This is a genomic window from Chitinimonas koreensis, assembly GCF_014353015.1.
GTDB lineage: Bacteria > Pseudomonadota > Gammaproteobacteria > Burkholderiales > Chitinimonadaceae > Chitinimonas > Chitinimonas koreensis.
Map to the genome: position 1 here is coordinate 645,001 of NZ_CP060704.1, position 115,343 is coordinate 760,343.

A 115,343-nucleotide genomic window follows, 5' to 3' on the forward strand; every position below is an offset into this window, starting at 1 on the left:
CCGTAAGGCATATGGTAGAGGAGCGTTCCGTAGGCCTGCGAAGGTGGATTGTGAAGTCTGCTGGAGGTATCGGAAGTGCGAATGCTGACATGAGTAGCGATAAACAGGGTGAAAGTCCCTGTCGCCGAAAACCCAAGGTTTCCTGCGCAACGTTCATCGGCGCAGGGTGAGTCGGCCCCTAAGGCGAGGCAGAAATGCGTAGTCGATGGGAAACGGGTTAATATTCCCGTACCAATCTGTAATGCGATGTGGGGACGGAGAAAGCTAGGCCAGCCGGGTGTTGGAAGTCCCGGTTTAAGCGTGTAGGCGTGTCTCGTAGGCAAATCCGCGAGACTAAGCTGAGGCGTGATGACGAGTCTGCTTGCAGACGAAGTGGTTGATGCTCTGCTTCCAGGAAAAGCCGCTAAGCTTCAGTTACAGATTGACCGTACCGCAAACCGACACAGGTGGGTAGGATGAGAATTCTAAGGCGCTTGAGAGAACTCGGGTGAAGGAACTCGGCAAATTGACACCGTAACTTCGGGAGAAGGTGTGCCCCGGTAGGTTGTAGCCTGTACAGGCGAAGGCCGATGGGGTTGCAGTGAAAAGGTGGCTGCGACTGTTTATTAAAAACACAGCACTCTGCTAACACGAAAGTGGACGTATAGGGTGTGACGCCTGCCCGGTGCTGGAAGGTTAAGTGATGGGGTGCAAGCTCTTGATCGAAGCCCCAGTAAACGGCGGCCGTAACTATAACGGTCCTAAGGTAGCGAAATTCCTTGTCGGGTAAGTTCCGACCCGCACGAATGGCGTAACGATGGCCACACTGTCTCCACCCGAGACTCAGCGAAGTTGAAATGTTTGTGAAGATGCAATCTCCCCGCTGCTAGACGGAAAGACCCCGTGCACCTTTACTGTAGCTTTGCATTGGACTTTGAACAGACTTGTGTAGGATAGCTGGGAGGCTTTGAAGCGGGGACGCTAGTTCTCGTGGAGCCGACGTTGAAATACCAGCCTGGTGTGTTTGAGGTTCTAACCTAGGTCCGTCATCCGGATCGGGGACCGTGCATGGTAGGCAGTTTGACTGGGGCGGTCTCCTCCCAAAGTGTAACGGAGGAGCTCGAAGGTATCCTAGGTACGGTCGGAAATCGTACTGATAGTGCAATGGCATAAGGATGCTTGACTGCGAGACTGACAAGTCGAGCAGGTGCGAAAGCAGGACATAGTGATCCGGTGGTTCTGTATGGAAGGGCCATCGCTCAACGGATAAAAGGTACGCCGGGGATAACAGGCTGATTCCTCCCAAGAGTTCACATCGACGGGGAGTTTGGCACCTCGATGTCGGCTCATCACATCCTGGGGCTGTAGCCGGTCCCAAGGGTATGGCTGTTCGCCATTTAAAGTGGTACGTGAGCTGGGTTTAAAACGTCGTGAGACAGTTTGGTCCCTATCTGCAGTGGGCGTTGGAAGTTTGAAGGGGGCTGCTCCTAGTACGAGAGGACCGGAGTGGACGAACCTCTGGTGTACCGGTTATGACGCCAGTCGTATCGCCGGGTAGCTAAGTTCGGAAGAGATAAGCGCTGAAAGCATCTAAGCGCGAAACTTGCCTTAAGATGAGACTTCCCTGGGGACTTGATCCCCTGAAGGGTCGTTCGAGACCAGGACGTTGATAGGTCGGGTGTGGAAGCGCAGTAATGCGTTAAGCTAACCGATACTAATTGCCCGTGAGGCTTGATCCTATAACCCAAGATGCCTGAGAGGGCAGGGTTTGCGAGGTCGAGTCGGTCAACCTAAAGAGTTACTTCTTCCATGTGAGGCTGGTGAGATACCGGCCGAACGAATATGAGTGCTGATCAGAGAGTTGATCGGGCTCCCAAGTTAATGCTTGGCGACCATAGCACGTTGGACCCACGCCTTCCCATCTCGAACAGGACCGTGAAACGACGTCGCGCCGATGATAGTGCGGTATACCCGTGTGAAAGTAGGTCATCGCCAGGCTCCCTCTAGAACGCCCCGAACTGATGTTCGGGGCGTTTTGCTTTGTAGCTTTGCGGCTCACGCTTTGAGATATGCGTTGCTGCCGATTGGAATCTGTTCAACGCGGGTTCCGGCATACTTTGTAAAGTTAAAAGAAAGCCCTGTACAAATCGTGCAGGGCTTTTTTCTTTTTGAACCTTAAACGGTGCACGTATTCGAACTACACGTGCCGTGCGGTCGTTTGTTTCCGGCACATGAAATATTTGTGTTGCGTGAGGTGGCCGGGATGGACGCTCAAGCCTTTCGGGTATGCTCTGTTCACCCCAAGCCGAGGAGTGCGCCATGCTGTATCCCGAGTTGTTTGCATCGCTGGAGAAGGCTCGCTGGAGCATGCAGGACGATATTCCCTGGCATGCCTTCGCCGCCGAGCAGTTGAGCGACGAGCAAGCGCAGACCATCAAGCTCAACGCGATCACCGAATGGTCGGCGCTGCCGGCCACCGAGATGTTCCTGCGCGACAACCGCGACGACAGTGACTTCTCGGCCTTCATGTCGGTCTGGTTCTACGAAGAGCAGAAGCACGCCCTGGTGCTGATGGAATACCTGCGCCGCTTCCGTCCCGATCTGGCGCCGACCGAGCAAGAGCTGCACGCTGTGCGCTTCGAGTTCGATCCCGCGCCGGTGCTCGAGACGCTGATGCTGCATTTCTGCGGCGAAGTGCGACTGACCCAGTGGTACCGCCGCGCCTCGGAATGGCATACCGAGCCGGTGATCAAGCACATCTACAAGACCCTGTCGCAGGACGAGGCGCGCCACGGTGGCGCCTATCTCAAGTACATGCGGCGCGCGGTGGAGAAAGTCGGCGACGAGGCCAAGCTGGCCTTCGCCAAGATCGGCATCCTGATGGCCTCGAGCGGGAAATCGGGCAAGCCGCTGCATCCGACCAATCTGCACGTGAACCAGGGCCTGTTCCCCAACGACACCATCCAGAGCCGGCTGCCGGATCCGAGCTGGCTCGAGCGCTGGCTCGATCACCAGATCCACTTCGATCGGGACTGGGAAGCGCGTGTCGTTGGCGGTATCCTGCGCAACCTGTCGAGCCTGTTCGACCGTACCTTCGAAACCGTCAGTCAGCTCAATCTCTATCGCAAGGAACTGCAGCGGCAACTGGCTGCGCGCAGCGGAGAAGGGCTGGCGCCGAGCTGAAAATTGCGCATGCCCTCCTATTCCCTGCCCGACTTCGAATCCAAGATCTGTCCGCCGGCCGAGCTGGCCGAACGTATCGCCGCCCTGCCGCGCCCGCTGGTGTTCACCAACGGCTGCTTCGACATCCTGCACCGCGGCCACGTCACCTATCTGGCCCAGGCGCGTGCGCTCGGCGCGGCGATGGTGGTCGCGCTCAATACCGACGACTCGGTGCGGCGCCAGGGCAAGGGCGACGACAGGCCGATCAATCCGCTCACGCATCGCGCCGCCGTGATGGCGGCCTTGTCGGCGGTCGATCTGGTGACCTGGTTCGATGCCGACACGCCGTATGAACTGATCATGGCGATCCAGCCGGACGTGCTGGTCAAGGGCGGCGACTGGAGTATCGACAAGATCGTCGGCAGCACCGAAGTATTGGCTCGCGGCGGCCAGGTCCATTCGATCCCCTTCCTGTTCGACACCTCGACCACGGCGACCCTGCGCAAGATTCGCGCGTCGGAGTAAGGCGCGATGACTGCCAGCATGCGGCCGACGCCGCTCTACGACTTCCTCGACGAATTCCAGCAACTGGGGCCGACCCAGCCCGCGCTGCTGATGCAGATCGCGGTCCTCCTGGGCTGCGGCATCCTGGCCTGGCTGCTCAGCCGCGCCCTGCGGCCCAAATTGCGCGAGGCCGGCAGCACGCATTGGCGCTTCAGTTCCGAAGGCATCGCCCGGGTGCTGTTCCCGCTGATGTTCTGGCTATCGGTCGAAGTGGCCACGGTGCTGTGGCGGACCGGGCACAACATCGCCCTGCTGCGGCTTGCGGCCAGCCTGCTGTCGGCCATGGTCCTGGCGCGCACGGTGGTCTACCTGCTGCAGGAGGTGTTCATCCAGTCCGAATGGGTGAAGCGCGCGCTCCTGCCGGTCGCCCTGCTGATCTGGCTGCTGTTCGCGCTGCACATCACCGGCGTGCTGCCCGAGCTGCAGGCCCTGCTCGACGGCCTCGCCTTCAACCTGGGCAAGCAGCGCGTCTCGGTGCTGACGGTCATCAACGGCCTGTTGTCGGTGATGGTCACGCTGCTCCTGGCGATGTGGCTGGGCCGCCTGTTCGAGCAGCGCGTGATGGCGGCCAAGACGCTGGACCTGAGCCTGCGGGTCGTGATCACCAAGATCGTGCGGACGGTGCTGGTGGTGCTCGGCGTGATGGTCGCACTGCCGCTGGTCGGGATCGACCTGACCGTGCTGTCGGTATTCGGCGGCGCGCTCGGTGTCGGCCTCGGCTTCGGCCTCCAGAAGATCGCCAGTAACTACGTATCGGGCTTCATCATCCTGCTCGACGGTTCGATCCGCATCGGCGACCTGGTCAGCATCGACAATCGGCGAGGCCTGATCACCCGCATCACTGCGCGCTACGTGGTGCTCAAGATGGGCGACGGCGGCGAGGCGATCATTCCGAACGAGGCCTTGATCACGTCGACGGTGCTGAACCTGTCGCACTCGGACACGCTGTTCCGCATCCCGATGCCGGTGCAGGTGGCCTACGGCACCGACCTCGAGCAGGCGATGGCGCTCCTGGTGGCGGCCACCGAGGGCGAGCCGCGCATCCTGGCCGAGCCGCCTGCGCGCGCCTTCGTGAAGGGTTTCGGCGAAAGCGGCATCGACCTGGAGCTGGCCTTCTGGATCGCCGATGCCAGCGAAGGAACCTTGGGCCTTACCTCGAGCCTCAATCTGAAAATATGGAAGGCATTCGAAGCGCACGGGATTGAAATTCCCTACCCCCAGCGCGATCTTCGAATCGTCTCTCCGGCCGATCGACCGCCGCTTGACGGTAATCAAACTTCGAGCGCGCGCTAGGTGATTGATTTGCCGTAGAATCGCGCCCGTTCGTTTTCCTTTTCTCAAGGACTTTTACATGCTCTCCTGGCTCAACGGCCTGATCGATCTGCCCTGGTGGGGTTATATCGTCGTCGCGCTGGTGCTCACCCACATCACCATCGCCTCGGTGACGATCTTCCTGCACCGCCACCAAGCGCACCGCGCGCTGGACCTGCACCCGATCCCGAGTCACTTCTTCCGCTTCTGGCTGTGGCTGACCACCGGCATGGTGACCAAGGAGTGGGCGGCGATCCACCGCAAGCACCACGCCAAGTGCGAGACCGCCGAAGATCCGCACAGCCCGCAGGTGCTCGGCATCAAGAAGGTGCTGCTCGAAGGCTCGGAGCTGTACCGCGCCGAGTCGAAGAACGCCGAGACGCTGGAGAAGTTCGGCCACGGCACGCCGGACGACTGGATCGAACGCAACCTCTACACCAAGCACAGCGTGTGGGGCGTGACCCTGATGGCCATCATCGACCTGCTGCTGTTCGGTGCCAACGGCATCTGGATGTGGGCGGTGCAGATGATCTGGATCCCGGTCACCGCGGCCGGCATCATCAACGGCATCGGCCACTTCTGGGGCTACCGCAATTTCGAGAACGAGGACGCGTCGCGCAACATCGTGCCGTGGGGCATCCTGATCGGCGGCGAAGAGCTGCACAACAATCACCACACCTTCGGCACCTCGGCCAAGCTGTCCAACAAGTGGTGGGAATTCGACATCGGCTGGTTCTACATCCGCACGCTCGAAACGCTGAGCCTGGCCAAGGTGCGCCGCGTCGCGCCGACCGTGCGCGCGGTATCGCCCAAGCCGCAGGTCGACTTCGACACGCTGCAGGCCATCATCGCCAACCGCTACGAGATCGCCGCCGCCTATGCGCGCCAGTTCAAGGCCACGGTGGCGGCCGAGATCGACGGTCTGCGTGCCCGCGCGCCGCATCTGCCGCACGTCCAGGTCAACCCGACCCGCGCGATGAAGCGCTGGCTCAAGCAGGATCGCAAGGACACGCCGCAGCACGAGCAGGTGCGCCTCGATGCGCTGCTGGCCGAATCCAAGGTGCTCGAGACCGTCTACCGCATGCGCCAGGAACTGACCTCGCTGTGGGAGCGTTCGTCGTCGTCCAAGGAACAGCTGCTCAAGCAGCTGCAGGACTGGTGCGCGCGCGCCGAAACCAGCGGCATCGAATCGCTGCGCGAGTTTTCGCTGCGTCTGCGCGGCGTCGCGCTGGCATAATCGCGCTTTGCCTGGTCGGGCGGCCGCACGGCCGCCCTTTGTCTTTGAGGAAACCGTATGTCCATTCAGCGTTACCACGTCGGCCCGCGCCTGTCCGAGATCGTCGTCCACAACAACACCGTCTACCTGGCCGGCCAGGTCGCCGAAGCCAGCCTCAAGCAGGGCGCCAAGGAACAGACGGTCGAGATCCTCGGCATGATCGACCGCCTGCTCGGCGAAGTCGGCAGCGACAAGACCAAGATCCTGACCGCCCAGATCTGGCTGGCCGACATCAACGACTACGACGCGATGAACGAAGCCTGGTCCGCCTGGGTGCCGCAGGGCAACACGCCGGCGCGTGCCACGGTGGAATCGCGGCTGGCCTCGCCCGAGTATCGTGTCGAGATCAAGATCGTCGCCGCGCTCTAAGCCGTCTCGTCGCCTCCCGAGCCCCCGCGTCGCTTCGTTGCCCGCGGGGTTCGCCATTTCGAACTATGCTGGATGCCATGGAATCCTCATCCTTCATCTCCGCCACCGTCCTCCTGATCCTGGTCACCGATCCGCTCGGCAACATCCCGCTGTTCATCGGCCTGTTGCGTCAGGTCGATCCGGCGCGGCGGCGGCGCATCATCATCCGCGAGGTCTTCCTCGCCTTCGCCATCCTGCTGTTCTTCCTGTTCTTCGGCAGCAAGGTGCTCGAGGTGATGCACCTGACCGAGACCTCGCTCGGCATCGCCGGCGGCGTGATCCTGTTCCTGATCGCGCTGAAGATGATCTTCCCGCACCCTGAAGGCGCCTTCGCCCACCAAGTCAAGGGCGAGCCCTTCCTGGTGCCGCTGGCGATTCCCTTCATCGCCGGCCCGTCGGCCATCGCGACGGTGCTGCTGCTGGTCAGCCGCGAGCCGCACCGCATGTGGGAGTGGATCGGCGCGCTGACGGTGGCCATGCTGGTCTCGGCCGTGGTGCTCGGCTTCGCCGAGAAGATCGCCAACTTCCTCGGCGAGCAGGTCACCATGGCGTTCGAGCGCCTGATGGGCCTGATCCTGACCGCTATCGCGATCGAGATGCTGCTGGCCGGCATCGAGACTTTCGTGCGCCAGTTGGGGACGCACTGAGCCATGCGCCGCCTGCAGTCCGTCCTGCTGCTCGTGTGTCTCGCCGCCGTGCCTGGCCGGGCCGACACGCTCAAGCTGGTGACCGACCCGTGGTGCCCGTTCGCCTGCCAGCCCGACAGCGACCGGCCCGGCTACATGATCGAGCTGGCGCGCGCGGTGTTCGAGCCGCTGGGCCACAAGGTCGACTACGAGGTGCAGCCGTTCGCTCGCGCCGAGCAGTCGGTCGCCAGCGGCCAGGCCAGCGGCTTCGTCGGTGTGCTGCGGCTGCCCAAGCGCGCCAGCTGGTTCTTCCCGGCCGAGCCGCAGGGCGAGGCGCGGGTCTGCTTCTACACCAAGGCCGGCGCCAGCTGGAGCTACGACGGCATAGCCAGCCTGGTCGGCCAGCGCATCGGCACGGTGCATGCCTACAACTACGGCGACGAAGTCGAGGCCGCGCTCAAGCAGAGCGGCGCCCGGCTCGACCCGGTGGCCGGCGAGGACGCGCTGCGGCTCAATCTCGACAAGCTGCGCGCCGAACGCATCACCGCGCTGGTCGAATACGAGCCGGTGCTCGACTGGACGCTGCGGCTGCCCGGTTCGCAGCGGCCGCGCCAGGCCGGCTGCGCCGCGCGCGCCGATACGCTCTACATCGCCTTTTCGCCGAAGGATCCGAAATCGGCCGACTATGCGCGGCAGTTGTCGGACGGCGTGGCCGCCATGCGCCGTGACGGCCGGTTGCGCACGCTGCTGGCGCGCTATGGTCTGAAAGACTGGCGCTGATTCGGTACCATGGCGCCTTTGTCCAGTTACCGCAGGTTCGCACGGAGATTGCCATGACCCTCGACGAGATGAAGCGCGCCGCCGCCCGCGCCGCCATTGCCTACGTTCCCGACAACTGCATCGTGGGGGTCGGTACCGGTTCCACCGCCAACCATTTCATCGACGCGCTGGCCGAGATCAAGGGACGCATCGACGGCGCCGTCGCCAGCTCCGAGGCATCCGCCGCGCGGCTCAAGTCGCACGGCATCCCGGTCTACGACCTCAATGCGATCGACCGGCTGCCGGTCTACGTCGACGGCGCCGACGAGATCAACCACTACCTGCACGCCATCAAGGGCGGCGGCGCCGCGCTGACGCGCGAGAAGATCGTCGCGGCGGTGGCCGAACAGTTCGTCTGCATCGCCGACTACACCAAGCGGGTCGAGACGCTCGGCCGCTTCCCGCTGCCGGTCGAGGTGATCCCGATGGCGCGCAGCCACGTCGCGCGCGAACTGGTGCAGCTGGGCGGCCGGCCGGTCTACCGCGAAGGCGTGCTGACCGACAACGGCAACGTGATCCTCGACGTGCACGGCATGAGCATCGTCGAGCCGGGCAAGCTCGAGGGCGAGATCAACCAGATCGTCGGCGTGGTCACCAACGGCCTGTTCGCGCGCCGCCGCGCCGACGTGCTGCTGCTGGGCACCGAGCACGGCGTCGAGACCTATCGCTAGGGTCGTGTCCCGGGCGGCCGGAGGCGGCCCGGATCCGCCTGTCACGGAAATTTCTTTTGGCGTGGGCGGGAGCCCATGCCAAGCTTGGTACGTGGCCGGAGCTCGGCCACGTGAAGACGAGGGATAGGAACGATGTCCGAACATATTTCGAAGCAGTTCGATACCGAACTCGAATCGGTGCGCGGCAAGATCCTCGGCATGGCCGGGATGGTCGAAGAGCAGTTCCGCGACGCGATGAAGGCGCTCGAAGGCGGCGACGTGGATCTGATCGCCAAGGTACTGCAAACCGAGAACCAGGTGAACGCGCTGCACGTCGAGATCGACGACGACTGCATGCACATCATCGCCCGCCGCCAGCCGGCCGCCAGCGACCTGCGCATGGTGCTGACCGTGATCAAGGTGGTGAACGACCTCGAGCGCATCGGCGACAAGGCCGCCAAGATCGCCAACCGCGCCAAGCTGATCTACGCCGGCGGCCGCGTCAACGTGCCGCGCATGTCCGACCTCGGCTACCAGTCGGGCATCGCGCTGAACATGCTGCGCACCGCGCTCGACGGCTTCGCCCGGCTCGATCCGACCGTGGCCGGCCAGGTCGCCCGCGAGGATCTGCGCCTCGACGAGGAATTCAAGGCGATCCAGCGCCAGCTAATCACCTACATGATGGAAGACCCGCGCACCATCACGCTGGCGCTCGAGATCATCGAGATCGCCAAGGCGATCGAACGCGTCGGCGACCATGCCAAGAACATCGCCGAGTACGTGGTCTACCTGGTCAAGGGCATCGACGTGCGCCACAACCCGGTGGAAGAGATCGAGAAGCAGGCCGGCTGATCTCCCGCCTCCGCGGTCCCCGAGCCCCGTGCCCATGCGCGGGGCTTGTCTTTTGCTGCACCGCTTCCGACAATCCCACATCGCCCGCCGGCCACAAGAACCAGAACTCATGACCCCTCCGCACACCATCGCCGCCGTCGATCTCGGCTCCAACAGCTTCCGCCTGCAGGTCGCCCGGGTGGTCGACGACCAGATCTACCCGCTCGATGCGCTGAAGGACACGGTCCGCTTCGCCGGCGCGCTCGACGCGCACGGCAACCTGGACGAGAAAGGCCAGCAGCGTGCGCTGGCGGCCCTGGCGCGCTTCGGCGAGCGGCTGCGCGGCATGCCGGCCGAGCAGGTGCGGGCGGTGGCCACCAATACGTTGCGGGTGGCGCGCAACGCGGCCGATTTCCTGCCGCGCGCCGAGGCGGCGCTCGGCTTCCCGATCGAGGTGATCGCCGGCCGCGAAGAGGCGCGCCTGATCTATCTCGGCGCCGCCCATTCGCTGCCGGCCGGCAAGGAAAAACGGCTGGTGGTCGACATCGGCGGCGGCTCGACCGAGTTCATCGTCGGCCAGCAGTTCAAGCCGCTGAAGACCGAAAGCCTGCTGATGGGCTGCGTCAGCTACAGCCTGCGCTACTTCCCGGACGGCAAGCTGACCCGCCAGGGTTTCCGCGACGCCGAGCTGGCCGCGCGCAGCGAGCTGCAGGCCATCATCCACGACTTCGGCCACGAGCACTGGCAGGTCGCCATCGGCACCTCGGGCACCGCGCGCTCGCTCAGCGACATCATGGAGCTCAACGACCTGTCGGGCGGCGGCATCACCCGCGACGGGCTCGAAAAGCTGCGCAACATCATGCTCAAGGCCGGCCACATCGACACCGTCCAGCTCACCGGCCTGCGGCCCGACCGGCGGCCGGTGCTGCCGGGCGGCTTCGCCATCATGGCCGCGGTATTCGCCGAGCTCGGCATCGAGAAGATGAGCATCACGCTCGGCGCGCTGCGCGACGGCGTGCTGTACGACCTGATCGGCCGCCAGCACCAGCGCGACCTGCGCGAGGTCACGGTGGCGCAGTTCAAGCGCCGCTACCACGTCGACCTCGGCCAGCAGGCGCGCGTGGCCACGCTGGCCGAGCATTTCTTCCGCCAGCTGGCCATCAGCCTCGGCATCGATCCGGAGCTCGACCTCAACCTCCTGATCTGGGCCGCGCGGCTGCACGAGATCGGCCTGTCGGTATCGCACTCGAACTACCACAAGCACTCGGCCTACATCCTGCAGCACGCCGACATGCCGGGCTTCTCCAGCCACGAGCAGGCGCGCGTGGCGCTGCTGGTGCTCGGCCACAAGGGCGGGCTCAAGAAGATGCTGAGCGCCGGCCTGACCGTCGAGCGCTGGGCCCGCGTGCTGTCGCTGCGGCTGGCGGTGCTGTGCTGCCGCAACCGGATCGACAGCGAACTGCCGCCGATCAAGCTGAGCTCGGCGCGCGGCGGCTTCGCGCTCAGCGTGCCGGACGACTGGCTGATGAACAATCCGCTGACCCACATGGCGCTGCTGCAGGAGGCCGAAACCTGGCGCGAGGCCGGCATGCTGCTGGCGCTGTCGCCCAACTTCCAGCACTGGAGCTGAACGCATGGCGCGCAAGCGCAGGCTCATGGCCGGCGTCTCGACCAAGGCCGGCAAACCGCCCGGGCAGCTCGAGTACGCCGGCGAGACGCTGGCCACGCTGATCGAATACGGCCCCGGCGACGCCGACCTGAAGGAAACCCGCTTCACCTCGCTGGCGCAGGGCGAGGGCTTCCAGCCGACCTTCCCGATCATGTGGCTCAACGTTCACGGCCTGGGCGACGTCGAGCTCTTGCGCGAGGTCGGCCGCCGCTTCCGGCTGCATCCGCTGACGCTCGAGGACATCCTCAATACCTCCCAGCGCACCAAGGTCGAGACCTACGAGCACTACCTCTACATCGTGGCCAAGCTGGCGCGCTACGACGAGGCGGGCGACTGCCTGGTGACCGAGCAGATCTCGATCGTGCTCGGCCGCGGCTGGGTGCTGACTTTCCAGGAGTACCCGACCGGCACCTTCGCCGAACTGCGCGAGCGGCTGCGCAAGGGCGCCGGCCAGGTGCGCAAGCTCGGCGCCGACTACCTGGTCTATGCGCTGCTGGACAAGATCGTCGACCGCTACTTCGGCGTGCTGGAGGCCTTGGGCGAGCGCATCGAAGCGCTCGAGGACATGGTGATGGCGCGCAGCGATCCGGAGATCCTGACCCGCGTCCATGCGATCCGGCGCGAGATGCTCTACCTGCGGCGTGCGCTGTGGCCGCTGCGCGAGGTGCTGAACGGCCTGCAGCGCGACGATGCCGACTATTTCGGCGCCGAGACCCAGCTTTACCTGCGCGACGTCTACGACCACGCGGTACACCTGATCGAGGCGCAGGAGATGCTGCGCGACCTGGTCGGCGGCCTGACCGACTTCTACATGTCCAACCAGGGCAACCGGTTGAACCGGGAGATGCGCTTCCTCACGGTGATCGCCACCATCTTCATGCCGCTCACCTTCGTGGCTGGCGTCTACGGCATGAATTTCGAGTACATGCCCGAGCTGAAATGGCACTACGGCTATTTCGCCTCGCTCGGATTGATGGCCGCCATCGCCTGCGTGATGGGGCTGTTCTTCTGGCGCCGCCGCTGGCTGTAGGGCCTGGCTCGAATGGGCTTCGCGCCTGCGCGGCGCGCCGTGCAGGCGCCCGGCTCCGCCAGGCGCTCCAGGGCCGATCTGGCTGAACCGCCCGCCTTACCCTGATCGAATCCGACACCCCGCCCTCGCCGCCGCGAGGGGGCCTCGCTGGCGCTCGTCAGTGGGTTATTGAGCCTGTTGGCGATGAGCTCGTTGCCGTTCTCATTCCGATTACGCTGCATGCAGGGTGTCGCTGCGCGGCCTGTCCGGCGGGGAATCAAGGGTTTTCCTGCACTGTTGCGGTGCACAAATTCACCGGCCGGCCAGGCTGAATTCCTATAGAATTCGCGACCTTGCGTGGATGAGCCCTTCATCTGCGCCGCAGTATCGCGCCGCGCCCTCACCGGGGCCGGCGTCGATCGATGTTCCCCGTGGCGCCACAAGCGCCGGGGCCGCCTGAATCCTCTACCCGAGGTCGCTTCATGTTCCGTCGCCTGTTGCCGTCCGCCGCGGCAATGCCTTACGTCCTGCTCGTCTTCGCCACCCTCTGCTGGGCCGGCAACTTCATCCTGGCGCGTGCCATGCACGCCGAGATCGCCCCCGTGACGCTGGCCTTCGGCCGCTGGCTGGTCGCCCTGCTCGCGCTGCTGCCGATCGCCTGGCCGCGCATCATGGCCCAGCGCGCCCAGCTGTGGCGCGCCCGCCGCCGCCTGCTCTGGCTCGGCGCCTACGGCATCGCCGCCTCGAATACCCTGATCTACATCGGCCTGCACCACACCAACGCCACCAATGCCGTGCTGTTCAACGCGCTGGTGCCGCTGATGGTGATGCTGCTGGCCTGGGCCGTCTGGCGCAAACCGCTGGCCGGCCGCGAATGGGCCGGCGTGGCCGGCTCGCTGATGGGCGTGCTGCTGATCATCTGCCATGGCCAGCTCGGCCACCTGCTGACGCTCGACTTCAACGGCGGCGACGCCTGGGTGGTCGGCGGCCTGGCTTGCTGGTCGGTCTACACGCTGATGCTGCGCGGCATCCGCGACAGCCTCGACCGCTTCGCCGTGCTGGCGGTGACCATCGCCGTCGGCCTGGTCATGCTGCTGCCCTTCCTGGCCTGGGAAGTGATGGAAGTCGGCCTGCCGGCCGCCAGCGCGGCCAATGGCCTGAGCGTGCTCTACCTCGGCCTGTTCCCCTCGGTGTTCGCGCTGATCGCCTATATGCGCGCCGTGTCCGCCATGGGCCCGACCCGCGCGGCCGGCTTCCTGCACCTGATCCCGGCCTTCGGCGCGGTCGGCGCCGGCATCTTCCTCGGCGAACAGCTGGCGGCCTATCACGTGCTCGGCCTGGCCATCATCTTCTGCGGCCTTTACTGGGCCCAGGGCGCCGCGCCGGCGGTGGCCGCACCCACCGTCGCACCGGTACGCCGCTGAGGCCGCCTGGAGCCGCCCAGCGGCCCTTGCGACGGCAAAACGGCCCGCTTCGAGCGGGCCGTTCGCATTCCTGCCGCCGGGAGGCGTGGAGACGGTCAGGTCTTCGCCGCCGGGAAGCGGGCGGCGAAGCGCAGTTCGGCCGGGTAGGGGAAGAAATCCTCGACGTGGCCGCCGCGGATGCGCTCCTGCCGAGCGCGCCAGAAGCGCGCGTCGAGCAGGTCGCGGTGATGCTGCAGGAACACCCGGCGGATCTCGGTCGGGCCGAGCAGGAAGCGGGCGAATTCCTCGGGGAACACGTCGTTGCGCGCGACCGGGTACCACGGCTCGCTGGCCATCTCCATCTCGGGCGTCGGCGCCTCGGGGATCTCGCGGAAATTGCAGTCGGTCATGTACTCGATCTCGTCGTAGTCGTAGAACACGACGCGGCCGTAGCGGGTGATGCCGAAGTTCTTGAACAGCATGTCGCCGGGGAAGATGTTGGCGGTCGCCAGCTCGCGGATGGCGTTGCCGTAGTCGATCACCGCGCGTTCGAGCTGCTCGGGCGTGGCGCGGTTGAGGAACAGGTTCAGCGGTTCCATCCGCCGCTCGATGTAGAGGTGGCGGATCACCACCTCGTCGCCGTCTTCCTCCAGCAGGCTCGGCGCCAGCCGGCGCAGTTCGTCCAGCAGTTCCTCGGTGAAGCGCTGCTTGGGCAGCGCCACGTTGCTGAACTCCAGCGTATCGGCCATGCGGCCGACCCGGTCGTGCTGCTTCACCAGCAGATACTTGTCGCGCACGATCTCCTTGGTCACGTCCTTGGTCGGCGCGATCTCGTCCTTGATCAGCTTGAACACGTAGGGGAAGGACGGCAGCGTGAACACCAGCATCACCAGGCCGCGGATGCCGGGCGCCACCATGAAGTCGTCGCGCGAGTGGCGCAGGTGGTGCATCAGGTCGCGGTAGAACACCGTCTTGCCCTGCTTGGCGAGGCCCAGCATGGTGTAGAGCTCGGCCTTGGGCTTGAACGGCAGCATCGAGCGCAGGAAGCCGACGTAGCCCGAGGGCGAGGCCATGTCGACCATGAAGTAGGCGCGGTTCAGCGAGAACAGCACGGCGATGCGCGCCGGCTCGAGCAGGATGGTGTCGAGCCGCAGTCGGCCGGCCTCGTCGTGCAGCACCGGGATGGCGAAGGGGAATTCCTGGCTGCCGTTCACCGCCTTGCCGATGATGTAGGCGGCCTTGTTGCGGTAGAAGGCGCTCGACAGCACCTGGATCTGGAAATTCACCTCGGGCTCGGGCCAGCTGCCGCCGAGGTGTTCGCGCACCGCGGCGACCAGGTGGCCGACGTCGCGGTCGAGGTCGGCGAAGCCGATCTTCCAGCCGAAGTCGCCGATCACCCGCTTGAGCGTGGGCACGAAGCCGCCGAGGCGCGGGTAGTAGCTGCGGTAGGTCGGCGGATCGGACTCGATGTACTCGGTCGAGACGGCCGGCCGCACGAAGATGAAATCGTTGTGGAAGTAGTTACGGTGCAGGATCTTGCAGCACACCGAGTTGAAGAAGGTCTCGGCCAGCTCGGGCTGCTTGTGGTTGACCAGCATGCCGATGAACAGCAGCTTGGCCTGCTGCCAGATGTCGTCGTCGAGCCAGTCGGCGTGGAATTCGTCGTGCAGCCGCGCCACGCACTCGTCGACGCGCTCGTCGTAGAAGCGGATCCGCTCCTTGGAGGCGCGCTGCACGGTGTGCCAGTCGGCGGCCTCGAAGCGCTCCTTGGCGGCCCGGCTGACCTCGCGGAAGATCGTGTAGTGGCGGTCGAAACCCTCGATCAGCGCCTGGGCGATGGCCAGGGCCTTCGGGTGTTGTCCGGTCGGAATCAGCATCAGGGCCTCTTGCGGAAGGTGTTGCGGGGGACGGCCAGCGCCGCCGGATCGACCGTCTCGCGCCGCCACTGGCCGCTGGCCAGGCCGTCGAGCGTCCAGTCGCCGATGCTGACCCGGATCAGCCGCAGCGTCGGGCAGCCGACCTTGGCCGTCATGCGGCGCACCTGGCGGTTCTTGCCCTCGCGGATGGTCAGTGCGATCCAGCTGTCGGGAATGAACTTGCGTACCCGGATCGGCGGCTGGCGCGGCCAGATCTCGGGCGGGTCGATCAAGGCGGCTTCGGCTGGCCGGGTGACGAAGTCGCCGAGATCGACGCCGCGCCGCAGCGCGGCCAGCGCCTCTTCCGACGGCCGGCCCTCGACCTGCACCCAGTAGGTCTTGGGCAGCTTGTGCTGAGGATCGGCGATGCGCGCCTGCAGGCGGCCGTCGTCGGTCAGGAGCAGCAGCCCTTCCGAATCGGTGTCGAGCCGGCCGGCCGGGTAAAAGCCGGGCGCGTCGATGTGGTTCGACAGCGTGGGATGGAGCGGGTGATCGGAGAACTGCGTGATCACGCCGTAGGGCTTGTTGAAGAGGATGATCTCGGGCATCGAACGTCGGCCAAACTGGCGGTAGGACGGGGTTTTGCCCGATAATAACAAGCTTACTGCGCCAATCATCCGCGGCGTCGTTTCAAAAATCGAACCAGCGGCCGCCATCCGCGGCCCATGTCCCACTACCCCCAAGCACACTCACGGAGCAGGCATGAGCACTCAATCGCACATCACGGTTCCGGCTTCCGGCCAGAAGATCATCCCCGGCCAGCCGATTCCCGACCAGCCCATCATCCCGTTCATCGAAGGCGACGGCATCGGCATCGACATCACCCCGGTGATGAAGAAGGTCGTCGACGCAGCCGTGGCCAAGGCCTACGGCGGCCAGAAGCAGATCCACTGGATGGAGATCTACGCCGGCGAGAAGTCGACCAAGGTGTACGGCTCCGACGTGTGGCTGCCCGAAGAGACGATGGCCGCGCTGAAGGACTACGTGGTGTCGATCAAGGGGCCGATGACCACGCCGGTCGGTGGCGGCATCCGCTCGCTCAACGTCGCGCTGCGCCAGGAACTGGACCTCTACGTCTGCCTGCGCCCGGTGCGCTACTTCCAGGGCGTGCCCTCGCCGCTGAAGCGGCCCGACCTGACCGACATGGTGATCTTCCGCGAGAACACCGAGGACATCTACGCCGGCATCGAGTGGGCGTCGGAATCCGAAGGCGCCAAGAAGGTGATCGGTTTCCTGCAGAACGAGATGGGCGTCAAGAAGATTCGCTTCCCGGCCACCTCGGGCATCGGCATCAAGCCGGTTTCCAAGGACGGCACCGAGCGCCTGGTGCGCAAGGCGATCCAGTACGCGATCGACAATGGCCGCAAGAGCGTGACCATCGTCCACAAGGGCAACATCATGAAGTTCACCGAAGGTGGCTTCCGTGACTGGGCCTACGCGCTGGCCAAGAACGAGTTCGGCGGCGTCGAGATCGACGGCGGCCCGTGGCTCAAGCTGCCCAACGGCATCGTCATCAAGGATGCGATCGCCGATGCCTTCCTGCAGCAGATCCTGCTGCGTCCGGCCGAATACGACGTGGTGGCCACGCTGAACCTCAACGGCGACTACATCTCCGACGCGCTGGCCGCCCAGGTCGGCGGCATCGGCATCGCCCCGGGCGCCAACCTGAGCGACTCGGTGGCCATGTTCGAAGCCACCCACGGCACCGCACCGAAGTACGCCGGCCAGGACAAGGTCAACCCCGGCTCGCTGATCCTGTCGGCCGAAATGATGCTGCGCCACCTCGGCTGGACCGAAGCGGCCGACCTGATCATCAGCTCGATGGAGAAGGCGATCGCCGACAAGCAGGTCACCTACGACTTCGCCCGCCTGATGGAAGGTGCGAACGAGGTGTCGTGCTCGGCCTTCGGCGACGCGATGATCGAGCGCATGTAATCGCCGCATGTAACCTGGTGAAGCGGCCCGTTCGTCGGGCCGCCGCGCCGGTTACGGGCAAAAAGAAACCCCGCCGAGGCGGGGTTTCTTTTTTCGAATCTCGGAACGCTTAGGCGTTCTGGATGTTCGAAGCCTGCTTGCCCTTCGGACCCTGGGTCACTTCGAAGGAGACCTTCTGGCCTTCCTTCAGGGTCTTGAAGCCAGCCATGTTGATCGCCGAGAAGTGGGCGAACAGGTCCTCACCGCCGTCGTCGGGGGTGATGAAGCCGAAGCCCTTGGCGTCGTTGAACCATTTGACGGTACCGGTTGCCATCTTGTTGTTTCCTCACTGCGGATGCGTGTAAATGAAAGCGGCGAGCCGCTGACTATGTTGTTGTGGTTCAAGGCTCGCAAGACTGGCACTTCAGGTACCTACGCAACCGCGTACAGCCGGACAGCCCGTACTAGCTACCAACTTGAATCCAAACGCTGGCCTTGTACCCCTGCGGCGTCGGCGGCGTCAAGCCTGCCGTGGCGGCGGCCGCGCGGCTTGTAGGAGAAATACATCACTTGAAATGCTGGCCCGGCGGACCAAAATTAGCTTACGGTAGCAACTGCTCTTCTCACTTTCCCGATATGGCCATTCAGCACAACGACGGCGTCGAGCTCGCCAAGTCAACGACCCGAGTCAAACCGCCGCCGATGTACAAGGTGCTGCTGCTCAACGACGACTTCACCCCGATGGAATTCGTCATCGTCGTACTGCAGCAGTTTTTCGCGATGGACCATGAACGGGCGACCCGCGTGATGCTCAAAGTTCATACGGAAGGGAAGGGCGTTTGCGGCGTATACGCCAAGGACGTCGCGGCGACCAAGGTCGCCCAGGTCATGGATTTTTCACGGCAGCATCAGCACCCGCTGCAATGTGTCATGGAGGAGAACTGATGATTGCCCAGGAACTCGAAGTCAGCCTGCACACGGCTTTCGTGGAGGCGAGGCAGAAGCGCCATGAATACATCACGGTGGAGCATCTGCTGCTCGCAATGCTGGACAACCAGAGCGCAGCCGAGGTGCTGCGCGCCTGCGGCGCCAAGATCGAGCAGCTGCGCCGCGAACTGACCGATTTCGTGACCGAGCACACTCCGCTGGTGGCCGGTACCGACGAGGTCGAGACCCAGCCGACCATCGGCTTCCAGCGCGTGATCCAGCGCGCGATCCTGCACGTGCAGTCGTCCGGCAAGAAGGAAGTGACCGGCGCCAACGTGCTGGTGGCGATCTTCGGCGAGAAGGACTCGCACGCGGTGTACTTCCTGCACCAGCAGGGCATCACCCGGCTCGACGTGGTCAACTTCATCTCGCACGGCATCAGCAAGGTGTCGCCGCAGAACGGCGGCCAGTCCGCGCCCAAGCACGAGGGCGAGCAGGAGGGCGAGGCCGAGTCGCAGAGCCACGGCGCGCTCGAGAACTTCACCCAGAATCTGAACGTCGCCGCGAGCCAGGGCCGCATCGATCCGCTGATCGGCCGCGAATCCGAGATCGAGCGCGTGATCCAGGTGCTGTGCCGCCGCCGCAAGAACAACCCGCTGCTGGTCGGCGAGGCCGGCGTGGGCAAGACCGCGATCGCCGAGGGCCTGGCCAAGCGCATCGTCGAGGGCGAGGTGCCCGATATCCTGGCCGATGCCACCGTCTACGCGCTCGACATGGGCGCGCTGCTGGCCGGCACCAAGTACCGCGGCGATTTCGAGCAGCGCCTCAAGGCGGTGATCAAGCAGCTGGGCGAGGACCGCAACGCGATCCTGTTCATCGACGAGATTCACACCGTGGTCGGCGCCGGCGCGGCCTCGGGCGGCACGCTCGACGCGTCCAACCTGCTCAAGCCCGCGCTGAGCAACGGTTCGCTCAAGTGCATCGGCGCGACCACCTACACCGAGTTCCGCGGCATCTTCGAGAAGGACAACGCGCTGAGCCGCCGCTTCCAGAAGATCGACGTGAACGAGCCGACCGTCGAGCAGACGGTGGAGATCCTCAAGGGCCTCAAGAGCCGCTTCGAGGAGCACCACGGCGTCAAGTACACGGCGGCGGCGCTGTCGACCGCGGCCGAGCTGTCGGCCAAGTACATCAACGACCGCCACCTGCCCGACAAGGCGATCGACGTGATCGACGAGGCCGGCGCGGCGCAGAAGATCCTGCCCAAGTCGCGGCAGAAGAAGACCATCGGCAAGGGCGAGGTCGAGGAGATCGTGGCCAAGATCGCCCGCATCCCGCCCAAGAACGTGTCGAGCGACGACCGCAACGCGCTCAAGACGCTCGACCGCGACCTCAAGAACGTGGTGTTCGGCCAGGACAAGGCGATCGACGCGCTGGCGGCGGCCATCAAGATGGCGCGCGCCGGCCTGGGCAACCCGCAGAAGCCGATCGGCTCCTTCCTGTTCTCCGGCCCGACCGGCGTCGGCAAAACCGAGGTGGCGCGCCAGCTGGCCTACACCATGGGCATCGAACTGATCCGCTTCGACATGTCCGAATACATGGAACGCCACGCGGTCAGCCGGCTGATCGGCGCGCCTCCGGGCTATGTCGGCTTCGACCAGGGCGGTCTCTTGACCGAGGCGATCACCAAGCATCCGTATGCGGTGCTGCTGCTGGACGAGATCGAGAAGGCGCATCCGGACATCTTCAACGTGCTGCTGCAGGTGATGGACCATGGCACGCTGACCGACAACAACGGCCGCAAGGCGGATTTCCGCAACGTGATCATCATCATGACCACCAATGCGGGGGCCGAGGCGCTCAACAAGACCAGCATCGGCTTCACCTCCAACAAGGCGGTGGGCGACGAGCTGGCCGAGATCAAGCGGATGTTCACGCCCGAGTTCCGCAACCGGCTCGACGCGACCATCAGCTTCGCCCCGCTGACGCCGGAGATCATCCTGCAGGTGGTCGACAAGTTCCTGATGCAGCTCGAGAGCCAGCTGCACGAGAAGAAGGTGGAGGCCCACTTCTCGGTCGCGCTGAAGGACCACCTGGCCAAGAAGGGCTTCGATCCGCTGATGGGCGCGCGGCCGATGTCGCGGCTGATCCAGGACACCATCCGCAAGGCGCTGGCCGACGAGCTGCTGTTCGGCCGGCTGGCCGGCGGCGGCGAAGTGGAGATCGACATCGACGAGCAGGGCCAGATCCGGCTCGACATCAAGGAAGCGGCGGCCGAGCCTGCTTGATCCGGTCTCGTTGCAACATGAAAGCCCCGCATCGCGGGGCTTTTTGTATTTGGATGCGGTTAGCGCCTTCCACGGATGAGCTGCGGTTGTCCGGGACCATTGGCGAGCGTTAGCGAGGCTTCCCCACGGCGGCGGGGACGGGAGGGATGGAACAGGAAGAGCCGCCGCTCGGGTATGCACGACGGATTGGCGCCCGGGTTTCCTCTGCACGCATCCCCACGCCGCCGCGTGATCAAACCCGGCGGATCGCCAGGGCCGAGGGCGCCTGGCAGACCGGCATCATCTCGATGGTATTGATGTTCACGTGCGGCGGCAGCGTGGTCAGCCATTCGACCGTGGCGGCCACGTCTTCCGGCGTCAGCGGCTCGGTGCCCTGGTAGAGCGCGGCGGCGCGGTCGTCGTCGCCCTTGAAGCGCACGTTGGAGAATTCGCTGCCGCCGGCCAGGCCCGGCTCGATGCAGCTGACGCGCACCGCGCTGCCCAGGAGGTCTGCCTTCAGGTTGAGGCTGAACTGATGGACGAAGGCCTTGGTCGCGCCATAGGCATTGCCGCCCGGATAGGGGTAGCTGGCGGCGATCGAACCGATGTTGACCACCAGGCCGCGGTTGCGCGCCACCAGGCCCGGCAGCACGGCGTGGGTGACCGCCACCAGGCCCAGGCAGTTGACCTCGAGCATGGTCTGCCAGTCGTCGAGGCTGGCCTCGTGGGCCGGCGCGATGCCGAGCGCCAGGCCGGCGTTGTTGACCAGTAGCTCGATCGCGGCCAGATCGTCCGGCAGGGCGGCGATGGCGGCAGCGACCGCGGCGCGGTCGGCCACGTCGAGCTCGAGCGGTACGATCTGGCCGGGAAAGCGGGCGGCGAGCGCTTCGAGCCGGTCGAGCCGGCGTGCCGCGGCGATCACGCGCCAGCCGCGTTCGGCCAGGCGCAGCGCGATGGCATGGCCGAAGCCGCTGCTGGCGCCGGTGACGAGAGCGATGGGTGCGGTCATGGCGGCCTCAGTTCTGCGGCGCGAGCAGGTTCTCGAGCGTGCGGCGATAGACGCCGGACAGGCGCGGCACGTCGGCGACCGCCACGCATTCATTGAGCTTGTGGATGGTGGCGTTGATCGGGCCGAATTCCACCACCTGCGGGCAGATGCTGGCGATGAAGCGGCCGTCCGAAGTGCCGCCGGTGGTCGACAGCTCGGCCTCGACATCGGTCTCGGCGCGGATCGCCCCTGCAGCGCCTGCGACAGCGTGCCCGGCTCGGTCAGGAAGGGGCGGCCGCTCAGGGTCCAGCGGATGTTGTAGTCGAGGCCGTGACGGTCGAGGATGGCGATGACGCGCGACTTCAGCGTATCGGCATCGCTGGCGGTGCCGAAGCGGAAGTTGAACTGCGCGGTCAGTTCGCCGGGGATCACGTTGGTGGCGCCGGTGCCGGCGTGGATGTTCGACACTTGCCAGGTGGTCGGCGGGAAGTAGGCATTGCCCTCGTCCCATACCGTGGCGGCCAGCTCGGCCAGCGCCGGTGCGGCCAGGTGCACCGGGTTCTTGGCCAGGTGCGGATAGGCGATGTGGCCCTGCACGCCGTAGACGGTGAGCGCGCCGGACAGCGAGCCGCGGCGGCCGTTCTTGATGGTGTCGCCGAAGCGCTGGCTCGAGGTCGGCTCGCCGACGATGCAGTAGTCGATGGTCTCGCCGCGCGCCGCCAGCGTCTCCACCACCCGCACCGTGCCGTCGACGGCGGGGCCTTCCTCGTCCGAGGTGATCAGGAGCGCGATCGAGCCGGCGTGGTCCGGATGCGCTGCGACGAAGTCCTCGATCGCGGTGACGAAGGCCGCCAGCGAGGCCTTCATGTCGGCCGCGCCGCGGCCGTAGAGCAGGCCGTCGCGCACCTCGGGCACGAAGGGCTGGCTATGCCACTGCTCGTGCGGGCCGGTCGGCACCACGTCGGTGTGGCCGGCGAAGCACAGCAGCGGGCCCTGCGTGCCGCGGCGGGCCCAGAAGTTGTCGACCTCGCCGTGGCGCATGCGCTCGACGACGAAGCCGACGGCCTCGAGCCGGCGGATCAGGAGGTCCTGGCAGCCGGCGTCGGCCGGCGTGGTGGAGTCCAGCGCGATCAGCTGCTGGGTCAGGGCGAGGGTCGGGTCGGTCATGGGCGCGCGGGAAGTGGGGGAAAGGATCAGAACAGGGTTTGATAGATCTCGGGCTTGAAGCCCACGGTCACGCGCTCGCCGTCGACCAGCACCGGCCGCTTGATCACCGACGGCTGCTCGAGCATCAGCTCGATCGCGCTGGCGGCATCGTTGACGGCGGCCTGACGGCTCGGATCGAGCTTGCGCCAGGTGGTGCCCTGGCGGTTCACCAGGGGCTCCCAGCCGAGCCGGGCGATCCAGCCCGACAGCATTTCGGCGCTGACGCCCTGCTTCTTGAAATCGTGGAATTCGTAGGCCTGGCCGTGGCTGTCGAGCCAGGTGCGCGCCTTCTTGACGGTGTCGCAGTTGGGGATGCCGTGGAGTTTGATCGTCATGGTGGGCCGAAGTGAGGGAAGGGTGCCGGTCGGTGCCGGCCGGGCGCTGCAAGGCTAGTGCAGGTCGATGTCGAAGCTGATCTCGGGTTCCGGCTGCGGCTGCTGGCGCACGCGCTCGGCGGTTTCCTGGCGCTTCTTGGCGCGTTCGGCCTCGAGTTCTTCCTGCGACTGGGCGTTGTTGATCAGCCAGGCCAGGTTGGTGGCCGAGTCGGCGTTGCGCATCGCCTCGTCGTAGCTGATCTCGCCGTCCTTGTAGAGCTTGTACAGCGCCTGTTCGAAGGTCTGCGAGCCCTGGTACAGGCTCTGCTCCATCGCTTCCTTGATCTGGTCGATGTCGCCGGACTTGACCAGCTCGGCGATGCGCGGCGAGTTCACCAGCACCTCGACCGCCGGCACCAGCCGGCCCTGCTGGTTCTTCACCAGGCGCTGCGACACGATGGCCTTGAGCGCCACGCTCAGGTCCATCAAGAGGCTCTCGCGCGCCTCGTGCGGGAAGAAATTGATGATGCGGGTCAGCGAGTGGTAGCTGTTGTTGGCGTGCAGGGTCGAGATGATCAGGTGGCCGGCCTGGGCATAGGTCAGCGCGTGCTGCATGGTCATCTTGTCGCGGATCTCGCCGATCATCATCACGTCCGGCGCCTCGCGCATGGCGTTCTTCAGCGCGTCCGAGAAGCTGTGGGTGTCGATGCCGACCTCGCGCTGGCTGACGATGCTCTTGCGGTGCGGGTAGACGTACTCGATCGGGTCCTCGATGGTGAGGATGTGGCCCGGCGCGCTGTGGTTGCGGTGCTCGAGCATCGCGGTCACGGTCGAGGTCTTGCCCGAGCCGGTCGAGCCGACCACGAAGATCAGGCCGCGCTTCTCGTTGATCAGGCCTTTCAGCGCCTCCGGCAAGCGCAGCTCGTCGATGCTCGGCGACACCGCCTTGATGTAGCGCACCACGATGCCGATATTGCCGCGCTGCTTGAAGATGTTGACGCGGAAGTTGCCGATGCCCTCGACCGGGTGGCCGAAGTTCATCTCCCATTCGGCCTCGAAGCTGGCCTGCTGCTCCTCGTCCATCAGCTCGTAGGCCAGCGACTTGACGTGGGCCGGCTGCAGCACCTGCTGGTTGACCGGGTAGAGCACGCCCTGGATCTTCACCTGCACGGGGCTGCCGGCGGTGACGAACAGGTCGCTCGCCTGGCGTTCGGCCATCATCTTGAAAAAGGGGAGCAGGGTCATGGAGGGGGCGCCGCGGAGAATGGCTGGAATTTTAGCACGATGAAAATGCGAAACCCGCCACGCGGGCGGGTTCGGGCAGTGCAGGCCGGCGTCGCCGGCCGCGTTTACTTGGCCTTGGCGAGTTCCTCGTCGCGCAGCGCGCGGCGCAGGATCTTGCCGACGTTGGTCTTGGGCAGCTCGGTGCGGAATTCGACGAAGCGCGGGATCTTGTAGCCGGTCAGGTTCTTCTTGCAGTGCTCGATCACCGAGGCCTCGGTCAGGCCGGCGTCCTTCTTCACCACGAAGATCTTCACCACCTCGCCGGACTTGTCGTCGGGCACGCCGATGCAGGCCACCTCGAGCACGCCCGGGTGCATCGCCACCACGTCCTCGACCTCGTTCGGGTAGACGTTGAAGCCCGACACCAGGACCATGTCCTTCTTGCGGTCGACCAGCTTGACGAAGCCGTCCGGGTGCACGATGGCCATGTCGCCGGTGGCGAGCCAGCCGTTGGCGTCGATCACCTTGGCGGTTTCCTCGGGCCGGTTCCAGTAGCCCTTCATCACCTGCGGGCCCTTGACCCACAGCTCGCCCGGCTCCTCGAAACCGAGTTCGCGGCCATCGGCATCGCGGATCTGGATATCGGTCGACGGCACCGGCAGGCCGATGGCGCCGTTGTAGCCGGTCAGGTTCATCGGGTTGATGCAGGCGGCGGGCGAGGTCTCGGTCAGTCCGTAGGCCTCGATCAGCGGCACGCCGGTCATCTGCTTCCACTTCTCGGCCACCGCGCGCTGCACCGCCATGCCGCCGCCGAGCGCCAGCTTCCAGGTGCTGAAGTCGAGCTTGGGGAAGTCGGGGTTGTTGAGCAGCGCGTTGAACAGCGTGTTCACGCCGGTCATGCAGGTGATCGGGAACTTGGCGAGTTCCTCGACGAAGGCCGGGATATCCCGCGGATTGGTGATCAGGATGTTGAGGCCGCCGATCTTGCTGAACACCATGCAGTTCGCGGTGAGGCAGAAGATATGGTAGAGCGGCAGCGCGCAGACGATCACCTCCTGGCCTTCCTTGACCAGCGGCTTGAGCCAGGCGTGCGCCTGCTGCATGTTGGCGATGATGTTGCGGTGGGTCAGCATGGCGCCCTTGGAGACGCCGGTGGTGCCGCCGGTGTACTGCAGGAAGGCGATGTCGTCGTGGCCGACCTTGACCGGCTTGAGCTCGTTGCGGCGGCCGATCGCCAGCGCGCCCTTGAAGCTGACGGCCTGCGGCAGGTTGTAGGCCGGCACCATCTTCTTCACCTTCTTCAGCATGAAGTTGATGATGCTGCCCTTGAAGCCGAGCAGGTCGCCCATCTCGGTCACGATCACGTTCTTGATCGGCGTCTTGGCGATCACCTCGGCCAGCACATGGGCGAAGTTGGCGACGATGACGATGGTGGTGGCGCCCGAATCCTTGAGCTGGTGCTCGAGTTCGCGCGGGTATAGAGCGGGTTGACGTTGACCACGGTGAGGCCGGCGCGCAGGATGCCGAACACGCAGACCGGGTATTGCAGCAGGTTCGGCATCATCACCGCCACGCGCTCGCCCTTCGGCAGCTTGAGCTCGTGCTGCAGGTAGGCGCCGAGATCGCGCGACGCTTCGTCGATGTCGCCGAAGGTCATGGTGCGGCTGGCGAATTTGATCGAATTGGCGAAGGCAGGGCGATCGCGGAATTTCTTGGCGCTCTTCTCGAACACTTCACCGGCCGACTGGAACTCGTTCAGGTCGATCTCGGCGGGCACGCCCTGCTGGTACTGGTTCAACCAGATTCTTTCCATCGCTGTCTCCGTGTCTCTCTAGCTTTGTTTTCCCGTCCGCGGGGAGGGGGCGTCCCTGGTGCGTCGCCGCTGGCACTGTACCGGAATAGCCGAAACCCCGCCAAGTGTCGACCAAGCATGTGCTTGGCGGGCTCGGTGCGGCGTTGGGGTTTCGTTTCCGACGCTAAGTCGCTAAAATAGCGGGGATTTCAATTCTGTCTGTTTGGAATGGGCTCGAGAGCCCATTTTTTTATTGCGCGACGCATCATGGATATGCAACGTCTACTGGACGCAACACTGCCCGGTCTCGGTTACGAGCTGGTCGACCTCGAGTTGGCCCGCGACGGCCTGGTCCGCATCTTTATCGACAAGCCGGGCGGCATCACGCTCGACGACTGCGTGGCGGTGAGCAATCACCTGACCCGGCTGTTCACCGTGGAAAACATCCCGTACGAGCGCCTGGAAGTCTCCTCGCCCGGCCTCGATCGTCCGCTGAAGAAGGAAGCCGACTTCGTCCGCTTCGCCGGCGAGCGGGTCAAGATCAAGCTGCGGCTGCCCATCGACGGCAAGAAGACGGTGCAGGGCGAACTGCGCGGCGTGGTCGAAGGCGCGGTCCAGGTGGCGGTCGATGCCGAACGCGTCGTCGCCGTGCCGCTCGCGCAGATCGACAAGGCCCGCTTGGTCCCGGTGTTCTGATCCCGGTTCGGCGCGCGAAGGTTACGAAGGAATAGGGGCGCGAGCCCGGCGAGAATCGCTTGGAGGTTTTGAGAAATGAGTCGTGAAATCCTGTTGCTGGTCGATGCACTGGCACGCGAGAAGAATGTGTCGCAGGACATCGTCTTCACCGCGCTGGAGATGGCGTTGGCCTCGGCTACCAAGAAGCGTTACACCGACGACGTGGACGTGCGCGTCGCGATCGATCGCCATACCGGCGACTACGAGAGTTTCCGCCGCTGGGAAGTGGTCGAGGACAACGACCACGAGGAGCCGTCGCGCCAGTTCGCCATCACCGACGTGCTGGAGAAGGACCTGGGCCTCGCCATCGGCGAATTCTACGAAGAGCCGCTCGAACCGATCGAATTCGGCCGCATCGGCGCGCAGACCGCCAAGCAGGTGATCCTGCAGAAGATCCGCGACGCCGAGCGCGAGCAGATCCTCAACGACTTCCTGGCCCGCAAGGAGCACCTGGTCACCGGCACCATCAAGCGCATCGAACGCGGCAACGCGATCGTCGAGGTCGGCAAGCTCGAAGCCCGCCTGCCGCGCGAGCACATGATCCCGAAGGAAAACCTGCGCGTGGGCGACCGCGTGCGCGCCTACCTGCTCAAGATCGATCGCGACGGCCGCGGCGCCCAACTGATCCTGAGCCGTACCGCGCCCGAGTTCATCGCCAAGCTGTTCGAGCTCGAAGTGCCCGAGATCGAGGAAGGCATCATCGAGATCCGCGGCGCCGCCCGCGACCCGGGCGCCCGCGCCAAGATCGCGGTGAAGTCGAACGACCCGCGCGTCGATCCGCAAGGCACCTGCATCGGCATGCGCGGCTCGCGCGTGCAGGCCGTCACCGGCGAGCTGGCCGGCGAGCGCGTCGACATCGTGCTGTGGTCGGCCGACCCGGCCCAGTTCGTGCTGGGCGCGCTGGCGCCGGCCGAAGTGCAGAAGATCATGGTCGACGAGGACAGCCACAGCATGGACGTGGCGGTCGACGAAGAGAACCTCGCCATGGCCATCGGCCGCGGTGGCCAGAACGTGCGGCTCGCCAGCGAGCTGACCGGCTGGACGCTGAACATCATGACGCTCGAGCAGGTCGAGCAGAAGCACGAAGTCGAGTACGCCCGGGTGCGCGAACTGTTCATCGCCGCGCTCGACGTCGACGACGAGGTTGCCGAGATCCTGGTGCAGGAAGGCTTCTCCACGCTGGAGGAAGTCGCCTACGTGCCGATCGACGAAATGCTCGACATCGACGGTTTCGACGAGAACCTCGTCAATGAACTGCGCAGCCGCGCACGCGATGCCCTCCTGACCCAGGCCATCGTCAAGGAAGAACAGGTCGAGCACAGCGTCGAGGAACTGCAGCATCTCGAGGGCATGACGCCCGAGATCGCCCGCGCCCTGGCCGGCAATGGCGTCGCCACCCGCGACGACCTGGCCGAGCTGGCGGTGGACGAGCTGGTCGAGATGACCGGCATGGATGCCGAGGCTGCCAAGCAACTGATCATGACCGCCCGCGCTCACTGGTTCGAGCAGCAATAAGGCCAGGGCAAGGAGACGGGAGTAAGGATGACACAAATGAACGTGAGCCAATTCGCGGCCGATCTTAGGATGCCGCCGCAACATCTGCTCGATCAGCTGCGCGCGGCAGGTGTGCAAAAGAGTGGCGTGGAGGATTCGTTGACCGAGCAGGACAAGGCCAAGCTGCTGGCTTACCTGCGCAGCGTCCATGGCTCGGCCATGGACAAGCCCAAGGTCACGCTGGCGCGCAAGCAGAATTCCGAGATCAAGAAGACCGATGCGACCGGCAAGGCGCGCACGATCCAGGTCGAGGTGAAGAAGAAGCGCGTGGTGGTGACGCCGGACGTCGCCGCGGTGGCGCCGCAGTTGCATGCGCACGAGCCGGAAACGGTGGTCGAGGCGGCGGCCGAGCCCGAGCTGATCGAAGTGCCGCAGGCCGAGCCGGTCGCCGAAGCGATCGTCGAGGCGGCGCCTGCCCCGGTCGCTGCGGTGGAACCCGAGCCCGCTCCGGTGGCCGAGCCGGTCGCCGTGGCCGAACCCGAGCCGGTCGCCGAGGCCGCGGTGGAAACCGCCGCCGCGCCGGCGCCGATCGACCGCGCCGCCGTGCTGGGCGAGGCCGAGCTGGCCGCGCGCGAAGTCCAGGCTGCGCGCCAGCGCGCGCTGTTCGAGCGTCAAGCCGCCGATATCCGAGCAAAGCAGGAGCGTGAAGCGGCCCGCAAGGCTGCCGCCGAGGCCGCCGTCAAGGCTGCGGCCGAAGCCGCTGCCGCGCCGAAGAAGCCGGCTCAGACCGAACACACGCTGCACCGCGCGCCGGCCAAACCGGGCGATGCGGCCAAGAAGGATGCCAAGCCGGCTGCTGCCGACGTCAAGAAGACGGCTGCGCCGGCCAAGGATGGCTGGGGCGACGGCGCCAAGCGCCGCGGCGGCCTCAAGACCCGCGGCGGCGACGCCGGTAGCGACTGGAAGTCGCGCAAGGGTCGCGGCAAGGGCAACCAGAACGACAATGCCCACGCCTTCCAGGCGCCGACCGAGCCGATCCAGCGCGAGATCGACGTGCCCGAGACCATCTCGGTCGCCGATCTGGCGCACAAGATGTCGGTCAAGGCGGCCGAGGTCATCAAGGGCCTGATGAAGATGGGCATGATGGTGACCATCAACCAGGTGCTGGACCAGGAAACCGCGATGATCGTGGTCGAGGAAATGGGCCACCTGGCCCGCGCGGCCAAGCTCGACGATCCGGAAACCTACCTCGAGGGCGAAGAGAAGGCGGAACACGAGTTCCTGCCCGCGCCCCGGTGGTGACGGTGATGGGTCACGTCGACCACGGCAAGACCTCGCTGCTGGACTACATCCGGCGCGCCAAGGTCGCCGCGGGCGAGGCCGGCGGCATTACCCAGCACATCGGCGCCTACCACGTCGAAACCGAGAAGGGCATCATCACCTTCCTCGATACGCCGGGCCACGAGGCCTTCACGGCGATGCGCGCCCGCGGTGCGAGCGCGACCGACATCGTGGTGCTGGTGGTGGCGGCCGACGACGGCGTGATGCCGCAGACCATCGAAGCGATCCACCACGCCAAGGCGGCCAAGGTGCCGATCGTGGTGGCGGTCAACAAGATCGACAAGCAGGGCGCCAACGTCGAGCGCATCCGCCAGGAGCTGGTGGCGCACGAAGTGGTGCCCGAAGATTGGGGCGGCGATACCCAGTTCATCGAGGTCTCGGCCAAGATGGGCACCAATATCGACGGCCTGCTCGACGCGATCCTGCTGCAGGCCGAGGTGCTGGAACTGACTGCGCCGCTCGATGCGCCGGCCAAGGGCCTGATCATCGAAGCCCGGCTGGACAAGGGCCGCGGCCCGGTCGCGACGATGCTGGTGCAGTCCGGCACCCTGCGCAAGGGCGACGTGGTGCTGGCCGGCGGCGTGTTCGGCCGCGTCCGCGCCATGCTCGACGAGAACGGCAAGAACATCAACGAAGCCGGCCCGTCGATTCCGGTCGAGATCCTCGGCCTGTCCGAAGTCCCGAATGCGGGCGAGGACGCCATGGTGCTGGCCGACGAGAAGAAGGCGCGCGAGATCGCGCTGTTCCGCCAGGGCAAGTTCCGCGACGTGAAGCTGGCCAAGCAGCAAGCCGCCAAGCTCGAGAACATGATGGCCCAGATGACCGAGGGCGAGGTCCAGACCCTGCCGATCATCGTCAAGGCCGACGTGCAAGGCTCGTTCGAAGCGCTGTCGCAAAGCCTGCAGAAGCTGTCGACCAGCGAAGTGCGCGTCAACATCCTGCACTCGGGCGTGGGCGGCATCACCGAATCCGACGTCAACCTGGCGCTGGCTTCGAAGGCGGTCATCATCGGCTTCAACGTGCGTGCCGACGCGACGGCGCGCAAGCTGGCCGAGAACGAAGGCGTGGACATCCGCTACTACAACATCATCTACGACGCCGTGGACGAGGTGAAGGCAGCGCTGTCCGGCATGCTGGCGCCGGAGAAGAAGGAGCAGATCATCGGCTCGGTCGAGATCCGCCAGGTCTTCGTGGTGTCCAAGGTCGGTTCGATCGCCGGTTGCTTCGTGCACGACGGCGTGGTCAAGCGCAATGCCGGCGTCCGCCTCCTGCGCAACAACGTGGTGATCCATCAGGGCGAGCTCGAATCGCTCAAGCGCTTCAAGGATGACGTCAAGGAAGTGAAGGCCGGCTACGAGTGCGGTCTGCAACTGAAGAACTACAACGACATCCAAGAAGGCGACATGCTGGAAATCTTCGAGATCATCGAGGTCGCCCGCACGCTGTAACAGCAGCATGTGAAACGTGAGATGTGAAAGGTGAAACGTGAGGCAGGCCATGGGTCTGCCTCTCACCTTTTTGCCCGCCGCGGCATCCGGGCCGTTTGCACGTTTCACCTTTCACGTTTCACAGGGTTTCAAATGGCCAAAGACTATTCCCGTGCCGACCGCGTCGGCCAGCAGATGCAGCGCGAACTGGCCGAGCTGATCCGGCTCGAGCTCAAGGACCCGCGCATCGGCTTCGTCACCATCACCGACGTCGAGGTGAGCCGCGACCTGTCGCACGCCAAGGTGTTCTACACGCTGATGGCGGGCGAGGACGTGGAGACCCAGTACACGCTCAACCGCTCCGCCGGTTTCCTGCGCAGCGAGCTGTCGCGCCGGATCAAGTTGTTCAAGATGCCCGAGCTGCACTTCCAGTACGACCATTCGGTCGAGCGCGGCATGAGTCTCGATCAGCTGATCGCCCAGGCCAACCAGACCCGTGCGGCCGACGATGACGGTCAAGAGGATTAAGCGGCCGATCAGCGGCGTATTGCTGCTGGACAAGCCGCTCGGCATCTCGAGCAACCAGGCGCTGCAGAAATGCCGCTGGCTGTTGTCGGCCCAGAAGGGGGGCCATACCGGCGTGCTCGATCCGCTGGCGACCGGCCTGTTGCCGCTGTGCTTCGGCGAGGCGACCAAGTTCGCCCAGCGCATGCTCGACGCCGACAAGCGCTATACCGCGACGCTGCGCTTCGGTGCGACCACCACCACCGGCGACCTCGAGGGCGAGGTGCTGCAGACGCGGCCGTTCACGGCTTCGCGCGCCGAGGTCGAGGCCGCGGTGGCGCGCTTCGTCGGCGAGCAGCTGCAGACGCCGCCGATGTACTCGGCGCTCAAGCACGAAGGCCGGCCGCTGTACGAATACGCGCGCGCCGGCATCACCATCGAGCGTCCGGCGCGCCGCATCACGATCTACGCGATCGACATCCTGTCCTTCGACGGCGACGTGCTGGCGCTCGACGTGCGCTGCAGCAAGGGCAGCTATATCCGTACGCTGGCCGAGGACCTCGGCGAGGCGCTCGGCTGCGGCGCCCACCTGATCGGCCTGCGCCGGACCGGCACCGCCGGCTTCGACCTGACCACGGCGGTCACGCCCGAAGCATTCGAGGCGCTGCCGCTCGAGGCGCGCGACGCCCTGCTGCTGCCGGCCGACAGCCTGCTGGCGGACCTGCCGGCGCTGACGCTCGATGCGGCGGCCGCCGATCGCTTGACCCATGGAATGCCCGTGCGTTTGGATGGGAATGATGGGATAATCGCCGGCTTGCGCCTGTACGGGGATACCGGCGGTTCGCCGGCCTTCCTGGGTCTCGGTGAATTGCGGGATCAGACGCTTTACCCGCGCAGGCTGCTCTCGACCGTGGTGCACAACTAGGTCGGTTCCGGAAGCCGGGAGGGGTTGGGGATGCCCTGCTCGCCCTGCTCGTCTGCACCGCAAGGTGCTTTTCAGTATGTGGAGTATTACGAAATGGCAGTGACCGTCGAACAAAAGGCAGAGATCGTCAAGCAATACCAACGCGCCCAGGGCGACACCGGTTCGCCGGAAGTCCAGGTTGCATTGCTGACGGCTCGCATCAACGACCTGACCACCCACTTCAAGGCCAATGCCAAGGACCACCACAGCCGTCGTGGTCTGCTGAAGATGGTGAATCAGCGCCGCAAGCTGCTGGCCTACTACAAGCGCACCAACCTGGATGGCTATCGCGAACTGATCGCCAAGCTGGGTCTGCGCAAGTAAGCGCGCCACGAAAAGCCGCTGCCTCCAAGCAGCGGCTTTTTTGCTTTATGGAATACCCTCCGCCTCGTCTCCGTGCGAGCGCGGGCGGGAAGATCGGGCCGCGACAGGCGGCCGGTCTGCGGCGGATCGGTCGTGCAGTGAACCGAATGCCGAATCCGATTCCCATCGATTTCGAATTCCCGCCGGGCTTGCCACGATGCCAGCCATGCCCGGGGGATAGCAGGTTGGCTGGCATCCCGGCGTTGATTCCCCCAGGGTCAAGTTCAGCGCGCCGGAGGGACAATCGCCATTCACGCTGAGGATGGCATGTCGTTGAAAAGGAAAAAGAGCGTGTTCAATCGCATTTCCAAATCGTTTGCCTACGGCAAGCACACCGTGACCCTCGAGACCGGCGAAATCGCCCGTCAGGCTTCCGGCGCCGTCAAGGTGTCCATGGACGACACCGTGGTGCTGGTCACCGTGGTCGGTGCCAAGAAGGTCAAGCCCGGCCAGGACTTCTTCCCCCTGACCGTCGACTACCAGGAACGTACCTACGCCGCCGGCAAGATCCCCGGCGGCTTCTTCAAGCGCGAAGGCCGTCCGAGCGAAAAGGAAATCCTCACCTCGCGCCTGATCGACCGCCCGATCCGCCCGCTCTTCCCCGAAGGCTTCTACAACGAGATCCAGATCGTCGCGACCGTGATGTCGGTCGATCCCGAGATCGATCCGGACATCCCGGCCATGCTCGGCGCCTCGGCCGCGCTGGCCATCTCCGGCCTGCCGTTCCAGGGCCCGATCGGTGCCGCCCGCGTCGGCTACATCGACGGCCAGTACGTGCTGAACCCGGCCGCTTCGGACCTCAAGCGCTCGCAGCTGGACCTGGTCGTGGCCGGTACCGAGCAGGCCGTGCTGATGGTCGAGTCGGAAGCCCAGGAACTGCCCGAAGCGATCATGCTGGGCTCGGTGGTGTTCGGCCACGAGCAGATGCAGGCCGCCATCCAGGCGATCAACGCGCTGGCAGACGAAGTGAACCCCGAAGTGTGGGACTTCCAGCCGCCGGCCACCGACGCCGAACTCGAAGCCGCCATCGCTGCCGCAGGCGGCGAGGACATCAAGCTCGCCTTCCGCATCCCGCAGAAGCAGGCCCGCACCCAGAAGCTCAACGAAGCCTGGGCCAAGGTCGAAGCCGCGCTGATCTCCGACGACACCGACACGCTGCGCGCCAACCAGATCAAGGACATCTTCCACGCGATGGAAGCCAAGATCGTGCGCAACCAGATCCTCGACGGCTACCCGCGCATCGACGGCCGCGACACCCGCACCGTGCGCCCGATCGAGATCCGTACCGGCGTGCTGCCGCGCACCCACGGCTCGGTGCTGTTCACCCGCGGCGAGACGCAGGCCATCGTGGTCGCCACGCTGGGCACCAAGATGGACGAGCAGACCATCGACGCGCTGATGGGCGAGTACTCCGAGCGCTTCATGCTGCACTACAACTTCCCGCCCTACTCGACCGGCGAAACCGGCCGCGTCGGCTCGCCCAAGCGCCGCGAGATCGGCCACGGCCGCCTGGCCAAGCGCGCGCTGGTCGCCGTGCTGCCCAAGCAGGAAGACTTCAGCTACTCGATGCGCGTGGTGTCGGAAATTACCGAATCGAACGGCTCCTCGTCGATGGCCTCGGTCTGCGGCGGCTGCCTGTCGCTGATGGACGCCGGCGTGCCGCTGAAGGACCACGTGGCCGGCATCGCCATGGGCCTGATCAAGGAAGGCAACCGCTTCGCGGTGCTGACCGACATCCTCGGCGACGAAGACCACCTCGGTGACATGGACTTCAAGGTCGCGGGTACCGAGAACGGCGTGACCGCGCTGCAGATGGACATCAAGATCAACGGCATCACCAAGGAAATCATGCGGGTGGCGCTCGATCAGGCCAAGGAAGGCCGCCTGCACATCCTCGGCATCATGAAGGGCGCGCTGGGCCATGCCCGTGAGGAAGTGTCGCAGCACGCGCCGCGCCTCTACACGATGAAGATCAATCCGGACAAGATCCGCGACGTGATCGGCAAGGGCGGCTCGGTGATCCGTGCGCTGACCGAGGAAACCGGCACCCAGATCGACATCGGCGAAGACGGCACCATCACCATCGCTTCGGTGACCAGCGAAGGCGCCGACGAAGCCCGTCGCCGCATCGAGCAGATCACCGCCGAAGTCGAGATCGGCAAGATCTACGAAGGCCCGGTCATCAAGATCCTCGACAAGAACGTCGGCGCCATCGTCCAGATCATGCCGGGCCGCGACGGCCTGGTGCACGTGAGCCAGATCGCCAACGAGCGCGTCAACAACGTGGCCGACTACCTCAAGGAAGGCCAGATCGTGCGCGTGAAGGCGCTCGAGCAGGACGAGAAGGGCCGCGTCCGCCTGTCGATCAAGGCCGTGCTGAACGAAGAGGCCGCTGCGGCCCCTGCGTCGGACGCCTCCTGATCGCGGATCGCGCGGTGTAATACGAAAGCCCGGCTTGCAGCCGGGCTTTTTTACGACTGGTCAAGGCGGGTTCCCTACCCGATACTGGAATCACCGTGCGTACGATGCAGGGGGTGGACGGAACTGGCCGTCCATCTGCATTTGGTCCGTACCGATCCGCGGCTGCGCGCTTTCCGCCAAGGCGCGCTGCCGATCCGTTCCATTGGAGATTGCATGACTATCGCGGCGTTCTCGGTCCAGGCTTCCGTCAAGCCGTTGTCGCGGCTGCGCAGCTGGCTGATGCACATCAGCATGCGCCAGGTGTTCGTCCTGGTGGTGGCGGCCGGCCTCTTGGTGCCGGGCGTGCTGTTCACGCTGGTCACGGTCGAATGGCGGCGGGCCGAGCTGACCCGGCAGTTCCACGCCGAGCAGGTGCGGGTGCTCGAAATCCTCGCGCTGGGCCTGCGCCAGCCGCTGTGGGACCTGTCGTTCAATGCCGGCCAGCCCTTGGTCGATACCGCCATGAAGGACACCCGCATCGTCTCGGTGCGGGTCGACGGCAGCTTTCCGGGCGAGCCCTTCATCTCGGTGACGCGGCCCGAGCGGCGGCTCGGCCGTTCGATCCGGCTGGCCCGGCCGGTGTACTACGGCAAGCAGGTCATCGGCCAGGTCTCGGTCGAGTTCGACGACGGCGATCTCGACCGGCGGCTGCGCGTGCAGGCGCGCGAATCGGTGCTGATGATCGGCATCGAGCTGGCGGTCAGCCTGCTGCTGATCCTGACCTTGCTCGATTCACGCTTCCTCGGGCCGCTCAAGCGGCTGTCGCTGCAGGCGCGCGCGATGGCCAGCGGCGAGGCGGAGGCGGTGCCGGCCTGGTCGTGGACCCGTGGCGACGAGATCGGCGACCTGGGCCGCCAGCTCGAATGGGCGCGCGGCGAGCTGCACCGGCTGATTTCCGAACTCAACGACAAGAACGATGCGCTCGAGCTCGACATCGCCGAGCGGATGGAGACCGAGGCGGCGCTGCGCGCCTCCGAGGCCAAGTACCGCGAGCTGTTCGTCTCCAACCTCGACGGCATATGCGTGGTCGACCTCGACGGCCGCGTGCTCGACGCCAACCCGGCCATGCTGGCCCTGCTCGGCATCGGCGCCGAGACGCTGGTCGGCCAGCGGCTCGACCGCTATGTGCTCGAGAACTGGCGTGCCTACGACAACCATATGATCGAGCACCGCGTGCTGATCGACGGCCGCTGCGGCGAATACGAGATCGAGCTGCGGCGCGGCGACGGCGAGCTGCTGCCGGTCAGCGCCAAGGGTGTGCTGATGCGCGACGGCGACGGTCGCGCGGTCGGCGTCTGGCGCATCCTGCGCGATCTGACCGAGCGCAAGGCGGCCGCGGTGCGCATGGAGCTGGCCGCCAAGGTGTTCGACAACACCGCCGAGGCGATCATGGTGATCACGCCCGATGCGCGCATCGCCTCGGTCAACCGTGCCTTCACCGACATCCTCGGCTATGCGGCCGACGAGATCGTCGGCCAGATGGTCAGCATGCTGCGCGATCCGGAGATCGACTCGGCCTGGTACGACGAGATCCGCACCCGCTACCTCGAAGACGGCGACTGGCGCGGCGAGGTGCCGCTGCGGCGGCACGACGGCAAGGTGTTCACCGCCTGGATGCAGATCAACGTGGTGCGCGACGTCACCGGCCGCATCGGCGACGTGGTGGCGCTGGTGCGCGACATCAGCGAGGCCAAGGCGACCCAGGCGCGGGTGCTGCACCTGGCCCGTTTCGATGCGCTGACCGAGTTGCCCAACCGCGCCTATTTCTGCGAACTGACCGGCGAGGCGGTCGCCGAGGCGAAGCGGCACAACGAGCGCCGCGCGCTGCTGTTCGTCGACCTCGACCATTTCAAGACCATCAACGACTCGCTCGGCCACGCGGTCGGCGACCTGCTGCTGCAGGGCGTGGCACGGCGGCTGAACGATGCGATCCGCGCCGGCGACGTGGTCGGCCGCCTCGGCGGCGACGAGTTCGTCATCCTGCTGCGCAATCTCGACAGCGGCGGCGAGGCGGCCTACGTCGCCGAGCGGGTGCTGGCGCAACTGGCGCTGCCGTTCCAGATCGGCGAGCACGAGCTGGTGGTGACGCCCTCGCTCGGCATCGCGCTCTACCCGGACGACGGCGGCGATTACGATGCGCTGATCCGCAACGCCGACGCGGCCATGTATCACGCCAAGGCCAACGGGCGGAACACTTATCGCTTCTACACGGCCGACATGAATGCGCGCGCGCGCGAGATCCTGGTGGTGGAGAACCAGCTGCGGCGCGCGCTCGAGCGCAATGAGTTCGTCCTGCACTACCAGCCGCAGGCCGATATGGAGACCGGCCGCATCGTCGGCGCGGAGGCGCTGATCCGCTGGCGCCACCCGAGCGCGGTCTGGTCGGCCCGATGCAGTTCATCCCGATCGCCGAGGAGCGCGGCCTGATCGGCGCGATCGGCCAGTGGGTGCTGCGCGAGGCCTGCCGGCAGAACCGCGAATGGCAAGACGCCGGCCTGCCGCCGATCGAGGTGGCGGTCAACCTGTCGGCCATGCAGTTCTACCAGCAGGCGCTGGTCGACGACATCACCGGCCTCTTGCGGGAGACCGGCCTGCAGCCGCGCTGGCTGGCGCTGGAGGTGACCGAGAGCGTGATCGTGCAGGACGTCGAATCGACCATCGCCACGCTGGCGGCGCTCAAGACCATGGGGCTCAAGCTGGCGATCGACGATTTCGGCACCGGTTATTCCTCGCTCAACTATCTGAAGCGCTTCAAGGTCGACAAGCTCAAGATCGACCGCTCCTTCGTGATGGACGTGCCGGGCGACGCCGACGACAGCGCGATCACCCGGGCCGTCGTCAGCCTGGCCCACAACCTGGGGTTGCAGGTGATCGCCGAGGGCGTCGAGACGGCCGAGCAGTGGGCTTTCCTGGAGCAGGAGGAGTGCGACGAGGTGCAGGGCTATCTGCTGAGCCCGCCGCTGCCGGCGGCCGAACTGGCGCGCATGCTGGCGCACGGCAGCTGGCGGCCGCCGAAATAGGTCGAGGATTCGGGAAGTGCGGGAGACCTGGGGCAGGATGGCGCAGGAATGAGAAAGGGCGCCATCAGGCGCCCTTCCGGGAATAAAAAGACTTGAGCGAACACACGCGGGCGGCCGGGTAGATAAGATTTGGAAGTGGTTTTCCTCGCTCCTCTTCCAAGGGATTTGCCGGTGAGCCGCCTTGGCGTGCTGCCCAGGGGTGGGGGAGGCCGTCCGCTCAAGTTGTAGCTATTGTGGTGTGCGGGACGGGGTTTGGCTATTCCCATATTTGGGGATGGGTGAGGGGGCTGGAAGCCGCCTGAAATCTCGCAATGGCGCCGATATGTGTAAATGGATGTAAAAAGAGACACCACGAAGGTGCCTCTTTTCACGTGCTCGAACAGGCTGGCGGCGCGCTTCAGGCAGTCTCTTGCAGTTGCTGCAGGATAGCCGGATTTTCCAGAGTCGAGGTGTCCTGCGTGATTTCCTCGCCGCGCGCGACGGCGCGCAGCAGCCGCCGCATGATCTTGCCCGAGCGGGTCTTGGGCAGGTTCTCGCCGAAGCGGATGTCGTCCGGCTGCGCGATCTTGCCGATCTCGTGGGCGACCCAGCTCTTCAACTGATCGGCGATCTTCTTGGCTTCCTCGCCGCTCGGGCGCGCGCCCTTGAGCACCACGAAGGCCACCACCGCCTCGCCCTTGATTTCGTGCGGCCGGCCCACCACCGCGGCTTCCGCCACCAGCGGATTGGCCACCAGGGCCGATTCGATCTCCATCGTGCCCAGCCGGTGGCCGGATACGTTCAGCACGTCGTCGATACGGCCCATGATCCAGATGTAGCCGTGCTCGTCGCGATGGGCCGAGTCGCCGGCGAGGTAGTACTTGCCGTTGAATTCCTCGGGGAAGTAGGTCTTCTTGAAGCGCTCCGGGTCGCCCCAGATGGTACGCACCAGGCTGGGGAAGGGACGCTTGATGACCAGCATGCCGCCCTTGCCCGGATCGACCGGTGCGCCCGATTCGTCGACGATGTCGGCGATGATGCCGGGCAGCGGCAGCGTGCAGGAACCGGGCTTGGTGGCTACGGCGCCGGGCAGCGGCGCAATGGTGATGCTGCCGGTCTCGGTCTGCCACCAGGTGTCGACGATCGGGCAGCGGCCCTTGCCGACGGTCTCGTGGTACCAGATCCAGGCTTCAGGATTGATCGGCTCGCCCACGGTGCCCAGGAGGCGCAGGCTCGACAGGTCGTGCTGGTTGGGGAAGTCGCCGCCGAGCTTGATCAGCGAGCGGATGGCGGTCGGCGCGGTATAGAAGATGCTGACCTTGTGGCGCTCGATCATCTGCCAGAAGCGGTGGGCATCGGGATAGGTCGGCACGCCCTCGAAGATGACCTGGGTGGCGGCCGAGGCCAGCGGGCCGTAGCAGACGTAGCTGTGGCCGGTGATCCAGCCCACGTCGGCAGTGCACCAGAAGACGTCGTTGGGCTTGATGTCGAACACCCAGCGGAAGGAATTGAGCGCGCCCAGCAGGTAGCCGGCGGACGAATGCTGGATGCCCTTGGGCTTGCCGGTCGAGCCTGAGGTATAGAGGATGAACAGCGGGTCCTCGGCGTTCATCCATTCCGGCTCGCTGCTTTCGGCCTGGCCTTCGGTCAGCTTGTGCCACCAGATGTCGCGGCCTTCCTGCCACAGCGCGGCGCCGTTGTTGGTGCGCTGGTAGACCACCACGTGGCGGATCGAATCGCAGCCGCCGAGCGAGATCGCTTCGTCGACCACCGCCTTGAGCGGGACCGCCTTGCCGCCGCGCAGGCCTTCGTTGGCGGTGATCACCGCCACCGCGCCGGCATCGCCGATGCGTTCCTGCAGACTCTTGGCCGAGAAGCCGCCGAACACCACCGAGTGGATCGCGCCGATGCGGGCGCAGGCCTGCATGGCCACCACGGCTTCGATGCTCATCGGCATGTAGACCACCACGCGGTCGCCGCGCTGGATGCCGAGCGACTTGAGGCCGTTGGCGAACTGGCAGACGCGGCGATGCAGCTCGGCATAGGTGACGCGGGTGACGGTGCCGTCGTCGGCTTCGAAGATGATGGCGATCTTGTTGGCGTTCTGCGCCAGGTGGCGGTCGAGGCAGTTGTAGCTGACGTTGAGCACGCCGTCGTCGAACCACTTGAAGAAGGGCGCGTTGCTGTCGTCGAGCACGCGGCTGAATGGCTTCTTCCAGGTAATCAGCTCGCGGGCGATGTCGCCCCAGTACGAGAGATAGTGGTCGTCGGCCTGCTCGCACAGCGCATGGTAGGCATCCATGCCGGAGACGGTCGCGCGATGGCGGAACTCGTCCGAGGGCGGGAACATGCGCGTTTCCTTGAGGATGGAGTCGAGTGTGGACATGGGAAGGGTCTCCTTTTTTAGTTGGTGATCTGCTTGGGTCTGTCTAATTGTCGTCAGTCGTTTCGAGACTGCGCGGCAGCATCGAAACGGTTGGCGGCAAGCGGGATGGTCCGTGCGGAGGGGATCCGGTGCGGCGGCAGCCGGCAGGGGCTGCCGCCGCGCGGATCCGGTCGGGCGCAGGGGGCGCGATGATCGCGCCCCGCCGGCTCAGTCGTTGGCGTAGATGTCGCGGTCCTTGGTTTCCGGCGCGAACAGCGCGCCGATCACGAAGGTCATCAGCGCGAACGCGATCGGGTACCACAGGCCGTAGTAGATGTCGCCGGTGGCGGCCACCATGGCGAAGGCCACGGTCGGCAGGAAGCCGCCGAACCAGCCGTTGCCGATGTGGTAGGGCAGCGACATCGAGGTGTAGCGGATGCGGGTCGGGAACAGCTCGACCAGCCAGGCCGCGATCGGGCCGTACACCATGGTCACGAAGATCACCAGGATGGTCAGCAGGGCGATCACCATCGGCGTGTTCATCGCCGCCGCGTCGGCCTTGGCCGGGTAGCCGGCGGACTTGAGCGTGTCGCCGAGCTGCTTGTTGAAGGCATCGGCCTTGGCCTTGAACTCATCCTTGGCCAGCGCTTCACCCTCGAAGCTGTCGATCTTGATCTCGCCGACCGTGATCGCCGCCACCGAGCCGGCTGGTGCCGCCACGTTCTCGTACGGGATCCCCTTCTTGGCCAGCGCCGACTTGATGATGTCGCACGACTGCTTGAAGGTGGCCTTGCCGATCGGGTCGAACTGGAAGGCGCAATGAGCCGGATCGGCGATCACCTTGACCGGCGATTGGGCGACGGCGGCTTCGAGCGCCGGATTGGCGTTGTGCGTCAGCGCCTTGAAGATCGGGAAGTAGCTGGCCGCGGCGATCAGGCAGCCGGCCATGATGATCTTCTTGCGGCCGATCCGGTCCGACAGCGCGCCGAAGATGATGAAGAACGGCGTGGCGATGGCCAGCGAGACGGCGATCAGGATGTCGGCGCGGTCGGGGTCGACGCCGAGCGTCTTGGTCAGGAAGAACAGCGCGTAGAACTGGCCGGTGTACCAGACCACCGCCTGGCCGGCGGTGCCGCCGAACAGCGACAGCAGCACGATCTTCAGGTTGGGCCAGCGCAGGAAGGATTCGGTCAGCGGCGCCTTGGAGTGCTTGCCTTCCTCCTTCATCTTCTTGAAGGCCGGCGATTCGTTGAGCTGCATGCGGATGTAGACCGACACGATCAGCAGCAGGATCGACACCAGGAACGGCACCCGCCAGGCCCAGGCTTCGAATTCTTCCTTGCCGAAGCTGTTGCGGCAGATCCAGATCACCAGCAGCGACAGGAACAGGCCCAGCGTCGCGGTGGTCTGGATGAAGCTGGTGTAGAGGCCGCGCTTGCCGTGCGGCGCGTGCTCGGCCACGTAGGTGGCGGCGCCGCCGTACTCGCCGCCGAGCGCCAGGCCCTGCAGGAGGCGCAGGCCGATCAGGATGATCGGTGCGGCGATGCCGATGCTGGCGTAACCGGGCAACAGGCCGACCACCGCGGTCGAGACGCCCATGATCAGGATGGTGACCAGGAAGGTGTACTTGCGGCCGATCATGTCGCCGAGCCGGCCGAACACCAGCGCGCCGAACGGCCGCACCGCGAAGCCGGCGGCGAAGGCCATCAGGGCGAAGATGAAGGCGGTGGTGTCGTTGACGCCGGCGAAGAACTGCTTGGAGATGATGGCGGCCAGCGAGCCGTACAGGTAGAAGTCGTACCACTCGAACACGGTGCCGAGCGAAGAGGCGAAGATCACCTTGCGCTCTTCCTTGGTCATCGGCCGCGCGGCGGCAGGATTGCCGGGCGCGTTGTGGGCAATGTCGGTCATATGTGTTGTCTCCAGCTTATCGAATGGGCTCGCGCCCAAGGTTGCGGCCTCTATGGGCCGTGTCGCGGAGCCCGTGTGATGCCGGATCGGGCCGTGCGGCAATCTATGTCGGCGTCTTGGCGCCGATCCAATCGCATTTTTCGATAGCGAGGATCAACCGGACCGAGTAAGCGTGCCGAAAGCCAGTCGCGACGCGGGTTTGCGCGCGATGCCCGAGGGCCTTCGATGATGGGCATCGAATTCGGTGATGGCGCGGGCCGCGGCCGGCGCGGCACAATCGCGGCACAACAGGGGAGAGACGATGGAACTGTACCAACTGCGGACGTTCGTCACGGTCGCCCACCAGGGCCACCTGACCCAGGCCGCGGAAATCCTGCACCTGAGCCAGCCGGCGGTGACCGCGCAGATCAAGGCGCTCGAGGAGGAGACTGGCACCAGCCTGTTCGAGCGCACTTCGTCGGGCGTGACGCTGACCGAGGCGGGCAAGCTGCTGGTGGTCGAGGCCGAGAAGATCCTGGCCGGCAGCCTGGAGATGCTGAACCGGGCCAAGGCGCTGCGCGGCGAGCCGGCCGGCAAGCTCCGGATCGGCACCATCCTGACGCCGGAGGCGCTGCGGCTCGGGCCCTGGCTCGCGCTCTTGCGGCAGCGCCACCCGCTGTTGCAGATCAGCACGCTGCAGGGGATTTCGGGCGGGGTGCTCAACGAGGTGCGCAAGAAGGAGCTCGACGCCGGCTTCTTCATCGGCCGCAACCCCTACCAGACCGTACATATGCTGACGCTGGCCGACGCGCCTTACGTGGTGGCTGCGCCGCTGGCCTGGCGCGCGTCGCTCGAAGGCGCCGACTGGCGCGTGCTCGGCCGCCAGCCCTGGGTCGGGGCGACGCAGTTCTCCAGCATGTCCAAGCTGCATGCGGAGATCTGGCGCGAGCACAATATCGCGCCCAAGAAGGTGTACGACATCGACCAGGAGCAGACCATGTTGGTCTGCGTCGAAGCGGGGCTGGGTCTGTGCATCCTGCGGCGCGAGCCGGCCGAAGCCGCTGCGCGCGAGGGGAGGCTGTGGATCTGGGGCGATGCCGGCGGCACGCTGCCGCTGAGCTTCATCTATCCGGCCGAGCGGGCCGACGACCCGCTGGTCGGCCTGATGCGGCAGGCGTTGCTCGAGGTCTGGCCGGGTGCGCGGCTAGGCTAGCGTCGCGATCCAGTCGGCCATCGCGGCCTGGACCGGTTCGGCTTCGCCGAGCGCTTCGGCGACTTCGAATTCGAGACCCGGATGGCGCGCCCGCAGCGCGTCGATCTGCAGGGGCAGGTCGCGCCGCAGGTGGGCGCCGCGCGAGATGAAGGCCGGCACCACCACGATTCGCGCGATGGCCTGGGCGGCCAGCTCGTCGACGCAGGTTTCCAGGTTGGGCGACATCAGTTCGAGATAGGCCAGCCGCACCGGCCGGCCGGGCTCGCGGGCGGCCGCCAGCGCGGCCAGCCGTTCGAGCGGCGCGGCCCATTGCGGGTCGCGCGCGCCGTGGGCGAACAGGATCAGGGCAGAGGAAGTCATGGTCCGATCATCGCGTGGCGGCCGGAAAAACAAAACCCCCGCACGAAGCGGGGGCTTGCGAGAATGCCGGGAATACCGCGGCTCAAGTGTCGGTTACTTGAGCTTGGTTTCCTTGTAGGCAACATGCTTGCGGACGACGGGATCGAACTTCTTGATCTCCATCTTTTCCGGCATGGTGCGCTTGTTCTTGGTGGTGGTGTAGAAATGACCGGTACCTGCGGTCGATTCCAGCTTGATCTTTTCGCGAGCGCCTTTAGCCATGGCTGCGTGCTCCTAGATTACAGTTCGCCGCGGGCGCGGAGATCGGCCAGCACCACTTCGATGCCGACCTTGTCGATGGTGCGCAGGGCGGCGTTCGAAACGCGCAGACGCACCCAACGGTTTTCGCTTTCGACCCAGAACTTGCGGTATTGCAGGTTGGGCAGGAAACGACGCTTGGTCTTGTTGTTGGCGTGGGAAACATTGTTCCCGACCATCGGCCGCTTGCCGGTGATCTTACATACACGAGCCATGATGGACTCCCGACTGATTCTCTGAAGATTCTTGGTAAAAGTAAGCCCGTCGTGCGGCGAGAACGCAACGCTACGACACGCTCGGAAACGCAAAGAGGCCGCACTATAGCCACTGGGCAAGGTGTTGTCAAACGACGGTGGCCTTGTTTATCACGGGCTTAGAGCCTGTTCACGATCTTTTCGCCGCAGCGCCGGGCCGGAAAAGGGCCCGGCACAAGGCGGGCGACGCCGGCCATAACCGGTTATGGCCAAGGAGCCCAACGCCGTGAATGGCCCTTTTCCGGCCCGGCCCTTCGAGTTCGGGGCATTGCCGGATAGCGGGCAGGGCGCAAGCCGCGCCGCGGTACGAGTACCGCAAGCGGCTTGTAACGCCGGCCGCTGCCGGCAATGCCCCGAGCGCTGCGGCGAAAAGATCGTGGACAGGCTACTTACATCGCGCGGGCCGCCGGCGGGCTAGTCGGGGATCTTGTACTTGGCGCGGATGCGCGCGACCGTGGCCTTTTCCTTGACCAGGAATTCGTCGAACTGGCGCAGCACGTCGGCATGCTTGCGCGTCGACAGGCTGAAGCCGCTGCGGCTCAGCGGCAGCGCGTCGTCGAGCACCAGCGCGCCGGGCTTCTTGAGCTCGCCCAGGTGGTAGTCGGCCACCACGGTGGCGATATAGATGCCGTCGACGCGCTGATTGAGGCTCAGCTGGATCAGCGCGTCGAAGGTGTTGCTCTCGGTGACCGCGATCGCCTTGCGGTTGATCGCGTCGAGGTAGGGCCAGGGCGTGAAGCCGCGCATGGTGCCGATCGACTTGACCGCGGCCAGCGGCTTGCCCTTGGCCGCCGCCGGCATCATCAGGCCTTCGGTGATGGTGATCGCCGGCTGGCTGTAGCTCAGCGTCTTGCCCTTCTTGAGATCGGGCGCCCATTGCGCGTTGTCGGGGAACTTGAAGTCGAGCGTGTCGGCGTTGAGGAATTCGTCGAACAGCCGCGCCACCGGCAGCGGCCGGTAGCTCAGCGTATGGCCGTACTTGGAGGCGAAGGCGTCGAGCAGCTCGCGTGCATAGCCGCTGTACTGGCCGTTTTCGCCGCGGTAGACCGGCTGGTAGTCGATGGCTTCGACGCCGACGGTGTAGCTGCCGGCCCAGAGCGTGCCGCTGGCCAGGGCGGCAAGGCCGGCGAGGAGGATGGAGCGCATGGGGATCTGTCCTTTGAGTGAGGGCAAGGTGCCATAGCTTTCTAGTCCAAACCGGCGCGGCGTGCCCGGTAACCTTACCAGCGGCCGGCGCGCTGCCGGGCTGGCCGGCCCGCAGTGGTAGAATCCGCACTCCCGTCCCCACCGGCGCGCGCGTTCGGCGCGCGCCGATCGCGAAGTCCGCCCGCCATGCTGCACAAGCTTAATCCGCCGCAACAAGCCGCCGTCCGCCATCTCGACGGGCCCCTCCTGGTGCTGGCCGGCGCGGGCTCGGGCAAGACCCGGGTGATCACCCAGAAGATCGTCTACATGATCGAGCAGGCCGGCTACGATCCGCGCCATATCGCGGCGATCACCTTCACCAACAAGGCGGCGCGCGAGATGCAGGAGCGCGTCGGGCACCTGACCGACCCGGCCCGGCTCAAGGGCCTGACGGTGTCGACCTTCCATTCGCTCGGCTTGCAGCTGGTCCGCATCGAGCACGCGGCGCTCGGCTACAAGCAGCGCTTCTCGATCCTCGATGCGGCCGATGCCGCCAAGATCATCTCCGACCAGCTCGGCACCACCGACAAGCAGGAGATCCGCAACGCGATCGGCGCGATCTCGCGGCTGAAGAACGACTTCATCAGCCCCGACGCCGCCATCGCCCAGGCCCAGGACGACGGCGAACTGCGGCTGGCGCGCGTCTACCGCGCCTACCAGGACACGCTGTTCGCCTACCAGGCGGTCGATTTCGACGACCTGATCCGGCTGCCGGTCGAGCTGTTCGAACGCGAGCCCGACATCCTGACCAAGTGGCAGCTCAAGCTGCGCTACCTCTTGATCGACGAATACCAGGACACCAACGTCTGCCAGTACAAGCTGGTCAAGCAGCTGACCGGCTTCCACGGCAAGTTCACCGCGGTGGGCGACGACGACCAGTCGATCTATGCCTGGCGCGGCGCCAACGTGGAGAACCTCTACCTCCTGAAGGAGGATTTCCCCAGCCTCGAGGTGATCAAGCTCGAGCAGAACTACCGTTCGACCAGCCGCATCCTCAAGGCCGCCAACGCGGTGATCGCCAACAACCCCAAGCTGTTCGAGAAGCAGCTGTGGAGCGAGCTCGGCATCGGCGATCCGATCAGCGTGGTCGAGATGAAGGACGAGGAGCACGAGGCCGAGATGGTGGCGATGCGCCTCCTGGCCCACAAGTTCGAGCACCGCACCAACTTCAGCGACTACGCGATCCTCTACCGCGGCAACCACCAGGCCCGCACCATCGAGACGCAGTTGCGCAACCACAAGATCCCCTACCAGATCGCCGGCGGCCAGAGTTTCTTCGAGCATGCCGAGATCAAGGACGTGCTCGGCTACCTGCGGCTGATCGCCAACGCCAAGGACGATCCGGCCTTCATCCGCGCGGTGACCACGCCCAAGCGCGGCGTCGGCAACGTGACGCTGGAGAAGCTCGGCGGCCTGGCGGCCGAGCGCGGCACGAGCCTGTTCGAAGCGGTGCATCTGCCGAGCTTCGAGACGCTGGTGCAGCCGGCGCAGTACGAATCGCTGCAGACCTTCTGCAACTTCATCGACCGCATCCAGGGCCGCGCCTCGCGCGAGCCGGCCGGCGCGCTGCTCAAGGAATTGCTGGCCGCGATCGAGTACGAGGCCTGGCTGTACGAGACCGAGGAGCCGCGGCCGGCCGAGCGGCGCTGGAAGAACGTGCTCGAGCTGGTGGCCTGGTTCGACAAGCGCGCCGAGGAGAACGGCGACACGCTCAACGACATGACCCAGAAGATCGCGCTGATCACCCTGCTCGAGGGGCGCGACGAGGAGGAGGTCGACGCCGTCCGGATGTCGACGCTGCACGCCTCCAAGGGCCTGGAGTACGGCCACGTGTTCCTGGTCGGCTGCGAGGAGGGCATCCTGCCGCACCAGCAGTCGATCGACGGCGGCATGGTCGAGGAGGAGCGCCGGCTGATGTACGTCGGCATCACCCGCGCCCAGCGCAGCCTGACCATCACCTATTGCGGCAAGCGCAAGCGCGCCGGCGAGTGGGCCATCGTCGAGCCCAGCCGCTTCCTGCTCGAACTGCCGCAGGACGAGATCCGCGTCAGCGGCCGGCTGGCCGGCAAGCGGCACCAGCAGGTCAGCCGCGAGGAGGGCAAGGCCAAGCTGGCCAATCTGTTGGCCGGACTGGGCGGCAAGGGCTCCTGAGCCGCAAATCGTCGTACCGGTTTCATCGAATCCGACAATAATGCGCACCAATCGGTGCCAGGGCCGTCCATCGCCCGGCCACCGCGTGAAATCCCATGAACAACAGGCAGTACCACTGCCGCCCATTGGAGTCCCGCCATGAGCTGGTCCGTCGCGCAGAGCCGCGCAGTCTTCGGTATCCGTCACTGGGGTGCCGGCTATTTCGACATCAACGATGCCGGCCACGTGCTGGTGCGGCCGCACGGCGACGGCGGCAAGGAGCTCGACCTGCACGTGCTGGTCGGCCAGCTCGAGAAGGCCGGCCTCGCGCTGCCCCTGATCGTGCGCTTCCCCGACATCCTGCAGGACCGCGTGCGCGACCTGTGCGGCGCCTTCGACGAGAACATCGCCAAGCTCGGCTACGGCGGCCGCTATACCGCCATGTACCCGATCAAGGTGAACCAGCAGGAAGCGGTGGTGAAGTCCATCATCGCCACCGCCGACGCCGCGATCGGCCTCGAGGCGGGCTCCAAGCCCGAGCTGATGGCGGTGCTGGCGCTGGCGCCGCGCGGCGCGACCATCGTCTGCAACGGCTACAAGGACCGCGAGTTCATCCGGCTGGCGCTGATGGGGCAGAAGCTCGGCCACCGCGTGTTCATCGTGATCGAGAAGGAATCCGAGGTCGAATTCGTCATCGACGAGGCGCGCCGGCTGGCGGTGCAGCCCAATGTCGGCCTGCGCGTGCGGCTGTCGTCGCTGGCCTCGAGCAAATGGGCCGACACCGGCGGCGAGAAGGCCAAGTTCGGCCTGTCGGCGGCGCAGCTGCTGCACGTGGTGCAGCGCTTCGAGGCGGCCGGGCTGAAGGACAGCGTGCGGCTGCTGCACTTCCACATGGGCAGCCAGATCGCCAACCTGGCCGACTACCAGGCCGGTTTCCGCGAGGCGATCCGCTACTACGGCGAGCTGCGCGCGCTGGGCCTGCCGGTCGAGGTGGTCGACGTCGGCGGCGGCCTCGGCGTCGACTACGACGGCACCCACAGCCGCAACCCGAGCTCGATCAACTACGACATGGACGACTACGCCGGCACGGTGGTCGCCATGCTCAAGGAATTCTGCGACGACAACGGCCTGCCGCATCCGAACATCTTCTCCGAGAGCGGCCGCGCCATGACCGCCCACCATGCGGTGCTGGTGATGCAGGTGACCGACGTCGAGCGCCACGACGACGAGGTGCCGCAGGTCGGCGACGTGGCCGCGCTGCCCGAAGTGCTGCGCTGGCTGCTCGAACTGTTGGGCCAGACCGAGCTGGAGATGGCGACCGAGACCTATTACCGCGCCACCCACTACATGAGCGAGGTGTCGGCCAAGTTCGCCGAGGGCAAGCTGACGCTGGCGCAGAAGGCGCTGGCCGAACAGGCCTACTTCGCCATCTGCCGCCGCCTGCAGGGCCAGTTGCTGGCCGGCCAGCGCTCGCATCGCCAGGTGTTCGACGAGCTCAACGACAAGCTGGCCGACAAGTACATCTGCAATTTCTCGGTATTCCAGTCGCTGCCCGACACCTGGGCGATCGACCAGGTGCTGCCGATCCTGCCGCTGCACCGGCTCGACGAGACGCCGACGCGGCGCGCGGTGCTGCAGGACCTGACCTGCGATTCGGACGGCAAGATCAAGCAGTACGTCGACGGCCAGAGCATCGAGACCAATATGGCGGTGCATACGCTCAGGCCCGGCGAGGACTACCTGCTCGGCGTGTTCCTGGTCGGCGCCTACCAGGAAATCCTGGGCGACATGCACAACCTGTTCGGCGACACCGATTCGGTCAACGTCTACATGGCGGCCGACGGCACGGTGCGCCACAGCGGCATCGAGACCCACGACACCATCGAGGACATGCTGCGCTACGTCCACCTCGAGCCGGCCGAGCTGATGACGCACTACCGCGACAAGGTGGCCACCGCTGAGCTCAGCGAGCAGGAGCGGGTCGAGTATCTCGATGCGCTGCGGTTGGGGCTGACGCGCTCGGCTTATCTCGCCGCGTAGAGTTGACCGGCTGCAGGGATGGGATGACTGCGGTTCAGGCGCCCGGGAAACCCGGGTGCTTGCCGGTTGTGCAAGCTGAAACAGCGGCTCGCCCTGTTTCAATCCACCCCTCCCGTCCCCGCCGCCGCGGGAGGCCTCGTTGGCGCTCGTCAGCGACTTTTTGAACCGCTTGAGCAGTTCCTGCACTGCGCACCAGATTCTTCGCGGTTTTGTAGGTCGGAATTTATTCCGACAGCGATGCCCATGTGGCCGCTGCCGGAATGCCCGGTAAAGCGGGCAGGCTCTAAATTCCGACCTACAACTATTTGGGCGGCACGAGCCGCCATCGCCGGAGGACCCGCATGCACCACGACGCCCGCGATTTCGCGCCGGCTGCCCGCGCCAGCCTCGGCGACGCACGCCTTCAGCAGGCGCTGGCGCGCATCCCGATCAAGTTCGTCCAGGGCCGCGCGCGCGCCGCCGACGAGTTCGGCGACTTCGAGGCGCTGCGCGAGGCCGGCCGCCGGGTGCGCGACACGGTGCTGGCCGACCTGGCCGGCTGGCTGGAGAAGTTCGAGGCCGCCGCCGTCGCGCGCGGCGTGCAGGTGCACTGGGCCGAGGATGCCGCCGACGCCTGCCGCATCGTCGCCGACATCGCCCGCGCCGCCGGCTGCCGCCGCGCGGTCAAGTCCAAGTCCATGGTCAGCGAGGAGATCGGCCTCAATGCCGCGCTGGCCGCGGCCGGCGTCGAGGTGGTCGAGACCGACCTCGGCGAATACGTGATCCAGCTCGCCGGCGAGCGGCCCAGCCATATCGTGGCGCCGATCATCCACAAGGACCGCGCCGCGGTGGCCGAGCTGTTCGAGACCCACCATGCCCGCGAGCGGCCCGACCCGGCCTGGCGCGACGACATCGCTGGGCTGACCCGCGAGGCGCGCGAAGAGCTGCGGCCGCGCTTCCTCGCCGCCGACCTCGGCATCAGCGGCGCCAACTTCCTGGTGGCCGAGACCGGCAGCGCGATGATCGTGACCAACGAGGGCAACGGCCGGCTGTGCACCACGCTGCCGCGCGTGCACGTCGCCGTCACCGGCATCGAGAAGGTGGTGCCGACGCTCGACGACGCCGCCACGCTGGTCCGGCTGCTCACCCGCTCGGCCACCGGCCAGCCGATCAGCAACTACGTGTCGATCCTGACCGGCCCGAAGGACGCCGGCGGCGCCGAAGGCCCCGACGAGATGCACGTGGTGCTGCTCGACAACGGCCGCTCGCGCCTCTCGGCCGATCCGGCGCTCAAGCCGATGCTGCGCTGCATCCGCTGCGGCGCCTGCATGAACCATTGCCCGGTCTACCAGGCCATCGGCGGCCATCCCTATGGCTGGGTCTACCCGGGGCCGATGGGCGCGGTGCTGGCGCCGCATCTGCTCGGCCTCGAGGCGGCGCCCGACCTGCCGCAGGCGGCCACGCTGTGCGGCCAGTGCGAGGTGGCCTGCCCGGTCAAGATCCCGCTGCCCGAGATGCTGCGTATGCTGCGCGAGCGCCAGGCCGAGGCCGGCCTGCAGAGCGGGCGCACGCGGCTGGCGTTCCGGCTGTGGGGCGCGTTGGCGCTGCGGCCGAGCCGCTACGCGCGGGTGACCGGCTGGATCGTGCGCGGGCTGCGGCTGTTGGCGCGCGGCGGCCAGTTGCGTGGCCGGAGCGGCTGGTTCAGCGGCCGTACGCTGCCGGCGCCGGCCGGCCGCACCTTCCAGGCGCTGTATGCCGAACGCCAGCGAGCCGCCGGCAAGGAGACGACGCGATGAGCGCACGCGACCGCATCCTCGGCCGGCTGCGCGCGGAGCCGGCCGCCACGGCGCCGGGCGCCGCCGCGTCGGGCGCCGCCGCGTCGGGCGCCGCTGCGTCGGCGCGCCGGCCGGCGCTCTGGCCGGCCGGCCTGCAGCGCGACGAGCCGGTCGCCCGTTTCATCGACCGCGCCGGCCGGCTCGACAGCACGGTGGCGCGCGTCGCCGAGCTGCGCGCGGTACCGCTGGTGGTGGCCAGCTATCTGCAGCGCCACGGTTTGCCTCATGCGCTGGCGTGCTGGCCGGCCTATGCCGGGCTCGACTGGGCCGCGGTCGGCATCCGCGCCGAAACGCGGCCGGCGCGCGCCGACGACCGGGTCGGCCTGACCGGCTGCTTCGCCGCGATCGCCGAGACCGGCACGCTGATGCTGTGCTCGGGGCCGGAGACGCCTGCGGTGACTAGCCTGCTGCCCGAGACCCACCTGGCCATCGTGCCGGCGCAGCGCGTGGTGCGCAGCCTGGAGGAGGGCTTCGCCCGGCTGCGGCGCGAGCTCGGCGCGCCGCCGCGCGCGGTCAACCTGGTGTCCGGGCCGTCGCGCACCGGCGACATCGAGCAGACAATCACCCTCGGGGCGCACGGGCCGTACCGGGTACATCTGCTGGTGGTCGGCTAGGCTGCGGGTCGGCCGGGCGTTCGCGCCGGGCCGCCTCTTCACTGTCCATGGAGCCCGCCATGCCCTCGGTCCACGCGCTGCTGTCCTTCGCCCTCGTCGCCTTCGCCATGGCGATCACGCCGGGTCCGAACATGGCCTACATGGTGTCGCGCGCGCTGTGCCAGGGCCGCCGCGCCGGCTACGTCTCGCTGGCCGGGGTGGCGATGGGCTTCGTGGTCTACATGCTGGCCGCCGCGCTGGGGATCAGCGCGCTGTTGCTGGCGGTGCCGTTGGCCTACGACCTGCTGCGGCTGGCCGGCGTGGCCTACCTGCTGTGGCTGGCGTGGCAGGCGGTGCGGCCGGGCGGCGGTTCGCCGTTCGAAGTGCGCGCGCTGCCGCCCGACGGCGATGGCCGGCTGCTGCTGACCGGCTTCCTGACCAATCTGCTCAATCCGAAGATGCCGGTGCTCTACCTGTCGCTGCTGCCGCAGTTCATCGACCCGGCGCGCGGCCACGTGCTGGCGCAGGGCGTGGTGCTGGGCTGCCTGCAGATCGCGGTCAGCGTCAGCGTGCATCTCACGCTGATCACGCTGGCTGGCCGGGTGGCGCTGTTCCTGGCCGACCGGCCCGTCTTCGCCCGCGTCCAGCGCTGGCTGATGGCGACGGTGCTGGGCGGCATGGCGCTGCGGCTGGCGGCGGATACGCGGCGGTGAGCAGGGGAAGAGGGAAGAAGGAAGGGGGAAGGGGGAAGGGTAACCCGTCCCCTCCCAACCTCCCCCTTGAAGGGGGAGGAGCAGGTCGCGACAACCTCGATGGATTGTGAGCATCCAGGCGTCGTTCGATTTTGCCTCGCCCGCTGCGCCTTCTCCGCCCGGCCCCCTCCCCTTCAAGGGGAGGGCTGGGGTGGGGATGGGGTTACCCTTCCCCCTTCCCCCTTCTCACCTTCCCCCTTCTCACCTTCCCCAGGCAATCAGTGCACTGACAAAAGCAAAAGGGCGAACCCACGGGTTCGCCCTTTTGCTTGAACAGGCCGGCCAAGCTCAATCCCCGTCGCTGTCCTTGAAGCCGATGGTCACGCCGACCGCGTCGGCCACCTGCAGTTCGACCAGCCGCTGCAACCGGCGGATCGAATCGAGCAGTTCCTGCCCCACCGCCGGATTGCGCGCCAGCGCGGTCGCGCTGTCGTCGGGCAGCCTGGCCAGCGCGGCGCGCGCGACGGCGAATTCCTCGTTCAGGTGGCGCGCCAGGATCGGCTTGCCGGCCTGCTCGAGCCGGGCGGCGAAGCTCGGTTCCTTGCCGGACGGCGCGAGGAAGATCTCCTCCAGCGTGCCCAGCGTGGCGGCGAGGCCTGCCTTGGTCTGGTGGCTGCGCCAGGCGTCGAAGTCCTGCCGCGTCGGCTTCTTGGCCAGCTTGCTGCTGCCCAGCCGCGCCACCTTCTTGTCGCGCAGCGCTTCGAAGCTGGCGGCCAGCAGGTTCACCGCCTCCTCGAACGCCTGGCGGCCGGCCTCGTGGTCGAGCGGCTCGGCGGCATAGCTGCGCCAGTCCTTGAGCAGGCCGTCGGTCTCGCTCGCCACGTCGGCGGCCAGCGCGGCGGTGTACTGGCAGCGCTTGCGGAAGTGCAGCCGGCCGAGCTGGGCGCGGGCACGGTCCTCGCCCCACAGCAGGAATTCGAGCGCCGGCAGGCCCTGCGCCGCGGCGCCGACGCTGTCGTCGACCGGCGTCTCGGCGCTGGCCAGCCGCACGGCTTCCTCGACCTTGGGCGTACGGGTCGGCCAGACGTCGATCTGCCAGGCGGTGCGGCGGCTCAGCAGCGGGCCGCTCGGCAGCGCCTCGACGGCGCGCCAGGCGGCATAGGTCTTGATCCAGGCGCCGCGCGCGGCGTCCAGGTTGGACTGGCTCAGCCGCTGGCACAGCGTGGCGCTGCTGTCGCGCAGCGCGGCGGCGGCGGCGGCCAGCGCCTCGATGCGCGGCAGCTGCTGGCGCTGCCAGCCGGCCACGGTGGCGGCGGCGTCGAGCGCGATGGTGTCGCTGGCCGCTGCGGGCGCGGCGGCCGGGGCCGGGGCCGGCGCGGCCGGCGCAGGGGTGGCGGACGCCTGCGGCGCCGGCGGCGGCGGCGTCGGGGCGGCACAGGCGGCGAGCAGGGCCGTCAGTGCGGCGAGGGCGGCGGTTCTGGCTTGCATGCGCGGAATCTCCGGGGAGGGATCGGGGCCTGCCGGCCCCGACGGGATGAGGATGTGCCCTACAGGGACGAGAGGAATTGGACGAGGTTCTCGCGATCCTGCTTCGACAGCTTGAGCACCTGCTGCTTGGCGGCCTCGGCTTCGCCGCCGTGCCACAGCACCGCTTCGAGCAGGTTGCGCGCGCGGCCGTCGTGCAGGTAGCGGCTGTGGCCGTTCACGGCCGGCACCAGCCCGAGGCCCCACAGCGCCGGCGTCTTCCAGTCGCGGCCGCCGGCCTGGTAGTCGGGCCGGCCGTCGGCCAGGCCTTCGCCCATGTCGTGCAGCAGCAGGTCGGTGTAGGGGAAGATCGTCTGCCTGCCCAGCTGCGGCACCGCCTTGAAATCGCCGGTGGTGTAGCGCGGCACGTGGCAGACGGCGCATTGCGACTGGTGGAACAGCTCGCGGCCGCGGCGCACGCGCGGGTCGTCCAGGTCGCGCGCGGCCGGCACCGCCAGCGTGCGGCTGTAGAAGATCACCTGGTCCATCAGGTGATCGGCGATCTCGGGCTTGCCGCCGGTCGGCGCCTTGCGGCAGTCGGCCTGCGCCGCGGTGCATTCCTCGTGCGGGAAGCGGCTCGAGGTGATGCCGATGTCGCCGCCGAAGGCGCCGGCGCTCTGGTGCGCCACGCTGCCGGTATTGGCCTTCCAGCCGTAGCGGCCGATCACCATGCGGCGCGCGTAGGCGTCCCACACCATGTTGATGCGGCCCTTGATCGGGCCGTCGAGCGCGGCCTGGCGGCGCACGTTGGCCTCGATGTCGGCGGGCTTGATCGCCTCGATCAGGCCCAGGCCGATCATCTGCGGCGCGATGCGCGGCGACATCATGGTCTCCGGGTGCATCGGGCCGTAACCGAGGTCGACCAGCTCGTACTTCGGCTTGAGCAGGGTGTAGCGCTCGCCGTCGGCGAAGCGGCCCTCGATCTCCTGGTAGGCGATATTGACCTGGCCCTCGGGCTTCACGTCGGGGATCGCGTCGTTGTTGAACTGGCCGCCGTAGGTCGGCTCGGGCTTGGGGCCGCCGTGGGCGTCGCGGCCCGGGATCGACAGCCGGAACAGGAGGCCGACCGGCTGCTCGGACTGCAGGTCGTTGTCGAAGGCCGGCGGCTTGCCGCGGCCGTCCTCGGTATGGCAGCCGCCGCAGGAGCGGGCGATGAAGTGCGGGCCGAGGCCGTCGCGGCCTTCGGTCGAGGACGGCGCCTCCACCCAGTTCTTCTTGAAGAAGGAATTGCCGACCACGAAGGTGGTGCGCTGCCGGTCGCTCAGATTGGCGGCCGGGTAGGAAAACGCATTCTTGCCGAAGTCGAAGGTGGTGGTGGCGCCGCCGGGCAGCTTCTCGGCGGGATCGAACTCGGGTACCAGCGCGAGGCCGGTGGCGGTGGCCGCAGCGGCGGCGAACAGGAACAGCAGGGTCTTCATGACTTCCAGCAAGCAAGAAGGGCATGGCGCGTCGGCCATGCCCCGGTGGGGTTCGCGGCGGGCAGGGGCGGGGCTCGGCCCGCCGCGGCGATCAGACGCTGGTGTTGAGCTTCTTGATGCCCAGCGCCTTGGCGGCGTTCACCACGTCGCCGGCCTGCTTCTTGAGGGCGTCGATGGTAGCACGCACGCGCTGGCGGCCCGGCGCGTTGTTCTTGCCGGCGATCTCCTGGTCGAACGGGGCCTGGATTTCGCCCGCCAGCTTGACCGAGTTGGCGATGTCGGCGCTGGTCTTCTCGGCCAGCTTGGCGTCCTTGGCGGCGACCAGCTCGCGCAGGCTCGGGCCGCTGACCACGCTGCCGTCGGCGCGCTTGAAGCGGCCTTCCCACACGTTCTGGATGCCGGTCGCGTTGGCGACCACGTCGCGGTGGGTGTTGTCCGAGAAGCAGCTGTGCTCGTCTTCCTGGGCCTTGGAGGCCAGCGCGACCTCCATGCGCTCGCCGGCCAGCTCGCCGCGCGACAGCGTGCCGATGCCGGTCAGGATCTTCTGCAGCGCATCCTTGTCGGCGACGAACTTGGCGCGGTAGTTGGACGCGTTGGGCGCCCAGGCCTGGGCCACGGTCGCCAGGTCGTCGACCAGCAGGTCGGTCACGATCTTGAGGTAGGTGCGGCGGCGGTCGGCGTTGGGCGCCTTGCCGTCGACGAAGTCGGTGTAGGCGCGCGCGCCCGGGCCGTCCTTGGACAGATCCTGGCCCCACAGCAGGAATTCGATCGCGTGCCAGCCGGTGCTGATGTTCTCCTCGCCGCCCTTCTCGTTGAGGCCGGCCAGCGCTTCGCGCGTCAGCTTGGTCTTGGGGTTGTTGATGATGCCGGCGCGGGGCTTGCCCTTGACGTAGTCGACGTAGGCCTCGTCCATCGGCCAGGCGTTGATGCGGCCTTCGGGGCCGTCGTCGGAATCGATCGGGCCGGCGTAGAAGCGGAACGCCTCGGTCTGGCCGTACCACTCGCGCGCGTCGAGCCAGCTCTGGCGCGCCGCCTTCAGGGTGTCTTCGCTCGGCGCCGCGAGGAAGGCGTCGACCGCCGCCTGCAGCTTCTTGGCGCCGCCGAGGGCGTCCTGGTAGCTGGCCTCGACCAGGGTGGCGTAGTGGCCGGCCACGTCGGCGGGCGTCACTTCGGCGCGGGCGACCAGGCTGCCGGCGAGGGCGGCGGCGATCAGGGTGAGGCGGAGGGCTTTCATTGCTGTTCTTCCTCGAGTGGGCAAATAGTCAGGATGACAACCGAAAATACTAATGTTAATGCGAATGGTTATCAAGTTGGCGCTGATGCGAGGCTTGCGGCGGCTCGCTGCTACCGGACCAGCAGCCAGCCCGCGGCGAAGCAGGCCAGGCCGGCCAGCACGGTGCGCAGCGCGCGGCGCCACCAGCGCGGCCGGTGGCCGGCGGCGACGTAGTGCACCAGGCCGGCGCCGAGCAGGCTCGGCGCGAGCTGCCAGCTCGATGCGACCAGCCAGCACGGCCAGGCCACCGCGGCCACGCCGGCGGCGAAGCCGGCCGCCGCCCGCAGCGCGGCCATCAGCGCCCAGCCGGGTGCCGGCGCGGCGAGGCCGAGCCGTGCGGCCTGCGCCGGCGTGAGGCGGTCCGGCCGGCTCGCCAGCCGTTCCGCTTCGGCGCGGGCGGCGGCATAGTCGGCCGCACCGGCGCCTTCATCGGCCACCAGCAGCGCGGCCAGGCCGAGCGCGGCCTCGCTCGGCGTCCGCTGCGCTGCGACGGCGGCATGGTCGGCGGCCAGCGCCCGGTCGGCCCGGCGCCGCTCGCGCCAGACCAGCGTGCCGCCGACCGTGGCGCCGGCCAGCGCCAGCACGATCAGCAGCAGTTGCCGGCTGGCGTTGAGGCTGCCCAGGCCGAGCAGCACGGCGTCGAGGCAGAGCGCCACCATGGCGGCCTCCTCGGCCTGGCGCGCGGCGGCCGGCCGGCCCTGGCCGCGATAGGGCTGCAGGCCGGCCAGGCCCAGCGCGGCGGCCAGCGGCAGCCACAGCCCGCCGAAGCGGCCGCGCAGGCAGCGGGCCAGCGTGCGGACGAGCGGGCCGGGCCGCGGTTCGGCCGGCAGCCGGGCGGCGATCTCGAGATGCCACCACTGGCGCGGTGTGCCCGAGGCGGCGTCGGCCAGCGCGAGGTGGAGGTGGCGGGCATGAGAAGGGGCGAGCGGCACGGGCGGAAGCTATAAACGTCTAGGAACGGCGCCGTGGCCGGATGGCGTGCGGCGGCGGCGTAGCATGCCGCCTGCCGGTACCGGCCGACAAGCGGCGGCGGAATCGGGCGCCACAGCCGACTGACGACGGCTATTGATTTAAATATAAAATATTTCGTCGAGGCGATTTCCGGGCATGCTCGATCCTTGGCTGCCCGCATCGATGTCCCGGCGGACGGCGCCGTGGGAATCCTGTTCATAGGAGGTCTGCATGAAACAACTCTCGATCAAGCTCCGCCTGCTGCTGCTCGGTGCGATCGCCATGGCGATCCTGCTGGCGGTCGGCCTGGTCGGTTTCGTCGGCAGCCGCAACCTGGTGGCCGCGATGGAACAGTCGAACCGCATCGTCGGCGTGCTGCGCAACCAGACCGAGGCGGACATGATGCACGACGCGATCCGCGCCGACGTGCTCAACCTGTTCCGGCTGATGGCCCAGCCCAGCCAGTCGGCCGACGAGTTCAAGGCGGTGCACGCCGATCTGGCCGATCACCTCGACAATTTCAACCGGCTGATCGGCGAGAACGACCGCGCCGAGCTGCCGCCGCCGCAGCGCGCGGCGCTCGATGCGCTGAAGCCGGACCTGGAGGCCTACGTGCGGCAGGCGAAGGAGGTCTCGGCCAAGTTCGAGGCGCGTGCGGCCGATGCCGACCAGGCCTTCCAGGCCTTCGCGGCCAGCTTCGAGAAGCTCGAGGGCAGCATGGAGAAGTTCAGCGAGCTGATCGAGCGCGACGCGCATGCCCATGGCGATGCCCAGGCCGCGGCCACCCAGCGCGAACAGGCCATCGTGCTGGCGGTGATCGGCATCGGCGCGGCGCTGCTGTTCGGCGCGGTGTGGTGGATCGCCGGCAGCATCACGGGCCCGCTGGCCGACATCCGCGATTTCCTGCAGCGCATCGGCGGCGACCTGACGCGCAAGCTGCCCGACTACGGCCGCAACGAGATCGGCGACACCGCGCGCTCGGTCAACCGCATGATCGAGGCGCAGGCCCACACCATCCGGCTGATCCGCGACGCGGTGGGCAGCGTGGCCAGCGTGTCCGATTCGCTCAAGGCGCGCGCCGGCGACACCAGCCAGCAGGCCGACCAGGCCAGCGAACGCGCCGCCCGCATCGGCGCGGCGGCCGAGGAGCTGTCGGTGGCGGTGCAGGACGTCTCGCGCAATATCCAGCGCACCGCCGAGCGAGCCCACGAGGCGGCGGCGACCGCACGCGATGCCCAGGCCGCGATGGCGCGCTCGCAGGCGGCCGGCGAGCGGCTGACCGAGGCGACGCGGCAATCGGCCGCGCTGATCGAGCAGCTCGGCGACGCGGCCGGCCAGATCGATTCGGTGGCCGGCACCATCCGCGAGATCGCCGACCAGACCAATCTGCTGGCGCTGAATGCCGCGATCGAAGCGGCGCGCGCCGGCAGCGAGGGCCGCGGCTTCGCGGTGGTGGCCGACGAGGTGCGCAAGCTGGCCGAGCGTACCGCGCAGTCGACCGCCAGCATCGCGCGCATGACCGAGCAGATCGGCAGCGTGACCGCCTCGGCGGCGCGGGCGATGGGCGAGGTGACCGAAGGCGTGCGCGCCGGCGCCGGCGAAGTGGCCAACGCCATGGTCGGCCAGGACGCGATCGTGAAGGGCACCGGCGAGATGCGCGAGCTGGCGACCGAGATCGCCGACACCACGCGCGGCCAGGCCGCCTCGGTCGAGGAGACCGCGATCGGCATGGCCGAGATCGGCGAACGCATCGAAGCGGCCGCCGGCGCGATGCGCGCGATCGACGCCGGGGTGGAACAGCTGCTCGGGGTGGTCAACGATCTGCGCCAGCACGTGGCGCATTTCCAGGTGGGGACGTGACGAACAGATGGGCCTGGGCCATCGACGATCGTGCTGAAGCGTCTGCATGGCGCTTCACTTCAAACACGGCGGCGCTGGTAACCGGCATGAGCGTAGCGATATGCCTAACCGCCGGTTCGACGCAGAGCGAACGAGCGCCAGCGAGGCTCCCTCTGGACCACCCCACAAAGTCTTCGACTTTGCGGGGACCCCGGTGGCGGCGAGGGCGGGGGAGTAGGGATGAATCAGGGGCGACCGCTGTTTCAGTCGGTTCCGACCTCGAACATCCGGCTACGCCGGATGCCGCACTGCAGATCGGATCGCACCGATGGTGCAAAGCCCGTCAAGGAAGCCGCAGCGGCCGCCACACCCCGTCGATCAGGCCTTCGATCGGCTTGAAGCTGGTCTTGTAGGCCATCTTGCGGCAGGCGCCGATCCAGTAGCCGAGGTAGACGTAGGGCAGGCCCAGCTGCCGCGCCAGCTCCACCTGCCACAGGATGTTGTAGGTGCCGTAGCTGGTGCCGGCGTCGTCGGGCTCGAAGAAGGTGTAGACCGAGCTCAGCCCGTCCGACAGCCGGTCGACCAGGCTGACCATCTTGACCGCGTCGCCCTGGCGGAACTCCGCCAGGAAGCTGTCGACCTGGCTCTTCAGGATGAAGTTCTCGTATTGCTCGCGGCTGTCCTCGTCCATGCCGCCGCCGGCGTGGCGGCTCTTCTGGTAGCGGTGGTAGAGCTGGTAGTGGGCGTCGCGGTATTCGAGCGGCAGCATCGTCACCGTCAGGTCGCCGTGGCGTTTCCAGGTGCGGCGCTGGGTGCGGTCGGGCGCGAAGTCGGCCACCTGCAGCCGCACCGGCACGCAGGCGCGGCACTGGTCGCACCAGGGCCGGTAGGTGAACAGGCCGCTGCGGCGGAAGCCGTTGCGCACCAGCTGGCTGTAGATGTGGGTGTCGATCAGCTCGGCCGGGATCGCCACCTGCGAGCGCGCCATGTGGTCGTCGAGGTAGCTGCACGGGTAGGGGCCGTGGCATAGAACTGGAGCCGGATCAGGCGGCTGTCGTTCGGATGGCTCAACTGCTTGCTCCTGTCGTGGCGGGCCGGGCCGGTTCGCCGTGCGCGGCGTAGCGCCAGCGGCCGGGCGCGGCGTCGGCGGCCACCAGCGGCCGCAGCCGCGCGAGGAAGTCGGCGCGGTCGAGCTCGCGGCCGCCGAAGCGGGCCAGGTGGCGGGTGGCCATCTGGCAGTCGATCATGCCGAAGCCGGCCTGCTCGAGCCAGCGCACCAAGTGGACGAAGGCCAGCTTGGAGGCGTCGGGCCGCAGCGCGAACATCGATTCACCGTAGAACATCCGGCCGATGGCGACACCATAGAGTCCGCCCGCCAGCTCGCCGTCCATCCAGCATTCGGCACTGTGGCCCAGCCGAGTTCGTGCAGCCGGCAATAGGCGTCGACCATCTCGGGCACGATCCAGGTGCCGTCCTGGCCCGGCCGGGGCGTCGCGGCGCAGCGTTCCATCACGGTGCGGAACGCGCTGTCGAAGCGTACTTCGTAGGGCTTGTGGCGCAGGTTCTTGATCAGCGAGCGGCCGACGTGCAGCTCGGCCGGGATCAGCACCATGCGCGGGTCGGGGCTCCACCACAGGATCGGTTCGCCCGGCGCGAACCAGGGGAAGATGCCGTGGCGATAGGCCAGCAGCAGCCGCTCGGGCACCAGGTCGCCGCCGGCGGCCAGCAGGCCGTTGGGCTCCGCCAGCGCCGTCTCGACCGGCGGGAACTGCAGCGCGCGGCCGAGCCAGGGGATCATTGCGCCTTCAGCTTGCCGGCCAGCCGGGTCCGGCAGTCGCCGCACACGCCGTACAGGTACATCGCGTGGTCCTGGATCAGGAAGCCGTGCTCCTCGGCGATGGCGTCCTGCCGCTTCTCGATCTCGACGTCGTAGAACTCCTCGACCTTGCCGCACTTCACGCAGACCAGGTGGTCGTGGTGGCCGCCCTGGTTCAGTTCGAACACCGCCTTGCCCGATTCGAAATGGTGGCGGACCAGGAGGCCGGCCTGTTCGAACTGGGTCAGCACGCGGTAGACGGTGGCGAGGCCGACGTCGTCGTGCTCGTCCAGCAGCATGCGGTAGACGTCTTCGGCGCTCAGGTGGCGCTGGTCGCTGATCTCGAACAGATTGAGGATCTTCAGGCGGGGGCCGGTGGCCTTCAGGCCGGCATCCTTGAGGTCGCTTGCTTTGCTCATCGTGGGCGTCCCGGAAACAGTGTTTGCAAGCTATGATACGGCACTTTGCGCGGCAAGCCGCAGTCTCAAGCCCCCTACGTCCAGGTTTCCAGCCCCTCCATGCGCCCCCTGCTGATCGCCTTCCTGCTCGCCGGCCTGTCGGCCTGCAGCTATCTCACCCCGTACAAGCTCGACGTGCCGCAAGGCAATGCCATCACCGCCGACCAGGTCGCCAAGCTCAAGCTGGGCATGACGCGCGCGCAGGTCCGTTTCGTCCTGGGGACGCCGCTGCTGGCCGACACTTTCCATGCCAACCGCTGGGACTACGTGTTCTTCGACAGCAAGCGCGGCGAATTGCAGCAGAGCAAGCGCTACCACGTGCTGTTCGACGGCGACCGGGTGATCGGCATGGGCGGCGACACGCTGCCGGCCGATGCGCGCATCACCGAGCAGGCGCCCGAGGATCCGCGCGCCGCGGCCAAGGCCAACCAGCCCAAGGGCCAGGGGCCGGGCCGATGAGCGCGCTGCGGATCGCCATCGCCGGCACTTCGGGCCGCATGGGGCGCGTGCTGATCGAGACCGTGGCGGCGCACGACGACTGCGTGCTGGCGGTGGCGCTCGACCGCGACGGCGCGGCCAGCCTGGGCCAGGACGCCGGCCTGCCGCTGGGCCGGGTCACCGGGGTGGCGGTGCGCAGCGATTTCGAGGCCGCGCTGGCCGAGGCCGACGTATTGATCGACTTCACCCGGCCCGAGGGCACGCTGGCCCACCTGGCCGCCTGCCGCCGCCACGGCGTCAAGCTGGTGGTCGGCACCACCGGTTTCGACGAGGCCGGCCGCGCCGCGCTGCGCGAGGCGGCGGCCGACATCGGCATCGTGTTCGCGCCCAATATGAGCGTCGGCGTGAACCTCACCTTCAAGCTGCTGGAAATGGCCGCCAAGGTGCTGTCCAGCGGCTACGACATCGAGATCGTCGAGGCGCATCACCGCCACAAGGTCGACGCGCCGTCCGGCACCGCGCTGCGCATGGGCGAAGTGGTGGCCGATGCGCTCGGCCGCGACCTGGCCGAATGCGCGGTCTACGGCCGCGAGGGCGTGACCGGCGCGCGCGACCCGTCGACCATCGGCTTCGCCACCGTGCGCGGCGGCGACGTGGTCGGCGACCATACGGTGATGTTCATGGCCGACGGCGAACGCGTCGAGATCAGCCACAAGGCTTCGAGCCGCGCCACCTTCGCCCAGGGCGCGGTGCGCGCCGCGCGCTGGCTGCGCGACCGGCCGGCCGGGCTGTACGACATGCAGGACGTGCTGGGGCTGCGCTGAGCGGTGCTCTGCGCGGGCAGGCCGGACGGGGAGCGCAGGCTCCCCGTTTTCGTTGCCGGGTGTAATTGCCGGCCGAACGCTCTAAGCTCGGGTCTATGCCGGCTGCATCGCGCACAGCCCGACCCCTTCCGATCCCCTCGCACAGGAGCGCTGCCATGACCTTCCACACCACCGATCTCTGCGACGACCACGGCGACCGCGTCCAGGTGGCCGATCCGCTGTTCCGCCATTTCGGCCGCCGCGTCCGCTTCGCCGGGCCCGTCGCCACGCTCAAGGTGTTCGAGGACAACTCGCTGGTGCGCAGCGCGCTCGAGACCGCCGGCCACGGCCGCGTGCTGGTGATCGACGGCGGCGGCAGCACGCGCTGCGCGCTGGTCGGCGGCCAGCTCGGCGAGCTGGCGGTGCAGAACGGCTGGTCCGGCATCGTGGTGTGGGGCTGCGTGCGCGACACGGTCGAGCTCGACGTCCAGGAGGTCGGCATCCGCGCCATCGGCACCCACCCGCGCAAGAGCGTGAAGCGCGGCGAAGGCACGCGCGACGGCGTGCTGCAGTTCGCCGGCGTGCGCTTCGTGCCGGGCCACTGGCTGTATGCCGACGAGGACGGCATCGTCGTCGCGCCCGAACCGCTGTTCTGAGCGGTGATCTCCTCTTTTCCGCCGACCTTTCCGGAGCCTGCGCCATGATCCGCCTGCTGCTCGCCCGCCTGGGCTGCTGCCTCGTCCTTCTCGTCCTGGCGGCCTGCGGCGGCGGCGGAGGGGGCGGCGACGGCGGCGCGACGCAGGCCGCCGCGCTGGCCATCACCGCCGTCAGCCCGCAGAGCGCTGCGCCCGGCGCCACGCTGACGGTGAGCGGCAGCGGCTTCTCGCGCGTCACTTCAGTGCGGCTCGGCAGCGATGCCGCCGCGTTCGTGCGCCAGTCCGACAGCAGCCTGACCGTGGTCGTGCCGGCCCAGGCGGTCAGCAGCGCGCTCGAATTGTCCGGCGGCGGCAGCGCGGTGGTGTCGTCCTTCAGCGTGACGGTGACCGCCGCCACGGTGACCGCGATCGAGCCGGCCCAGGTGGCGGCCGGCGGGCGGGTGGTGCTGCGCGGCAGCTTTCTCGACGGCGTGACCGCCGCGAGGCTCGGCACGGTGACGCTGCCCATCGTCGCCCGCGCGGCCGACCAGCTGACCGTCGACGTGCCGGCCGAGGCGCTGAGCGGCACGCCGGTGCTGACCGGCGCCGGCGGCCAGGAACGCGTGGCGCGCGTCGCGCTGACGGTGCTGCAGCCGGTGCGCGTCGATGCCGCCAGCCCGGCCGCCGGCATCGTCGGCAGCAGCCTCGTCCTGACCGGCAACGGCCTCGACCGCGTGCAGCAGGTGCTGTTCGGCAGCCTCGGCGCAGCGCCGGGCAGTGCGCAGAACGGCAGCCTGAGCGTGGCGGTGCCGGCCGGGCTGGCGCCCGGCAACTACCCCTTGAGCCTGCGCACGCTGCAGGGCGACACGCTGGCGCTGGCGCAATCGTTCCGCGTCGCCGCCGCGATCACGGTCGGCGCGATGAGCCCGGCCTACGGCCTGGCCGGCACGGTGGTCACCATCACGGGCAGCGGCCTCGACGAAGTGCGCGGCATCACGCTCAACGGCGGCGCCGTCGCCATCGCGGCCGGCCGCAGCGCCGGCCAGCTGCGCTTCACCGTGCCGGCCGGCGCCAGCAGCGGCGCGGTGCTGCTGCTGTCCGATTCGCAGCCGGCGGTGACGGCCGGCGGCTACGCGGTCAGCGCCGCGCCGCCGCCGACGGTGGCGCGCATCGATTTCGCCCAGAGCTATTCGCAGCAGGCCGGCGACGCCTACCAGCGGCTGGTGCCGAACAAGCCGGTGCTGGTGCGCGCCTACGTGCTCGGCAGCGTGGCCGGCACGCCCAATCCGGGCGTGACGCTGCTGGTGCGCAACGGCAGCGGCGCGACGGTGGCCAGCCTGCCGATGAGCGGGCCGGCCACGCTGCCGACCGCGGCGCAGCCCTACAGCCTGGCGCAGACCTTCAACGTCACGCTGACCGCGGCGCAGGTGCCGAGCGGCTTCAACGTCACGGTGGTGCCGCTGGTCGGCAATCCGCTCGGCGCCACGCCGGCGATGGGCCTGCCGACCAATCTCAAGCTCACCCTGGTGCGGCTGCAGGCCGGCAGCAGCACCGCGGCGGCGTTCGACACCGCCACCGTGCGCGGCCACCTGGTGCGCGCGCTGCCGCTGGCCGACGCCGCGGTCGAGGTGACGGCGCGCGCCGGCAGCTACCACCTGACCCGCCTCAACGCGCCGCCGACCGATTTCTCCGACTGGCAGACCATCCTCGACGAGGTCGACGAGCTGCGCCGCAACGAGGCGCCAGCGCGCCACTACTTCGGCATCGTGCCCAAGCCCAACCTGTCGGGCGCCCAGACCGTCGGGCTCGGCTACGTCAACCAGCTGGGCCAGCCGCGCTTCGCCACGGCGGTCGGCATCGAGGCCGGCGGGCCGGGCGATCACTATTCGACCATGCTGCACGAGCTGGGCCACAACTTCGGCCGCAGCCATTCGCCGTGCAGCAACGTGGTCGACCCCGATCCGTCCTACCCCTACGCCGGCGGCCTGCTCGGCAGCGCGCCGCTGTTCGACGGCACGCAGGGCACGCTGGCCGACCCGTCGGGCCAGGCCGACCTGATGGGCTATTGCGCCGCCAGCTGGTTCGCCGACTACAACTACCGCGGCACGCAGACCTATCTCGAGTCGAACACCTATGCCCAGGTGCTCGGCGCGCCGGCCGAGACCGACCTCCTGGTGATCCGCGGCCGTATCGGCCCTGACGGCGTGCGCTTCGCGCCGGTCGCGGCGATGCGCGGCCAGCCCGACTACAGCGCCGGCGGCAGCCACCTGCTGCGCCTGGCGCTGGCCGACGGCAGCGTGCGCGAGCAGCCGGTGCGCATGGTCGAGGTGGCCGATGGCGCGCCGGGCACGCGCGCGTTCCGCGTCGCGCTGCCGTATCCGGGGGCGCTGGCGGGGCTTTCGCTGCTGAAGGACGGCGTCGCGCTGCCCGACGCCGACCGCGCCGCAGCCAGCCGGGCAGGCGCCGGCCCGGTGGCGCCGCCGCAGGTCGACTGGCGCGAGGCGGGTGGCACGCTGCGGCTGAGCTGGAACGCGGCCGCCTATCCGCGGCTGACGGTGGTCCACGTCGGCGCCGAGCGCCGCGTGCTGGCGGCCGGCCTGACCGGCGGCAGCGCCGGCGTGGCGCTGGACGGCGTGCCGGCGGGCGGACGGTTCGAGTTCGCGCTGGCGCGGGAGCTGGATGCGCGCTTGCTGCAGGTGAATCGCGAAAAGTGAAACGTGAAACGTGGAGCTGCCGCTGCGCGGCGGTGAGTTTGGGTGCGGCTGTGCCGTACGTATTCGGGTGCCGCGAAGCGGCGAAATCCACGTTTCACATTTCACGGTTCACATTTCACGCGCCGCACAGCGGCGCCTCACCTAACATGAACCCATCCCCGCCCCGCCACCCGGTCCCATGCAGCGCACCCTCTCCGCCCTGATCGCCGATCCGTCCTCCGCCGTGCGCATGTCGCTGCGCACCATCCTGCAGAGCTTCGACGTCGGCCGCATCGATACCGCCTCGACCGTGGCCGAGGCGCGGCGGCGGCTGCTCGACGGCAAGTACGACATCGTGCTGTGCGAATACCACTTCGATGCCGACGAGACCGGCCAGGACCTGCTCGAGGAGCTGCGCGAGAAGAAGGCGCTGCCGCTGTCGACCATCTTCATCATGGTCACCGGCGAATCGAGCTATCCGCGCGTGGTCGGCGTGGCCGAGGAGACGCCCGACGACTACATGCTCAAGCCGGTGCAGTCGGGCGCGCTGGCCGAGCGCATCGAGAAGGCCTTCCTGCGGCGCGAGGCGCTGATGGACATCTACGAGGCGCTGCACGTGCGCGACTACACGCTGGCGCTGCGCACCGCCCAGCAGATGATGGCGCTGAAGACGCCCTACATCACCGACATCGCCAAGCTGTCGGCCAACATCCTCTACCGGCTCGGCCGCTACAACGAGTCGGCCGCCATGTACAAGCGCATCCTGGCCGCGCGCAACCCGGCCTGGGCCAAGCTGGGCCTGGCCCGGGTGGCGCTCAAGCAGGGCGACAAGGCGACCGCCGAGGCCGCCATGGTCGACATCCTCAGCCAGCACCTGCGCTACCTGCCGGTCTACAACGCGCTGGTCGATCTCTACCTGTCGGACGAGCGCTACGCCGAGGCGCTCGAGGTGACCGAGCAGGCGGTGAAGATCACCCCGCGCAGCCTGCAGCGGCTGCAGAAGGCCGGCCAGCTGGCCTGGAGCCTGGGCGACACCGCCAAGGCGGCCGACTACCTGGGCCGGGCGGTCAAGCTCAACGGCCGCGCGCTCGATCTCGACTTCCGCTCGCTGTTCCACCTTGCGCTACTGCAGTTCGACGCCGGCCAGACGCCCGACGCCTCCAGCCTGGTCAAGCAGATGGCGGCCAAGCACAAGGAAGAGCCGATCGCCGCCGACGGCCGCCGCGGCGAGTGGTACGGCGAACTGGCGGTGGCGATGGAATCGATCGCGCGGCGCGAGCCGCTGGCGGCGATCGACATCCTGCGCAAGCTGTCGGGCCATTGGGATGCGCCCGATTTCAACCTCGAATTCGCGCTCGACTTCTTCACCGTGATCGACCGGCTCTACGCCGACGACATCGCCACCACGCTGGCCGAGTGGCTGCGGCCGATCGCGCTGCGCTTCGATACCGGCCGCCATGCGCACGAGCTGCTGGCGCAGCGCGTGGCCGGCCGGCCGCGGCTCCTGGAGCTGGTCGAGGCCGCCGGCGAGCACATCTCGGCGGTGGCCAACCAGGCCGCCCAGCAGATGGTGGAGAGCAACTTCCGCGCGGCCAGCGAGGGCCTGGTCACCGAGGGCCTGATGAGCCGCAACAACCGCCTGCTCGGCGCCGCCGCCAACGCCGCGGCCAAGAGCTACGAGGCCTACCGCGAGATGAGCTTCCGCCAGCAGGCCGAGACCTGCCTCGCGCTGATGATGCCGCCGGACGAGGTGCTGACGCGGCGACTGCGCACGCAGCTCAACGAGCCACTGAATGATCCGCTGCGCGGTTCAGGTGAAAACCCCGTGTGAAACGTGAAAGGTGAAACGTGGGGCTGCCGCTGCGCGGCAACGGGTTAAGGTGCGGCTGTGCCGCACGAATCCGAGCTGCCGCGCAGCGGCGAAACCCACGTTTCACATTTCACGTTTCACCTTTCACAAGTTTTCTGGAACTTTCCCCCACGCTCGCCCGAATACGGATAACGCCACCGTATTCGCCCAGACGAGCCCACCGTGCCCGCAGCCGCCCCACCCACCGACGATGAGCTGTTCGCCCGCCTGCGCAATGGCGACGAGGCGGCCTTCACGACGCTGTACCGGCGCCATCGCGACGCCGTCTACCGCTTCGCCCTGATGCTGGCCGGCTCGGCCGCGCTGGCGGCCGATGCGACGCAGGAGGCCTTCCTGCTGCTGATCCAGCAGCCCGAACGCTTCGATCCGCTGCGCGGCCCGCTGCCGGCCTTCCTGATGGGGGTGGCGCGCAACCACGTGCGGCGCGGCCGCGCCGAGCCGGCGGCACCGCCGGTCGACGACGGGGACGAGGCGGCCGAGCCCGGCCACGACCACACCCCGCTGGCCAGCCTGCTCGGCGGCGAGACCCTGGCCGGCCTGCGCGCCGCCGTGCTGGCGCTGCCCTTCGCCTACCGCGAGGCGCTGGTGCTGTGCGATCTGCACGAACTCCCCTATCTCGACGCCGCTGCCGTGATCGGTTGCCCGATCGGCACGGTGCGCTCGCGGCTCAACCGTGCGCGCGCCCGGCTGGCGCAAGCGCTGGCCGGGCACGCGCCGGCCGGCCTGGAGGCGACCCCATGAACCGACTGCCCGATCCCCCCGTCGACGCCGGCGCCGAGCCGGACCGCGCCTGGCGCGAGGCCTTGGCCCCGCTGCGCGCCGAGCTGGCCGGCGAACAGCCGCCGCCGCAACTCGAAGCCGCGCTGCAGGCCGCTTTCCGCGCCCGCCATGCGCCTCCGCCGTGGCCGCGCCGGCTGGCCGAGCGGCTGCGCCGCCTGGGCGGCTGGCTGAGCCTGGAAGGCGGCCTGTGGCTGCCGCTCGGCGGCGGCGCCTGCGTGGCCGGCCTCGCCGCGCTGATCTGGCTGCGGCCGGTGCTGCTGCAGCACGGCGCCGCGCCGAGCGTGATCGAGCCGGGGCCGGTGGCGCGCCCGCCGGCCGAACTGGTCACCGCCTTCATCCCGCTCGGCGACCCGGCCCGGCTCGAACGCGCCGGCCATGCGCGCATGGTGCGGGTCAGCCTGCCGCGCGAAGCGATGGCGGCCTACGGCCTGCCGGTCAACCCGGCGCTGGCCGACCGGCCGATCGAGGCCGACCTGCTGGTCGGCGACGACGGCAATGCACTCGCGCTGCGCTTCGTGCGCGACGCCCGACACCTGATGTGAACGCTGCGAAAGGAAATCCGATGAAACCCGCCCTGTCCATCCTCGTCCTGGCGCTGCTGCTGGCGCCGCCGGTCCATGCCGATGCGGCGGCCGATGCCGCGGCGGCCACTGCCGCCGACGCGCCCGCAGCGCCGCTGCAACTGGCCGCGGCCGCACCGACCGCTGCGCCGGCCGCACCGGCCGTCGCCGTGCCGGCGACCAAGCCGCGCACCGTGAGCGAGAAGCGCATCTACATCACCCGCGTCGGCGAGGACGGCGTGCCGCTGCCTCCGCTGCCTGCGGTCCCGGCCATGCCGCCGCTGCCCCCGCTGCCGCCGATCCCCGAGACGATCAGCGTGCAGCTGGCCGGCATGCCGCTCGGCGACGGCGACACGCTGGCCTTCGTCGGCCAGGAATTCGGCCCGGCGGCCGCGCGGGTCAAGGGCGCGCCCTACAGCGCCGAGGCGACCAGCGAGAAGGTGCAGGTGCTGGCCGACGGCAACCGTATCGTCCGCCGCACGCTGAGCCGGCTCTACCGCGACGGCCAGGGCCGCACCCGGCAGGAGCTGCTGGCCGAGGACGGCAAGGTGCGCAGCGTGTTCGTGTACGACCCGCAGGCCGGCGTGCACTACCTGATCGACCCGGCGCGCCGCTTCGCCAGCAAGTTGTCGGTGCCGGCCGTTCCGCCGGTGGCGGTCGTCGACGGCGGCCGCGAGATCCAGGCCGGCGGCAAGACCGTGCGGATCGAGCGCCACGTGGTGTCGGTGCGCGACGAGCAGGGCAACGAGACGCGCATCGACACCGGCAGCGGCGGCGAGGCGCCGGCCGACGGCGAGCGCAAGAGCCTGGGCAGCCGCGAGATCGAAGGGGTGAAGGCCGAGGGCAGCCAGAGCCGCCGGGTGATCGCGGCCGGCCGGATCGGCAACGAGAAGCCGATCGAGATCGTCAGCGAGCGGTGGTATTCGCCCGAGCTGAAGGTGGTGCTGCTGACCCGCACGCGCGATCCGCGCAGCGGCGAATCGAGCTACGCGCTGTCGAAGATCCGCCGCGCCGAGCCCGACGCCGGCCTGTTCAAGCCGCCGGCCGACTACATGGTGCGCGACCTGGCGAAGCTGCCGCCGATTCCGCCCGTTCCCCGGTGCCGCCGGTCCCGCCGGTGGCCAAGGTGCCGCCGGTCGCACCGGCCGCACCTGCCGCACCCAGGGCGCCGGCGCAGTAAGGACTGCGGCGACGCTCGCCGCGGGTTCTCGTAGGAGCGGCTTCAGCCGCGAATGGGTGGAGGAGACTCGACCGCCATTCGCGGCTGAAGCCGCTCCTACAGGTGATGCGACCAGCAGGTCGGACTTCGGTCCGACAGCAGCCGTGGCTGGCATCGCTGTCGGACTGCAGTCCGACCTACGGTCAAGGAGCCGGCCGCTTCGCGATCCGTGATTGCGCATCAACAGTGGCAGGAAGAACGGCGCGTCGATTGGTAGCTTGGCCGGCGGCACCGCGAAGCCGCTCCTGCAGCGCTGCGCCCGGTAGGTCGGGCTTTATGCCCGACAGCGCCGCCAACCAAAGGCGCCGTCGGGCATAAAGCCCGATCTACGGCGGGAGGTGAGGCGGCAGGCCGATGCGTGCTCAGCGCTTGCGCACCAGCAGCGCCAGGAAGAACGGCGCGCCGACCGCGCTGAGCAGCGCGCCGATCGGCAATTCGGCCGGCAGCACGGCGGTGCGTGCCAGCGTGTCGGCCAGCAGCATGCAGGCCGCGCCGATCAGCGCTGCGCCGGGCAGCAGCGCGCGGTGCGACGGCCCGAGCAGCAGGCGCGCCAGGTGCGGCGCGATCAGGCCGACGAAGGCCAGCGCGCCGCAGGCCGCCACGGTCAGCGCCACGGTCAGCGCGGTCAGCGCTACCAGCCGGCGGCGCAGCGAGGTCAGCGCATATCCGAGGTGGAAGGCCTCGCGCTCGCCCAGCAGCAGCGCGTCGAGCGCGCGCGCTTCGCGCCACAGCAGGCCGCCGCACAGCGCCAGCATCGGCAGCAGCCAGCCCAGCGTCGGCCAGCCGGCGTCGGCCAGGCTGCCCATCGCCCACAGCAGGGTGCCGCGCAGCGCGTCGTCGTCGGCCAGGTAGTTGAGCAAGGTGAGGCCGGCGCCGGCCAGCGCGTTGAGCGCGATGCCGGCCAGCAGCAGCCGCGCCGCGTCGTGGCCGCGGCCGATCAGCCAGGCCAGCCAGGTGGCGGCCAGTGCGCCCACGAAGGCGGCCGGCGCCGGCGCGAAGCCGGGGAACACCGCCAGCACCAGCGCGGCCGCCAGCGCCGCGCCGCTCGATGCGCCGATCAGGCCCGGCTCGGCCAGCGGGTTGCGGAACACCGCCTGCAGCGCGCAGCCGGCCACCGCCAGCGCGCCGCCGACCGCCAGCGCCAGCACGATGCGCGGCAGCCGCACGTCGATCAGCACGCTGCGCCACATCCGCTCGGTTTCGCCGGCCGGCTCGGCCATCAGCAGCCCTGGCACGCGCCAGAACGGCACCTCGACCGCGCCGCGGGTGGCTGCCAGCGCGGCGAGCAGGCCGAGCGCGAGCAGGCCGAACCAGAGCGCGTTGGAGAGATGGCGGGCGGACAGGGGCAGGGCGGGCATGGTGCGATGGTATGCGCATCGGCCGGCGCGGCGACACCGGTTTCGCACGGCGCGCCGGCCCGGCTGTGGTAGCCGTGTCCAAATCGGTCGGTTGCTTGCTCGAATCGGTCGGCATGTCCGCCTCCGCGCCCTAGACTGGCGTTCCCATCATCGGAGGAGGACGAACAGAATGAGAACGAGCCGCTTCATGCCCCTGGCCGCGCTGGCCCTGCTGTTGCCCGCGCTGGCCGCGACGCCGGTGTTCGACGGCGTGCCGAACGCCGAGAACCAGCTCGCCGCCGGCAACGGCCGCTGGTTCGTCAGCGGCGACGGCGCGGTCTACGAAGGCCGCTACGACGGCCGCGGCTACCGCAAGCGGGCGCTGGCGGCGCGGCTGCGCGACGGCAGCCCGCACGCCTGCACCTTCCTCGGCCTGGCCGAGCGGCGCGGCCGGCTGTTCGCCGTCTGCAGCGACAACACGCTCGATCCATTCGCCGCCAAGCGGCTGTTCTCGCTCGACCTGGCCGACCCGGCGGCCGAGCTGCGCGAGATCGCCCGGCCTGCCGGCCTCGCGCTGCCCAACGGACTGGCGGTCGATCCCGATGGCCACCTGCTGCTGGCCGACTCGGGTGCGCCGCTGCTGCCGGGCCGGCTGTGGCGGCTGACGCTCGACGCCGCCGGCGCGGTCACCGGCCAGGCCGAGCTGCATGCCTTCCCGCTGTGCAAGCCCAACGGCCTGCGCGTCGACGGCGACCGGCTCTACGTCTCGCTCAACCCGCTGAGCTATGTCGGCGTTTCCCAGCTCAAGCGCTACCGGCTGACCGCCGGCGGTCTGGCCGACGGCAGCACGCTCTACAGCAGCTGGGCTTCATCGACGATTTCGCTCTGACCACCGACGGCGTGGTGGTGGCCGAATTCCTCGGCGGCCGGGTCAGCCACGTCAGCGAGGGCGGCCAGCTGCTCAAGCAGGCCGGCTTCGCCCAGCCGACCTCGGTGCGGGTCTCGGCCGGCGGCGACTTCCCGGCCGGCGCCATCACGGTCACCGAACGCGGCAACGGCCGCCTGCTGCTCGACGCCGGCTTCGGCGCCTGGCCGCGCTGAGCGGCCGCCGGGGCCGGTCCGGCCCCGGTTTGCGCTTATAATCCACGGCTTTGCAACATCTTCCGCACCGAGATCATGGAACTGGCCAAGAGCTTCGAACCCGGCGACATCGAGCGCCGTTGGTACCAACACTGGGAACAGGCCGGCTATTTCGCGCCGAGCATGGACGCCGCCGCGCCGTCCTTCTCCATCCAGCTGCCGCCGCCCAACATCACCGGCACGCTGCACATGGGCCATGCCTTCAACCAGACCATCATGGACGGCCTGACCCGCTACTACCGCATGCAGGGCCGCAACACCCTGTGGGTACCGGGCACCGACCACGCCGGCATCGCCACCCAGATCGTGGTGGAGCGCCAGCTGGCCGAGCAGAAGGTCAGCCGCCACGACCTGGGCCGCGAGGCCTTCGTCGGCAAGGTGTGGGAATGGAAGGACAAGTCGGGCGGCACCATCACCAGCCAGATGCGGCGCATGGGCTGCTCGGTCGACTGGGGCCACGAATACTTCACCATGGACCCGAGCCGCTCGGCCACGGTGACCGAGGTCTTCGTCCGGCTGTACGAGCAGGGCCTGATCTACCGCGGCAAGCGGCTGGTGAACTGGGACCCGGTGCTCGGCACATCGGTGTCCGACCTCGAAGTGGAGAACACCGAGGAAGACGGCCAGCTGTGGCACATCAACTACCCGCTGGCCGACGGCTCCGGCCACCTGACGGTCGCCACCACCCGGCCCGAGACCATGCTCGGCGACGTGGCGCTGATGGTGCACCCGGAGGACGAGCGCTATGCCGCGCTGGTCGGCAAGTCGGTGCGGCTGCCGCTGTGCGGCCGCGACATCCCGGTGATCGCCGACAGCTACGTCGACAAGGCATTCGGCACCGGCGTGGTCAAGGTCACCCCGGCCCACGATCCGAACGACTACCAGGTCGGCAAGCGCCACGGCCTGGCGCTGGTCAACGTGATGTCGCTCAAGGCCGCCATCCTGGCCGAGGCCCAGGTGTTCGGCTACGACGGCAGCGTCGAAGGCAGCCTGCCGCTGCCGGCCGCCTATGCCGGCCAGGACCGCTACGCCGCGCGCAAGCTGATCGTGGCCGACCTGGAGGCGCAGGGCTTCCTCGATTCGGTGAAGCCGCACAAGCTGATGGTGCCGCGCGGCGACCGCACCGGCGTGGTGCTGGAGCCGATGCTGACCGACCAGTGGTTCATGGCCATGACCCGCGTGGGCGAGGGCGACCCGACCGGCAAGAGCATCGCCGAGAAGTCGATCGAGGCGGTCGAGAGCGGCCAGGTGCGCTTCATCCCCGAGAACTGGGTCAACACCTACAACCAGTGGATGAAGAACATCCAGGACTGGTGCATCAGCCGCCAGCTGTGGTGGGGCCACCAGATCCCGGCCTGGTACGACGACGAGGGCCGCGTCTACGTCGCCCGCGACGAGGCCGAGGCGCGCGCCCAGGCCGGCGGCAAGGCGCTGCGCCGCGACGACGACGTGCTCGACACCTGGTTCAGTTCGGCGCTGGTGCCGTTCAGCACGCTGGGCTGGACCGGCGACGCCGACCAGGACGCCGCCAACCCGGCGCTGAACGCCTTCCTGCCGTCGAGCGTGCTGGTCACCGGCTACGAGATCATCTTCTTCTGGGTGGCGCGCATGATCATGCTGACCACCCATTTCATGGGCCGCGTGCCGTTCCGCGACGTCTACATCCACGGCATCGTGCGCGATCACGAAGGCAAGAAGATGTCGAAGTCCGAAGGCAACGTGATCGACCCGGTCGACCTGATCGACGGCATCGCGCTGCCCGAGCTGGTGCAGAAGCGCACTACCGGCCTGCGCCGGCCCGAGAAGGCGCCGCAGATCGCCAAGGCCACCGAGAAGCTGTTCCCCGAGGGCATCCCGGCCTACGGCACCGACGCGCTGCGCTTCACCATGGCCAGCTACGCCACGCTGGGCCGCAACGTGAACTTCGACTTCAAGCGGGCCGAGGGCTACCGCAATTTCTGCAACAAGCTGTGGAACGCCACCCGCTTCGTGCTGATGAACGTCGAGGGCAAGGATTGCGGCCAGGACGCGTCGCTGCCGCGCGACTACGGCTTCGTCGACCAATGGATCATCGGCGCGCTGCAGCGCACCGAGGCGGCGGTGGCCGAGGCGCTCGACACCTACCGCTTCGACCTGGCCGCCCAGGCGATCTACGAGTTCGTCTGGAACGAGTACTGCGACTGGTACCTCGAGCTGGCCAAGGTGCAGCTGCAGAACGGCAGCGAGGCCCAGCAGCGCGCCACCCGCCACACCCTGCTGCGCGTGCTCGAGGTGGCGCTGCGGCTGGCCCACCCGATCATCCCCTTCATCACCGAAGAGCTGTGGCAGACCGTGGCCCCGCTGGCCGGCGCCAAGAAGGCCGAGTCGATCAGCCTGGCGGCCTGGCCGCTGGCCAAGCCGGAACTGATCGATGCCGCGGCCGACGCGCGCATGGAGACCTTCAAGGCGCTGACGCTGGCGGTGCGCACGCTGCGCGGCGAGATGAGCCTCGGCCCGGCGCAGAAGGTGCCGCTGTTCCTGGAAGGCGACGCGGCCGAGCTGGCCGAGTTCGGCCCCTACCTGCAACTGCTGGGCCGCCTGAGCGAAGTGCAGGTGGTGGCACAGCTGCCGGCCGACGACGCGCCGGTGCAGGTGGTCGGCGGCACGCGGCTGATGCTCAAGGTCGAGATCGACCGCGCGGCCGAGAAGGCGCGGCTGAGCAAGGAAGTCGCCCGGCTCGAAGGCGAGGTCGCCAAGGCCACCGCCAAGTTGGCCAACCCGGCCTTCGCCGACAAGGCGCCGGCCGCGGTGGTCGAACAGGAGCGCCAGCGGCTGGCCGGTTTCGGCGAGACGCTCGACAAGCTCAAGGCGCAGCTCGCCAAGCTGGGCTGATTCCGACTTGTCCGCAGTTCGACGCCCCGGCCGCAAGCCGGGGCGTTTTCATGAGGTTCCGATGTCCGAATCTTCCCGCCGCCTCGGCGGCGCCCTGCTGATCCTGCTGTCCGCCGCCTGCTTCGGCATCATGCCGCTGTTCGGCCGGCTGGCCTATGCTGCCGGCGCCGATGCGCAGGCCATCCTGCTGCTGCGCTTCGTCATCGCCGCCGGCTGCCTCGCCGTGCTGATGCTGTGGCGGCGCGAGCGCTGGCCGCGCGGCCGGCTGGCGCTCGGCCTCTTGGCGATGGGCGCGATCGGCTATGCCGGCCAGGCCTTCAGCTACTTCACCGCGCTGCGCCATGCCAGCGCCTCGCTGACCGCGCTGCTGCTCTACACCTTCCCGGTCATCGTCACGCTGATCGCCGCGGCCTGGCTCGACGAGCCGCTGACCCGGCGCAAGGTCGTCGCCTTGCTGCTGGCCTGCGGCGGCCTCGCGCTGACGGTCGGCGACGCGCTCAGCGGCTCGCCGGTCGGCATCGCCTTCGGCCTCGGCGCTGCGCTGATCTACTCGGTCTACATCGCCGTCGGCAGCCGGCTCACGCCGCGCGCCGGCGCCTTGCCGAGCTCGGCGGTGGTGATGCTGGGCGGCGCGCTGACCTTCGGCGCGGTCTCGGCCGTGGCGACGCCGGCCTGGCCGCAGACCACCACCGGCTGGCTGGCGGTGGCGGCGATCGGCGTGCTGTGTAGCGTGGTAGCCGCACTCGCCTTCTTCGCCGGCCTGGCCCGCGTCGGCGCCTCGGAAGCCGCCATGCTGTCCACTTTCGAGCCAGTCGTCACAGTGGTATTGGCCGCATGGCTGCTCGGCGAGCGCTTGTCGGCCTCGCAGTGGATCGGCGGGGCGGTTATCATCGCCGCCGTTCTGCTATTGGCGAAATCGCCATCGTCCGGCACGCCGCCGGAATAACCGCAAGGCGTGATTCGCCTTCGTCCCAGAGGGAAGCCCCATGTTCTACAAAGATGTCGCTCCGGTGGATGCCCAGAAGCACGCCGACCTGAAACTGAGCCTCGCCGACAACTTCGCCTTCGCGGCCAAGGTCCACGCCGTGCCGGTGGTGGGCGGCGAATTCTCCAGCCTGATGCGCGAATACCCGATCGTATTCGCCCAGACCGGCGAGGACAGCTACGCGCCGACCGTGATGCTGGGTCTGAAGGCCGAGCAGAACCTGTTCGTCGACGCCGACGGCAAGTGGGACGCGCAGTACATTCCCTTCTTCGTGCGCCGCTATCCCTTCGTCACCGTCGAGGTCGAGAACAACGACGCCGTGTTGTGCGTCGAGACCGGCGCGATCGATGGCGTGCGCCGCGAGGGCGACGCCAATGCCTTCGAGAACGGCCAGCCGACCGAGGCGATGAAGAACTTCGCCCAGCTGATGTTCCAGTCGCGCGACGACGCCAACCGCTCGACCGAGTTCGCCGCCGAGCTGGCCAAGCTGGGCCTCTTGCGCCAGGTGTCGGCCACCGCCGAGCTGCCCTCGGGCGAGAAGCTGAGCATGGACGGCATGTGGGTGGTCGACGAGGAGAAGCTGCGCGCGCTGCCGGCCGGCAAGGCCGACGAATGGCTGAAGAACGGCCTGTTGTCGGTGGTCTATGCCCACCTGTTCTCGCTGAGCAATCTGCAGGGCCTGGTCGAGCGCGTGCAGAAGCGCGCGGCCAACTGAGCGCATCGCGCCCGCTTGCGTCGGACATGAAAAAGGCGTGCCGGACGGCACGCCTTTTTCGTTTCGGCCACCAGGGCCGGGTGGAGTGCTCGGTAGGCCGGACTTCAGTCCGACGGCGACCTCGATCGGCGGCGCACACAGGTCGGACTGAAGTCCGACCTGCGCGGCTATTGATTGCGGGCGGCTGAGCGGAAAGGTGGGTCGCGGCGCCGCTTCCCCTGTAGGTCGGGCTTTATGCCCGATGGCGCCGCCGGCCGAGGACGCAGTCGGGCGTAAAGCCCGACCTACGGGCGCGAGGCGGCGATCCCGCCGCTCACTCCGGCCAGCGCGGCAGCGCCTCGAACATCGCGCGCAGCTCGCCGTCGAAGGCCACCGCGGTGCCGGCCTGCTGGCTGAAGATCACGAAGGTCACGTCGGCCTCGGCGATCACCGTCGGCGTGCCCTTGAGCCGCACCACCTGGTGGATCACCGCGCTGCGGCCGCCGACCTTCTTCACGGCGGTCTCGATCGACAGCTCCTCGCCCATCAGGGCGGCGCGGCGGTAGTCGATGTTGATGTTGACGATCACGAAGGCGAGGCCGGACTTGACGAAGAATTCGACCGAGCCGTACGCCTCGGTGAAGCCCCAGCGCGCCTCCTCGAGGAATTCGAGGTAGCGCGCGTTGTTGACGTGGCCGTACAGGTCGAGGTGGTAGCCGCGCACCTTGATCTCGGTGATGTGCGGTTGGAAGCTGGCGTTCATGCGGGTCTCCTCTGTCGAGCGCGCGATGTTAGCAGGCGCGCGGCCGCAGCCGGAAACCGATTCGAGCGGATGCTCGAAATGGGCCGGCCGGGAAACCTATGCGTGCCTGGCCGGGTCCATAGCAGCCTTGCCGTGGTGGTCGATCCGGCCGCTATTCGCAAGTGTTCCCGCCGCTTCTGGGATAATCCCGCCCCATGTTCCTGCAATCCCTGTCTCCCTCGTCGCGCCGCGGCGTCTACGCGCTGGCGATCGTGCTGGCCGCGGTGGTCGCGCTGCCGCTGCTCGACTGGACTTCCTTCGCCCAGAAACTGTCGGGCGACGCCACCGCTTCGCTCGGCCGCCGGGTCGAGATCGGCGGCCTGCGCCTGGCCTTGCTGCCGCGGCCCAACGTGACGCTCGAGGAGGTGGTGGTCAGCGAGCCCGACCGCCGCTCACTGTTCGCCCGCTTCGACAGCGCACGCTTCTCGCTCGGCTGGAGCGGGCTGTGGCACGGCCGCGCCGAGCTGGTCGACGCCCGCATCGAAGGCCTGCACCTGGGCATCGCCGCCGGCGCCGACGGCCGGCTCAACATCGACGACCTGCTGACCCGCAAGCCCAAGTCCGACCGCATCGACTGGCAGCCGCGCCGGGTCGACCTGGTCGGCGCCGCGGTCGACTGGCGCGCCGACGGCCAGGTCACCCGGTTCCGCAATCTCGACCTGCACGCGATCGATCCCGAGGGCGAAGCCGGCGCGGTCACCGTGCAGGGCCAGGTGGCGGCGGCCGACTGGGCCGGCGGCCTGCGCATCGACAGCGGGCTGCGCATCGACCGGCCCAGGCTGACCGCGCGGCTCAAGGATTTCCGCCTGGCCGTCAACGCCGCCACGCCGGAATGGCACGAGGGCCGTTTCGAGCTGGCCGGCGACCTGGCCGCCGCGGCCTTGCCCTGGCGCGGCGTGCTGAGCCAGGCGCGCGCCCGCGCCAGCGCCCAGCGCGGCGACCAGCACTGGCAGGCCAATTTCCGCACGCCCGAGCTGCGTGGCGGCGAGGCCGGCCTGTCGACCGGCCGGGTCGACGCCGAATTCGGCATCAAGAGCGCCAGCCTCGAACTGGCCGGCCAGCTGCGGGTCGAGAAACTGGCCGCCGACGCGGCCGGCAGCCTGCTGGCCGATGCGGCGCGGGTGCGCATGCAACTGCTCGACGACGACCAGAACGCCCAGTTCGATTTCGAGAGCCCGCTGCGCATCGAGGGCTGGCGCCGGGTCTCGCTCGAAGGCTTCGCGCTGACCGGCGGCTATCGCCACAAGGCCTTGCCGCGCGGCGCGATCCGGCTCGAACTCGGCGGCCGGGCGGCGCTGGACCTGGAGAAGGAGCGCTTCGACTGGGACAGCCGCGGCCAGCTCGACGGCGCCGAAGTCAGCGCCCAGCTGTCGCTGGAGAATTTCGTCAGCCCCAAGTACGCCTTCGGCCTGGACCTCGCCAAGCTCGACCTGACGCCTTACCTGCCGGTGGCCGACAGCGCGCCGCTGGCCGGCGCGGCCAGCCAGCCGCTCGACTGGGGCTGGCTCGGCGGCGCCAATGCGCGCGGCCAGCTGCGGCTGGGCGAGCTCGACATCGGCCGCTTCCGGGTGTTCAACCTGCAGGCCGGCATCGACGCCGCCAACCGCAAGCTGCGGCTGGAGCCCCTGGCGGCCGACGTCTACGGCGGCCAGCTCAAGGGCCGGCTGCTGCTCGACGCCGGCAAGACGCCGAAGCTGCAGCTGACCCAGACCCTGGCCGGCATGGAGATCGCCGCGCTGATGTCGGACCTGTTCGGCATCGAGCGGCTGGCCGGCCGCGGCACGGTCAACCTCGACGTCGGCGCGCCGGCCACCAGCCTCGACGCGCTGCGGCGCGGCCTGAACGGCCGCATGGACCTGATGCTGACGCGCGGCGCGATCACCGGCTTCGACCTCGGCGAGACGCTGCGCGAATGGCGCGGCAACCTGGCCAAGCTGACCGGCACTACGCTGAAGGCCGATACCGGGCGGCGCATGCGCTTTTCCGACCTCAGCGCCCGCTTCGTGATCAAGGACGGCGTGGCCGAGAGCCGCGACCTGGCGATCCGCGCGCCGTTCGTGACCATGGACGGCGCCGGCCGGCTCGATATCGGCGCCGGCCAGGTCGACTATCTCTTGAACGCGGTGGTGCGCGGCGGCAGCGGCATCCCCGAGCTCGACGCGCTCAAGGGCACCCGCATCCCCTTGCAGATCGGCGGCCCGCTGGCCTCGCCGACCTACCGGGTCGACACCACCGCGCTGCGCGAGAAGCTGGCGGCGCCGGTGGCGGCGTCGACCTCGGCCAAGCCGGCCGCGGCGCCGGCCGAACGCCAGGCCACCGCGCCGCGGCGTTGAAGCGGGCGCCGCGTAGGCGTCTGTATTTTTCTTCTCTGACGACAGCTCCGGTTGCCATTTCGCCGATATGCCGTTTTATGGCCGGGTCCGACGACTCGGCCGATCGATGGACGGAAATGGTCGAAGTTGCTGCGACGAGCGATAGCGAGGCTCCCTCGCGGCGGCGAGGGCGGGGGAGTAGGAATCGATCGGGAAGAGCCGATGCTTGGAGACTCGCAGAAGATGAACGCCCGGCTTTGCCGGGCGTTTTGCTGAGGATTGAGTAGCGCAGGGCGCAGTGAAATCAATCGAGGCTCGTGCAGCCGAGCCGCAGGCTCTCCTGCTGGCGCTGCAGCGCCGCCGTGCGCTGCGCCTGGCTGGCCTTGCGCGATGGCCCGTTGCGGGTCGACTCGCGATCGGGCTGCTTGCCGTCGCTGTTCCAGATCAGCTCGCCGTCGGCCAGCCGCTCGCATTCGACCGCCTTGCCCGAGCGCGGCGAGGCCGTCGCCGTACGGCTGCCCGGCGGCGCCTGCAGCTTGCGCTGCAATTCGACGCTTTCCGCGCTCGGCTTCACCAGTTGCGCTTGCGGCTTGAGCTTGAGCGCATCGGCGCGGGCCTTGTCGGCCAGCGCGTCGTCGGCCCGGGCCTGGCCGAGCGGGGCCAGCGTCAGCGCCAGCAGCATGGGAACGAATCGCATGCGGTTTTCCTCCTGGATCGTTGGGGGAGGGAGTATTCCACGCGACGGCGGGCTGCCCGAAACGGCATGCGACGAACGACGATGTTGCGCTGCAACTTGTCTATACAAATACGGCGGTGTAGTCTGCGCTCCATTCATCGTGCATCCGGCTGGAGCCCCCATGCAGAACCTGACCCTCACCCCCGGCCAGCTGAGCCTGGCCCAACTGCGCCGCATCGAGTCCGGCCGCGTGCGGCTGACGCTCGACCCGGCCGCGTTGCCGGCCATCGCCGCCAGCGCGCGCACCGTCGAGAAGATCGTCGCGCGCGACGCAGCGGCCTACGGCATCAACACCGGCTTCGGCCTGCTGGCCAACACCCGCATCGCCAACGACCAGCTCGAGCAGCTGCAGACCAACCTGGTGCTGTCGCACGCGGTCGGCGTCGGCGAGCCGATGCCGGCGCCGGTGGTGCGCCTCCTGATGGCGCTCAAGCTGTCCAGCCTCGGCCGCGGCTTCTCGGGCGTGCGCCAGGTGGTGATCGACAACCTGATCGCGCTGTTCAACGCCGACGTGCTGCCGCTGATCCCGGTCAAGGGTTCGGTCGGCGCCTCGGGCGACCTGGCGCCGCTGGCGCACATGGCCGCGGTGCTGCTGGGCGTGGGCGAGGTGTTCATCGAGGGCCGCCGCGCCTTGGCCGCCGAGGGCCTGGCCGCGGCCGGCGTCGCGCCGCTGAAGCTGGCGGCCAAGGAAGGCCTGGCGGTGCTCAACGGCACCCAGGCCTCGACCGCGCTGGCGCTGCACAACCTGTTCAAGATCGAAGACCTGTACAACACCGCGCTGGTGTCGGGCGCGCTGTCGGTCGACGCCGCGGCCGGCTCGAGCACGCCGTTCGATCCGCGTATCCATGCGCTGCGCGGCCACGCCGGCCAGATCGACGCCGCGGCCGCCCTGCGCGAGCTGCTCGAAGGCAGCGCGATCCGCGCCTCGCACACCATCTGCCACAAGGTGCAGGACCCGTACTGCCTGCGCTGCCAGCCGCAGGTGATGGGCGCCTGCCTGGACAACATCCGCCATGCCGCGCGGGTGCTGCTGACCGAAGCCAACGGCGTGACCGACAACCCGCTGATCTTCTCCGACACCGAGGAAGTGCTGTCGGGCGGCAATTTCCACGCCGAGCCGGTGGCCATCGTGGCCGACCTGCTGGCCATCGCCGCCAGCGAGATCGGCGCGATTTCGGAGCGCCGCGTCGGCCTCCTGATCGACGCCACGCTGAGCAACGGCCTGCCGCCCTTCCTGGTGCAGAACGGCGGGCTCAACTCGGGCTTCATGATCGCCCACGTCACCGCCGCGGCGCTGGCCAGCGAGAACAAGACCCACGCCCACCCGGCCTCGGTCGACAGCCTGCCGACCAGCGCCAACCAGGAAGACCACGTCTCGATGGCCACCTTCGCCGCGCGCAAGCTCGGCGAGATCGCCGACAACGTGGCCAACATCCTGGCGATCGAACTCCTGGCCGCGGCGCAGGGCGTCGACTTCCGTGCCCCGCTGACGACCAGCGCGCCGCTGGCGCGGGCCCACGCGCTGGTGCGCGAAGGCGCCGCCTTCTACGCCGAGGACCGCTACTTCGCGCCCGACATCGTGGCGGTGGCGGAGCGGGTGAAGGCCGGGCGGTTCGCGGCGCTGGCGCCTTACAAGTTCGAAAGCCGTGAGGCGTAAGGCGTGAGGGGTGAGGTGTACGCGTGGATGGCACCGTGGAGATCGCCACGAACCGTGCTCGCGGCATGCGCCCCATGTTTCCATACGCAATGCCGATCGAACGCGAGCGCGTCGCTTTCGATCGACGCCGAGCGCGAGTCCGCGCCCCTCACACCTGACCCCTCACACCTCACATGACCCCCCCGCCTACCAGCAGATCAAGGACTACGTGCTCGGCGAGATCCACGCCGGGCACTGGCGCGCCGGCGACCAGGTGCCCAGCGAGAACGAGCTGGTGCGCCGCTTCGGCGTGGCGCGCATGACGGTCAACCGCGCCATCCGCGAACTGGCGGCCGAGGGCGTGCTGACGCGCAGCCAGGGCGCCGGCACCTTCGTGGCGGCGACCAAGTACCAGAGCACGCTGGTCGACATCAAGAGCATCGCCGACGAGATCCGCGCGCGCGGCCACGAGCACGAGGCGGCGGTGCTCAAGCTCGGCGCGGTCAAGGCCGACGCGGCGCTGGCGGCCGAGATGGAGGTGGCGGTCGGCGCCACGCTGTACCACTCGGTGATCCTGCACCGCGAGAACGGCCTGCCGATCCAGCTCGAGGAACGCTGGGTCAACCCGGCCCAGGCGCCCGACTATCTCAAGCAGGACTTCGTCCACAGCACGCCGAACGAATACCTGGTGCGCGCGGCGCCCTTGTCGCGCGTCGAGTACCGCATCGAGGCCCGCCGGCCCGAGCGCGGCACCCGGACGCGGCTGGAAATGGCCAAGGACGAGCCCTGCCTGGTGCTGCACCGCCGCACCTTCTCGCGCGGCGTGGTGGCGAGCGTGGCGAATCTTTACCACCCGGCTGGGCGTTACCAGTTCAGCGGGTATTTCTGACCCGATGCCGGAGGACTTCATGCTGCAGCACTGGCCCCCGGCAAAGCCGGGTGCTCGAAGGCAGCAGCGGCTCGACCGCTGCTCGCTGATCGAATCCACCCCCCCGCCCCGCCGCCGCGGGGAGCCTCGTTCGCGCATGCCGACCAGGCCGCCGCAATCTCGACCGACGCGTGAGGCGCGAGGTGTGGAAGCTGCCGTACGAGGCTATGCGCCCCACACCTCACGCCTTACTCCTCACCCCTCACAGGAGCATCCCATGACCGACCCCCGCATCGACCCGACCCGCGTGATCCGCGCTCCGCGCGGCAGCGAGAAGACCTGCAAGAGCTGGCTCACCGAGGCCGCCTTCCGCATGATCCAGAACAACCTCGATCCCGAGGTGGCCGAGCATCCCGCTTCGCTGGTGGTGTACGGCGGCATCGGCCGCGCGGCGCGCAACTGGGCCTGCTACGACCGCATCCTCGATACGCTGAAGACGCTGGAAGACGACCAGACGCTGCTGGTGCAGTCGGGCAAGCCGGTCGGCGTGTTCCGCACCCACGCCGACGCGCCGCGCGTGCTGCTGGCCAACTCCAACCTGGTGCCGGCCTGGGCCGACTGGGACCACTTCAACGAGCTCGACCGCAAGGGCCTGATGATGTACGGCCAGATGACGGCCGGCTCGTGGATCTACATCGGCACCCAGGGCATCGTGCAGGGCACCTACGAGACCTTCTACGCGGTCGCCAACCAGCATTTCGACGGCCAGCCGGCCGGCCGCTGGATCCTCACCGGCGGCCTCGGCGGCATGGGCGGCGCCCAGCCGCTGGCCGCCACCATGGCCGGCTTCTCGATGATCGCGGTCGAGTGCGACGAGACCCGCATCGACTTCCGCCTGCGCACCCGCTACCTCGACAGGAAGGCCTACACGCTGGACGAGGCGCTGGCCATGCTCGACGAGGCTCGCGCCGCCGGCAAGCCGGTCTCGGTCGGCCTCCTGGGCAACGCCGCCGACGTGTTCCCCGAGCTGGTGAAGCGCAACATCACGCCCGACGTGGTGACCGACCAGACCAGCGCGCACGACCCGGTGCACGGCTACCTGCCGCAGGGCTGGACCGTGGCCGAGTGGCGCGACATGCAGAAGACCGACCCGGCCGCGGTCGCCGCCGCCTCCAAGCCGTCGATGGCGGTGCACGTGCAGGCCATGCTCGACCTGCAGTCGCGCGGCGCGGCGACGCTCGACTACGGCAACAACATCCGCCAGGTCGCGCTCGACCAGGGCGTGAAGAACGCCTTCGACTTCCCCGGCTTCGTGCCGGCCTATATCCGGCCGCTGTTCTGCAAGGGCATCGGGCCGTTCCGCTGGGTGGCGCTGTCGGGCGATCCGGAGGACATCTACAAGACCGACGCCAAGGTCAAGGAACTGATCCCCGACGACGCCCACCTGCACAACTGGCTGGACATGGCGCGCGAGCGCATCGCCTTCCAGGGCCTGCCGGCGCGCATCTGCTGGGTCGGCCTGGGCGATCGCCACCGGCTGGCGCTGGCCTTCAACGAGATGGTGAAGAACGGCGAGCTGAAGGCGCCGATCGTGATCGGCCGCGACCACCTCGATTCGGGCTCGGTCGCCAGCCCCAACCGCGAGACCGAGGCCATGCAGGACGGCTCCGACGCCGTCAGCGACTGGCCGCTGCTCAACGCGCTGCTGAACACCGCCGGCGGCGCCACCTGGGTGTCGCTGCACCACGGCGGCGGCGTCGGCATGGGCTACAGCCAGCATGCCGGCGTGGTGATCGTGGCCGACGGCAGCGATGCGGCCGCCAAGCGGCTCGAACGCGTGCTGTGGAACGACCCGGGCACCGGCGTCATGCGGCATGCCGACGCGGGTTACGACATCGCCATCGAGCACGCCCGCGCCACCGGTCTCGACCTGCCGATGCTGAAGTAGGGCGGCCTTCGCCGCCGCGCCGTGGCGCTTGCCACTGCGCGGCGGATTGGCGATGCTGGCGATCGATTGCGACCCGATGGAGACCTGCAGCGATGCGCCTGGACGACGAAGAGGAAAGCCGCCACATCGAGGATCGCCGCGGCGGCGGGGGTGGCCTGCCGCTCGGCCGGCTCGGCATCGGCGGGGTGATCGCCGCGGCGGCGCTCAGCTATTTCTTCGGCGTCGACTTCCGCGATGCGCAGCAGCTGGTGCAGGGCGTCCAGGGCATGCGGCAGGAGGCGCCGGCGGTCGAGTCCGGGCCGGCCAAGGACGAGAGCGCGCGCTTCGTCTCCAAGGTGCTGCGCAATACCGAGCGGACCTGGGCGGCGCAGTTCGCCAAGCGCGGCGGCCAGTACCAGGCGCCGACGCTGGTGCTGTTCCGCCAGGGCATCGACAGCGCCTGCGGCTATTCGAGCTCGGCGGTCGGGCCGTTCTACTGCCCCGGCGACCAGAAGCTCTACATCGACCTCGATTTCCTCGACCGGCTGCAGCAGGAGCTCGGCGCCCAGGGCGAATTCGCCCGAGCCTACGTGGTCGCGCACGAGGTCGGCCACCATATCCAGAAGCTGGCCGGTACCTCGGACAAGGTGCACGAGGCGCGCCAGCGCGCCGGCAAGGCGAAGGGCAACCAGCTGTCGGTGCGGCTCGAACTGCAGGCCGACTGCTATGCCGGCGTGTGGGGCCACGATGCGCAGCTGCAGGGCCGGCTGGAGCCGGGCGAGGTCGAACAGGCGATCCGTGCGGCGCACGCGATCGGCGACGACACGCTGCAGAAGCGCGCCGGCCAGGCGGTGCAGCCCGAGCAGTTCAGCCACGGCAGCGCCGAGCAGCGCGCGCGCTGGTTCATGCGCGGGATGGAGAGCGGCGATCCGGGCAGTTGCGATACGTTCGCTGCAGGGGCGATTTGACGGGACCGATATGTCGCGGTGCTAGCTACGGAGGGCCCCAACCCCGTCGAAGCCGCCGAGCACCGCAGGGCTCCGCGGGGGTAGTCGGCGAGCACTGTTTGAGGCCCGTAGGGCCGAGTTGCGCAGCCGCCCGCGGAGACCGAGGAGCGCAGGGAACCCCTGCGTAGCAGGGGCGGCTTTGTCGGGTCGCCTTTTCTTTGGTTACTTTCTTTTGGCGAAGCAAAAGAAAGTAACCCGGCTGCGGGACGGGCCCCGCCTCAATCCGCGCGCAGCGTGGAATCTGCGGCGATAGCCGCTAAACGCCGGGGTCTTCGGAAGGAGCCGGCGGTTCATCAAACCACGACCCTCATCCGGCCCTTCGGGCCACCTTCTCCCGCGCACGGGAGAAGGGTGATCCTCATTCCGGCATGTGGCCTCGATGACCGGCTTCCGTGCTGCAGCAATCTGCTTAGAACTTCACTTCCAGCGTCGCCGTCCACTGCGTGTAAGTCGGCGCGCTGCTGAAGCTCTCGGTCGCGCCCAGCCCCGTCTGGCGGCGGCTGCCGTCGTAGTCCTGGTGCAGCAGGTTGCTGGCCGCCAGCCGCAGCTGCAGCGCGCTGCTGAAGCGATACAGCGCATACAGATCGACCTGGCGCTTGGCATCGACCTCCTGCCACTCGTCCACCGCGCTGCGCACCGTGTACTCGGGCACCAGGTTCAGATTGCCGCCGACGGTCAGCGGCACGCTCTTGAACTTGTAGTCGAGGCCGAGGTTGAGCAGCTGGGCGACCTGCCCGTCGAGCCGGTTGTCCGGGCCGGGGATGTCGTCGACCTTCGAGCGGTAGACGCTGTAGTTGGCGCGCAATTCCAGCGGCGGGCCGTCCTCGACCAGCTCGGCCAGGCGGAACTTGGCTTCGAGCTCGATGCCCTGGCTGCTGGCCTGGCCGATGTTGCGCGGCCGCGAAACCCAGCGATCGCCTTCGAGCAGCGTCTGGCGCCGGATCAGGTTGTCGATGCTGCGCTGGAACACGGTGACGCTGACCAGGCCGCCCTCGGCGAAATAGTGCTCGTAGGAGAGATCGAGCCCCCAGGCCAGCTCGGGCTGCAGGTCCGGATTGCCGGCGCGGTCGGGATCGTCGCGGGTGCTGGCCGGGTCGTCCGACAGCACCGGCCGGCTGATCAGGTCGCGCGTGTTGGGCGCCTTGTAGCTGCGCGTCAGGCTGGCGCGCAGCTGGTCCTTCTCGCTGCCGGGGATGCGGTAGATCGCATGCAGCATCGGGCTCCACACGCTGCTGCGGTTGCGGGTGTCGCCCAGCGCGTCGGTGCTGCGCGTCTCGATGCCTTCCCAGCGCAGGCCGGCATAGGCCGACCACTGCGGGCCGGCGTTCCACTCGTCCTGGGCGAAGGCGGCCAGCCGCTGGGTGCGGGCGGTCACGTCGTCGCCGAAATCGGCCAGCACCGGCCGGCCGTCGACCAGGTTCAGGCGATTCTCCTCGCGGCGGCTCCATTCGGCGTCCCAGCCCAGCGCCAGCGAATGCGCCTCGCCGATCGGCCGGGTCCACTTGCCGCCGCTGGTGAAGCCGTTGTCGCGCACCGTCGCGCTGTTGTCGGTCAGGCGCGTGCGCTGGCCGTCGGCGGCGAATTCCTGCCGCGCCGAGCTGCTTTCCGAGCGGTTGGCGTTGAGGCCGAAGCGCGCGTCCAGCTTGGCGCCGTCGTCGAACTGGCGGCGCCAGTTGGCGAAGCCGCGCGCCATCTGCATGTTCGATTCGCTGTCCGAGCTGGCGCGCGCATAGCTGGCCGGGGCGCCGTACAGCCGCGTCTTGGTGGTCTCGCCGTGGCTGCGGTTCTCGTTGCGCATCAGGAAGGGCTGGATGCTCAGCGTGTTGCCGGCGTCGAGCCGCCACGACAGCCGCGGCGAGAAGTTGATGTTGTAGCCCTGGCCGCTGCTCTGGCTGTGGCTGCGCTCGTCGTAGGGCTGGCCGTCGCGGCCGGTGCCGCGCTCGATCGTGCTGCTGTCGTTGGCGCGGTCGTTGTGCGAATAGCCGCCGGCCAGGGTGTAGGACAGGCTGTCGACGCGGTCGCCCCACTGCAGGTCGAGGCGCGGCTGCAGCCGGCCGTCCTCGCTGGCCAGCGCGGCGCGGGCCTGGCCCTGCCGCTTCCGGGCGTCCTCGCGCAGGATGATGTTGATGGTGCCGGCGATGGCGCGCGCGCTGTGTTCGGCCACCGGTGCGCGCATCACCTCGATGCGCTCGATCGCGTCGGGCGACAGCGAGTCGAACGAGAAGCCGCGCGCCGCCGGCTCGCCGTTGATCAGGATCTGGGTATAGCCATCGCTCAGGCCGCGCATGCGGATGCCGCCGCCGCGCCCCGGCGCGCCGCCCATGCTGACGCCGGGCAGGCGCTTGAGCACCTCGCCGACCGTGCTGTCGCCGTAGCGGTCGAGCTCTTCGCGGCCGACCACGATCTTGCCGGCCGGCTGGTTGCGGCGGATCGCGCTGTCGTTGCTGCGCGAGCCACTGACCTCGATCTTCTGCGGGCTGGGGCGGGCCGGCGCAGCGGGCGCATCGGCGGCCGGCTCGTCGGCGGCGAAGACCGGCCAGGCGGCGAGGCAGGCGAGCGTCAGGGCGGCGAGGCGGAGGCGGGGCGCTTGGGTCATGGGTAGGGGCTTGAGATGCGAATGGGAATTGAAATCGGCGCGAAGTATGGCCGAAAGGCCGATGCGGCACGCGGCCAAAAACGTTAACGGTTGTAACAGCCGCGTATGAAGTTATTGCCGGCCGTCGCGCGGGTTTGCCCGGCCGGTGGCGCGACTGCATGATCGCGTGCCTTCACGGTCCCTCAGTTCATACGCATATCCGCCATGTCCGCTTCCGATACCGTTCGACTATCCCTGTCCGGCCATCCGCTGCCCGGTTTCGCGCCCGGCACGGTGATCCCGGCGCTGGCCGCACTGCTCAAGGTCAACGAGACGCAGGCTGCCGCGATGCTGGCCGGCCGGCCCACGGTGATCAAGCGCGAGCTGCCGCGCACGCAACTGGCGCGCTATCTCGACCTGCTGGCCGGCGTCGGCGCCGAGGCGTGGGTCGAAGAGGCGGTGGCCGCACCTGTCGCTCCTGCGCCTGCTCCACGAGCCGCCTTCGCGCCGCAGCCGGTCGCGGTCGAGGAACCCGTTTCCGCCTTCCCCAGCCTGCTGGCGGCCGACACCATCGCGCCGGCCGCGGCCGAGGTGGTGCGGCCGAACCGGCCGGCGCCCGTCCCGGCTCCGGCTCCCGCGCCGGAAGTGCGGCCCGAGCCGGTCGACGCCGCCCACGACGCGCTCGAGGCGGCGCTGGCGATGCTGCCGATCGAATCCCCGCCGCCGGCCGCCGCGCCGGCCCCGCTGTCGCTGGTGGGCGCCGAGCCCCAGCCCGAACTCGACCTGGTCGTCTGCCCGTCCTGCCAACTGAGCCAGCCGCGCCGCACGCTGTGCCGCGGCTGCGGCGCCGACATGCCGCGCATGCTGAAGGCGGCCCGGGTGGCGCGCGAGCAGCCGGCGCCGATGCGTTCGGCCTACGGCAGCAGCCAGGTCGAGACGGTCGAGGACGAGACCGAAACGCCGCCCCTGGTCTCGCTGAGCTTCCAGGGCCGCATCGGCCGGCTGCGCTACCTGGCCTGGTCGCTGGCGTTCTACATCCCGATGGTGGTGGTGCTGATCGTCAGTGCCGTGCTGACCTCGGTATTCAAGGGGCTGGGGATCGTGCTGGCAATCGCGGCCATGGTGGCCGGCGTGGTCTTCCTGCTGCGGCTGCTGGCCATGCGGCTGCACGACCTGGGCCTGAGCGCCAAGTGGCTGCTGCTGATGCCGGCCAGCGGCCTGATGCTGGTGACCGGTTCGCCGCGCGCGGCGCTGGTGGTCGCGCTGCTGTGCTGGGGCATGTCCTTCTTCCTGGCCGTGCTGCCGGGCCAGCGCGACGGCAACGCCTACGGCCCGCCGCCCGGCCCCAACAGCGGCGCGGTCATCTTCGGCGCGGTGCTGTGCCTGCTGCTGTCGGTCGGTTCGGCCTTCTTGGGCGGCAGCGGCAGCATGCTGGGCGCGACCAAGGCCAAGCCGTCGGGGAGCAGGAGCTGGATATGGCGGTCACCGGCGGCGCGGAGGACGAGCAGACCCGCGAGATCGGCGCCGCGATCGATGCCGCGGCCGAGAAGCGCGGCATCACCCTGACGCCGGAGCAGCGCCGCGCCATGATCGAGCAGGCGCGGCAAGGCGTGCAGGCGGCGCAGCAGGAGTAGGGAAGGGCGGCCGGGCGGCGCTCAGCCACCCTTGGCCTGGGGCTGGCTGCCGACGAAGACCACCTGGCTGTAGTGCAGGTCGTAGCGGGCCCGGCTCTGGGTGGCGTACAGCGTGACATGGCTGCCCTGCACGGCCTGCACCTTCACCGCCACCGGGGCGTTGCCGATCAGCACCGCCACCTCGGTGCCCTGCGCCTGCAGGTTGAGCAGCACTTGCTGGAATTCGTCCACGTCATTTCCCCTGGCCGGCGGCGGCATCGATCGCACCGCCGGTGTTGTCGACCGTGCCCTGCAAATGGCGCTGCGCCTCGAGCTTGCGGGCGGTCGCGTTGTCGGCCGAGGCACGCGCCGAGTCGGCCTCCGATTGCGCCAGCTGCGAGGCGATCTTCACCACCTCGGCGTACTGGTCGGTCACCTGCTGCGGCGTGAGCGCGTTGTTGAGCGACAGCTCGCACAGCCGGAACAGCGATTCGCGCAGGAACTGGATGGTCTGCGAGCGGCGCGCCAGCTGCACCACTTCGAGATTGGTCTGCTGCTGCACGCCGACGTCGGCGCCGTTCTTCAGGCCGGCCGACAGGTCGAGCTGGCTGACCACGTTCATCGAGGTATCGGGCGAGGGCTCGGAGCAGGTCTTGATCGCGCTGCCGGCCGGCAGCAGCAGCGCGCCGCGGCGCTCGGCGGTGTAGTTGAACCAGTAGGGCTTGCCGGGTTCGAGCGCCTGGCTGCCGGCCGGCGAAGCGAAGCCGGCGCAGCCGCCGAGCGGCAGCAGCGCAGCGGCCAGCAGGCCGAGGTAGAGGAGGCGGGGCATGGCGGAACCTCGTCGCGGGTGAGTGCGGATGCGCCTCACCATAGGCGAGCGGACGAGCAAATACAAAAGGCGCCCGTAACGGGCGCCTTTGCATTCGGGCGGGGCCTGGAGGCTTCAGGCACGCAATAGCGACAGCACCTGGCGCGAATTGGCGTTGGCCTGGGCCTGCACGGCGACATCGGCCTGGGCGCGGATGTTCTGCGCGGCGAGATCGGTGCTGGCCGCCGCGTAGTCGGTGTCGTTGATGCGGCTGCGCGCGGCCGACAGGTTCTCGCTGCGCGACTGCAACTGGCCGATGGCCGATTCGAAACGGCTGTTCACGGCGCCGAGCGTGGCGCGCGTGTCGGACAGCGTGCCGAGCTGGTCGTCGAGCTGGCCGAGCGCCGCGGTCGCGCTGGCGGCGCTGCTGACGTCGACGCGGCCGATGCCGGCCGAGGCGAGGTTGCCGAGCGAGACGGAGACCTGGTCGCCGGCGTCGGCGCCGGCCTGGAAGCTCAGGCTGCCGCCCTGGAACAGCGGCTGGCCGTTGAAGTTGGCGTTGCGCAAGGTGTCGTCGTTCGACTGGCTCAGCGCGTCGATCTCCTGCTGGATCGCCTGGCGGTCGCCGGCGTTGAGCGTGCCGTTGCCGGCCTGCACCGTCAGCTCGCGGATGCGCGAAGTGTTGTCCTGCACCGTGCTGACCGCGCCCTCGGCGGTCTGCGCCAGCGAGATGCCGTCGCTGAGGTTGCGCGCGGCGCGGTCGGCGCCGGCGATCTGCGCCGCGAAGCGCTCGACGATCGCGCTGCCGGCGGCGTCGGCGGCGGCCTTGTCGATGCGCTTGCCGCTGGCGATCTGGCCGAGCAGGCGGTTCTGCGATTCGCGGGTGTCGTTGAGTCCGCGCTGGCTGGTCAGCGCGCTGGGGTTGCTGCCGATCGGGGCGACCATGGCGATTCCTCCATTGAGCAGGCTTTCATTGTGGACCGCTTCGTCCGAGCCGCTCCGGCGGCGGCGCATTTTCCGACCAGTGGCTCGGCTGTGCCGGCTCGCCGCCGGCGGTCGCGGCCTCGGCGGCGCCGCTGCGCGCGCGCGTCGGCCGTTCGTCGGCGCGGGCCGGTGGCTTGGCGGCGGCAGGGCCGGCGGCCGCGCCGACCATCTGCACCGCCGGGGTCGGCGTGGCCAGCGTGATGTCTTCGCCGCGGAAGCGTTCGAGCATGGCCAGGTTGATCTGGTGCTGGGCCTTCACGAACAGCGCGAAGTTCGGTTTCAGCATGAAGTACACCACCTCGAAATCGAGCCCGCCCGGCGTCAGCGCCTTCAGGTGGGTGCGGTCGAAGCGCGCCTCCTCCTGCGCCTCGACGATCTCGCGCATCAGCTCCGGGATGCGGCGCAGCTGCTCGGTCGGGGTGGAATGGGCCAGCGTGAAGGTGAACACCGCGCGCCGCTCGTCCATGCGCTTGTAGTTGCGGATGCGGCTCTTGAGCAGGTCGGCGTTGGAGAACACCACTTCCTCGCCCGAATCGGCCTGGATGCGGGTGGTCTTGAGGCCGACATGCTTGACCGTGCCGGAGAAGGTGTCGACCACGATGGCGTCGCCGGCCATGAAGGGCTTGTCGAGCGCGATCGACATCGAGGCGAACAGGTCGCCCAGGATGTTCTGCACCGCCAGCGCCACCGCCACGCCGCCGATGCCGAGCGAGGTGACCAGCGCGGTGATGTCGAAGCCGAGGTTGGACAGGATGGACAGCACCACCACCACCCAGATCACCAGCCGCAGCACGAAGCCGGCCAGCGCCATATGGGTGGCGACGGTCGCGCTGGCGTCCTCGCCCTGGGCACGGTAGCGCAGCCACGACAGCGCGGCCTGGCTGAGCCAGACGCCGCCCTGGATGGTGAGGGCGATCAGCATCAACTGGTCGAGTCGCGTCTCGAGGCTGCCGAGCTCGAGCTGGTTGGCGCCGGCATAGATGGCGGCCAGCAGCAGGGTGAGGCGATGGGTGCCGTCGACCACGTCCGCCGCGACGTCGTCGAGCTTGGTGGCGGTGCGTCTGGCCAAGGTGCGCAGCCGGCCCTGCAGCAGCCGGCGCAGCAGCCAGAGCGCGGCGAAGACGGCGGCGGCGACGGCCAGCGCGGTCAATGCGTCCTCGGCCGAGTTGTGTTCGTACAGGTAGCGCAATGCGGACATGGGCGGGTTCTCCGGGGCTTGGGGCGAAACGTCCCCTGTTCCTGGCTGGACCTTGGTTTTGCGCCGTGGGTTCCGGTGGGGCGGCCGGAGGGGAGCGTGAAAGGTGAAAGGTGAAACGTGGACCCCATCCCCACCCCAGCCCTCCCTTGAAGGGGAGGGAGCGGATGGCGACTGCCTGAATCGTCATGGGGACGTCGAACGATCACCGCCGGCGGAGTCGGCGTGGTTCTGCCCCTCCCCTTCAAGGGGAGGCTGGGAGGGGGATGGGGTCCACGTTTCACTTTTCACGTTTCACGGTATTCACGTTTCACGGCGCCCCAAAGAAAAAGCCGGTTCCGCAGAACCGGCCTTTCCCCATGCCGCAGCGCCAGAGACGAGGATCAGACCCCGATCACCCCGCCATCCTGCTTGCGGATCACCACCGTCGCCGAGCGCGGCCGGCCGGCCGGGTCGGCGTCGGGCCAGGACGAGACGGCGGTCGGCTTGGCCGGGTCGTTCACCTCGTTGCTCGGCTCGCCCGGGTGCTGGATGTTGATGAACATGGTCTTCTGATCGGGCGTGAAGCTGATGCCGGTGATCTCGCAGCCGCTCGGCCCGGTCAGGAAGCGGCGGATCTCGCCGGTGGCCGGGATGCTGGCCAGCATCATGTTGTTGCCCATGCCGGCGTATTCCTTCTGGTTCACCGTGCTGGTGCTGATGTCGGTCTGGATCCACAGCACGCCGGTCGGCGCGTAGTAGAGGCCGTCGGCGCTGCCGAAGGCGTCGCCGGCGTACTTGCCCGGCTTGTGCTCCTCGGCCGCCGCGTCGGGCCGGCCGGCCAGCGCGAAGATGTCCCACTTGAACGCCAGCGCGGCCGGATCGTCGCCCGCCTCGTTCCAGCGGATGATGTGGCCGAACAGGTTGTTCTTGCGCGGGTTGGCGGCGTCCGGGCCGGGCTTGCCCTCGGCGCCGCGCTGGCTGTTGTTGGTCAGCGTGCAGTAGAGCTCGCCGGCATTGGCCGGGTTGACCGTGATCCACTCGGGCCGGTCCATCTTGGTCGCGCCGACCAGGTCGGCCGCCAGCCGGGTCTTGATCAGCAGCTCGGCCTGGTTGGCGAAGCCGGCTTCGGCGGTCAGGCCGTTCTTGCCGTGGGTCAGTTCGCGCCATTCGCCGCTGCCGTCGTCGTTGAAGCGGGCGACGTAGAGCGTGCCGTGGTCGAGCAGGTCGCGGTTGGCGCGGCGGTTGGTCGGGTTCCACGGCTTGCTGCTGACGAACTTGTAGATGTATTCGAAGCGCTGGTCGTCGCCCATGTAGATCACCACGCGGCCGTCCTTGGCCACCGACGGCGTGGCGCCCTCGTGCTTGACCCGGCCCAGCGCGGTGCGCTTGACCGGCTTGGCGTTCGGCTCGTACGGGTCGATCTCGACCACCCAGCCGAAGCGGTTGATCTCGTTGCGGCTCAGCTGGCGGTCCCAGCGCGCATCGATCTCGTTCCACTTGTACAGCTTCTCTTCGTCGGCCACGCCGTAGCGGGTCTTGTTGAAGTCGTGGTCGCTCTTCTGCGAGAAGTCGCAGAACAGCGTGTCGAAGTTCTCTTCGCAGGTCAGGTAGGTGCCCCACGGCGTCCAGCCGTTCGAGCAGTTCTGCAGCGTGCCGAGCACCTCGCGGCCGGTCGGGTCGGCCTCGGTCTTGAGCAGGTCGTGGCCGGCGGCCGGGCCGCTCAGCGCGATCGGGGTGGCGGCGGTGATGCGGCGGGCGTACTTCGACGGCCGCACCACCTGCCAGCTGCCGTCCTTCTGCTTGGCCACCTCGACCACCGAGACGCCGACCGCGGCCAGCGCCTTGCGGTACTTCTCCTCGGTCATGGTCTTGTTGCCGTCGGTGGTCAACAGGCCCGGATCGACGTATTCGTGGTTGATCGCCAGGAGGCCGTGCTTGCTGGCCGACGAGCCGAGCGGCAGCGGGAAGAAGCGCATGCCGTCGTGGTGCATGCCGGCCTGCAGCGCCTGTTCCTCGGCGCTGTTGCTGGCGTCCTTGGCGAAGGCCGGTTGCTTGCCCTTGGCGCCGATCGGGTCGCCCCAGGCGTACAGCACCTCGGCCAGGTAGCCCTCGGGCACCACCACCTTGTCGGCGGTCGAGAACGGCACCGACTGGAAGCCCAGCGCGGTCGCCTTCGGCGCGGCCGGCACGGTTGCGGCCGCGGCCGGCGACGACAGCAGGCCGGCGAACAGGCCGCTGGCCGACAGCGCGGCGCCGCCGGCCAGCACCTGGCGGCGCGACACGCTGGCGTCGATCAGTTGGGACAGGCTGGGATTGAGCGAATCGTTGCTGACGAGCTCGTCCTGCTTGGTGAAGTGCGACATGGCGGCGTCCTTTGGGTCTTTTGTAAGGGCTGCGGAGCGGGAAGACGCAGCACGCTAAAGGGCCAATGTGACGCGGCGATGAAGCGGTGGCGCGGAGGCCGGAAAGGGGCGCGAAACGCGCCTTGCCGCAGGGGATTTCGAGTCGCCTGCGGAACGGCGGCCGGGCCGGCGCCGCGCGACTGTCCATGGCCCGGTCGCGGCGCAATCACTACACTGGCGGCCCCTTGTCCAGAGCGAGCGCCCGCCCATGCTGTACGTCCACGTTCCCGACCAGGCCGAGCGCTGGCTCGCGCTGTTCCGCGCCGCGCTGCCCGATATCGCGGTCGCCGGCGAGGCCGACGCCGTCGACGACGGCCAGGTGGAGTTCGTCGCCTGCTGGCGGCCGCCGGAAGGCCTGTTCGCGCGCTTTCCCCGGCTGCGCGCGGTATTCGCGCTCGGCGCCGGCGTCGACCGCCTGCTCGGGCGGCCCGACCTCGCGCCCGGCGTGGCGCTGATCCGCCTGACCGATGCCGGCATGGCGCGGCAGATGGCCGAATACGTGCTGCACGGCTTGTTGCGCTTCCAGCGCCGTTTCGACGACTACGCGCGCCAGCAGCAGGCCGGCCTGTGGCAGCCGCTGCCGCAGCGCGATGCGTCCGAATTGCGGGTGACGGTGCTCGGGCTCGGCGCGATCGGCGGCCAGGTGGCGCGCACGCTGGCGCTGCTCGGCTACCCGGTCGCCGGCTGGAGCCGCAGCCCGCGCGAGATCGACGGCGTGCGCTGCCTGCACGGCAGCGAAGCGCTCGATGGCCTGCTGGCCGAGACCGACGCGCTGGCGATGATCCTGCCCAATACCGCCGAGACGCGCGGCCTGATCGACGCGCGCCGGCTCGGCCTGCTGCCGGCCGGCGCGCTGGTGATCAATGCCGGCCGCGGCGAGCAGCTCGATCTCGAGGCGCTGCTCGACGGGCTCGACGGCGGCCGGCTCGGCGGCGCCCAGCTCGACGTGTTCGAAACCGAGCCGCTGCCGGCCGGGCACCGCGCCTGGCGCCAGCCCCACCTCCACATCACGCCGCACGTGGCGGCGATGACGCTGCCGGCGCCGTCGGCGCAGCAGGTCGCGGCCGCGCTGCGCGCGTTCGTCGCCGGACGGCCTGTGGCGGGGATGGTGGATCGGGTCAGGGCGTATTGAGCGGCAGCCGGAGCAGGTGCCCCTGCCGGGCAGGCTGGCCGACGTCGGTTCTGTAGGTCGGGCTTCAGCCCGACGGCGCCTTCGATCGAGGCCGCTGTCGGGCATGAAGCCCGACCTACGAAAGGCGTGCTGCAGCGCTTCGAATCACTGACGAGCGACTGCGAGGCTTCCCCGCGGCGGCAGGGACGGGAGGGGAAGGGTTGAAACAGGGGTAGCCGCTGTTTCAGCTTTCACGGTCGGAGCGCACCCGGGTTTCCCGGGTGCCTGAACCGCAGCTAGCCGTGCCCGGCGGCCGGATCATTCCTCGAGGCTACCGCAGGCCGCCGACGTAACGCCGCGCCGCCTCCGCGGTCGGCTGCGCCAGGTTGTCGCGGATCTGCTCGACCAGCGGCTTGCGCACCGTCTGGCGCGGCTCGGCGAACAGCGCCTGTTCGAAGCGGTTCACCGCCTCGGCCAGCTCGGCGGCCGGCTCGGTGCGCGCCAGCCGGATCACCTCGCGCGCGTACTCGGCGTTGCTGACCATCCATTCCGGATCGGTGATGCGGCCGATCTTGCGCCGGATCATCACGTGCAGGTGGGCGGCCAGCGCCAGCAATTCGTTGTGCGTCGTCATGCTGCGTCCCTCCTCACTCGAGCCGCTCGCCGTGCTGGGCGAGGTCGAGGCCGTCGAGCTCGTGCTCGGCCGGCACGCGCAGGCCGACCACCCAGTCGACCAGCTTGAGGATCACCGCGCTGGCCGCCAGGCTGTAGCCCAGCACCGCGAAGGCGGCGATCGCCTGAGTCGCCAGGTCGCCGTCGGCGCCGCCGATCGAGCGGCGCGCCAGCAGGCCGGTCAAGAGCGCGCCGACCAGGCCGCCGACGCCGTGCACGCCCCAGACGTCGAGCGAATCGTCGGCGCCCAGCAGCCGCTTGAGCCCGGTCGCGCCCCAGTAGCAGGCGATGCCGGCCGCCGCGCCGATGGCCATCGCGCCCTTGACGTCGACGAAGCCCGAGGCCGGCGTGATGGCGACCAGGCCGGCCACCGCGCCCGAGCACAGGCCCAGCATCGACGGCCGGCCGCGCACCAGCCACTCGGCCAGCATCCAGCTCAGCGCGGCGCAGGCGGCGCCGACGTGGGTGACCAGCAGCGCCAGGCCGGCGCGGCCGTCGGCCGCCAGGGCGGAGCCGGCGTTGAAGCCGAACCAGCCGACCCACAGCAGCGAGGCGCCGATCAGCGTCAGCGCCAGGTTGTGCGGCGCGAACGACTCCTGGCCGTAGCCCTCGCGCCGGCCCAGCATCCAGGCCGCCATCAGCCCGGCCGCGCCGGCGTTGATGTGGACCACCGTGCCGCCGGCGAAGTCGAGCGCGCCCATCGAGGCCAGCCAGCCGCCCGGCTCCCACACCCAGTGCGCCACCGGCGCGTAGACCAGCAGCGACCACAGCGCCATGAAGCACAGCATGGCCGAGAACTTCATGCGCTCGGCGAAGGCGCCGGCGATCAGCGCCGGGGTGATGACGGCGAAGGTGAGCTGGAACATGGCGAACACCGATTCCGGAATGGTGGTCGCGCCGTGGTGGACCGACACCTTGCCCGCCTCCTTGAGGTAGACCAGCCCCTCCATCATCAGCCGCTCGAGGCTGCCCAGCCAAGGCGTGCCCGGCATGAAGGCCAGGCTGTAGCCGATCGCCACCCACAGCAGCGAGACCAGCGCGCAGACCGCGAAGCTCTGCGTCATGGTGGCCAGCACGTTCTTCTTGCGCACCATGCCGGCGTAGAAGCAGGCGAGGCCGGGGATGGTCATCAGCAGCACCAGCGCGGTCGCGCTGATCATCCAGGCGGTATCGCCGGCGCTGATCCGGCTCGCTTCGACCACCTGCGGGCCGGCCGCGGCCAGCGTGGCGGGCGCGGCGATCAGGGTGGACAGCGCGCGGAGCAGCCGCTGCGCATGTCGCGGAGGGGAATGGAATGACGCGGTAGCACCTGGCGTTGCGGACATCGAAGACCTCCCGTCTGTGCGGCCGGCATGGGCCGACCCGCGCTACAGCAGGAGCCATGCCAAGCCGCGCCGGCATCGCGCGATGGCTTGTGGATGCGCCTTGGCGGGCTTCGGGCGCCGATTCGGCGGGGCGCCGGCCGGGCCAGATTGGTGCAGTCCGGCTGGGGCGGGAGTCGTCATGGTGCACTGCAATATGGCCGACGCCGGCGCGGACCGGCGCTGCCGCCCGGCTGGCGCGCCGCTCCCCGGCTTGCCATCATCGCGGCTTCACCCCCGGAGCCGTGCCGTGTCCCTGCTTTCGCAATCCGTCGTCCTGCTCGCCTCCGCCGTGGTGGCGGTGCCGCTGCTCAAGCGTTTCGGCCTCGCCTCGGTGCTCGGCTTCCTCGCCGCCGGCGTCGCCATCGGCCCCGGCGCGCTGGGCCTGGTCGACAACCCCGAGGCCATCCTGCACGTCACCGAGTTCGGCGTGGTGCTGCTGCTGTTCATCATCGGCCTGGAACTGCAGCCGTCGCGGCTGTGGGTGCTGCGGCGCGCGGTGTTCGGCCTCGGCGGCGCCCAGGTGCTGCTGACCACCGCGGTGCTGGCGCTGGCCGGCTGGGCGCTCGGCCTGCCTCCGGTGGCCGCCGGCGTGGCCGGGGTGGCGCTGTCGCTGTCGTCGACCGCCTTCGTGCTGCAGATGCTGGCCGAGAAGAAGGAGCTGACCAGCCGCCACGGCCGTGACGGCTTCGCGGTGCTGCTGTTCCAGGATCTGGCGGTGATCCCGCTATTGGCCGTGCTGCCGCTGCTGTCGCCCGACGCGGCGGCGGCCAGCCGGCCGCCGGCCTGGGTGTCGATCGGCGCGGTGGCGGCGGTGGTGCTCGGCGGCCGCTTCGTGCTGCGCGCGCTGCTGCGCCGGGTGGCGCGCGCCGACAGCCACGAGCTGTTCGTGATGGCGACGCTGCTGATCGTGATGGCGACCGCCTGGGCGATGGAGGCGGCCGGCCTGAGCCTGTCGCTCGGCGCCTTCCTGGCCGGCGTGCTGCTGGCCGATTCGGAATACCGCCACGAGCTCGAGGCCAATATCGAGCCGTTCAAGGGCGTGCTGCTCGGCCTGTTCTTCGTCGCGGTCGGCATGGCGGCCAACCTCGGCCTGCTGCTGCACCGGCCGCTGCTGGTGCTGGGCCTGGCGCTCGGGCTGATGGCGGTCAAGGCCGTGGTGCTGTATGCGATCGGCCGGCTGGCCGGGCTCGGCGATCCGGCTTCGCGCCGCTTCGGCGCCTACCTGAGCCAGGGCGGCGAGTTCGCCTTCGTGCTGCTGGCGCTGGCGGTGACCCTGCAGCTGCTCGACACGCCGACGGCCGAGCTGCTGGCGATGACGGTGACGGTATCGATGGCGTTGACGCCGCTGCTGGTCGGCGCTCACCAGCGCTGGCTGGTGCCGCGGCTCGAGGGCCGCGCGGCGCGCGAATTCGACCGGATCGAACCGGACGGCCATCGCGTGCTGATCGCCGGCTTCGGCCGCTTCGGCCAGATCGTCGCCCGGGTGCTGCGCATGCGGCGCATTCCGGCCACGGTGCTGGAAGCGAACTTCGAGCAGGTCGACTTCGTCCGCCGCTTCGGCAACCGCATCCATTACGGCGACGCCTCGCGGCTGGACCTGCTGCGCGCCGCCGGCGCCGGCCAGGCCGAGGTGTTCGTGCTGGCGATCGACGACGTCGAGGCTTCGCTGCGCACCGCCGAGACGGTGCGGCAGCACTTTCCCCACCTCAAGATCTACGCCCGTGCGCGCAACCGCTTCCACTACTACCGGCTGCGCGACCTCGGCGTCGAGGTGGCCACGCGCGAGACCTTCGCCGCCAGCCTGGAGATGGCCGGCGCGGTGCTGCAGGGACTGGGGCTGTCCTCGGTCGGCGCCGCCGATGCGACCTCCACCTTCCGCCGCCACGACGAGGCATTGCTGGAGCGGCAGTACGCGGTGCACCACGACGAGACCGCGCTGATCCAGACCTCGGTCGAGGCGGCGCGCGAGCTGGAAGGACTGTTCGAGTCGGACGAGGGGCAGAAGGCGGTCGATCCGACCGGCTTGCCGGACATCGAGGAAATGCAGAACTGGGGCTGACCGTCGCGTTGACGGACTCGGCATTGTGCGGGTTCGATCGGGAGGACAGGCACCCGGCAAAGGGGCGCTTGTGCATGGTGAACGCTCGACCGGCGACGGTCCCTGTTTCACCCCGACTCCCCCGCCCTCGCCGCCGCGAGGGAGCCTCGCTGACGCTCGTTCGTGGTTTTCAATGCGACCGTATCCAACTCCGCGATGGGGCCGGGCTGCATGGAGCCGGGTGATGGGTCGGGCGTAAGAGCGGCTTCAACCGCTGCGAATGGCGAGGGAATGGAGACATTCGCGGTAAATGCTGCGCCTGCACGCGGCTCTTCGCGGTGAAACGATCCTCAGCCCCCGTCCTCCTCGCTGTCCCGGATCACCCAGCTCTCCGTCAGCGCCGCCTCGTACCACTCGCGCATCGCCGGCAGCGCCAGCACGTGGTCGACCCAGCCCTGGGCGCGCGAGGGCAGTTCGAGCGAATAGGTGCGGCAGCGCGTCGCCATCGGCACGTACATGGCGTCGAGGATGCCGAATTCGCCCATCAGGAACGGCCCGAGCGGCGCGAAGCGCGCGCGCAGGCTCTCGATCAGCGCGCTAAAGCGGGCCAGGTCGCGGCCCACCTCGGATGGCCGCGAACGCGGCGGGTACTGGCGCCGCACGTTCATCGGGCAGTGCTGCCGCAGCGCGGCGAAGCCGGCGTGCATCTCGGCCGCCAGCGCGCGCGCCTCGGCCCGCAGCGCCGGGTCGCGCGGCCACATCGGCAGCTCGGGATGGCGCTCGGCCAGGTATTCGCAGATCGCGATCGATTCCCACACCGAGATCGCGCCGTCGACCAGGCAGGGCACCTTGCCGGTCGGGGTGTAGCGCAGGATGGTGTCGCTGCTGCCGGCTTCGAACAGCGGCACCAGGATCTCCTCGAACGGGAGGCCGAACTGCCGCAGCAGCAGCCAGGGCCGCAGCGACCACGACGAATAGGCCTTGTTGCCGATCACCAATTGCATGAAGGTTCCTCGTGAGGTAAAGGCGCCGGCCGCCGCGCGGCCGGCCGGTTTCACGCCGCGTGCTGCACCGGCGGTTCCTGCCGCCAGAACGCGTAGCCGTTCCGGCCGCTGCGCTTGACGTGGTACATGGCGGCGTCGGCGTGGCGCAGCAGGTCGTCGGGCGCCGTGCCGTCGAGCGGAAAGCAGGCCACGCCGATGCTGACGCCGACGTCGACCGGATGGCCGTTGATGCGGTAGGCGGCGCTGACCGCCGTCACCAGCTTGGCGGCCAGGATTTCGGCGTCCTCGGGCACCAGCAGTTCCGCCAGCAGCACGAATTCGTCGCCGCCGAGCCGCGCCACCGTGTCGGCCGCGCGCACGCTGCCGCGCAGCCGGGCCGCCACCTCGCACAGCAACTGGTCGCCGGCCTCGTGGCCGAAGCGGTCGTTGACCGGCTTGAAGTGGTCGAGGTCGAGCAGCAGCAGCGCGAATGGCACGCGCCGGCGCGGCTGCCGCTCGATCAGGTGGTGCAGGCGGTCGTTCAGCAGCGTACGGTTGGCCAGGCCGGTCAGCGGATCGTGCAGCGCCTGGCTGCGCAGCCGCGCCTCGCTCTCGCGCAACTGCGCCTCGACCCGGCCGCGCGCGGCGATCTCGTCGCACAGCGCCTCGGTGCGCTCGATCACCCGCCGCTCGAGGTCTTCCTCGTGCCGCTGCAGCCGCACGATCAGCTCGCGCTGGGCGTCGAAGGCGGCCTGCAGCGCGTTCTCGTGGTCGCTGCGCAGCTCGCGCACGCGGTCGGCCAGCGCCAGCGACAGCAGCAGCGCCTGCAGCGCCACGCCGACCTGCATGGCGAAGAAGGCCGAGGTGCTGGCCGCGGCGCGCACGCCGAGCACCAGGGTGATGACGATGGCCACGCTGACGCACAGCACCAGGTTGCCGGCCAGGAAGTAGGCGGCCGGCTTGAAGCCCTGGCGCAGCCGCAGGAAGCCGGCGGTCAGCATGTACAGCGCGGTCAGGCCGTAGCAGGCGATGCCGAGCCAGAACCCGAGCTGCAGCGCGCCGGCCAGGTGCAGCGCCAGCGAGGCCAGCGTCAGTCCGACCAGCACCGAGCCGCAGCGGTCCAGCAGCGGCAGCTGCCGGCGCAGCTCGAGCAGCCGCCGCGCGTAGCGGCGGAACATCAGGATCCACAGCGCCGGGAACAGCACTGTCTCGTGCAGCGCCAGCCATGGCCAGCGCGGCCACAGGTACTGGTAGGTGTGGCCGTTGAAGGCGGCGATCGACAGCAGCGCGGCGAAGCTGGCCAGCACGTAGGGCAGGTAGAGCGGCTCGCGCAGGCTGTGCATCATGAACAGGTTGTACAGCGCCAGCGCCACGATGGCGCCGTAGATCAGCCCGTACACCAGCCCCTGGCCGTGCTCGGCCAGCGCCATCGCCTCGGGCGTGCGCAGCATCAGCTCGGTGGCGAAGTCGTCGCGGCTGTCGATGCGCAGGTAGAACAAGGTCGGGCGTTCGTCGTCGAGCGTCAGCGGCAGCAGCAGCTGGCGCGCCGGCAGCGGCCGCAGCGCGAACGGCCTGTCGATGCCGGTGGCCAGCCGGCGGAAGCCGGCGCCGTCGAGCGACTGGTACAGCGCGGCCTCGCGCAGGCCGGTGTCGGTGAAGGCCAGCCACCAGTCTTGCGGCGCGCTGGGCGCGCGCTGCAGCGAGAAGCGTAGCCACAGCGCCGACCGGGTCGGCCGCAGCGGCGGCGGCACCGCCTCGCGGCGCGGGACGAAGTCGCGGCTGGCCGCCGCCGCCGCGATGTCGAGCGCGCCGCTCGGGTCGTACAGCGCCTCGGCCTCGATCGGCTGGCTGTCGTGCTCGACCAGGAGCGGCAGCGCGGCCGCCGCGGCCATGCAGACCAGGCCGACGATGGCGGCCAGCGCGATGCGCAGGCTGTGGATCGGTGCGCGCATGCGGCCCTCAGCGGCGAAAGCCCCGGCAGGCGGAGTCGAGGCGGCTGGGAACGCTAACAGGGCTGGGCATGGCGTACTCCGCGTGACGGCGCGTGTCGATACTTAGTTTTAGGCGGTAGCGGGGAGGCTTGCGAACAAATGCGCGTCCGTCGGGTGCCGGATTCGGTGCGGAAGCTGCTGAATCCAGCTAAGGATCACCTGTAGGGACGGCTTTAGCCGCGAATTGCGGAGTGCCGCGATTCGCGGCGAAAGCCGCTCCTACCGTCGAGCTTCCTCGATCCACTGGCGCGGGGCTGGCGGGAAGCCGCCGGCGTCGACCGCACCGGCGATGGCGGCCGGCGCATAGCCGAGGCGGCGGTTCGCCCGCGCTTCGCGCCGGGTCTGCAGCAGGCGCTCGAGGTCGTGCAGAGGCGTCGCTCAGGGAGTGTCGTCGTCATCGGCGGCGTCGTTGCCGCCGCGCGGCGGGATGGCGCCGAGCCGCTTCTTCAGGCTGGTCTCGCCGCGGCCGAAGGCCTGGGCGTAGTAGACCGCGTTGGCCATCACCTTCTTGACGTAGTCGCGCGTCTCGCTGAACGGGATGGTCTCGGCGTAGATCGCGCCCTCGAGCGGCCGGTCGGCGCGCCAGTTGCGCGCGCGGCCCGGGCCGGCGTTGTAGGCGGCGGTGGCCAGCACCGGCTGGCTGCCCAGGCTGTCCAGCACGTGCTTGAGATACCAGGTGCCGAGCTGGACGTTGGTGCCGACCTCGTTGACCGCGCCGGCGTCGTAGCCCACGCCCATCTTCTTGGCCACCCAGCGCGCGGTGGCCGGCATCAGCTGCATCAGCCCGCTGGCGCCGACGCCCGAGCGGGCGACCTGGACGAAGCGGCTTTCCTGCCGGATCAGGCCGTAGACCCAGGCCTCGTCGAGGCCGAGCCCGCGCGCATAGCCCTGGGTGACGTCGCGGTAGGGCGCGAGGAAGCGCAGGTTGAAGTCGTGCAGCGTGCGGGTGCGCTCGGCCGAGTAGATCGCGCGGTCGTACCAGTGGCTCTGGCGGGCGACCTCGGCGGCGGCCAGGAGCTGGGTGTCGGAAAGCCCGCGCATGCCCCAGTTCCACTCGCGTACCGCCTCGCTGCGCCAGTCCATCGCCAGCAGCGCCAGCGCGCGCTCGACCGCCGGGATCTGGCGCACCGCCAGCAGTTCCTCGGCGCTCGGCTTGTAGTGGCCGGCCGCGGTGTCGGCCACCGTGCCGAGTTCCTCGCGCGCCAGGAGGCCGTAGAAGTGATGCTCGCCGGCCAGCTCGGCGAAGCGCTGCTGCGCCTCGGCCGGTTTGCCGGCCTCCTGCCAGGCGCGCGCGCGCCAGTAGCGCCAGGCCACCTCGCGCTGCTCCTCGGCCGGCATGGCGTCGATGCCGTTCGCCACCGCGCGCCAGTCGGCCAGCCGCAGCGCGCTGCGCACGTACCAGTCGCGGCTTTCGTCGTCGAGCTGGGCCAGCGTCAGGCCGTCGCCGTACCAGTCCAGCGCGCGGTCGTCGAGCCGGCGCGCGGCATGGTAGGCCAGCCGGCTCTGCGCATAGCGGCGATCGGCCTCGGGCAACTGGCCGGCGACGCGCGCCAGCAGCGCGCGGCCGGCGTCCGGATCGCTGCGGCCGGCGCGGCCGATGGCGAACAGCGCCAGCTCGCGGCCGCCGCGGGTGCCGAGCGCCAGCGTCGGCAGCGCCTTGGTCGGGTTGGCGGCGACCGCGCGGATGCGCTTGGCGTCGATGCCGGCCGGCAGGCCCAGCCGCGGCAGCAGCTGGGCGGCGAAGTCGGGATTGTTGGCCTCGAAGGTCAGCCGCAGCCGGCGCCAGCCGTCTTCCTGGTCGAGCAGGCCCATGCCGAACAGCGCCTCGAACACCGGCGCGCAAGCGTCGCTGAGCCCGCGCGGCGTGAACCACAGCGGCTTGCCCTCGCGCGCCAGCAGCGCGCGGTCGTTGCGCTGGATGGCCAGCTGCAGCCGGTCGCAATGCAGCTCGCTGCCGGCTTCCCAGCTGACGAGCCGCGGCCATTCGCGCTCGAAGACGGTCCAGTCGCCGCGCTTGGCCAGGCTCTTGAGCCAGTCGCCGCGCAGCCGGTCGGCCAGCGGGCTGCCCTCGTAGCGGGCCAGGAAGGCGGCCACCTCGGCCTCGGGCAGGATGTCGATCTGCGCCGCCAGCAGCCAGTAGCGCGGATACATCTCAAGCGCGGTGCCGTCGGTGCGGGCGGTGATGTCGACCAGTTGCTGCAGCTTGCCCTGCCGGGTCGCTTCGCGCGCGGCGTTCATGTCGTCGATCAGGGCTGTGCGGCCGGGCAGGGCGGCGGCGAGCAGGAGGAGGGGGAGCAGGACGGAGAGGCGCTTCATGGCGGATTCGGTGAGCCTAGGATGGCGGCGGCCGCTGTTGGATCGGGGCGCGGCCGCGCAGTTGCGCGGAATTTATCACAGCGGGGCAGGGCGGCCGCCGCGCCCCTCCTCGGCAGGGCCGCTTGCCGGCGCGGCCATTCCGGCGTCTGATCGCGCCATGACCCGATTGATCCTGCAAGGCGGCGGCATGGCGGCGCCGCTCGAACACCAGGCGCCCGAAGGCTCGCTGCTGATCGACGCGGTGCGCGATCTCGCCCGCGACGGCCGGCTGCCGCTCTACTGGCGCTGCGGCCAGGGCACCTGCGGCGCCTGCCTGGTGCGGATCGAGCACGCCGGTTCGGCCGCCGCCGCGCCGGTCGCGCTGTCGGGCAAGGAGCGCAACGTGCTGGCGCGCAAGGGCGTGCTCGGCGAGGCCGAGCGCAGCGCCGCGACGCTGCCCGATACGCCGGCGCTGCCGCGGCTGGCCTGCCACGTGGCGCTGCCCGCCGGCTGGCTCAAGGTGAGCTGGTAGCGCGCACAACCGGTTCCGTCCGGTCCGTCGACGCCGCCGCCCTTGCCCGGCTGCCGGCTGTCCTCCGCGATTCGGCCGCCGCATTTTCCCGCCGCGCAACTGTCCGGTCGGCCCGACTTGGGCGGCGAATCCGCCCTCTACCGTTCATCGGCAAATTCCTCCGTCCCCTTGGCGGGGCCGGGTCGTGCCGCCCGGACTCAGGGTTTTCCCACATTGGCATTCCCGCCCGGCAAGAATTGGCCAAACCCGCGTCGGAAGCGGTTTTGCTGCAATGCAATCGATCAAATTGGAACTGACGTCCAATTAAATTTACTGTACATTCCATTGTCATAAATCGGAAAACGGAACGGCAGTACAACTTCGCTTGCACAGCTCAAGCCCAGTCTGCACAAGGCTTTCAGCGGGTTTGTTGTACCGAGCAAACGCTTTGTAACCAAGTCGAAAATAATCGTTGTTATGACGCCGAGGTATCGCTAGATTGCGCTCTCCATTCGAACAGACCGGTATTAAGCAGCCGTCGATCGCCACGCCCGTGGCCGATCCGGCGAGCCAGGAAGCCGGCGGTACGGGTGGTCTCCCCAAGGCAGTTCCAGTTTCAGCAGCACGCCGCCGGGCCGTTCACCCGGCAACCGTTTCGAGACGGTGCAGATCCGTTCTGCCCCGTCGGAGGGCAAGGCATGTTCTGGTTCGCCCGCGCTGTTGCGCGTTTCAAGTTTTCGCAGCCGACGCTCCGTCGCCTGTCCGCCTCCGCTCCATCGTCTTTCCGCCTGCGGCCCTCCGGCGCCGCATGGCCGCTGCCGGCCTGAGCCGGCCCGTCCGAACACCCTCCAGGCTTTCCGCTCGTACGCCGTACCCTCGGTGTCCGGACGGTGGATTTGACCCCAGCGCGGGTGAAGCCCCTGCGCGATGAAGCAGTTCAAGGAGCAATTCGAGATGAAAAGAAGCAAAGCCCCCGGCGTCAAGCTGGGCTGTGTGGCAGTGGCCGTCTTCTCGGTCCTGACCGGTTCCGCGATCGCCGCCGAGGCGAAGTCCATCGCAACCGACCGCATCATCGTGAAGTACCGCGACACCGCCTCGGTGCAGTCGCTCGGCGCCAACGCCGCTTCGGTCCAGGCCACCCGCCAGGCCGAGCGTCTGTCGCGCGTGCAGACCGTCACCACCCGCTTCGGCGCCAGCGTCCAGTTCCTGCGCAACACCGGTCTCGGTTCGCAGGTGTGGAAGCTCGACCGCAGCCGCAACCTGACCGACGTGGCCGCCATGGCCGCGCAGATCAAGGCCAGCGACCCGAACGTCGAATACGCCGAGCCGGACCGCATCATGCATCCGCTGGCCGCCGCGCCGAACGACACGCGCTGGAGCGAGCAGTGGGACCTGCAGAACACCACCGCCGGCCTGAACGTGCTGGCCGCCTGGGATCTGTCGACCGGTAGCGGCGTGAACGTGGCGGTGATCGACACCGGCTACCGTCCGCACGCCGACCTGGCCGCCAACGTGGTCGGCGGCTACGACATGATCAACGACACCGCCGTGTCCAACGACGGCAACGGCCGCGACAGCGATGCCCGCGATCCGGGCGACTACACCGCTGCCAACGAATGCCAGCAAGGCGACCCGGCCTACGGTTCGAGCTGGCACGGCACCCACGTCGCCGGCACCATCGCCGCCGTGACCAACAACGGCACCGGCGTCGCCGGTATCGCCCCGAACGCCAAGATCGTGCCGATGCGCGTGCTGGGCAAGTGCGGCGGCTATACCTCCGACATCGCCGACGCCATGATCTGGGCCTCGGGCGGCACCGTGTCCGGCCTGCCGACCAACCCGAACAAGGCTCGCGTGCTGAACCTGTCGCTCGGCGGCGGCGGCGCTTGCGACACCACCTCGCAGAACGCCATCAACGCGGCCCGTGCCAATGGCGCCGTGGTGATCGTGGCGGCCGGCAACGAAAGCCAGAACGTCAGCAACTCCAGCCCGGCCAACTGCTCGGGCGTGGTGGCGGTGGCGGCCTACGGCAAGACCGGCGCCCGTGCCTACTACTCCAACTACGGCACGCTGGTCGACATCGCCGGTCCTGGCGGTGATCAGAGCACGGGCGACAGCAACGGCATCCTGTCGACGCTGAACGCCGGCGGCACCACCCCGGGCGCAGACAGCTACGCCTACTACCAGGGCACCTCGATGGCCACGCCGCACGTGGCCGGCGTCGCCGCCCTGATGATCGCGGCCAAGCCCACGCTGACGCCCGATCAGGTGGAGAGCCTGCTGAAGTCGTCGGCCCGTCCGTTCGTGGCCTCGTGCTCGGGCTGCGGCGCCGGCATGCTGGACGCCTACGCCGCGGTGCAAGCCGCGATCGGCGGCACCACGCCGACGCCGACCACCAGCGAAACCGAGTCGAACAACACGCTGGCCACCGCCAACGCCGTTGCGGCCGCCGGTACGCTGAACGCCACCATCGGCTCGACCTCGGACACCGACTACTTCAAGGTCAGCCTGCCGGCCGGCAAGACCCTGACGGCGACGATGACCCCGGGCAAGAGCAGCGTCGACTACGACCTCTACCTGTACAACGCCAGCGGCACCCAGGTCGCCAAGAGCGAGCTGGGCGCAGGCAAGGTCGATACCGCTTCGGTGAAGAACACCGGTTCGGCTACCGCGACCTACTACGCCCGCGTGGTGTACTACTCGGGCGGCACCGGCGCCACCAACGGCAAGTACACGCTGGGCCTGGCCTGGTAAGCGCGCACTAGCCGCAGCAACACCCTCGCAGCAAGCAGCGGGGCCGGCCTCTGGGGAGGGGCCGGCCCCGTTGTTTTTGGTGCTGTGAAGAGCGAGGTGCGAGGTGTGAGGTGCGAGGTGCGAGGTGTGAGGTGCGAGGTGCGAGGTGCGAGGTGCGAGGTGCGAGGGGTGAGGGGTGAGGTGCAACCCCATCCCCACCCCGGCCCTCCCCTTGAAGGGGAGGGCCGGGCAGTGAATGGGGCAAGCCGTGGCGCAATAAGATGGCGGCTTACGCAGCGCGATGACGGCCGCTGCAGTGCCGGGCGATCACTGCCTCACCCTCTCCCGCCGGGAGAGGGCAGGGTGAGGGAGCGACGGTTCGGGTTGTGCTGCAGGTTGGCGAGTGCTCCACGGGCGCTCCCTCCCTACGCCGGGCGCCCCCAGCCCTCTCCCGGCGGGAGAGGGGCTGCGAGCAGGCCCGATGCTGCTGCGGTTTGATCTCACGTGGCCATGAAACTGCGCTTGCGCCCGGCGAACGACCAGGCCCTACACTGAAACGCCTCACGCCTCACGCCTCACGCCTCACGCCTCACGCCACCGCCGGCTTCCGCCACCAGGCCAGCACCCGCGCCGACAAGCCGTCGAAGAACAGGTACAGCACCGGCGTGATGTACAGCGTGATCAGCTGCGAGAACACCAGCCCGCCGACCACCGCGAGGCCCAGGGGCTGGCGCAGCTCGGCGCCGGCGCCGAGGCCCAGCGCGATCGGCAGCGCGCCCATCATCGCCGCCAGCGTGGTCATCATGATCGGCCGGAAACGCAGCAGGCAGGCATCGCGGATCGCCTTCACCGGGTCGGTCTCGCCGGCGTGGCGCGCCTCGATCGCGAAGTCGATCATCATGATCGCGTTCTTCTTGACGATGCCGACCAGGAGGAGGATGCCGATCACCGCGATCAGCGTCAGCTCGACGTCGAAGATCCGCAGCGTCACCAGCGCGCCGACCGCCGCCGACGGCAGGCCGGCCAGGATGGTGATCGGGTGGATGTAGCTCTCGTACAGCACGCCCAGCAGCACGTAGATCACCGCGATCGCCAGCACGATCAGCGCGGCCTGGCTGGTCTGGCTCGACTGGAAGGTGGCGGCGTCGCCGCCCAGGCTGGTCAGGATGCTCTGCGGCATCGCGATCTTGCGCCGCAGCTCGTCGACCCGGCCCAGCGCCTGGCCTAGCGTCACGCCGGCCGGCAGGTTGAACGACAGCGTGACCGCCTGCAGCTGGCCCTGGTGGTTGACCGAGGTCGGCCCGACCGTGCGCTCGACCGCGGCGAAAGCGGTCAGCGGCACCAGCTGGCCGCTGGCGGCGCGCACCTTGACCTTCTCGAAGGCGGTCTCGTCGGTGCGGAACGGATCGTCGAACCGCATCATCACCGCGTAGTCGTCGGTCGGCGTGTAGATGGTCGCCACCTGGCGGTCGCCGAAGGCGGCGTACAGCGTGTCGCGCAGCGTGGCCATGTCGACGCCGAGCCGTGCCGCCTGCTCGCGGTCTATCCTCAGCGAGGCCTGCAGGCCTCGGCGCTGGGCGTCGCTGCTGACGTCGCGCAGCAGCGGGTCGGCCTGCATCTCCTTCATCAGCTTGTCGGCCCAGTCGTACAGCTCGCCCGACTGCACCGACTGCAGCGTGTACTGGTATTTGCTGTTGCTGCTGCGGCCGCCCAGGCGCAGGTTCTGGTCCGGGTTGAAGAACACCCGCACGCCGGCCACGCCGGCCACCGACTTGCGCAGCGACTCGATCACCTCCTTCATCGGCGGCCGCTGGCTCTTGGGCTTGAGCGTGAGGAACAGACGGCCCGAGTTGTTGCTGTTGAAGCCTCCGCCGATGACCGAGACCACCTGGCTGACGTGCGGGCTCTGGCGCAGCCGCTCCTCGACCTGCTGCTGCAGCTTGAGCATGGCCGGATAGGCGACGTCGAGCGCGGCCTCGGTGCCGACCGAGACCGAGCCGATGTCTTCCTCGGGGAAGAAGCCCTTCGGGATCGTGTAGAAGAACCAGGCGGTCAGCGCGAAGGTGGACAGCGCGACCGCGTAGACCACCGGGCGATGGCGCAGCGCGGCGTCGAGCGTGTCGCGGTAGGCGCCGAGCAGGCCGTCGAAGAAACGCTCGAACAGCCGGCTGACGCGGCCGGCCGGCGCGTCGTGATCCTCGTGCTTCAGGAGGCGCGAGCACAGCAGCGGGATCAGCGTCAGCGAGGCGACCGCCGACACCACGATCGCCAGGCTCACCACCACCGCGAACTCGTGGAACAGCTTGCCGATCACGCCGGGCATGAAGAAGATCGGGATGAACACCGCCACCAGCGACAGCGAGATCGACACGATGGTGAAGCCGACCTCGCGCGCGCCCTTGATCGCCGCCTCGAACGGCTTCATGCCCTCCTCGACGTAGCGCACGATGTTCTCCAGCACCACGATGGCGTCGTCGACCACCAGGCCGACCGCCAGCGTGATGCCCAGCAGCGAGATGTTGTTGAGCGAGTGGCCGAGCCAGGCCATCAGCGCGAAGGTCGAGATCAGCGACACCGGCAGCGTCACGGTCGGGATGAAGGTGGCGGTGAGCCGGCGCAGGAACAGGAAGATCACCACCACCACCAGCGCCACGGTCAGGCCCAGGGTGAAGTTGACGTCGTGGATCGCCTCGCGGATCGAGGTCGAGCGGTCGTTGCGGAACTGCACGTCGATCGACGAGGGCATCTGGCCGATCAGCCGCGGCATGGTGGCGCGGATCCGGTCGATCACCGCCACCGTGTTGGCGCCGGGTTGGCGCTGCACGCCCATCACGATGCCGCGCTCGCCGTTGATGAAGGCGCTGGCGGTGACGGTCTGGATGCTGTCCTCGACGCGGGCGACCTCGCCCAGCCGCACCGGCCGCATGTCGCGCGTGGCGATGATCAGGTCGCGGAACGAATCGGCATTGGTCAGCTGCTTGTTGGCCTCGATGATCAGCTGCTGGCGCTGGCCGTCGAGCACGCCGACCGGGCTGTTGGCATTGGCGTTGCGCAGCGCGTCGCGCACCTCGGCCAGCGTCAGGTTGCGCGCTGCCAGCTTGTCCGGGTCGATGCTGATGCGCACCGCGTACTTGCGCTGGCCGAACACGTTGACCTGGGCCACGCCGGAAATGGTGGCGAGGCTCGGCGAGATCAGGTTCTCGGCGTATTCGTTGAGCTTGGACAGCGGCATCGACGGCGAGGTCATGCTCAACAGGATGATCGCCTGGTCGGCCGGGTTGACCTTGCGGTAGGACGGCAGGTCGGTCATGTCGTCGGGCAGGCTGCGCTGGGCCTGCAGCAGCGCGGCCTGGACGTCGACCGCGGCCTTGTCGATGTCGCGGTCGTCGTCGAATTCGAGCGTGATCGAGGTCGAGCCCTGGCGCGAGGTCGAGGTGATCAGCTTGAGGCCGGCGATGGTGGAGAACTGCTTCTCCAGCGGCGTCGCGACCGAGGCGGCCATGGTTTCGGGCGAGGCGCCGGAGAGGTTGGCCGAGACGTTGATGGTCGGCGTGTCGTAGGACGGCAGCGCCGCGATCGGCAGCGTGCGGTAGGCGAACATGCCGAGCAGCACCACCGACACCGACAGCAGCGTGGTCATGACCGGTCGGCGGATGCAGAGTTCTGAGATATGCATGGCGCGGGGACTTCGGTTGGGCGAAGGGGCGCAGCGGCGGTCGTCGCGCTGCGCTGCTTGGCAAATCCACTCTCCTCCCCCTTCAAGGGGCGGGAGGGGGATGGGGTTGGCGGCGACAGCGGCCGGCTCACCCCATCCCCACCCTGGCCCTCCCCTTGACGGGGAGGGAAGGGGCGCGCTCGACGTTCGGCGCGCTTATCCATTCATGTATCGATGCGGAGTCAGCCAGCCGGCTTGTCGGCGGCCTTTCCGCCCGGCTTGCCTTCGTGGACCTTGCTGCCCGGGCGCAGGTTCTGGCCGCCTTCGGCGACCACCCGCTGGCCGGCCGGGAGGCCGGTCACCACCGCGTACTGGCTGCCCTCGACGGTGACGATGCGGGCCAGCTTGACCGGCTGCGGCCGGACCGCCTGGCCGGCGTCGACCAGGTAGACGAACTGGCCCTC

At 68.7% G+C, this 115,343-nt stretch carries 85 protein-coding genes, 2 rRNA genes and 5 pseudogenes (2 of these 92 only partly in view); 55 read left to right on the top strand and 37 right to left on the bottom strand.

The window, feature by feature from the left end:
* The 14 genes from H9L41_RS02755 to H9L41_RS02820 all read left to right on the top strand — a co-directional run.
* Positions 1 to 1,718: ribosomal RNA gene (locus H9L41_RS02755) — 23S ribosomal RNA — on the top strand; it begins 1,161 nt to the left of the window's first position.
* A gap of 145 nt (positions 1,719 to 1,863) precedes the next feature.
* Positions 1,864 to 1,977: ribosomal RNA gene (gene rrf, locus H9L41_RS02760) — 5S ribosomal RNA — on the top strand.
* Positions 1,978 to 2,298: 321 nt separating this feature from the next.
* The gene (locus H9L41_RS02765; protein WP_028445550.1) at positions 2,299 to 3,162 is read left to right on the top strand and encodes a ferritin family protein; all 864 of its coding nucleotides are present in this window, start codon (positions 2,299 to 2,301) and stop codon (positions 3,160 to 3,162) included.
* Positions 3,163 to 3,171: 9 nt separating this feature from the next.
* Complete coding sequence (rfaE2, locus tag H9L41_RS02770; protein WP_028445551.1) at positions 3,172 to 3,666, top strand: D-glycero-beta-D-manno-heptose 1-phosphate adenylyltransferase; 495 nt, start codon at positions 3,172 to 3,174, stop codon at positions 3,664 to 3,666.
* A gap of 6 nt (positions 3,667 to 3,672) precedes the next feature.
* Positions 3,673 to 4,998, top strand: coding sequence for a mechanosensitive ion channel family protein (locus H9L41_RS02775; RefSeq protein WP_051318868.1), 1,326 nt, complete (start codon positions 3,673 to 3,675; stop codon positions 4,996 to 4,998).
* 58 nt (positions 4,999 to 5,056) lie between these two features.
* Positions 5,057 to 6,253 carry a DesA family fatty acid desaturase gene (locus H9L41_RS02780; protein WP_028445552.1) on the top strand — a complete coding sequence of 399 codons (1,197 nt, stop codon included), beginning with the start codon at positions 5,057 to 5,059 and terminating at the stop codon, positions 6,251 to 6,253.
* A 57-nt stretch (positions 6,254 to 6,310) separates the two neighbouring features.
* Positions 6,311 to 6,661, top strand: coding sequence for a RidA family protein (locus tag H9L41_RS02785; protein ID WP_028445553.1), 351 nt, complete (start codon positions 6,311 to 6,313; stop codon positions 6,659 to 6,661).
* Between the two features lie 77 nt (positions 6,662 to 6,738).
* A complete protein-coding gene (locus H9L41_RS02790) occupies positions 6,739 to 7,347 on the top strand; it encodes a MarC family protein (protein WP_028445554.1) in 609 nt (202 codons plus the stop codon).
* 3 nt (positions 7,348 to 7,350) lie between these two features.
* Entirely contained in the window at positions 7,351 to 8,106 is a 756-nt protein-coding gene (locus tag H9L41_RS02795) for a substrate-binding periplasmic protein (protein WP_028445555.1), read from the top strand.
* 53 nt (positions 8,107 to 8,159) lie between these two features.
* The gene (gene rpiA, locus H9L41_RS02800; protein WP_028445556.1) at positions 8,160 to 8,816 is read left to right on the top strand and encodes a ribose-5-phosphate isomerase RpiA; all 657 of its coding nucleotides are present in this window, start codon (positions 8,160 to 8,162) and stop codon (positions 8,814 to 8,816) included.
* A gap of 132 nt (positions 8,817 to 8,948) precedes the next feature.
* Positions 8,949 to 9,647 carry a phosphate signaling complex protein PhoU gene (gene phoU / locus H9L41_RS02805; RefSeq protein WP_028445557.1) on the top strand — a complete coding sequence of 233 codons (699 nt, stop codon included), beginning with the start codon at positions 8,949 to 8,951 and terminating at the stop codon, positions 9,645 to 9,647.
* Positions 9,648 to 9,756: 109 nt separating this feature from the next.
* On the top strand, positions 9,757 to 11,256 hold the full coding sequence (gene ppx / locus H9L41_RS02810; protein ID WP_028445558.1) for an exopolyphosphatase: 1,500 nt from the start codon (positions 9,757 to 9,759) through the stop codon (positions 11,254 to 11,256).
* Between the two features lie 4 nt (positions 11,257 to 11,260).
* Positions 11,261 to 12,325 carry a magnesium/cobalt transporter CorA gene (gene corA, locus H9L41_RS02815; protein WP_028445559.1) on the top strand — a complete coding sequence of 355 codons (1,065 nt, stop codon included), beginning with the start codon at positions 11,261 to 11,263 and terminating at the stop codon, positions 12,323 to 12,325.
* Between the two features lie 461 nt (positions 12,326 to 12,786).
* On the top strand, positions 12,787 to 13,728 hold the full coding sequence (locus H9L41_RS02820; protein WP_051318869.1) for a DMT family transporter: 942 nt from the start codon (positions 12,787 to 12,789) through the stop codon (positions 13,726 to 13,728).
* 95 nt (positions 13,729 to 13,823) lie between these two features.
* Here H9L41_RS02820 and aceK read toward each other — a convergent pair whose 3' ends face one another.
* Both aceK and H9L41_RS02830 read right to left on the bottom strand, forming a co-directional pair.
* A complete protein-coding gene (gene aceK, locus H9L41_RS02825; protein WP_028445560.1) occupies positions 13,824 to 15,584 on the bottom strand; it encodes a bifunctional isocitrate dehydrogenase kinase/phosphatase in 1,761 nt (586 codons plus the stop codon).
* A complete protein-coding gene (locus tag H9L41_RS02830) occupies positions 15,584 to 16,171 on the bottom strand; it encodes a pseudouridine synthase (protein ID WP_051318870.1) in 588 nt (195 codons plus the stop codon). The genes aceK and H9L41_RS02830 overlap by 1 nt, the downstream gene beginning before the upstream one ends.
* Positions 16,172 to 16,325: 154 nt before the next feature.
* Between H9L41_RS02830 and icd the strand changes: the two genes are divergently transcribed.
* On the top strand, positions 16,326 to 17,558 hold the full coding sequence (icd, locus tag H9L41_RS02835; RefSeq protein WP_028445561.1) for an NADP-dependent isocitrate dehydrogenase: 1,233 nt from the start codon (positions 16,326 to 16,328) through the stop codon (positions 17,556 to 17,558).
* A gap of 109 nt (positions 17,559 to 17,667) precedes the next feature.
* On the opposite strand, the gene H9L41_RS02840 is transcribed toward icd, so the two are convergent.
* Entirely contained in the window at positions 17,668 to 17,871 is a 204-nt protein-coding gene (locus H9L41_RS02840; protein WP_028445562.1) for a cold-shock protein, read from the bottom strand.
* 302 nt (positions 17,872 to 18,173) lie between these two features.
* Here H9L41_RS02840 and clpS point away from each other — a divergent pair, with 302 nt between their 5' ends.
* Together clpS and clpA are read left to right on the top strand one after the other, a co-directional pair.
* Positions 18,174 to 18,482, top strand: a complete 309-nt coding sequence (clpS, locus tag H9L41_RS02845; RefSeq protein ID WP_028445563.1) for an ATP-dependent Clp protease adapter ClpS — start codon at positions 18,174 to 18,176, stop codon at positions 18,480 to 18,482.
* A complete protein-coding gene (clpA, locus tag H9L41_RS02850; protein ID WP_028445564.1) occupies positions 18,482 to 20,752 on the top strand; it encodes an ATP-dependent Clp protease ATP-binding subunit ClpA in 2,271 nt (756 codons plus the stop codon). Before clpS ends, clpA begins: the two co-directional genes overlap by 1 nt.
* A 232-nt stretch (positions 20,753 to 20,984) precedes the next feature.
* Here the strand turns inward: clpA and H9L41_RS02855 are convergent, their stop codons facing one another.
* From H9L41_RS02855 to H9L41_RS02875, 5 genes and pseudogenes are all read right to left on the bottom strand, one after another.
* Positions 20,985 to 21,833, bottom strand: a complete 849-nt coding sequence (locus tag H9L41_RS02855; RefSeq protein ID WP_308419576.1) for an SDR family NAD(P)-dependent oxidoreductase — start codon at positions 21,831 to 21,833, stop codon at positions 20,985 to 20,987.
* Positions 21,748 to 22,886: pseudogene (dapE, locus tag H9L41_RS02860) on the bottom strand (succinyl-diaminopimelate desuccinylase). Before dapE ends, H9L41_RS02855 begins: the two are co-directional and overlap by 86 nt.
* Before the next feature lie 26 nt (positions 22,887 to 22,912).
* Positions 22,913 to 23,260 carry an ArsC family reductase gene (locus H9L41_RS02865; protein ID WP_028445567.1) on the bottom strand — a complete coding sequence of 116 codons (348 nt, stop codon included), beginning with the start codon at positions 23,258 to 23,260 and terminating at the stop codon, positions 22,913 to 22,915.
* Positions 23,261 to 23,314: 54 nt separating this feature from the next.
* Positions 23,315 to 24,484 carry a PilT/PilU family type 4a pilus ATPase gene (locus H9L41_RS02870; RefSeq protein WP_028445568.1) on the bottom strand — a complete coding sequence of 390 codons (1,170 nt, stop codon included), beginning with the start codon at positions 24,482 to 24,484 and terminating at the stop codon, positions 23,315 to 23,317.
* Between the two features lie 104 nt (positions 24,485 to 24,588).
* Positions 24,589 to 26,276 (bottom strand): annotated as a pseudogene (locus tag H9L41_RS02875) (long-chain-fatty-acid--CoA ligase).
* A gap of 246 nt (positions 26,277 to 26,522) precedes the next feature.
* Between H9L41_RS02875 and rimP the strand changes: the two are divergent.
* The 8 genes and pseudogenes from rimP (at position 26,523) to H9L41_RS25450 (ending at position 38,563) form a co-directional block, all read left to right on the top strand.
* Positions 26,523 to 26,951, top strand: a complete 429-nt coding sequence (rimP, locus tag H9L41_RS02880) for a ribosome maturation factor RimP (RefSeq protein WP_028445570.1) — start codon at positions 26,523 to 26,525, stop codon at positions 26,949 to 26,951.
* A gap of 75 nt (positions 26,952 to 27,026) precedes the next feature.
* Positions 27,027 to 28,505, top strand: a complete 1,479-nt coding sequence (gene nusA, locus H9L41_RS02885) for a transcription termination factor NusA (RefSeq protein ID WP_028445571.1) — start codon at positions 27,027 to 27,029, stop codon at positions 28,503 to 28,505.
* A 27-nt stretch (positions 28,506 to 28,532) separates the two neighbouring features.
* A pseudogene (gene infB, locus H9L41_RS02890) lies at positions 28,533 to 31,273 on the top strand (translation initiation factor IF-2).
* A 132-nt stretch (positions 31,274 to 31,405) separates the two neighbouring features.
* Complete coding sequence (gene rbfA, locus H9L41_RS02895) at positions 31,406 to 31,780, top strand: 30S ribosome-binding factor RbfA (RefSeq protein ID WP_028445573.1); 375 nt, start codon at positions 31,406 to 31,408, stop codon at positions 31,778 to 31,780.
* Entirely contained in the window at positions 31,761 to 32,681 is a 921-nt protein-coding gene (truB, locus tag H9L41_RS02900; protein ID WP_028445574.1) for a tRNA pseudouridine(55) synthase TruB, read from the top strand. The genes rbfA and truB overlap by 20 nt, the downstream gene beginning before the upstream one ends.
* A 93-nt stretch (positions 32,682 to 32,774) precedes the next feature.
* A complete protein-coding gene (gene rpsO, locus H9L41_RS02905; protein WP_028445575.1) occupies positions 32,775 to 33,044 on the top strand; it encodes a 30S ribosomal protein S15 in 270 nt (89 codons plus the stop codon).
* Between the two features lie 306 nt (positions 33,045 to 33,350).
* Positions 33,351 to 35,504, top strand: a complete 2,154-nt coding sequence (gene pnp / locus H9L41_RS02910) for a polyribonucleotide nucleotidyltransferase (RefSeq protein WP_373278941.1) — start codon at positions 33,351 to 33,353, stop codon at positions 35,502 to 35,504.
* Between the two features lie 984 nt (positions 35,505 to 36,488).
* A pseudogene (locus H9L41_RS25450) lies at positions 36,489 to 38,563 on the top strand (putative bifunctional diguanylate cyclase/phosphodiesterase).
* 397 nt (positions 38,564 to 38,960) lie between these two features.
* Here the strand turns inward: H9L41_RS25450 and acs are convergent.
* Positions 38,961 to 40,928 carry an acetate--CoA ligase gene (gene acs / locus H9L41_RS02920; protein ID WP_028445578.1) on the bottom strand — a complete coding sequence of 656 codons (1,968 nt, stop codon included), beginning with the start codon at positions 40,926 to 40,928 and terminating at the stop codon, positions 38,961 to 38,963.
* A gap of 207 nt (positions 40,929 to 41,135) precedes the next feature.
* Positions 41,136 to 42,818 carry an MFS transporter gene (locus H9L41_RS02925; RefSeq protein ID WP_028445579.1) on the bottom strand — a complete coding sequence of 561 codons (1,683 nt, stop codon included), beginning with the start codon at positions 42,816 to 42,818 and terminating at the stop codon, positions 41,136 to 41,138.
* Positions 42,819 to 43,119: 301 nt separating this feature from the next.
* Here H9L41_RS02925 and H9L41_RS02930 point away from each other — a divergent pair, with 301 nt between their 5' ends.
* On the top strand, positions 43,120 to 44,010 hold the full coding sequence (locus tag H9L41_RS02930) for a LysR family transcriptional regulator (protein WP_028445580.1): 891 nt from the start codon (positions 43,120 to 43,122) through the stop codon (positions 44,008 to 44,010).
* Here the strand turns inward: H9L41_RS02930 and H9L41_RS02935 are convergent.
* The 4 genes from H9L41_RS02935 to H9L41_RS02950 form a co-directional block, all read right to left on the bottom strand.
* Positions 44,002 to 44,370, bottom strand: a complete 369-nt coding sequence (locus H9L41_RS02935; RefSeq protein WP_028445581.1) for a sirohydrochlorin chelatase — start codon at positions 44,368 to 44,370, stop codon at positions 44,002 to 44,004. The two genes, H9L41_RS02930 and H9L41_RS02935, sit on opposite strands and share 9 nt — an antisense overlap.
* Positions 44,371 to 44,463: 93 nt before the next feature.
* Positions 44,464 to 44,631, bottom strand: a complete 168-nt coding sequence (gene rpmG / locus H9L41_RS02940) for a 50S ribosomal protein L33 (protein ID WP_028445582.1) — start codon at positions 44,629 to 44,631, stop codon at positions 44,464 to 44,466.
* Positions 44,632 to 44,648: 17 nt separating this feature from the next.
* Positions 44,649 to 44,882: a 50S ribosomal protein L28 gene (gene rpmB, locus H9L41_RS02945; protein ID WP_028445583.1), complete on the bottom strand. Its 234-nt coding sequence runs from the start codon at positions 44,880 to 44,882 to the stop codon at positions 44,649 to 44,651.
* A 453-nt stretch (positions 44,883 to 45,335) separates the two neighbouring features.
* On the bottom strand, positions 45,336 to 46,067 hold the full coding sequence (locus tag H9L41_RS02950; protein WP_051318871.1) for a substrate-binding periplasmic protein: 732 nt from the start codon (positions 46,065 to 46,067) through the stop codon (positions 45,336 to 45,338).
* Between the two features lie 186 nt (positions 46,068 to 46,253).
* On the opposite strand from H9L41_RS02950, the gene H9L41_RS02955 reads away from it, so the two are divergent.
* The 5 genes from H9L41_RS02955 to H9L41_RS02975 all read left to right on the top strand — a co-directional run bounded on the left by H9L41_RS02955 (position 46,254) and on the right by H9L41_RS02975 (position 53,396).
* The gene (locus H9L41_RS02955) at positions 46,254 to 48,257 is read left to right on the top strand and encodes a UvrD-helicase domain-containing protein (protein WP_028445584.1); all 2,004 of its coding nucleotides are present in this window, start codon (positions 46,254 to 46,256) and stop codon (positions 48,255 to 48,257) included.
* 138 nt (positions 48,258 to 48,395) lie between these two features.
* A complete protein-coding gene (speA, locus tag H9L41_RS02960) occupies positions 48,396 to 50,276 on the top strand; it encodes an arginine decarboxylase (RefSeq protein ID WP_028445585.1) in 1,881 nt (626 codons plus the stop codon).
* A gap of 341 nt (positions 50,277 to 50,617) precedes the next feature.
* A complete protein-coding gene (locus tag H9L41_RS02965) occupies positions 50,618 to 52,051 on the top strand; it encodes a LutB/LldF family L-lactate oxidation iron-sulfur protein (protein WP_028445586.1) in 1,434 nt (477 codons plus the stop codon).
* A complete protein-coding gene (locus H9L41_RS02970) occupies positions 52,048 to 52,704 on the top strand; it encodes a LutC/YkgG family protein (RefSeq protein WP_028445587.1) in 657 nt (218 codons plus the stop codon). The genes H9L41_RS02965 and H9L41_RS02970 overlap by 4 nt, the downstream gene beginning before the upstream one ends.
* 59 nt (positions 52,705 to 52,763) lie before the next feature.
* Positions 52,764 to 53,396: a LysE family translocator gene (locus tag H9L41_RS02975; protein ID WP_028445588.1), complete on the top strand. Its 633-nt coding sequence runs from the start codon at positions 52,764 to 52,766 to the stop codon at positions 53,394 to 53,396.
* 327 nt (positions 53,397 to 53,723) lie between these two features.
* Here H9L41_RS02975 and H9L41_RS02980 read toward each other — a convergent pair whose 3' ends face one another.
* The 4 genes from H9L41_RS02980 to H9L41_RS02995 all read right to left on the bottom strand — a co-directional run bounded on the left by H9L41_RS02980 (position 53,724) and on the right by H9L41_RS02995 (position 58,522).
* Positions 53,724 to 54,863, bottom strand: coding sequence for an imelysin family protein (locus tag H9L41_RS02980; RefSeq protein WP_028445589.1), 1,140 nt, complete (start codon positions 54,861 to 54,863; stop codon positions 53,724 to 53,726).
* Between the two features lie 59 nt (positions 54,864 to 54,922).
* Positions 54,923 to 56,317 (bottom strand): di-heme oxidoreductase family protein, encoded by a 1,395-nt coding sequence (locus tag H9L41_RS02985; RefSeq protein ID WP_028445590.1) that lies wholly within the window; start codon positions 56,315 to 56,317, stop codon positions 54,923 to 54,925.
* 91 nt (positions 56,318 to 56,408) lie between these two features.
* Positions 56,409 to 57,551: an imelysin family protein gene (locus tag H9L41_RS02990; RefSeq protein WP_028445591.1), complete on the bottom strand. Its 1,143-nt coding sequence runs from the start codon at positions 57,549 to 57,551 to the stop codon at positions 56,409 to 56,411.
* Between the two features lie 110 nt (positions 57,552 to 57,661).
* Complete coding sequence (locus H9L41_RS02995) at positions 57,662 to 58,522, bottom strand: hypothetical protein (protein WP_028445592.1); 861 nt, start codon at positions 58,520 to 58,522, stop codon at positions 57,662 to 57,664.
* Between the two features lie 250 nt (positions 58,523 to 58,772).
* On the opposite strand from H9L41_RS02995, the gene H9L41_RS03000 reads away from it, so the two are divergent.
* Complete coding sequence (locus H9L41_RS03000; protein WP_028445593.1) at positions 58,773 to 60,401, top strand: methyl-accepting chemotaxis protein; 1,629 nt, start codon at positions 58,773 to 58,775, stop codon at positions 60,399 to 60,401.
* 322 nt (positions 60,402 to 60,723) lie between these two features.
* Here H9L41_RS03000 and H9L41_RS03005 read toward each other — a convergent pair whose 3' ends face one another.
* The 3 genes and pseudogenes from H9L41_RS03005 to fur all read right to left on the bottom strand — a co-directional run bounded on the left by H9L41_RS03005 (position 60,724) and on the right by fur (position 62,615).
* Positions 60,724 to 61,368: an arginyltransferase gene (locus H9L41_RS03005; protein ID WP_308419577.1), complete on the bottom strand. Its 645-nt coding sequence runs from the start codon at positions 61,366 to 61,368 to the stop codon at positions 60,724 to 60,726.
* A 79-nt stretch (positions 61,369 to 61,447) separates the two neighbouring features.
* Positions 61,448 to 62,178 (bottom strand): annotated as a pseudogene (gene aat, locus H9L41_RS25995) (leucyl/phenylalanyl-tRNA--protein transferase).
* Entirely contained in the window at positions 62,175 to 62,615 is a 441-nt protein-coding gene (gene fur, locus H9L41_RS03015; RefSeq protein WP_028445596.1) for a ferric iron uptake transcriptional regulator, read from the bottom strand. Before fur ends, aat begins: the two are co-directional and overlap by 4 nt.
* Before the next feature lie 99 nt (positions 62,616 to 62,714).
* Between fur and H9L41_RS03020 the strand changes: the two genes are divergently transcribed.
* The 8 genes from H9L41_RS03020 to H9L41_RS03055 all read left to right on the top strand — a co-directional run bounded on the left by H9L41_RS03020 (position 62,715) and on the right by H9L41_RS03055 (position 71,647).
* A complete protein-coding gene (locus tag H9L41_RS03020) occupies positions 62,715 to 63,113 on the top strand; it encodes an outer membrane protein assembly factor BamE (RefSeq protein WP_034606554.1) in 399 nt (132 codons plus the stop codon).
* Positions 63,110 to 63,916 carry a 4-hydroxy-tetrahydrodipicolinate reductase gene (dapB, locus tag H9L41_RS03025; RefSeq protein WP_034606556.1) on the top strand — a complete coding sequence of 269 codons (807 nt, stop codon included), beginning with the start codon at positions 63,110 to 63,112 and terminating at the stop codon, positions 63,914 to 63,916. Before H9L41_RS03020 ends, dapB begins: the two co-directional genes overlap by 4 nt.
* Positions 63,917 to 64,071: 155 nt before the next feature.
* Positions 64,072 to 64,551 (top strand): ribonuclease E activity regulator RraA, encoded by a 480-nt coding sequence (rraA, locus tag H9L41_RS03030; RefSeq protein WP_028445598.1) that lies wholly within the window; start codon positions 64,072 to 64,074, stop codon positions 64,549 to 64,551.
* A gap of 44 nt (positions 64,552 to 64,595) precedes the next feature.
* On the top strand, positions 64,596 to 67,244 hold the full coding sequence (locus tag H9L41_RS03035; RefSeq protein ID WP_028445599.1) for an IPT/TIG domain-containing protein: 2,649 nt from the start codon (positions 64,596 to 64,598) through the stop codon (positions 67,242 to 67,244).
* A 178-nt stretch (positions 67,245 to 67,422) separates the two neighbouring features.
* Positions 67,423 to 69,054 carry a response regulator gene (locus H9L41_RS03040; protein WP_028445600.1) on the top strand — a complete coding sequence of 544 codons (1,632 nt, stop codon included), beginning with the start codon at positions 67,423 to 67,425 and terminating at the stop codon, positions 69,052 to 69,054.
* 201 nt (positions 69,055 to 69,255) lie between these two features.
* The gene (locus H9L41_RS03045; RefSeq protein ID WP_028445601.1) at positions 69,256 to 69,834 is read left to right on the top strand and encodes an RNA polymerase sigma factor; all 579 of its coding nucleotides are present in this window, start codon (positions 69,256 to 69,258) and stop codon (positions 69,832 to 69,834) included.
* Positions 69,831 to 70,415 (top strand): hypothetical protein, encoded by a 585-nt coding sequence (locus H9L41_RS03050; protein WP_028445602.1) that lies wholly within the window; start codon positions 69,831 to 69,833, stop codon positions 70,413 to 70,415. The genes H9L41_RS03045 and H9L41_RS03050 overlap by 4 nt, the downstream gene beginning before the upstream one ends.
* 20 nt (positions 70,416 to 70,435) lie before the next feature.
* Positions 70,436 to 71,647 carry a hypothetical protein gene (locus tag H9L41_RS03055; RefSeq protein WP_187523669.1) on the top strand — a complete coding sequence of 404 codons (1,212 nt, stop codon included), beginning with the start codon at positions 70,436 to 70,438 and terminating at the stop codon, positions 71,645 to 71,647.
* A gap of 367 nt (positions 71,648 to 72,014) precedes the next feature.
* On the opposite strand, the gene H9L41_RS03060 is transcribed toward H9L41_RS03055, so the two are convergent.
* Positions 72,015 to 73,010, bottom strand: coding sequence for a FecCD family ABC transporter permease (locus tag H9L41_RS03060; RefSeq protein ID WP_084300052.1), 996 nt, complete (start codon positions 73,008 to 73,010; stop codon positions 72,015 to 72,017).
* Positions 73,011 to 73,197: 187 nt separating this feature from the next.
* On the opposite strand from H9L41_RS03060, the gene H9L41_RS03065 reads away from it, so the two are divergent.
* The 5 genes from H9L41_RS03065 (at position 73,198) to H9L41_RS03085 (ending at position 78,700) form a co-directional block, all read left to right on the top strand.
* A complete protein-coding gene (locus H9L41_RS03065; RefSeq protein WP_187523670.1) occupies positions 73,198 to 73,878 on the top strand; it encodes an SMP-30/gluconolactonase/LRE family protein in 681 nt (226 codons plus the stop codon).
* Between the two features lie 14 nt (positions 73,879 to 73,892).
* Complete coding sequence (locus H9L41_RS03070; RefSeq protein ID WP_187523671.1) at positions 73,893 to 74,090, top strand: hypothetical protein; 198 nt, start codon at positions 73,893 to 73,895, stop codon at positions 74,088 to 74,090.
* Between the two features lie 75 nt (positions 74,091 to 74,165).
* Positions 74,166 to 77,000 (top strand): valine--tRNA ligase, encoded by a 2,835-nt coding sequence (locus H9L41_RS03075; protein ID WP_028445606.1) that lies wholly within the window; start codon positions 74,166 to 74,168, stop codon positions 76,998 to 77,000.
* A 61-nt stretch (positions 77,001 to 77,061) separates the two neighbouring features.
* Positions 77,062 to 77,946, top strand: a complete 885-nt coding sequence (locus H9L41_RS03080; RefSeq protein ID WP_028445607.1) for a DMT family transporter — start codon at positions 77,062 to 77,064, stop codon at positions 77,944 to 77,946.
* A gap of 40 nt (positions 77,947 to 77,986) precedes the next feature.
* Positions 77,987 to 78,700, top strand: coding sequence for a SapC family protein (locus H9L41_RS03085; protein ID WP_051318872.1), 714 nt, complete (start codon positions 77,987 to 77,989; stop codon positions 78,698 to 78,700).
* Positions 78,701 to 79,013: 313 nt separating this feature from the next.
* On the opposite strand, the gene H9L41_RS03090 is transcribed toward H9L41_RS03085, so the two are convergent.
* Positions 79,014 to 79,442, bottom strand: a complete 429-nt coding sequence (locus tag H9L41_RS03090) for an acyl-CoA thioesterase (protein WP_028445608.1) — start codon at positions 79,440 to 79,442, stop codon at positions 79,014 to 79,016.
* 194 nt (positions 79,443 to 79,636) lie between these two features.
* On the opposite strand from H9L41_RS03090, the gene H9L41_RS03095 reads away from it, so the two are divergent.
* Positions 79,637 to 81,814: an AsmA family protein gene (locus tag H9L41_RS03095; protein ID WP_028445609.1), complete on the top strand. Its 2,178-nt coding sequence runs from the start codon at positions 79,637 to 79,639 to the stop codon at positions 81,812 to 81,814.
* 283 nt (positions 81,815 to 82,097) lie between these two features.
* On the opposite strand, the gene H9L41_RS03100 is transcribed toward H9L41_RS03095, so the two are convergent.
* Complete coding sequence (locus tag H9L41_RS03100) at positions 82,098 to 82,490, bottom strand: hypothetical protein (protein WP_157461914.1); 393 nt, start codon at positions 82,488 to 82,490, stop codon at positions 82,098 to 82,100.
* Positions 82,491 to 82,650: 160 nt separating this feature from the next.
* Between H9L41_RS03100 and hutH the strand changes: the two genes are divergently transcribed.
* The 4 genes from hutH (at position 82,651) to ypfJ (ending at position 87,928) form a co-directional block, all read left to right on the top strand.
* Positions 82,651 to 84,186 carry a histidine ammonia-lyase gene (hutH, locus tag H9L41_RS03105; protein ID WP_028445611.1) on the top strand — a complete coding sequence of 512 codons (1,536 nt, stop codon included), beginning with the start codon at positions 82,651 to 82,653 and terminating at the stop codon, positions 84,184 to 84,186.
* 208 nt (positions 84,187 to 84,394) lie between these two features.
* Positions 84,395 to 85,054 carry a histidine utilization transcriptional repressor HutC gene (gene hutC / locus H9L41_RS03110; RefSeq protein WP_308419579.1) on the top strand — a complete coding sequence of 220 codons (660 nt, stop codon included), beginning with the start codon at positions 84,395 to 84,397 and terminating at the stop codon, positions 85,052 to 85,054.
* A 256-nt stretch (positions 85,055 to 85,310) separates the two neighbouring features.
* Positions 85,311 to 86,981: a urocanate hydratase gene (gene hutU, locus H9L41_RS03115; RefSeq protein WP_028445613.1), complete on the top strand. Its 1,671-nt coding sequence runs from the start codon at positions 85,311 to 85,313 to the stop codon at positions 86,979 to 86,981.
* A gap of 92 nt (positions 86,982 to 87,073) precedes the next feature.
* Positions 87,074 to 87,928 (top strand): KPN_02809 family neutral zinc metallopeptidase, encoded by an 855-nt coding sequence (gene ypfJ / locus H9L41_RS03120; protein WP_028445614.1) that lies wholly within the window; start codon positions 87,074 to 87,076, stop codon positions 87,926 to 87,928.
* 448 nt (positions 87,929 to 88,376) lie between these two features.
* Here ypfJ and H9L41_RS03125 read toward each other — a convergent pair whose 3' ends face one another.
* Positions 88,377 to 90,563 (bottom strand): TonB-dependent receptor plug domain-containing protein, encoded by a 2,187-nt coding sequence (locus H9L41_RS03125; RefSeq protein WP_034606558.1) that lies wholly within the window; start codon positions 90,561 to 90,563, stop codon positions 88,377 to 88,379.
* Positions 90,564 to 90,767: 204 nt separating this feature from the next.
* On the opposite strand from H9L41_RS03125, the gene H9L41_RS03130 reads away from it, so the two are divergent.
* The gene (locus H9L41_RS03130; protein ID WP_187523672.1) at positions 90,768 to 92,108 is read left to right on the top strand and encodes a DUF805 domain-containing protein; all 1,341 of its coding nucleotides are present in this window, start codon (positions 90,768 to 90,770) and stop codon (positions 92,106 to 92,108) included.
* A gap of 89 nt (positions 92,109 to 92,197) precedes the next feature.
* Here H9L41_RS03130 and H9L41_RS03135 read toward each other — a convergent pair whose 3' ends face one another.
* The 5 genes from H9L41_RS03135 to H9L41_RS03155 form a co-directional block, all read right to left on the bottom strand.
* Positions 92,198 to 92,407 (bottom strand): hypothetical protein, encoded by a 210-nt coding sequence (locus tag H9L41_RS03135; RefSeq protein WP_028445615.1) that lies wholly within the window; start codon positions 92,405 to 92,407, stop codon positions 92,198 to 92,200.
* 1 nt (position 92,408) lies between these two features.
* On the bottom strand, positions 92,409 to 92,984 hold the full coding sequence (locus tag H9L41_RS03140; RefSeq protein ID WP_028445616.1) for a hypothetical protein: 576 nt from the start codon (positions 92,982 to 92,984) through the stop codon (positions 92,409 to 92,411).
* 114 nt (positions 92,985 to 93,098) lie between these two features.
* Positions 93,099 to 93,908 carry a flagellin gene (locus H9L41_RS03145; RefSeq protein ID WP_028445617.1) on the bottom strand — a complete coding sequence of 270 codons (810 nt, stop codon included), beginning with the start codon at positions 93,906 to 93,908 and terminating at the stop codon, positions 93,099 to 93,101.
* A 25-nt stretch (positions 93,909 to 93,933) separates the two neighbouring features.
* The gene (locus H9L41_RS03150) at positions 93,934 to 95,145 is read right to left on the bottom strand and encodes a mechanosensitive ion channel family protein (RefSeq protein WP_051318874.1); all 1,212 of its coding nucleotides are present in this window, start codon (positions 95,143 to 95,145) and stop codon (positions 93,934 to 93,936) included.
* A 380-nt stretch (positions 95,146 to 95,525) separates the two neighbouring features.
* A complete protein-coding gene (locus H9L41_RS03155; RefSeq protein WP_028445618.1) occupies positions 95,526 to 97,487 on the bottom strand; it encodes a PhoX family protein in 1,962 nt (653 codons plus the stop codon).
* 247 nt (positions 97,488 to 97,734) lie between these two features.
* Between H9L41_RS03155 and H9L41_RS03160 the strand changes: the two genes are divergently transcribed.
* Entirely contained in the window at positions 97,735 to 98,658 is a 924-nt protein-coding gene (locus H9L41_RS03160) for a 2-hydroxyacid dehydrogenase (RefSeq protein ID WP_028445619.1), read from the top strand.
* Between the two features lie 310 nt (positions 98,659 to 98,968).
* Here the strand turns inward: H9L41_RS03160 and H9L41_RS03165 are convergent, their stop codons facing one another.
* On the bottom strand, positions 98,969 to 99,271 hold the full coding sequence (locus H9L41_RS03165; RefSeq protein ID WP_028445620.1) for a hypothetical protein: 303 nt from the start codon (positions 99,269 to 99,271) through the stop codon (positions 98,969 to 98,971).
* Between the two features lie 13 nt (positions 99,272 to 99,284).
* Entirely contained in the window at positions 99,285 to 100,634 is a 1,350-nt protein-coding gene (locus H9L41_RS03170) for an ammonium transporter (RefSeq protein WP_084300056.1), read from the bottom strand.
* A gap of 286 nt (positions 100,635 to 100,920) precedes the next feature.
* On the opposite strand from H9L41_RS03170, the gene H9L41_RS03175 reads away from it, so the two are divergent.
* The gene (locus H9L41_RS03175; RefSeq protein WP_051318875.1) at positions 100,921 to 102,732 is read left to right on the top strand and encodes a monovalent cation:proton antiporter-2 (CPA2) family protein; all 1,812 of its coding nucleotides are present in this window, start codon (positions 100,921 to 100,923) and stop codon (positions 102,730 to 102,732) included.
* Positions 102,733 to 103,061: 329 nt separating this feature from the next.
* On the opposite strand, the gene H9L41_RS03180 is transcribed toward H9L41_RS03175, so the two are convergent.
* From H9L41_RS03180 to H9L41_RS03190, 3 genes are all read right to left on the bottom strand, one after another.
* The gene (locus H9L41_RS03180; RefSeq protein WP_028445622.1) at positions 103,062 to 103,715 is read right to left on the bottom strand and encodes a glutathione S-transferase family protein; all 654 of its coding nucleotides are present in this window, start codon (positions 103,713 to 103,715) and stop codon (positions 103,062 to 103,064) included.
* A 50-nt stretch (positions 103,716 to 103,765) separates the two neighbouring features.
* The gene (locus tag H9L41_RS03185) at positions 103,766 to 105,646 is read right to left on the bottom strand and encodes a diguanylate cyclase (protein ID WP_028445623.1); all 1,881 of its coding nucleotides are present in this window, start codon (positions 105,644 to 105,646) and stop codon (positions 103,766 to 103,768) included.
* Positions 105,647 to 106,063: 417 nt separating this feature from the next.
* A complete protein-coding gene (locus H9L41_RS03190; protein WP_034606561.1) occupies positions 106,064 to 108,001 on the bottom strand; it encodes a lytic transglycosylase domain-containing protein in 1,938 nt (645 codons plus the stop codon).
* Between the two features lie 157 nt (positions 108,002 to 108,158).
* Between H9L41_RS03190 and H9L41_RS03195 the strand changes: the two genes are divergently transcribed.
* A complete protein-coding gene (locus H9L41_RS03195; RefSeq protein WP_051318876.1) occupies positions 108,159 to 108,512 on the top strand; it encodes a 2Fe-2S iron-sulfur cluster-binding protein in 354 nt (117 codons plus the stop codon).
* 933 nt (positions 108,513 to 109,445) lie between these two features.
* Positions 109,446 to 111,245 carry a S8 family peptidase gene (locus tag H9L41_RS03200; RefSeq protein ID WP_028445624.1) on the top strand — a complete coding sequence of 600 codons (1,800 nt, stop codon included), beginning with the start codon at positions 109,446 to 109,448 and terminating at the stop codon, positions 111,243 to 111,245.
* 568 nt (positions 111,246 to 111,813) lie between these two features.
* Here the strand turns inward: H9L41_RS03200 and H9L41_RS03205 are convergent.
* Together H9L41_RS03205 and H9L41_RS03210 are read right to left on the bottom strand one after the other, a co-directional pair.
* The gene (locus H9L41_RS03205; RefSeq protein WP_308419580.1) at positions 111,814 to 114,864 is read right to left on the bottom strand and encodes an efflux RND transporter permease subunit; all 3,051 of its coding nucleotides are present in this window, start codon (positions 114,862 to 114,864) and stop codon (positions 111,814 to 111,816) included.
* 257 nt (positions 114,865 to 115,121) lie between these two features.
* Positions 115,122 to 115,343, bottom strand: partial view of an efflux RND transporter periplasmic adaptor subunit gene (locus tag H9L41_RS03210; RefSeq protein ID WP_051318877.1) — the 3' portion only. It continues 927 nt past the right edge of the window; the window shows 222 of its 1,149 coding nt (coding positions 928–1,149); the start codon falls outside the window, past its right edge; its stop codon occupies positions 115,122 to 115,124.

Coding starts and splice junctions, on each gene's coding strand:
- H9L41_RS02870 (WP_028445568.1), bottom strand. CDS start 24,484: ATGACCCTGCTCCCCTTTTTCAAGATGATGGCCGAACGCCAGGCGAGC.
- ypfJ (WP_028445614.1), top strand. CDS start 87,074: ATGCGCCTGGACGACGAAGAGGAAAGCCGCCACATCGAGGATCGCCGC.
- H9L41_RS03155 (WP_028445618.1), bottom strand. CDS start 97,487: ATGTCGCACTTCACCAAGCAGGACGAGCTCGTCAGCAACGATTCGCTC.
- H9L41_RS02820 (WP_051318869.1), top strand. CDS start 12,787: ATGTTCCGTCGCCTGTTGCCGTCCGCCGCGGCAATGCCTTACGTCCTG.
- H9L41_RS02855 (WP_308419576.1), bottom strand. CDS start 21,833: ATGAATGCGTGGCGGTCGCCGACGTGCCGCGCCTGTCCGGCGTCTATC.
- H9L41_RS03205 (WP_308419580.1), bottom strand. CDS start 114,864: ATGACCACGCTGCTGTCGGTGTCGGTGGTGCTGCTCGGCATGTTCGCC.
- H9L41_RS03080 (WP_028445607.1), top strand. CDS start 77,062: ATGTCCGAATCTTCCCGCCGCCTCGGCGGCGCCCTGCTGATCCTGCTG.
- icd (WP_028445561.1), top strand. CDS start 16,326: ATGAGCACTCAATCGCACATCACGGTTCCGGCTTCCGGCCAGAAGATC.
- corA (WP_028445559.1), top strand. CDS start 11,261: ATGGCGCGCAAGCGCAGGCTCATGGCCGGCGTCTCGACCAAGGCCGGC.
- H9L41_RS03060 (WP_084300052.1), bottom strand. CDS start 73,010: ATGCCCGCCCTGCCCCTGTCCGCCCGCCATCTCTCCAACGCGCTCTGG.
- H9L41_RS03050 (WP_028445602.1), top strand. CDS start 69,831: ATGAACCGACTGCCCGATCCCCCCGTCGACGCCGGCGCCGAGCCGGAC.
- H9L41_RS02965 (WP_028445586.1), top strand. CDS start 50,618: ATGCACCACGACGCCCGCGATTTCGCGCCGGCTGCCCGCGCCAGCCTC.
- H9L41_RS03065 (WP_187523670.1), top strand. CDS start 73,198: ATGCCCCTGGCCGCGCTGGCCCTGCTGTTGCCCGCGCTGGCCGCGACG.
- ppx (WP_028445558.1), top strand. CDS start 9,757: ATGACCCCTCCGCACACCATCGCCGCCGTCGATCTCGGCTCCAACAGC.
- H9L41_RS02950 (WP_051318871.1), bottom strand. CDS start 46,067: ATGCGCTCCATCCTCCTCGCCGGCCTTGCCGCCCTGGCCAGCGGCACG.
- H9L41_RS03130 (WP_187523672.1), top strand. CDS start 90,768: ATGTCCGCTTCCGATACCGTTCGACTATCCCTGTCCGGCCATCCGCTG.
- H9L41_RS03200 (WP_028445624.1), top strand. CDS start 109,446: ATGAAAAGAAGCAAAGCCCCCGGCGTCAAGCTGGGCTGTGTGGCAGTG.
- rimP (WP_028445570.1), top strand. CDS start 26,523: ATGGATATGCAACGTCTACTGGACGCAACACTGCCCGGTCTCGGTTAC.
- H9L41_RS03040 (WP_028445600.1), top strand. CDS start 67,423: ATGCAGCGCACCCTCTCCGCCCTGATCGCCGATCCGTCCTCCGCCGTG.
- nusA (WP_028445571.1), top strand. CDS start 27,027: ATGAGTCGTGAAATCCTGTTGCTGGTCGATGCACTGGCACGCGAGAAG.
- H9L41_RS02775 (WP_051318868.1), top strand. CDS start 3,673: ATGACTGCCAGCATGCGGCCGACGCCGCTCTACGACTTCCTCGACGAA.
- H9L41_RS03090 (WP_028445608.1), bottom strand. CDS start 79,442: ATGAACGCCAGCTTCCAACCGCACATCACCGAGATCAAGGTGCGCGGC.
- H9L41_RS03160 (WP_028445619.1), top strand. CDS start 97,735: ATGCTGTACGTCCACGTTCCCGACCAGGCCGAGCGCTGGCTCGCGCTG.
- clpA (WP_028445564.1), top strand. CDS start 18,482: ATGATTGCCCAGGAACTCGAAGTCAGCCTGCACACGGCTTTCGTGGAG.
- H9L41_RS02795 (WP_028445555.1), top strand. CDS start 7,351: ATGCGCCGCCTGCAGTCCGTCCTGCTGCTCGTGTGTCTCGCCGCCGTG.
- H9L41_RS03150 (WP_051318874.1), bottom strand. CDS start 95,145: ATGTCCGCATTGCGCTACCTGTACGAACACAACTCGGCCGAGGACGCA.
- pnp (WP_373278941.1), top strand. CDS start 33,351: ATGTCGTTGAAAAGGAAAAAGAGCGTGTTCAATCGCATTTCCAAATCG.
- aceK (WP_028445560.1), bottom strand. CDS start 15,584: ATGCTGATTCCGACCGGACAACACCCGAAGGCCCTGGCCATCGCCCAG.
- speA (WP_028445585.1), top strand. CDS start 48,396: ATGAGCTGGTCCGTCGCGCAGAGCCGCGCAGTCTTCGGTATCCGTCAC.
- H9L41_RS02785 (WP_028445553.1), top strand. CDS start 6,311: ATGTCCATTCAGCGTTACCACGTCGGCCCGCGCCTGTCCGAGATCGTC.
- hutU (WP_028445613.1), top strand. CDS start 85,311: ATGACCGACCCCCGCATCGACCCGACCCGCGTGATCCGCGCTCCGCGC.
- H9L41_RS03190 (WP_034606561.1), bottom strand. CDS start 108,001: ATGAAGCGCCTCTCCGTCCTGCTCCCCCTCCTCCTGCTCGCCGCCGCC.
- H9L41_RS02935 (WP_028445581.1), bottom strand. CDS start 44,370: ATGACTTCCTCTGCCCTGATCCTGTTCGCCCACGGCGCGCGCGACCCG.
- H9L41_RS02975 (WP_028445588.1), top strand. CDS start 52,764: ATGCCCTCGGTCCACGCGCTGCTGTCCTTCGCCCTCGTCGCCTTCGCC.
- H9L41_RS03125 (WP_034606558.1), bottom strand. CDS start 90,563: ATGACCCAAGCGCCCCGCCTCCGCCTCGCCGCCCTGACGCTCGCCTGC.
- rpmB (WP_028445583.1), bottom strand. CDS start 44,882: ATGGCTCGTGTATGTAAGATCACCGGCAAGCGGCCGATGGTCGGGAAC.
- H9L41_RS03035 (WP_028445599.1), top strand. CDS start 64,596: ATGATCCGCCTGCTGCTCGCCCGCCTGGGCTGCTGCCTCGTCCTTCTC.
- rpsO (WP_028445575.1), top strand. CDS start 32,775: ATGGCAGTGACCGTCGAACAAAAGGCAGAGATCGTCAAGCAATACCAA.
- H9L41_RS03000 (WP_028445593.1), top strand. CDS start 58,773: ATGAAACAACTCTCGATCAAGCTCCGCCTGCTGCTGCTCGGTGCGATC.
- H9L41_RS02865 (WP_028445567.1), bottom strand. CDS start 23,260: ATGACGATCAAACTCCACGGCATCCCCAACTGCGACACCGTCAAGAAG.
- H9L41_RS03020 (WP_034606554.1), top strand. CDS start 62,715: ATGCGCCCCCTGCTGATCGCCTTCCTGCTCGCCGGCCTGTCGGCCTGC.
- H9L41_RS02980 (WP_028445589.1), bottom strand. CDS start 54,863: ATGCAAGCCAGAACCGCCGCCCTCGCCGCACTGACGGCCCTGCTCGCC.
- H9L41_RS02840 (WP_028445562.1), bottom strand. CDS start 17,871: ATGGCAACCGGTACCGTCAAATGGTTCAACGACGCCAAGGGCTTCGGC.
- H9L41_RS03055 (WP_187523669.1), top strand. CDS start 70,436: ATGAAACCCGCCCTGTCCATCCTCGTCCTGGCGCTGCTGCTGGCGCCG.
- H9L41_RS03005 (WP_308419577.1), bottom strand. CDS start 61,368: ATGGCGCGCTCGCAGGTGGCGATCCCGGCCGAGCTGATCGACACCCAC.
- rraA (WP_028445598.1), top strand. CDS start 64,072: ATGACCTTCCACACCACCGATCTCTGCGACGACCACGGCGACCGCGTC.
- rpiA (WP_028445556.1), top strand. CDS start 8,160: ATGACCCTCGACGAGATGAAGCGCGCCGCCGCCCGCGCCGCCATTGCC.
- H9L41_RS03100 (WP_157461914.1), bottom strand. CDS start 82,490: ATGCGATTCGTTCCCATGCTGCTGGCGCTGACGCTGGCCCCGCTCGGC.
- H9L41_RS02765 (WP_028445550.1), top strand. CDS start 2,299: ATGCTGTATCCCGAGTTGTTTGCATCGCTGGAGAAGGCTCGCTGGAGC.
- H9L41_RS03180 (WP_028445622.1), bottom strand. CDS start 103,715: ATGCAATTGGTGATCGGCAACAAGGCCTATTCGTCGTGGTCGCTGCGG.
- H9L41_RS03085 (WP_051318872.1), top strand. CDS start 77,987: ATGTTCTACAAAGATGTCGCTCCGGTGGATGCCCAGAAGCACGCCGAC.
- rfaE2 (WP_028445551.1), top strand. CDS start 3,172: ATGCCCTCCTATTCCCTGCCCGACTTCGAATCCAAGATCTGTCCGCCG.
- H9L41_RS02955 (WP_028445584.1), top strand. CDS start 46,254: ATGCTGCACAAGCTTAATCCGCCGCAACAAGCCGCCGTCCGCCATCTC.
- H9L41_RS03170 (WP_084300056.1), bottom strand. CDS start 100,634: ATGTCCGCAACGCCAGGTGCTACCGCGTCATTCCATTCCCCTCCGCGA.
- H9L41_RS03185 (WP_028445623.1), bottom strand. CDS start 105,646: ATGCGCGCACCGATCCACAGCCTGCGCATCGCGCTGGCCGCCATCGTC.
- H9L41_RS02830 (WP_051318870.1), bottom strand. CDS start 16,171: ATGCCCGAGATCATCCTCTTCAACAAGCCCTACGGCGTGATCACGCAG.
- H9L41_RS03145 (WP_028445617.1), bottom strand. CDS start 93,908: ATGGTCGCCCCGATCGGCAGCAACCCCAGCGCGCTGACCAGCCAGCGC.
- phoU (WP_028445557.1), top strand. CDS start 8,949: ATGTCCGAACATATTTCGAAGCAGTTCGATACCGAACTCGAATCGGTG.
- H9L41_RS02990 (WP_028445591.1), bottom strand. CDS start 57,551: ATGAAAGCCCTCCGCCTCACCCTGATCGCCGCCGCCCTCGCCGGCAGC.
- H9L41_RS02985 (WP_028445590.1), bottom strand. CDS start 56,317: ATGAAGACCCTGCTGTTCCTGTTCGCCGCCGCTGCGGCCACCGCCACC.
- truB (WP_028445574.1), top strand. CDS start 31,761: ATGACGGTCAAGAGGATTAAGCGGCCGATCAGCGGCGTATTGCTGCTG.
- rpmG (WP_028445582.1), bottom strand. CDS start 44,631: ATGGCTAAAGGCGCTCGCGAAAAGATCAAGCTGGAATCGACCGCAGGT.
- H9L41_RS03195 (WP_051318876.1), top strand. CDS start 108,159: ATGACCCGATTGATCCTGCAAGGCGGCGGCATGGCGGCGCCGCTCGAA.
- H9L41_RS02970 (WP_028445587.1), top strand. CDS start 52,048: ATGAGCGCACGCGACCGCATCCTCGGCCGGCTGCGCGCGGAGCCGGCC.
- H9L41_RS03140 (WP_028445616.1), bottom strand. CDS start 92,984: ATGCCCCGCCTCCTCTACCTCGGCCTGCTGGCCGCTGCGCTGCTGCCG.
- H9L41_RS03165 (WP_028445620.1), bottom strand. CDS start 99,271: ATGACGACGCACAACGAATTGCTGGCGCTGGCCGCCCACCTGCACGTG.
- clpS (WP_028445563.1), top strand. CDS start 18,174: ATGGCCATTCAGCACAACGACGGCGTCGAGCTCGCCAAGTCAACGACC.
- rbfA (WP_028445573.1), top strand. CDS start 31,406: ATGGCCAAAGACTATTCCCGTGCCGACCGCGTCGGCCAGCAGATGCAG.
- H9L41_RS03095 (WP_028445609.1), top strand. CDS start 79,637: ATGTTCCTGCAATCCCTGTCTCCCTCGTCGCGCCGCGGCGTCTACGCG.
- H9L41_RS02790 (WP_028445554.1), top strand. CDS start 6,739: ATGGAATCCTCATCCTTCATCTCCGCCACCGTCCTCCTGATCCTGGTC.
- dapB (WP_034606556.1), top strand. CDS start 63,110: ATGAGCGCGCTGCGGATCGCCATCGCCGGCACTTCGGGCCGCATGGGG.
- fur (WP_028445596.1), bottom strand. CDS start 62,615: ATGAGCAAAGCAAGCGACCTCAAGGATGCCGGCCTGAAGGCCACCGGC.
- H9L41_RS03075 (WP_028445606.1), top strand. CDS start 74,166: ATGGAACTGGCCAAGAGCTTCGAACCCGGCGACATCGAGCGCCGTTGG.
- acs (WP_028445578.1), bottom strand. CDS start 40,928: ATGTCCACACTCGACTCCATCCTCAAGGAAACGCGCATGTTCCCGCCC.
- H9L41_RS02780 (WP_028445552.1), top strand. CDS start 5,057: ATGCTCTCCTGGCTCAACGGCCTGATCGATCTGCCCTGGTGGGGTTAT.
- H9L41_RS02930 (WP_028445580.1), top strand. CDS start 43,120: ATGGAACTGTACCAACTGCGGACGTTCGTCACGGTCGCCCACCAGGGC.
- H9L41_RS02925 (WP_028445579.1), bottom strand. CDS start 42,818: ATGACCGACATTGCCCACAACGCGCCCGGCAATCCTGCCGCCGCGCGG.
- hutH (WP_028445611.1), top strand. CDS start 82,651: ATGCAGAACCTGACCCTCACCCCCGGCCAGCTGAGCCTGGCCCAACTG.